99 protein-coding genes and 7 pseudogenes (2 of these 106 cut by a window edge) are annotated in these 115343 nt (G+C 56.7%); 55 read left to right on the forward strand and 51 right to left on the reverse strand.

Annotated elements, in window-relative coordinates; translation table 11 throughout:
- The 4 genes from rimL to ACMWLG_RS07725 all read right to left on the reverse strand — a co-directional run.
- Window positions 1-237, reverse strand: partial view of a 50S ribosomal protein L7/L12-serine acetyltransferase gene (rimL, locus tag ACMWLG_RS07710; protein ID WP_045399215.1) — the beginning only. Its footprint begins 312 nt before the window's first position; the window shows 237 of its 549 coding nt (coding positions 1-237); the start codon lies at window positions 235-237; its stop codon lies off the left edge, out of view.
- Window positions 238-282: 45 nt separating this feature from the next.
- On the reverse strand, window positions 283-1938 hold the full coding sequence (locus tag ACMWLG_RS07715) for a glucan biosynthesis protein D (protein ID WP_023311684.1): 1656 nt from the start codon (window positions 1936-1938) through the stop codon (window positions 283-285).
- 356 nt (window positions 1939-2294) lie between these two features.
- Complete coding sequence (locus ACMWLG_RS07720; RefSeq protein WP_023311683.1) at window positions 2295-3068, reverse strand: transporter substrate-binding domain-containing protein; 774 nt, start codon at window positions 3066-3068, stop codon at window positions 2295-2297.
- Window positions 3069-3090: 22 nt separating this feature from the next.
- The gene (locus tag ACMWLG_RS07725) at window positions 3091-4260 is read right to left on the reverse strand and encodes a pyridoxal phosphate-dependent aminotransferase (RefSeq protein WP_414762969.1); all 1170 of its coding nucleotides are present in this window, start codon (window positions 4258-4260) and stop codon (window positions 3091-3093) included.
- Window positions 4261-4375: 115 nt separating this feature from the next.
- On the opposite strand from ACMWLG_RS07725, the gene ACMWLG_RS07730 reads away from it, so the two are divergent.
- Window positions 4376-5218, forward strand: coding sequence for a LysR family transcriptional regulator (locus tag ACMWLG_RS07730; protein ID WP_045399210.1), 843 nt, complete (start codon window positions 4376-4378; stop codon window positions 5216-5218).
- On the opposite strand, the gene ACMWLG_RS07735 is transcribed toward ACMWLG_RS07730, so the two are convergent.
- Together ACMWLG_RS07735 and ACMWLG_RS07740 are read right to left on the reverse strand one after the other, a co-directional pair.
- Window positions 5205-6710, reverse strand: coding sequence for a carboxylesterase/lipase family protein (locus ACMWLG_RS07735; RefSeq protein WP_045399207.1), 1506 nt, complete (start codon window positions 6708-6710; stop codon window positions 5205-5207). The two genes, ACMWLG_RS07730 and ACMWLG_RS07735, sit on opposite strands and share 14 nt — an antisense overlap.
- A gap of 43 nt (window positions 6711-6753) precedes the next feature.
- Window positions 6754-8097 carry a VOC family protein gene (locus ACMWLG_RS07740; RefSeq protein WP_045399204.1) on the reverse strand — a complete coding sequence of 448 codons (1344 nt, stop codon included), beginning with the start codon at window positions 8095-8097 and terminating at the stop codon, window positions 6754-6756.
- Window positions 8098-8624: 527 nt separating this feature from the next.
- Between ACMWLG_RS07740 and ACMWLG_RS07745 the strand changes: the two genes are divergently transcribed.
- The 8 genes and pseudogenes from ACMWLG_RS07745 to ACMWLG_RS07780 all read left to right on the forward strand — a co-directional run.
- A complete protein-coding gene (locus ACMWLG_RS07745) occupies window positions 8625-8810 on the forward strand; it encodes a general stress protein (protein ID WP_414762970.1) in 186 nt (61 codons plus the stop codon).
- 94 nt (window positions 8811-8904) lie between these two features.
- Window positions 8905-9399 (forward strand): ferritin-like domain-containing protein, encoded by a 495-nt coding sequence (locus ACMWLG_RS07750; RefSeq protein ID WP_045399201.1) that lies wholly within the window; start codon window positions 8905-8907, stop codon window positions 9397-9399.
- A 23-nt stretch (window positions 9400-9422) separates the two neighbouring features.
- The gene (locus ACMWLG_RS07755; RefSeq protein WP_045399198.1) at window positions 9423-9626 is read left to right on the forward strand and encodes a hypothetical protein; all 204 of its coding nucleotides are present in this window, start codon (window positions 9423-9425) and stop codon (window positions 9624-9626) included.
- A gap of 25 nt (window positions 9627-9651) precedes the next feature.
- The gene (locus ACMWLG_RS07760) at window positions 9652-10158 is read left to right on the forward strand and encodes a ferritin-like domain-containing protein (RefSeq protein WP_045399195.1); all 507 of its coding nucleotides are present in this window, start codon (window positions 9652-9654) and stop codon (window positions 10156-10158) included.
- 15 nt (window positions 10159-10173) lie between these two features.
- The gene (locus tag ACMWLG_RS07765) at window positions 10174-11046 is read left to right on the forward strand and encodes a manganese catalase family protein (protein WP_045399191.1); all 873 of its coding nucleotides are present in this window, start codon (window positions 10174-10176) and stop codon (window positions 11044-11046) included.
- 68 nt (window positions 11047-11114) lie between these two features.
- Window positions 11115-12518, forward strand: a complete 1404-nt coding sequence (locus ACMWLG_RS07770) for a cytochrome ubiquinol oxidase subunit I (protein WP_045399188.1) — start codon at window positions 11115-11117, stop codon at window positions 12516-12518.
- A complete protein-coding gene (cydB, locus tag ACMWLG_RS07775) occupies window positions 12518-13528 on the forward strand; it encodes a cytochrome d ubiquinol oxidase subunit II (RefSeq protein WP_045399185.1) in 1011 nt (336 codons plus the stop codon). Before ACMWLG_RS07770 ends, cydB begins: the two co-directional genes overlap by 1 nt.
- Before the next feature lie 8 nt (window positions 13529-13536).
- Window positions 13537-13948: pseudogene (locus ACMWLG_RS07780) on the forward strand (alpha-amylase family glycosyl hydrolase); the annotation flags it as partial.
- Here the strand turns inward: ACMWLG_RS07780 and ACMWLG_RS07785 are convergent.
- From ACMWLG_RS07785 to ACMWLG_RS07800, 4 genes and pseudogenes are all read right to left on the reverse strand, one after another.
- A pseudogene (locus ACMWLG_RS07785) lies at window positions 13948-14793 on the reverse strand (SDR family oxidoreductase); the annotation flags it as partial. The pseudogenes ACMWLG_RS07780 and ACMWLG_RS07785 overlap by 1 nt on opposite strands.
- Before the next feature lie 17 nt (window positions 14794-14810).
- Window positions 14811-15329 carry a 2-oxo-tetronate isomerase gene (locus ACMWLG_RS07790; RefSeq protein ID WP_045399181.1) on the reverse strand — a complete coding sequence of 173 codons (519 nt, stop codon included), beginning with the start codon at window positions 15327-15329 and terminating at the stop codon, window positions 14811-14813.
- Between the two features lie 11 nt (window positions 15330-15340).
- Window positions 15341-15767, reverse strand: a pseudogene (locus tag ACMWLG_RS07795) (DUF421 domain-containing protein).
- Window positions 15701-16249: pseudogene (locus ACMWLG_RS07800) on the reverse strand (hypothetical protein). Before ACMWLG_RS07800 ends, ACMWLG_RS07795 begins: the two co-directional pseudogenes overlap by 67 nt.
- A gap of 138 nt (window positions 16250-16387) precedes the next feature.
- Here ACMWLG_RS07800 and ACMWLG_RS07805 point away from each other — a divergent pair.
- The 4 genes from ACMWLG_RS07805 to ACMWLG_RS07820 all read left to right on the forward strand — a co-directional run bounded on the left by ACMWLG_RS07805 (window position 16388) and on the right by ACMWLG_RS07820 (window position 21469).
- Window positions 16388-16777 carry a YdeI family stress tolerance OB fold protein gene (locus ACMWLG_RS07805; protein ID WP_045399178.1) on the forward strand — a complete coding sequence of 130 codons (390 nt, stop codon included), beginning with the start codon at window positions 16388-16390 and terminating at the stop codon, window positions 16775-16777.
- 64 nt (window positions 16778-16841) lie between these two features.
- Window positions 16842-17726, forward strand: a complete 885-nt coding sequence (locus ACMWLG_RS07810; protein WP_023311668.1) for an SDR family oxidoreductase — start codon at window positions 16842-16844, stop codon at window positions 17724-17726.
- Between the two features lie 181 nt (window positions 17727-17907).
- On the forward strand, window positions 17908-18831 hold the full coding sequence (locus ACMWLG_RS07815) for a LysR substrate-binding domain-containing protein (RefSeq protein WP_023311667.1): 924 nt from the start codon (window positions 17908-17910) through the stop codon (window positions 18829-18831).
- A 256-nt stretch (window positions 18832-19087) separates the two neighbouring features.
- On the forward strand, window positions 19088-21469 hold the full coding sequence (locus ACMWLG_RS07820; RefSeq protein WP_045399175.1) for a glucose/quinate/shikimate family membrane-bound PQQ-dependent dehydrogenase: 2382 nt from the start codon (window positions 19088-19090) through the stop codon (window positions 21467-21469).
- A gap of 89 nt (window positions 21470-21558) precedes the next feature.
- Here the strand turns inward: ACMWLG_RS07820 and ACMWLG_RS07825 are convergent, their stop codons facing one another.
- The 6 genes from ACMWLG_RS07825 to ACMWLG_RS07850 all read right to left on the reverse strand — a co-directional run bounded on the left by ACMWLG_RS07825 (window position 21559) and on the right by ACMWLG_RS07850 (window position 28353).
- Complete coding sequence (locus tag ACMWLG_RS07825) at window positions 21559-23250, reverse strand: methyl-accepting chemotaxis protein (RefSeq protein ID WP_045399173.1); 1692 nt, start codon at window positions 23248-23250, stop codon at window positions 21559-21561.
- 160 nt (window positions 23251-23410) lie between these two features.
- A complete protein-coding gene (locus ACMWLG_RS07830; protein ID WP_032668253.1) occupies window positions 23411-24529 on the reverse strand; it encodes an S-(hydroxymethyl)glutathione dehydrogenase/class III alcohol dehydrogenase in 1119 nt (372 codons plus the stop codon).
- 31 nt (window positions 24530-24560) lie between these two features.
- Window positions 24561-24836 (reverse strand): metal/formaldehyde-sensitive transcriptional repressor, encoded by a 276-nt coding sequence (locus tag ACMWLG_RS07835; protein WP_023311663.1) that lies wholly within the window; start codon window positions 24834-24836, stop codon window positions 24561-24563.
- Window positions 24837-25076: 240 nt separating this feature from the next.
- Window positions 25077-25709, reverse strand: a complete 633-nt coding sequence (locus ACMWLG_RS07840; RefSeq protein ID WP_226855159.1) for an SDR family NAD(P)-dependent oxidoreductase — start codon at window positions 25707-25709, stop codon at window positions 25077-25079.
- 55 nt (window positions 25710-25764) lie between these two features.
- A complete protein-coding gene (locus tag ACMWLG_RS07845; protein WP_080298625.1) occupies window positions 25765-26964 on the reverse strand; it encodes an arabinose transporter in 1200 nt (399 codons plus the stop codon).
- Window positions 26965-27030: 66 nt separating this feature from the next.
- The gene (locus tag ACMWLG_RS07850; protein ID WP_045399171.1) at window positions 27031-28353 is read right to left on the reverse strand and encodes an amidohydrolase family protein; all 1323 of its coding nucleotides are present in this window, start codon (window positions 28351-28353) and stop codon (window positions 27031-27033) included.
- Between the two features lie 169 nt (window positions 28354-28522).
- Here ACMWLG_RS07850 and ACMWLG_RS07855 point away from each other — a divergent pair, with 169 nt between their 5' ends.
- Complete coding sequence (locus ACMWLG_RS07855) at window positions 28523-29437, forward strand: LysR family transcriptional regulator (RefSeq protein WP_045399169.1); 915 nt, start codon at window positions 28523-28525, stop codon at window positions 29435-29437.
- Between the two features lie 123 nt (window positions 29438-29560).
- Here ACMWLG_RS07855 and ACMWLG_RS07860 read toward each other — a convergent pair whose 3' ends face one another.
- Window positions 29561-29866 (reverse strand): hypothetical protein, encoded by a 306-nt coding sequence (locus tag ACMWLG_RS07860; protein ID WP_045399370.1) that lies wholly within the window; start codon window positions 29864-29866, stop codon window positions 29561-29563.
- Between the two features lie 224 nt (window positions 29867-30090).
- On the opposite strand from ACMWLG_RS07860, the gene ACMWLG_RS07865 reads away from it, so the two are divergent.
- Together ACMWLG_RS07865 and ACMWLG_RS07870 are read left to right on the forward strand one after the other, a co-directional pair.
- Window positions 30091-30957, forward strand: coding sequence for an AraC family transcriptional regulator (locus ACMWLG_RS07865; RefSeq protein WP_045620237.1), 867 nt, complete (start codon window positions 30091-30093; stop codon window positions 30955-30957).
- Window positions 30958-31246: 289 nt separating this feature from the next.
- Window positions 31247-31837, forward strand: a complete 591-nt coding sequence (locus ACMWLG_RS07870) for a LysE family translocator (RefSeq protein ID WP_023311656.1) — start codon at window positions 31247-31249, stop codon at window positions 31835-31837.
- A 5-nt stretch (window positions 31838-31842) separates the two neighbouring features.
- Here the strand turns inward: ACMWLG_RS07870 and ACMWLG_RS07875 are convergent, their stop codons facing one another.
- The gene (locus ACMWLG_RS07875) at window positions 31843-32736 is read right to left on the reverse strand and encodes a LysR family transcriptional regulator (RefSeq protein ID WP_414762971.1); all 894 of its coding nucleotides are present in this window, start codon (window positions 32734-32736) and stop codon (window positions 31843-31845) included.
- A 59-nt stretch (window positions 32737-32795) separates the two neighbouring features.
- On the opposite strand from ACMWLG_RS07875, the gene ACMWLG_RS07880 reads away from it, so the two are divergent.
- Window positions 32796-32918 (forward strand): helix-turn-helix domain-containing protein, encoded by a 123-nt coding sequence (locus tag ACMWLG_RS07880; RefSeq protein WP_126811362.1) that lies wholly within the window; start codon window positions 32796-32798, stop codon window positions 32916-32918.
- On the opposite strand, the gene ACMWLG_RS07885 is transcribed toward ACMWLG_RS07880, so the two are convergent.
- The gene (locus ACMWLG_RS07885) at window positions 32876-33838 is read right to left on the reverse strand and encodes a LysR family transcriptional regulator (RefSeq protein WP_045399161.1); all 963 of its coding nucleotides are present in this window, start codon (window positions 33836-33838) and stop codon (window positions 32876-32878) included. The two genes, ACMWLG_RS07880 and ACMWLG_RS07885, sit on opposite strands and share 43 nt — an antisense overlap.
- 78 nt (window positions 33839-33916) lie before the next feature.
- Here ACMWLG_RS07885 and ACMWLG_RS07890 point away from each other — a divergent pair, with 78 nt between their 5' ends.
- The 3 genes from ACMWLG_RS07890 to ACMWLG_RS07900 all read left to right on the forward strand — a co-directional run bounded on the left by ACMWLG_RS07890 (window position 33917) and on the right by ACMWLG_RS07900 (window position 35578).
- Window positions 33917-34393, forward strand: coding sequence for a GNAT family N-acetyltransferase (locus ACMWLG_RS07890; protein ID WP_023311653.1), 477 nt, complete (start codon window positions 33917-33919; stop codon window positions 34391-34393).
- Between the two features lie 124 nt (window positions 34394-34517).
- Entirely contained in the window at window positions 34518-35186 is a 669-nt protein-coding gene (locus ACMWLG_RS07895; RefSeq protein ID WP_045354901.1) for an epoxyqueuosine reductase QueH, read from the forward strand.
- A 119-nt stretch (window positions 35187-35305) separates the two neighbouring features.
- Window positions 35306-35578 (forward strand): DUF883 family protein, encoded by a 273-nt coding sequence (locus tag ACMWLG_RS07900; protein WP_023311651.1) that lies wholly within the window; start codon window positions 35306-35308, stop codon window positions 35576-35578.
- Window positions 35579-35607: 29 nt separating this feature from the next.
- Here ACMWLG_RS07900 and ACMWLG_RS07905 read toward each other — a convergent pair whose 3' ends face one another.
- Window positions 35608-37071 (reverse strand): EAL domain-containing protein, encoded by a 1464-nt coding sequence (locus ACMWLG_RS07905; protein WP_045399155.1) that lies wholly within the window; start codon window positions 37069-37071, stop codon window positions 35608-35610.
- Window positions 37072-37346: 275 nt separating this feature from the next.
- Here ACMWLG_RS07905 and ACMWLG_RS07910 point away from each other — a divergent pair, with 275 nt between their 5' ends.
- Window positions 37347-38231, forward strand: coding sequence for a hypothetical protein (locus tag ACMWLG_RS07910; protein WP_032668361.1), 885 nt, complete (start codon window positions 37347-37349; stop codon window positions 38229-38231).
- Between the two features lie 35 nt (window positions 38232-38266).
- Here ACMWLG_RS07910 and ACMWLG_RS07915 read toward each other — a convergent pair whose 3' ends face one another.
- The 5 genes and pseudogenes from ACMWLG_RS07915 to ACMWLG_RS07935 all read right to left on the reverse strand — a co-directional run bounded on the left by ACMWLG_RS07915 (window position 38267) and on the right by ACMWLG_RS07935 (window position 61261).
- Window positions 38267-39442 carry an HlyD family type I secretion periplasmic adaptor subunit gene (locus tag ACMWLG_RS07915; protein WP_029740549.1) on the reverse strand — a complete coding sequence of 392 codons (1176 nt, stop codon included), beginning with the start codon at window positions 39440-39442 and terminating at the stop codon, window positions 38267-38269.
- Complete coding sequence (locus tag ACMWLG_RS07920; RefSeq protein WP_045399153.1) at window positions 39439-41619, reverse strand: type I secretion system permease/ATPase; 2181 nt, start codon at window positions 41617-41619, stop codon at window positions 39439-39441. Before ACMWLG_RS07920 ends, ACMWLG_RS07915 begins: the two co-directional genes overlap by 4 nt.
- Before the next feature lie 176 nt (window positions 41620-41795).
- Window positions 41796-59378: pseudogene (locus ACMWLG_RS07925) on the reverse strand (beta strand repeat-containing protein); the annotation flags it as partial.
- 78 nt (window positions 59379-59456) lie between these two features.
- Window positions 59457-59801, reverse strand: a pseudogene (locus ACMWLG_RS07930) (BapA/Bap/LapF family prefix-like domain-containing protein); the annotation flags it as partial.
- A 121-nt stretch (window positions 59802-59922) separates the two neighbouring features.
- Window positions 59923-61261, reverse strand: a pseudogene (locus ACMWLG_RS07935) (TolC family outer membrane protein).
- Between the two features lie 739 nt (window positions 61262-62000).
- On the opposite strand from ACMWLG_RS07935, the gene ACMWLG_RS07940 reads away from it, so the two are divergent.
- Together ACMWLG_RS07940 and ACMWLG_RS07945 are read left to right on the forward strand one after the other, a co-directional pair.
- On the forward strand, window positions 62001-62744 hold the full coding sequence (locus ACMWLG_RS07940) for a DeoR/GlpR family DNA-binding transcription regulator (protein WP_045399145.1): 744 nt from the start codon (window positions 62001-62003) through the stop codon (window positions 62742-62744).
- A 13-nt stretch (window positions 62745-62757) separates the two neighbouring features.
- Window positions 62758-63825: an oxidoreductase gene (locus tag ACMWLG_RS07945; RefSeq protein ID WP_045399143.1), complete on the forward strand. Its 1068-nt coding sequence runs from the start codon at window positions 62758-62760 to the stop codon at window positions 63823-63825.
- A gap of 44 nt (window positions 63826-63869) precedes the next feature.
- Here the strand turns inward: ACMWLG_RS07945 and cybB are convergent, their stop codons facing one another.
- Window positions 63870-64400, reverse strand: a complete 531-nt coding sequence (cybB, locus tag ACMWLG_RS07950; RefSeq protein ID WP_045399141.1) for a cytochrome b561 — start codon at window positions 64398-64400, stop codon at window positions 63870-63872.
- 189 nt (window positions 64401-64589) lie between these two features.
- Between cybB and gap the strand changes: the two genes are divergently transcribed.
- A complete protein-coding gene (gene gap / locus ACMWLG_RS07955) occupies window positions 64590-65591 on the forward strand; it encodes a type I glyceraldehyde-3-phosphate dehydrogenase (RefSeq protein WP_023311641.1) in 1002 nt (333 codons plus the stop codon).
- A gap of 409 nt (window positions 65592-66000) precedes the next feature.
- Here the strand turns inward: gap and ACMWLG_RS07960 are convergent, their stop codons facing one another.
- Window positions 66001-66801, reverse strand: coding sequence for a YdcF family protein (locus tag ACMWLG_RS07960; RefSeq protein ID WP_045399138.1), 801 nt, complete (start codon window positions 66799-66801; stop codon window positions 66001-66003).
- Between the two features lie 97 nt (window positions 66802-66898).
- The gene (locus ACMWLG_RS07965) at window positions 66899-67123 is read right to left on the reverse strand and encodes a hypothetical protein (protein ID WP_045620236.1); all 225 of its coding nucleotides are present in this window, start codon (window positions 67121-67123) and stop codon (window positions 66899-66901) included.
- Between the two features lie 67 nt (window positions 67124-67190).
- On the opposite strand from ACMWLG_RS07965, the gene ACMWLG_RS07970 reads away from it, so the two are divergent.
- The 5 genes from ACMWLG_RS07970 to ACMWLG_RS07990 all read left to right on the forward strand — a co-directional run bounded on the left by ACMWLG_RS07970 (window position 67191) and on the right by ACMWLG_RS07990 (window position 73537).
- On the forward strand, window positions 67191-68510 hold the full coding sequence (locus ACMWLG_RS07970; RefSeq protein ID WP_045399368.1) for an MFS transporter: 1320 nt from the start codon (window positions 67191-67193) through the stop codon (window positions 68508-68510).
- Window positions 68511-68668: 158 nt separating this feature from the next.
- Window positions 68669-70321, forward strand: coding sequence for an MFS transporter (locus tag ACMWLG_RS07975; protein ID WP_045620235.1), 1653 nt, complete (start codon window positions 68669-68671; stop codon window positions 70319-70321).
- 22 nt (window positions 70322-70343) lie between these two features.
- Entirely contained in the window at window positions 70344-71426 is a 1083-nt protein-coding gene (locus ACMWLG_RS07980; protein WP_045399128.1) for an HlyD family secretion protein, read from the forward strand.
- The gene (locus ACMWLG_RS07985) at window positions 71423-72802 is read left to right on the forward strand and encodes an efflux transporter outer membrane subunit (protein ID WP_045399125.1); all 1380 of its coding nucleotides are present in this window, start codon (window positions 71423-71425) and stop codon (window positions 72800-72802) included. The genes ACMWLG_RS07980 and ACMWLG_RS07985 overlap by 4 nt, the downstream gene beginning before the upstream one ends.
- 75 nt (window positions 72803-72877) lie before the next feature.
- The gene (locus tag ACMWLG_RS07990; RefSeq protein ID WP_045399121.1) at window positions 72878-73537 is read left to right on the forward strand and encodes an O-methyltransferase; all 660 of its coding nucleotides are present in this window, start codon (window positions 72878-72880) and stop codon (window positions 73535-73537) included.
- A gap of 70 nt (window positions 73538-73607) precedes the next feature.
- On the opposite strand, the gene hrpA is transcribed toward ACMWLG_RS07990, so the two are convergent.
- Window positions 73608-77510: an ATP-dependent RNA helicase HrpA gene (gene hrpA / locus ACMWLG_RS07995; RefSeq protein ID WP_045399118.1), complete on the reverse strand. Its 3903-nt coding sequence runs from the start codon at window positions 77508-77510 to the stop codon at window positions 73608-73610.
- A 205-nt stretch (window positions 77511-77715) separates the two neighbouring features.
- Between hrpA and azoR the strand changes: the two genes are divergently transcribed.
- A complete protein-coding gene (gene azoR, locus ACMWLG_RS08000; protein ID WP_414762972.1) occupies window positions 77716-78321 on the forward strand; it encodes an FMN-dependent NADH-azoreductase in 606 nt (201 codons plus the stop codon).
- Between the two features lie 89 nt (window positions 78322-78410).
- Complete coding sequence (locus ACMWLG_RS08005) at window positions 78411-79097, forward strand: RluA family pseudouridine synthase (RefSeq protein ID WP_023311632.1); 687 nt, start codon at window positions 78411-78413, stop codon at window positions 79095-79097.
- Between the two features lie 7 nt (window positions 79098-79104).
- Here ACMWLG_RS08005 and ACMWLG_RS08010 read toward each other — a convergent pair whose 3' ends face one another.
- The gene (locus ACMWLG_RS08010; protein WP_023311631.1) at window positions 79105-79644 is read right to left on the reverse strand and encodes a DUF2058 domain-containing protein; all 540 of its coding nucleotides are present in this window, start codon (window positions 79642-79644) and stop codon (window positions 79105-79107) included.
- 268 nt (window positions 79645-79912) lie between these two features.
- Here ACMWLG_RS08010 and ACMWLG_RS08015 point away from each other — a divergent pair, with 268 nt between their 5' ends.
- The 4 genes from ACMWLG_RS08015 (at window position 79913) to ACMWLG_RS08030 (ending at window position 83379) form a co-directional block, all read left to right on the forward strand.
- Window positions 79913-80434, forward strand: coding sequence for a DUF2778 domain-containing protein (locus ACMWLG_RS08015; RefSeq protein ID WP_033145468.1), 522 nt, complete (start codon window positions 79913-79915; stop codon window positions 80432-80434).
- 253 nt (window positions 80435-80687) lie between these two features.
- A complete protein-coding gene (locus ACMWLG_RS08020) occupies window positions 80688-81179 on the forward strand; it encodes an Hcp family type VI secretion system effector (RefSeq protein ID WP_045399115.1) in 492 nt (163 codons plus the stop codon).
- Between the two features lie 173 nt (window positions 81180-81352).
- Window positions 81353-82327, forward strand: coding sequence for a DUF1852 domain-containing protein (locus tag ACMWLG_RS08025; RefSeq protein ID WP_045399113.1), 975 nt, complete (start codon window positions 81353-81355; stop codon window positions 82325-82327).
- A gap of 23 nt (window positions 82328-82350) precedes the next feature.
- On the forward strand, window positions 82351-83379 hold the full coding sequence (locus ACMWLG_RS08030; protein ID WP_023311627.1) for a methionine synthase: 1029 nt from the start codon (window positions 82351-82353) through the stop codon (window positions 83377-83379).
- 5 nt (window positions 83380-83384) lie between these two features.
- On the opposite strand, the gene ACMWLG_RS08035 is transcribed toward ACMWLG_RS08030, so the two are convergent.
- The gene (locus ACMWLG_RS08035; RefSeq protein WP_045399111.1) at window positions 83385-84317 is read right to left on the reverse strand and encodes a LysR family transcriptional regulator; all 933 of its coding nucleotides are present in this window, start codon (window positions 84315-84317) and stop codon (window positions 83385-83387) included.
- Window positions 84318-84412: 95 nt separating this feature from the next.
- On the opposite strand from ACMWLG_RS08035, the gene ACMWLG_RS08040 reads away from it, so the two are divergent.
- Both ACMWLG_RS08040 and ACMWLG_RS08045 read left to right on the forward strand, forming a co-directional pair.
- A complete protein-coding gene (locus ACMWLG_RS08040) occupies window positions 84413-84847 on the forward strand; it encodes a DMT family transporter (RefSeq protein ID WP_023311625.1) in 435 nt (144 codons plus the stop codon).
- A gap of 4 nt (window positions 84848-84851) precedes the next feature.
- Window positions 84852-85310, forward strand: coding sequence for a DMT family transporter (locus ACMWLG_RS08045; RefSeq protein ID WP_045399108.1), 459 nt, complete (start codon window positions 84852-84854; stop codon window positions 85308-85310).
- On the opposite strand, the gene ACMWLG_RS08050 is transcribed toward ACMWLG_RS08045, so the two are convergent.
- The 8 genes from ACMWLG_RS08050 to ACMWLG_RS08085 are packed head-to-tail and all read right to left on the reverse strand — an operon-like array spanning window position 85307 to window position 91187.
- Entirely contained in the window at window positions 85307-85840 is a 534-nt protein-coding gene (locus tag ACMWLG_RS08050; RefSeq protein ID WP_045399106.1) for a DUF3833 domain-containing protein, read from the reverse strand. The genes ACMWLG_RS08045 and ACMWLG_RS08050 overlap by 4 nt on opposite strands.
- Complete coding sequence (locus ACMWLG_RS08055; protein WP_045399103.1) at window positions 85837-86361, reverse strand: hypothetical protein; 525 nt, start codon at window positions 86359-86361, stop codon at window positions 85837-85839. Before ACMWLG_RS08055 ends, ACMWLG_RS08050 begins: the two co-directional genes overlap by 4 nt.
- Window positions 86358-86843: a DUF2878 domain-containing protein gene (locus ACMWLG_RS08060; protein ID WP_023311621.1), complete on the reverse strand. Its 486-nt coding sequence runs from the start codon at window positions 86841-86843 to the stop codon at window positions 86358-86360. The genes ACMWLG_RS08055 and ACMWLG_RS08060 overlap by 4 nt, the downstream gene beginning before the upstream one ends.
- Window positions 86840-88060, reverse strand: a complete 1221-nt coding sequence (locus ACMWLG_RS08065; protein ID WP_045399100.1) for an SAM-dependent methyltransferase — start codon at window positions 88058-88060, stop codon at window positions 86840-86842. Before ACMWLG_RS08065 ends, ACMWLG_RS08060 begins: the two co-directional genes overlap by 4 nt.
- Window positions 88057-88779 carry a DUF1365 domain-containing protein gene (locus ACMWLG_RS08070; RefSeq protein ID WP_045399098.1) on the reverse strand — a complete coding sequence of 241 codons (723 nt, stop codon included), beginning with the start codon at window positions 88777-88779 and terminating at the stop codon, window positions 88057-88059. Before ACMWLG_RS08070 ends, ACMWLG_RS08065 begins: the two co-directional genes overlap by 4 nt.
- A gap of 1 nt (window position 88780) precedes the next feature.
- Complete coding sequence (locus ACMWLG_RS08075) at window positions 88781-90040, reverse strand: NAD(P)/FAD-dependent oxidoreductase (RefSeq protein WP_045399095.1); 1260 nt, start codon at window positions 90038-90040, stop codon at window positions 88781-88783.
- Window positions 90037-90756 carry an SDR family NAD(P)-dependent oxidoreductase gene (locus ACMWLG_RS08080; RefSeq protein WP_045399092.1) on the reverse strand — a complete coding sequence of 240 codons (720 nt, stop codon included), beginning with the start codon at window positions 90754-90756 and terminating at the stop codon, window positions 90037-90039. The genes ACMWLG_RS08075 and ACMWLG_RS08080 overlap by 4 nt, the downstream gene beginning before the upstream one ends.
- A complete protein-coding gene (locus tag ACMWLG_RS08085) occupies window positions 90753-91187 on the reverse strand; it encodes a nuclear transport factor 2 family protein (protein WP_045399090.1) in 435 nt (144 codons plus the stop codon). The genes ACMWLG_RS08080 and ACMWLG_RS08085 overlap by 4 nt, the downstream gene beginning before the upstream one ends.
- 256 nt (window positions 91188-91443) lie before the next feature.
- On the opposite strand from ACMWLG_RS08085, the gene ACMWLG_RS08090 reads away from it, so the two are divergent.
- Entirely contained in the window at window positions 91444-91641 is a 198-nt protein-coding gene (locus ACMWLG_RS08090; RefSeq protein ID WP_023311615.1) for a hypothetical protein, read from the forward strand.
- A gap of 1 nt (window position 91642) precedes the next feature.
- The gene (locus ACMWLG_RS08095) at window positions 91643-92431 is read left to right on the forward strand and encodes a hypothetical protein (protein WP_045399087.1); all 789 of its coding nucleotides are present in this window, start codon (window positions 91643-91645) and stop codon (window positions 92429-92431) included.
- Here the strand turns inward: ACMWLG_RS08095 and ACMWLG_RS08100 are convergent.
- From ACMWLG_RS08100 to ACMWLG_RS08110, 3 genes are all read right to left on the reverse strand, one after another.
- Window positions 92412-92924: a GNAT family N-acetyltransferase gene (locus ACMWLG_RS08100; protein WP_045399086.1), complete on the reverse strand. Its 513-nt coding sequence runs from the start codon at window positions 92922-92924 to the stop codon at window positions 92412-92414. The two genes, ACMWLG_RS08095 and ACMWLG_RS08100, sit on opposite strands and share 20 nt — an antisense overlap.
- An 18-nt stretch (window positions 92925-92942) precedes the next feature.
- Complete coding sequence (locus ACMWLG_RS08105) at window positions 92943-93347, reverse strand: VOC family protein (protein ID WP_045399083.1); 405 nt, start codon at window positions 93345-93347, stop codon at window positions 92943-92945.
- Between the two features lie 68 nt (window positions 93348-93415).
- Window positions 93416-93754 (reverse strand): winged helix-turn-helix transcriptional regulator, encoded by a 339-nt coding sequence (locus ACMWLG_RS08110; protein WP_023311611.1) that lies wholly within the window; start codon window positions 93752-93754, stop codon window positions 93416-93418.
- A 90-nt stretch (window positions 93755-93844) separates the two neighbouring features.
- Here ACMWLG_RS08110 and ACMWLG_RS08115 point away from each other — a divergent pair, with 90 nt between their 5' ends.
- Window positions 93845-94624 carry an SDR family oxidoreductase gene (locus ACMWLG_RS08115; protein ID WP_045399080.1) on the forward strand — a complete coding sequence of 260 codons (780 nt, stop codon included), beginning with the start codon at window positions 93845-93847 and terminating at the stop codon, window positions 94622-94624.
- Window positions 94625-94675: 51 nt separating this feature from the next.
- Here the strand turns inward: ACMWLG_RS08115 and ACMWLG_RS08120 are convergent, their stop codons facing one another.
- Window positions 94676-95254: a TetR/AcrR family transcriptional regulator gene (locus ACMWLG_RS08120; RefSeq protein ID WP_023311609.1), complete on the reverse strand. Its 579-nt coding sequence runs from the start codon at window positions 95252-95254 to the stop codon at window positions 94676-94678.
- A gap of 103 nt (window positions 95255-95357) precedes the next feature.
- On the opposite strand from ACMWLG_RS08120, the gene ACMWLG_RS08125 reads away from it, so the two are divergent.
- Complete coding sequence (locus ACMWLG_RS08125) at window positions 95358-95825, forward strand: DUF1348 family protein (protein WP_023311608.1); 468 nt, start codon at window positions 95358-95360, stop codon at window positions 95823-95825.
- Window positions 95826-95864: 39 nt separating this feature from the next.
- Here the strand turns inward: ACMWLG_RS08125 and ACMWLG_RS08130 are convergent, their stop codons facing one another.
- The 3 genes from ACMWLG_RS08130 to ACMWLG_RS08140 all read right to left on the reverse strand — a co-directional run bounded on the left by ACMWLG_RS08130 (window position 95865) and on the right by ACMWLG_RS08140 (window position 98300).
- A complete protein-coding gene (locus tag ACMWLG_RS08130) occupies window positions 95865-96404 on the reverse strand; it encodes an ester cyclase (protein WP_045399076.1) in 540 nt (179 codons plus the stop codon).
- A gap of 64 nt (window positions 96405-96468) precedes the next feature.
- Window positions 96469-97188 (reverse strand): SDR family oxidoreductase, encoded by a 720-nt coding sequence (locus tag ACMWLG_RS08135; RefSeq protein ID WP_045399072.1) that lies wholly within the window; start codon window positions 97186-97188, stop codon window positions 96469-96471.
- On the reverse strand, window positions 97185-98300 hold the full coding sequence (locus ACMWLG_RS08140; RefSeq protein ID WP_045399069.1) for an alkene reductase: 1116 nt from the start codon (window positions 98298-98300) through the stop codon (window positions 97185-97187). Before ACMWLG_RS08140 ends, ACMWLG_RS08135 begins: the two co-directional genes overlap by 4 nt.
- A 99-nt stretch (window positions 98301-98399) precedes the next feature.
- On the opposite strand from ACMWLG_RS08140, the gene ACMWLG_RS08145 reads away from it, so the two are divergent.
- Both ACMWLG_RS08145 and ACMWLG_RS08150 read left to right on the forward strand, forming a co-directional pair.
- Entirely contained in the window at window positions 98400-99311 is a 912-nt protein-coding gene (locus ACMWLG_RS08145; RefSeq protein WP_045399066.1) for a LysR family transcriptional regulator, read from the forward strand.
- 113 nt (window positions 99312-99424) lie between these two features.
- Entirely contained in the window at window positions 99425-99739 is a 315-nt protein-coding gene (locus tag ACMWLG_RS08150) for a PTS sugar transporter subunit IIB (RefSeq protein ID WP_045399064.1), read from the forward strand.
- Window positions 99740-99783: 44 nt separating this feature from the next.
- Here ACMWLG_RS08150 and ACMWLG_RS08155 read toward each other — a convergent pair whose 3' ends face one another.
- Window positions 99784-100137: a MerR family DNA-binding protein gene (locus ACMWLG_RS08155; protein WP_258007002.1), complete on the reverse strand. Its 354-nt coding sequence runs from the start codon at window positions 100135-100137 to the stop codon at window positions 99784-99786.
- Window positions 100138-100248: 111 nt separating this feature from the next.
- Between ACMWLG_RS08155 and ACMWLG_RS08160 the strand changes: the two genes are divergently transcribed.
- From ACMWLG_RS08160 to ACMWLG_RS08190, 7 genes are all read left to right on the forward strand, one after another.
- Window positions 100249-101043, forward strand: a complete 795-nt coding sequence (locus ACMWLG_RS08160; protein ID WP_045399062.1) for an SDR family NAD(P)-dependent oxidoreductase — start codon at window positions 100249-100251, stop codon at window positions 101041-101043.
- Between the two features lie 208 nt (window positions 101044-101251).
- Window positions 101252-101866, forward strand: a complete 615-nt coding sequence (locus ACMWLG_RS08165; RefSeq protein WP_045399060.1) for a TetR/AcrR family transcriptional regulator — start codon at window positions 101252-101254, stop codon at window positions 101864-101866.
- A gap of 74 nt (window positions 101867-101940) precedes the next feature.
- A complete protein-coding gene (locus ACMWLG_RS08170) occupies window positions 101941-103050 on the forward strand; it encodes an efflux RND transporter periplasmic adaptor subunit (protein WP_045399058.1) in 1110 nt (369 codons plus the stop codon).
- Entirely contained in the window at window positions 103047-106136 is a 3090-nt protein-coding gene (locus tag ACMWLG_RS08175) for an efflux RND transporter permease subunit (protein WP_045399055.1), read from the forward strand. Before ACMWLG_RS08170 ends, ACMWLG_RS08175 begins: the two co-directional genes overlap by 4 nt.
- Window positions 106137-106170: 34 nt before the next feature.
- The gene (locus tag ACMWLG_RS08180; protein WP_023335591.1) at window positions 106171-106764 is read left to right on the forward strand and encodes a TetR/AcrR family transcriptional regulator; all 594 of its coding nucleotides are present in this window, start codon (window positions 106171-106173) and stop codon (window positions 106762-106764) included.
- 73 nt (window positions 106765-106837) lie between these two features.
- A complete protein-coding gene (locus ACMWLG_RS08185; protein WP_045399052.1) occupies window positions 106838-107437 on the forward strand; it encodes an NAD(P)H-dependent oxidoreductase in 600 nt (199 codons plus the stop codon).
- Between the two features lie 337 nt (window positions 107438-107774).
- On the forward strand, window positions 107775-108317 hold the full coding sequence (locus ACMWLG_RS08190) for a cysteine hydrolase family protein (RefSeq protein WP_045399050.1): 543 nt from the start codon (window positions 107775-107777) through the stop codon (window positions 108315-108317).
- A 64-nt stretch (window positions 108318-108381) separates the two neighbouring features.
- Here ACMWLG_RS08190 and ACMWLG_RS08195 read toward each other — a convergent pair whose 3' ends face one another.
- Window positions 108382-108858: a WbuC family cupin fold metalloprotein gene (locus ACMWLG_RS08195; protein ID WP_023330341.1), complete on the reverse strand. Its 477-nt coding sequence runs from the start codon at window positions 108856-108858 to the stop codon at window positions 108382-108384.
- Between the two features lie 266 nt (window positions 108859-109124).
- On the opposite strand from ACMWLG_RS08195, the gene ACMWLG_RS08200 reads away from it, so the two are divergent.
- Window positions 109125-109595, forward strand: coding sequence for a hypothetical protein (locus tag ACMWLG_RS08200; protein WP_045399046.1), 471 nt, complete (start codon window positions 109125-109127; stop codon window positions 109593-109595).
- A 47-nt stretch (window positions 109596-109642) separates the two neighbouring features.
- On the opposite strand, the gene ACMWLG_RS08205 is transcribed toward ACMWLG_RS08200, so the two are convergent.
- The gene (locus tag ACMWLG_RS08205) at window positions 109643-110566 is read right to left on the reverse strand and encodes a LysR substrate-binding domain-containing protein (RefSeq protein WP_045399043.1); all 924 of its coding nucleotides are present in this window, start codon (window positions 110564-110566) and stop codon (window positions 109643-109645) included.
- A gap of 24 nt (window positions 110567-110590) precedes the next feature.
- Entirely contained in the window at window positions 110591-111127 is a 537-nt protein-coding gene (locus ACMWLG_RS08210; RefSeq protein WP_045399039.1) for a MarR family winged helix-turn-helix transcriptional regulator, read from the reverse strand.
- 133 nt (window positions 111128-111260) lie between these two features.
- Here ACMWLG_RS08210 and ACMWLG_RS08215 point away from each other — a divergent pair, with 133 nt between their 5' ends.
- The 4 genes from ACMWLG_RS08215 to ACMWLG_RS08230 all read left to right on the forward strand — a co-directional run bounded on the left by ACMWLG_RS08215 (window position 111261) and on the right by ACMWLG_RS08230 (window position 115113).
- Window positions 111261-112418, forward strand: coding sequence for an MFS transporter (locus tag ACMWLG_RS08215; protein WP_045399037.1), 1158 nt, complete (start codon window positions 111261-111263; stop codon window positions 112416-112418).
- Between the two features lie 82 nt (window positions 112419-112500).
- Complete coding sequence (locus ACMWLG_RS08220; RefSeq protein WP_045399034.1) at window positions 112501-112938, forward strand: VOC family protein; 438 nt, start codon at window positions 112501-112503, stop codon at window positions 112936-112938.
- Between the two features lie 261 nt (window positions 112939-113199).
- Window positions 113200-114138, forward strand: coding sequence for an omptin family outer membrane protease (locus ACMWLG_RS08225; RefSeq protein ID WP_045399030.1), 939 nt, complete (start codon window positions 113200-113202; stop codon window positions 114136-114138).
- A gap of 447 nt (window positions 114139-114585) precedes the next feature.
- A complete protein-coding gene (locus ACMWLG_RS08230) occupies window positions 114586-115113 on the forward strand; it encodes a hypothetical protein (protein ID WP_045399027.1) in 528 nt (175 codons plus the stop codon).
- Window positions 115114-115330: 217 nt separating this feature from the next.
- On the opposite strand, the gene ACMWLG_RS08235 is transcribed toward ACMWLG_RS08230, so the two are convergent.
- On the reverse strand, window positions 115331-115343 hold the 3' end of the coding sequence (locus ACMWLG_RS08235; protein WP_045399024.1) for a glutathione peroxidase. It continues 470 nt past the right edge of the window; the window shows 13 of its 483 coding nt (coding positions 471-483); its start codon lies beyond the right edge, outside the window — the gene reads right to left on this strand; the stop codon is at window positions 115331-115333.

A 115343-nucleotide genomic window follows, 5' to 3' on the forward strand; every position in this document is an offset into this window, starting at 1 on the left:
ATCCTTGAAGATCAGAAACATTTTGGCGTAGCCGCGCTGGTGCAGCATCTGGTTACTCTGCACGTTGCGGCGGGTATCATCCTCGCTGCCCACGTGCTGCGCCCAGTCAAAGGCGGTTTGCAGAAAGGTTTTGTTTTTGACGACGAGATTATGCAGATCGGCGGCGTAGCGCTCTTCGACGGCGCGAAGCTCGAGAGCGTCAGATACCGGGATAATTTCGGATTTTGCTGCGGTCATTGCCCCTCACCCTAACCCTCTCCCGGAGGGAGAGGGAATCGATCGTTAACGCATTATCCGGTCGTCAACGTAGTTACGTTTATCCGGCGCCGGTGGGAAATACTGGTACAGCCAGGTTTCACTGATGGCGTCGCCCTGGCAGCGCAGGAACAGACGCATATCCACAGGCTCCGTCGAATCCGAGGTTGGGTACCAGTCAAACAGGATGCGATAGCCGTCAAACGGCTCAACGTAGAGGATCTCAACCTGCTTCGCTTCTCCGCTGGAGAGCGTAATCACCGGCTCGATGCCTTTTGGCGCAGCGGCCTTCAGGTCGCCACCGACGAAGTCGATAGCAAAGCGACGGGCCCACACTTTCGGGTAATTTTCCCCCGGTGCCCAGCCTTCCGGGAAGCCGCCCATGCCGGTACGGGTGGCGAAGACGTTGGCCAGCGGAGAGCGCACCGGCGGCATGGCGCTCCAGTACAGACGATATTTAAAGTCCAGCTCGTCGCCCGCTTTCACCGCTTTTTCCGGCTGCCAGAAGCAGACCACATTATCCAGCGTTTCGCCGGTGGTCGGGATCTCCATCAGGCCAACCGCGCCTTTACCCCAGTCGTTACGCGGTTCAACCCACAGGCTCGGACGTTTGTTATACCAGCCCATCACGTCCTGATAGTGCGAGAAATCGCGGTCGAGCTGCAGCAGGCCGAACCCTTTCGGGTTTTTGTCCATATAGGCATTAAACTGCAGCTTCTGCGGGTTGTTCAGCGGACGACAGATCCACTCCCCGTTGCCGCGCCACATCGCCAGGCGGTCGGAGTCATGAATTTGCGGGTGAATGGTGTCACACATGCGGCGTTCGTTATTGCCACAGCTGAACATACTGGTCATCGGCGCAATGCCGAGCTGCTTGATGTCCTTCCGCGCGTAGAGGTGGTTTTCCACCTCCATGATCACCTGGCTCTTCTCGCAGTGGATCACGAATTTATAGGCGCCGGTGATGCTCGGGCTGTCGAGCAGCGTATAAACGGTAAAGGTCGTATCGCCTGGCTTGACGGTTTCAAACCAGAAGGAGGTAAAGTCCGGGAACTCTTCCGGCGTGTCGGTAAAGGTGTCTACCGCCAGACCGCGCGCGGAAAGGCCGTACTGGTAGGTGTCATCCACCGCGCGGAAATAGCTCGCGCCCAGGAAAGAGACGATATCGCGACGCGCCAGCTCAGGTGCCTTAAAGGCGCGGAAGCCCGCAAAGCCGAGATCGCTTTGCCCTTCCAGCTGCTTGGTATCCACACCCGTTTCGCCGTAGCTGAACAGCTCCGGACGGAAGTGGATCTCGCGCGCCATAGAGGTCGACTGGTCCAGCGAGAACATCCGCACGCGGCGGCGGAACCCCATCCCCATATGGAAGAACTGCACGTCCAGCTGACGCCCTTCAATGTTGTTCCACAGTGACTGTTTTTCATCGTAGCGGATGGCGTTGTACGCCTGCGGCGTCATGGTGGCCAGCGTCTCCGGCAGCGGGCGCGGCGCGCCACCCCACGGGGTTTTTGCCAGGTCATGCGCCATGGATTGCAGTACGGAGAAGTCGAAACGACGGCTCTGGCCGTCAGCAATGTCAGAGTCGGCAGCGTATGCCGCTTTGGAAAACAGGGAAGCAAGGCCAGATGTGCCGCTCAGGGCTGCCACTGCCAGCGAGCCTTTTAGAAAACGTCTGCGATTCATGCCTGGAAAAACGTCCTTATGGTCGTGTGAATGTGTTTCGCGCTCGGCGAAATGACGGCAAGAAAGAACGCACAGCCTAAACAAAAATGGTTAAGAATCCAATTGTTGGCCGGTGATTATATGAACAAAGTGTGAAATATTTTCTGTCGACCAGAACGGCCCGAAAGTGGTGTAAAAAACAGTAAATACACAAAATCATTCATGCTGGATCAAGGCGGCAAGTCTGAGAATTCCCGGGAGCTTACTTAAGTAAGTGACTGGGGTGAACAGACGTAGCCAACGCAGAGGCAGCTTGAAGGATGAAGTGTATTAAAAATGCCCCGTCAGGACATCAGCTGACGGGGCTAATGAGGCGGTTATTTTACGCTGACATCGATACCCGGGAAGTACTTATCAGCGAGTTTAGCGATCGTGCCGTCGGCACGTACTTTATCGATCGCGGCATCAAGCTGCTTTTTGGTGGCCTCGTCACCCTTACGCAACCCAAAACCGATCCCACTGCCAAGGATAGTGTCGTCAGACACCGGTTTGCCGATGAAGCCAAACCCTTTCCCCTGCGGCTTGCTGAGGAAACCTGCCTGCCCGGCCGCGGACATGACCAGCGAGGCGTCGATACGGCCATTCAGCAGATCGCCCCAGGCCATATTCTGATCTTTATAAGACACCACGGTGACACCCTGCTTTTCCCAGTGCTCTTTGGCATAGGTTTCCTGGATGGATCCCTGCAGCACGCCGATGGTTTTGCCCTTCAGCCCCTCAGGCGTTGCCTCAACCGCCGTACCTGCCTTGCCGACCAGCTGCGACGGAATACGGTAGATCGGCTGGGTAAAATCAATGCTCTTGCGGCGCTGCTCGGTGATGTTCATCGCCGAGTTGATGGCGTCAAATTTCTTCGCCACCAGGCCCGGGATCAGCGCATCAAAGGAGGTTTCCACCCAGCTGCACTTCAGCGCTGCCGCTTCGCAGATGGCATTCCCCAGTTCAACGTCAAACCCTTCCAGTTCGCCCGCCGCATTGCGGCTCTCAAACGGCGGATATTCCGCTTCCAGCCCGTAACGCAGCTCGGTAGCCGCGAAGGAAGAAAAAGTACACAGCAATCCCATGCCGACAACTAACGCGCGTAATTTCATCTACAACTCCTCAGAGCCTATCTTAGCGTGGTTTAACCCGACACAGGGCCTGGGCACCTGCCCGTAACGTCGCCTCATCTTTCGCAAAAGAGAGACGAATCAATTTATTATCCGTACCGTCCGCATAAAACGCCGACAGCGGAATGGTGGCAACGCCGTACTCAACGATCAGCCGTTTCACCAGCTCACTGTCGCGCTCGTCGCTGAACTGGCTGTAGTCCGCCAGCATGAAGAACGATCCGGCGCTCGGCAGCAGCGTAAACGGCGAATCGGCCAGCAGACTGTGCAGCAGATCGCGCTTGCGCTGGTAAAACGCCGACAGCGACAGCCAGGTTTGCGGGTCGACCATATGCTCAGCAAACGCGTGCTGCATTGGCGTATCGGCAGAAAACATTAAAAATTGATGCACTTTACAAATCTCGTCCATCAGTACCGCCGGTGCAACACAGTAACCCACGCGCCACCCGGTGACGTGATAGGTTTTTCCGAAAGAGGAAATAATCACGCTGCGCTCCGCCAGCTGCGGGTGCGTGGCCATCCCGTGGTGTGGCTCGCCGTCAAAAACGACGTGTTCGTACACTTCGTCAGACAAAATAATGATGTCGGTATTGCGCGTCAGCGCCGCCAGCTGCTGCAGGTCACTGGCGGAGAAGACCTGACCGCTCGGATTGTGCGGCGTATTAATGATGATCATGCGCGTGCGCGGCGTGATCGCGGCGCGAACCTCATCCCAGTTGACGGCAAAATCCGGCACGGTGAGCTTGATGGCAATCGGGGTTGCCCCCTGAAGACGGACAATCGGCGCGTAGCTGTCAAAGGACGGCTCAAAGTAGATCACCTCATCGCCCGGGTGCACCAGCACGCTAATCGCCGAATAGAGCCCTTCGCTGGCGCTGGCAGTCACCAGCACCTCGCTGGCCGGGTCGTACTGCGTGCCGTAGAGCGTGGCAATTTTATCGGCAATACGTTCTTTGAGCGGCTGTAGACCGGTCATCGACGCGTACTGGTTATGCCCCGCCTCCATTGCGCGGGTGACGCCCGCAATCAGCTTCGGGTCGCAGGAAAAATTCGGTGCGCCCTGAGAAAGGTTAATCGCGTTATGCTGCGCCGAGAGCTGGCCGATAACGGTAAAAATGGTGGTTCCCACATCCGGCAGTTTGGAGCGCGTTTGCACAGGCGTTCGTAAAGTCATCCTCTTTCCCTTCTCATGGACATTGCATAACTATTCAAACAACATCTGTGCTGTCGGGACAATCGAATTGTTGTCATAATAGCCATGAGAAAAATGCATAGCTGAGGTGATTTTTATGTCACGCCGTTCGCTCCCCCTTAATGCCATCGACGCATTTTTAGTCACTGCGCGTCACCTCAATCTTACCCATGCCGCCGCCGAACTGTGTCTGACGCAGGGGGCTGTGAGCCGCAAGATTGCCTCCCTTGAGGCGTGGTTTGGCTTTCCGCTTTTTGAACGCCACGCGCGCGGGCTGCGCCTCTCACCGCAGGGTAGCGCCCTGCTTCCGGAGCTGCAGTCCGCTTTCGAGCAGCTGCTGTCTGTGGCCGACCAGGCCCGCAGCCAGCACACGGTGATCCGGCTGAAGGCCCCCACCTGCGCCATGCGCTGGCTGGTGCCGCGCCTGCTGGAGGTGGAGCGTGAGCATCCTGATCTGCAGATCGCGCTGACCACCACCACCGATCACAACGTCAATTTCAAAACCGAATCTTACGACGCGGCCATCGTGTTCGGCACGCACATGAGCGCAGGCGATCTGCTGTTCGAAGAGGCGCTCACCCCGGTGATAAGCCCGGTGCGGGCGGGGGCTGCGCTGGGTTCGTTAACATTCCTTCACCCCACAAGGGATAAGACGGACTGGTCGCTGTGGCTGACGAAACAGGAAGGCCCGGGCTTTGCCATGCACAAAAATCAACACTTCGACACGATGGATCTCGCCATTACGGCCGCTATTCAGGGGCTGGGCGTCGCCATCGCCGACGAAACGCTGGTGGCAGAAGATATTCACGCTGGAAGGCTGGTACGGCCCTATGAGACAAGCATAAAAACTGGCGCAAGCTACCGGCTGGTGCTGCGCGAAACGCCAGACGAGGAAAATGGTCTCGCGGCGTTTCGCGCCTGTTTGCTTAATCGAGGCTGACGTGGTGCTTCATTACCCGCTTGAAGAGGCTCATGCGGGCGCGCATAAAGCGGTTTTCAAGCCTGAACGCTGCATGTTTATTCACGCCAATGCGTAACAGAACGTCCCGACCTTTGCGGCACGCGGGCCAGTGCGTCGGCCCGGGCAGGATGTCGCGAGGACCCGCGTCACGCGCAAAGCTCACCCAGTAATCCGCCACGTGGGCAGCAAACTGCAGATCTCGCTCATTGACGTACTGACGTGAAGGCTCCACCTGACCGAGCGTATCGAAGACGTAGGGAACTTCGTTGCCGTGCCAGGCACCGTTGATGTACGTGGCATGTTCCGCCTCAGCGACATAGTCAAACCAGTAGCGCCAGCACAATCCGCCGACGCGCTGCTGGGCCTGCATCACCACGTAGCCCATGGTGGTAAAAGCCATGTCGCGGCACACCTGCCTGCCCAGCTCTTCATCGCCTTTCACGCCCGGATAGAGCAGTTTAATCAGCCCGAGCCCGAAGCGGCGTTCGCGCCGAAGCTTCTGAATTTGTCCGGCGAGATCGATGCCAAACACCGCCATCACGCTGGCCTCATCGCTGTTGGAGCCAATCATAACCGGCACCGGATGCTGACGGGCGGCGAAAAAGACGTCCAGCATGGCTTCCGGCAGAACACAGTCTCCAGCGATAGGCGCCGGGGCGACGTTCAGCGGCGCGGTGAGCGGCCAGAACGCCTCGGGCGGAATGGCGCGCAGCTGCCCGGCGGTCGCATTTTCCAGGCCGAAATGGGCGGCCAGCGCTTCCCCTTTTTGCAGGGCCTGCTCGCGCGGCGTGTCAGGCAAGGTGTATCCGCTTTGCACAATCGCCTTGTGGAATAATCCTGCTGCCAGCGGAGAGGCCAGCAGCGAAAGCACGCTGCGCGCGCCAGCGGATTCACCAAACAGGGTCACATTAGCGGGATCGCCGCCAAACCCAGCGATGTTATCCCGCACCCATTCGAGCGCGGCGATCTGATCCAGCATGGCAAAATTATGCACCACGCGCCCTTCCTCGCCTTCCAGCGCGGGATGGGCGAAAAAGCCGAGATGGCCGAGACGGTAGTTGATCGTGACCACAACCACGCCGCGCGCGGCCAGCGCTTTGCCGTTATAAGGCGGCAGGCCTCCGGCACCAATCGTAAACCCGCCTCCGTGCAGCCAGACCATAACCGGCAGCGGCCCGGCGCGCTCTGCGGGAGACCAGACGTTAAGGTAGAGGCAATCTTCGGAAAACTGCCCCGGATCGCCGCCGCCTAGCTCCTGGCAGTACTCGCTGTTTTGCCAGCTTGAGGGCGAGAAGGCCGTGGCCTCGCGCAGGCCATCCCAGCGTTCAGGCGGCCGGGGCGAGCGCCAGCGCCACTCCCCCACGGGCGGCGCGGCGTAGGGAATACTGCACCAGAGGTGAACGTTTTCATCGGTTAAACCAGACAGTGCGCCCTGGCGCGTTTCAACCACAGGGGCGGAAGGATTTTGCATAACGACCTTAATTTTTCCATCACACCCCAGCAGAGTAACGATTTCAGAGCAAACCGCAACGCTGTTTGCTGCGCGTTTCAGCCTCCAGGTAGAGCGTAAACTCGTCATACACCGGGCATCCCAGCGCGTCTTCAAACGCATCGCGGCTGGCGTTACCGTGGCTGCGGGCCTGGGTTTCGTTCCCGAGGTTGGACTGGAAAATCCCCGCGGCGCTGACCGGGAGGAAATCTTCGTAGGTGATCGGCTGGGCAACCACCCATCCGCGCTCGATCAGCGGCTGCGGATCGTCTCCGGGACGAAACGCATGCCGATGCGCTTCCCCGGCTGGCGTCAGGCGGTAGCGGAAATAAGCCAGCTCCTGACGGCGCATGAGCATTTCGCTGTCCGGGAAGGCGTTAAAAATCTCCCGCAGATGCAGCTGATGGGTCAGGTTATCTTTACCGGTACCGGCCTGGGCGAGGAGGCTATCGTACAGTTCACGGCCTTTCGGGGTCAGCGCCACGCCGCGCTGTTCAATCTCACCGAAGCGCGCGGTGTGGGTGCCTTTATGTTCACCGGCAAACAGCACCGGCTCTTCCAGCGCCTTGAAGCTGGTTTGACGCAATAAGACGGGCACCTCGCGACGCGGCGGCCCTTCGATCAGAATTTTTGGTTCGATACCGTACTTCGGCATCAGCTCCTGTACCCGGTCAATGTCCAGCGTGCGCGGCGTGAGATGGTTAATGTGGCAGCCCGGGAAGCAGACCACGTCGGCAATCAGGCGATGCTCGTTGCTCAGGGCCAGATAGGTCTCCCGATCGACCGTCGCGTGACGGTGCCAGCGGAAGGTTTCTAACGCTTCCTGCACAAACTCATGGGCCTGTGCGTCAGAAAACTCCCCTTCCGACTCGTGCAGGTCGATCAGTTCCAGGCAGCGCGGGGTGAAGATATTGCGGTGAGACAGGATCTCCGCGGCACGCTCGCGCAGCGCGACGTTTTCAATCAGCTCAAGACGCAGCAGCGAGGTAAAAATACGAAACGGATTCCGGCACAGCGCCGCATCGTCTATCGGACGAAACGCCGTTGAGTGGACGGGCACCCCCGCCTGAGAGAGATCGTAATAGCTGACCGGGTACATGCCCATAATGGCAAACATACGGCGCAGGGTTGAAAGTTCCTGTGCCGTGCCGACGCGGATCGCCCCGTGACGCTCCACGTTCAGGCGCGCAAGCTCATCGGCGTTAGCCAGTTGTTCATGTAATAGTGGATTATTTTCCAGAACCGCCAGGTTTACGTCCGCAACCAGTTCAAGCAAGGTGCCGTACTGCGGAACTTCCTGCTGGTACATCGCCGACATAGCCTGCGAAAAGCGTTCCCGAATGTCATCAGCCGTGATGGTGTTCGCCATGATGTCATGCCTCCAGTGAATATTACCTGGAGTGTAGAGAAACCCGTTCCTTCCGGGGGGAAGAATTTCTGAATTGTGATCTTAAGACGACAGTGGTCAAACCGTGTGCTACTGGTCCCTGAACAGTGCCGAACGGAACCGCCCTTTAAACCTGAACGCTTTTATCCAGGATTTTCCATATAATTATTTAGGGTTCCGCTTTCTAGCTATAAAGGAGTATTTTTTGAGTCTCTCCTGAATGCAAATTAACCAATTCGAGTAAGCCATTATTTTTATCCTCACCTTTCAAATTTTTAGCTCGAAGTTAGGATTAATCTGAATGGCTGTTTACAAGTCTTTCCTGTCTATCCATATTTCCCTTCTAAGCGAAGCGTAAATTTACAAATATTTAAAAATAACGCAACCGCAAATAGCAAAACGCATTTGACGGATGCCGCAGAGCGACTAGAGTTATTACTCGAACGACGAGTGATACGGAATATTTTCGTATCGTACTGGCATAACCAATATATGACTATGAGGTTTATATGGCAGAGCATCGTGGTGGTTCAGGTAATTTCGCAGAAGACCGTGAAAGAGCATCAGAAGCAGGCCGTAAAGGTGGCCAGCATAGCGGGGGCAACTTCAAGAATGACCCGCAACGCGCATCTGAAGCTGGCAAGAAAGGGGGTAAAAACAGCCACGGCGGAGGCCGTAAATCTGATAACTCCTGATCTTATTTAATACTCTTTTAATAAAACCAGAGAGCATGCTGCGGGCTGAAAAGCTCGCAGTACCCTTTCTTTATTTTACCGGAGCGTAATTATTATGAATATGAAAAGCGTCGAGGATGTCTTTATTCATCTTCTGTCTGATACTTACAGCGCAGAAAAGCAGCTTACCCGAGCGTTAAGCAAGCTTGCCCGCGCCGCCTCCAGCGAGAAGCTGAGCGCAGCTTTTACCGCCCACCTGGAAGAGACGCAGGGTCAGATTGAACGTATTGACCAAATCGTTGAGCAGGAAGACGGTATTAAGATCAAACGCATGAAGTGCGTGGCGATGGAAGGCTTAATTGAAGAAGCCAACGAAGTCATCGAAAGTACGGAAAAAAATGAAGTACGTGATGCCGCACTTATTGCCGCCGCGCAAAAAGTCGAACATTACGAAATTGCCAGCTACGGTACCCTTGCCACATTAGCAGAGCAACTGGGCTATAAAAAAGCCGTTAAGCTTCTTGCCGAAACGCTGGAAGAAGAAAAAGAGACCGACCTTAAACTCACCAACCTGGCCGTAGGAAATATTAACCAAAAAGCGCAAAAATGACGCAATAATACAGGTTAAATAAAATTAGCATCAGTCCCAGCACAATTAAACGGTGCCATTTAGCGGCAGCCATAATATGGTTCATTCTCGCCATCCCCTCCGTAATATGGTGGAAGAACAGCGTGCTATGGGTCATTATCATCAGTATTTACGCCAATATTGTCGGCCATTTATCTGGCTACAGTGCCGCGCGTGCCGATCAGGCTGCTGAAAGTGAGACCAAATAAGCGAACCCCTAATGAGGATACAATGATGAATCACGTAGAACACTACCATGACTGGCTACGCGATGCCCATGCGATGGAAAAGCAAGCCGAATCTATGCTGGAATCCATGGCCAGCCGTATCGATAATTATCCTGATGTTCGCGCCAGAATTGAGCAGCATATTAATGAGACAAAACGGCAAATTACATTGCTGGAAGAAATCCTCGACCGTAATGATATTTCTCGTTCGGTTTTAAAAGATTCGATGAGCAAAATGGCGGCGCTCGGGCAGTCCATCGGCGGCATGTTCCCGTCGGATGAGATCGTAAAGGGCTCGATCAGCGGCTATGTTTTCGAACAGTTTGAAATAGCCTGTTATACCTCCCTGCTCGCGGCGGCTAAGAAAGCAGGCGACGTCGCCTCGGTGCCGGCCATCGAGACGATTCTGGCGCAAGAGCGCGAAATGGCCGACTGGCTGATCCGCCATATTCCGCAGACCACGGAACAGTTCCTGTTGCGTTCAGACGCATCGGGCGTCGAAGCGAAAAAATAATCCGGGAGAATCGCCATGTTCCGACACGTCAAACAGCTGCAATACACGGTTCGCGTTGCCGAACCGAACCCTGGCCTCGCCAACCTTTTACTGGAACAGTTCGGTGGGCCGCAGGGTGAACTGGCTGCCGCCTGCCGGTACTTTACGCAAGGATTGAGCGATGACGATCCGGGCCGTAAAGATATGCTGATGGATATCGCGACCGAGGAGCTAAGCCACCTCGAAATCATCGGTACTCTGGTCGGCATGCTTAATAAAGGTGCCAAAGGCGCGCTGGCGGAAGGGGTGGAAAACGAGGCCGAGCTGTATCGCTCCATGACCGAAAACGGCAATGACAGCCACATCACCTCCCTGCTGTACGGTGGCGGCACCCCGCTCACTAACTCGGCGGGCGTGCCCTGGACGGCGGCCTACGTCGATACCATCGGCGAGCCAACGGCGGACCTGCGCTCAAACGTGGCAGCAGAGGCCAGAGCGAAAATCATCTATGAACGGCTGATCAACGTGACCGACGATCCCGGCGTAAAGGATGCCCTGGCGTTTCTGATGACGCGCGAGGCGGCGCATCAGCTCTCCTTTGAGAAGGCGCTGCAGTCCATCCGTAATAATTTCCCACCGGGAAAATTGCCGCCAATCGAGGAATTCAACAACAAGTACTACAATATGTCTGAAGGTGGAGAGGTTCGCGGAAGCTGGAACAGCGATAAACATTTCGATTACGTTGAGTCCCCCCAGCCTGCGGTTGACGGCGGTGATGGCAGCGCAAGCGTCACGCTCACGACCGAACAGGCAACCCTGGTCAAGGCGATGTCTGCCCGCACGAAGTCCGATCCACATTCTGACCCGCTGACCGGTGCCGAGCTGGGTGCCGGTAAGACTAAACCGTAATCGGTTTTGCCGGGCAGCCATAAACTGCCCGGCAATTCTCGTGCCCCATCGTTTCAGAGGTACGGACCATGTTCGAACTCGACGCGTTCCATCTGGCCAGAATTCAGTTCGCTTTTACCGTCTCGTTTCATATCCTTTTTCCTGCTATCACCATCGGCCTCGCCAGCTATCTGGTGGTGCTGGAGGGCATGTGGCTGCGCACCAAAAACGACGTCTGGCGATCGTTGTACCATTTCTGGCTCAAGATATTTGCCGTTAACTTCGGGATGGGTGTCGTTTCCGGGCTGGTCATGGCGTACCAGTTTGGCACCAACTGGAGCGGGTTCTCACAGTTCGCGGGCAGTATTACCGGCCCACTCCTTACCTATGAGGTGTTAACCGCTTTCTTTCTCGAGGCTGGTTTCCTTGGCGTCATGATGTTCGGCTGGAATAAGGTCGGCCCGGGCCTGCACTTCTTTTCAACCTGCATGGTGGCGCTCGGCACGCTGATGTCGACCTTCTGGATCCTCGCCTCCAACAGCTGGATGCATACGCCGCAGGGCTTCACTATCGAAAACGGACAGGTTATCCCGCAGGACTGGCTGGCGATCGTCTTTAATCCCTCCTTCCCTTACCGCCTGATTCATATGGCTATCGCCGCGTTTCTGAGCAGCGCGCTGTTTGTCGGCGCGTCGGGCGCATGGCACCTGCTGCGCGGTAACGATACCCCCGCCGTCCGCACCATGTTTTCCATGGCGATGTGGATGGCGCTGCTGGTCGCCCCCATCCAGGCGGTCGTGGGCGATATGCACGGCCTGAACACGCTTGAGCATCAGCCGGCCAAAATTGCCGCCATTGAGGGACACTGGGAAAACCCGCCCGGCGAGGCCACCCCGCTGCTGCTGTTTGGTCTGCCGGATATGGACGAAGAGCGCACCAAATACGGGCTGGAGATCCCAGCGCTCGGGAGCCTTATCCTGACGCACAGCCTGGATAAGCAGGTCCCGGCGCTGAAGGATTTCCCGAAAGAAGATCGGCCAAACTCGACCATCGTTTTCTGGTCGTTCCGCGTCATGGTCGGGATGGGGCTGCTGATGATTACCCTCGGGCTGATCAGCGTCTGGCTGCGCTATCGCCATCGGCTATACCACTCTCGCCCGTTCCACTGGTTTGCCCTCAGTATGGGGCCTGCCGGGCTGCTGGCGCTGCTCGCCGGCTGGGTCACCACCGAGGTGGGCCGCCAGCCGTGGGTGGTCTACGGCTATCTGCGCACCATCGACGCGGTATCGCTGCACAGCACCCTTCAGATGAGCATCAGCCTGCTGGCGTTCTTCGTCGTCTACTCGTCGGTGTTTGGGGTGGGCTATGTTTACCTCATCCGGCTGATTAAGAAAGGACCGCAGCCTGTCGATACGCTGACGTCAAACACCTCGGGCACCCCCGCCCGTCCGCTGTCTGCCGCTGAGTCTGTTCCTGAAGAGGAGAGAACCTGATGGGCGTCGATATCTCAGTTATCTGGTTTGCCATCATCGTCTTTGCCACGCTGATGTACATCATCATGGATGGCTTTGATTTGGGCATCGGCCTGCTGTTCAACTTCGTGGGTGATGCGAAGGAGCGCGATGTGATGGTCAACAGCGTGGCGCCGGTCTGGGACGGCAATGAGACCTGGCTGGTACTCGGCGGCGCAGGGTTATTCGGCGCTTTTCCGCTGGCCTATGCGGTGATTATTGATGCGCTGACGATCCCCCTCACCGCGATGCTGATCGGTCTCATCTTTCGCGGCGTCGCCTTTGAGTTCCGCTTCAAAGCCACGCCGTCGCACCGCAAATTCTGGGATTACTCCTTTGCCGGCGGCTCCCTGCTCGCGACCTTCAGCCAGGGCGTGGTGGTGGGCGCCGTGATTAACGGCTTCGACGTTGAGGGGCGGCGTTTCGCTGGCTCCGCACTTGACTGGCTCACCCCCTTCAATCTCTTCTGCGGTATCGGTCTCGTTGTGGCCTACACGCTGCTGGGCACCACCTGGCTCATTATGAAAAGTGAAGGCGCGCTGCAGGCCCGCATGCGCGAGCTGACCCGCCACGTGCTGCTGGCGCTGATCGTGGTTATTGCGGTAGTGAGCATCTGGACGCCGCTCGGCTGGCAGTACGTGGCCGAGCGCTGGTTTACCTTGCCCAACTTCTTCTTGTTCCTGCCGGTTCCTCTGCTGGTAGGGCTTTTCAGCGTGCTGATCTGGCGCCTGACCCGCAACCCGGCCAGCCACTCCCGCCCCTTCCTGCTGACGCTGGGGCTTATTTTCCTCGGGTTTAGCGGGCTCGGCATCAGCCTCTGGCCGAACATTATTCCGCCGCGCATCACCCTGTGGGAAGCCGCGGCCCCGCCTGCCAGCCAGCTATTTATGCTGGTAGGCACGTTGCTGATTATTCCGGTGATCCTGGTGTACACCGCCTGGAGCTACTACGTCTTCCGGGGCAAAGTGTCGGATACTGAAGGCTATCACTGAGGAACGCTATGACCGACTGGCATACACGAGCCATTATTTATCAGATTGATACCGCGCTATTTTATGATTTGAACGGCGATGGTTGCGGGGACATCGCCGGGATCGCGGCCAAGCTGCGCTATATTCGCCGCATGGGGGCGACGGTCATCTGGCACCCCGTTTTACCTCACGCCCTTTCTCGATGAAGGCTACGACGTCAGCGACCACCTCCAGGTGGATCCCCGCTTCGGAAAGCTGGCCGATATCATCGCTTTTATCGAACAGGCCCGCGAGCTGGGCATGCAGGTCATTATCGAGCTGCTGATCCAGCACACGTCGGACGCGCATCCCTGGTTCCAGCAGGCCCGCCGTAACCCGGCGTCACCCTATCGTGATTACTACCTCTGGTCGGATAACGACGAGGACGATACGCCCCCCATGTGCAGATCGTTAACCGGCTGGTCGAGATAGTCCCGACGATCCGGCGCGTTGAGATCGTCGGTCATCTGGCCTTCCCACGCCTTTTTCACCATCAGCCGGTCGAGAAAACCGGGGAAGAAAAATTGCCCGACAATTGACTGGATGGTGCTGCTGCCGACCCACAGCTCGCGAACCGGTTTTTGCGCCACCCTGAAGATGGCGCTGGCGGCCACCTCAGGCTCAAAGACAGGCGGCACCGGGCGCATCGCCCAGGCAAACTTGTTCCTCGCCCATTCGAACTGCGGGGTATTGAGCCCGGGCATCTGCACCATCGAAAGCTGAACCCGGCTGTTCTCATGCATCAGCTCGGTACGCACCGCGTCGGTGAACCCGCGGATCGCCGCTTTTGCCCCGCAGTAGGCTGACTGCAGCGGAATGGAACGGTAGGCCAGCGCGGACCCCACCTGGATTATTACGCCCCTGTCGCGCGGAACCATAAGTTCGAGCGCGGCGCGAGTGCCGTTCACGTAGCCGAGGTACGTCACCTCAGTCACGCGGCGAAACTCGTCCGGCGTGAGGGTTCGGAACGGTGCCAGAACGGCCCCCATCGCGTTGTTCACCCAGACATCAATCGAGCCGAGGCGATACTCAATTTCGTTAGCGGCATCCACCACCGCCTGGCTGTCGGCGACGTCCGCCTGCACGGCGTGGGCATTAACGCCAAAGCGCCGTAATTCCTCCTGGGTAGAGTGCAGGCTGGCTTCATCGCGGGCGATGAGCCCCACGTCGTAACCCGCCTTTGCAAAGTGCAGCGCCGTGGCTTTTCCCACGCCCGCTGTCCCGCCGGTAATCACTATGACAGCCATAGAACCTCCACGTGAGTTTATTCGTTATTCCCGTCCGACAACGTTGTCACCACTTCAGCCAGCGAGTAATGCACCGCTTTTTCGACCACGTCCTGACAATCACCGGAGAAAAGCACGGTGCGGGTCTTCGTCTCGCCGCGTATGTTCCACGCAAAGCAGACCGTCCCCGCCGCAGTGCCGTCGTCGCCCCCTTCCGGGCCCGCGTAGCCGCTGATGGCGATGCTGATATCCGCCTGGGCGATGTCGCGGATACTGGCGGCCATTTCGGTTACCGTCTGCTCGCTCACGGCAGTAAACCGCGCCAGCGTCTCAGGGCGCACGCCGAGGATCCGCGCTTTGGCTTCATCGCTGAACACGACCAGCCCAACATCATAAAATTCGGCGGTGTTTTCCTCTGCGCAAAGCGCCACCGAGAGCTTTCCGCCCGTGCAGGATTCCGCGGTGGTTAAGCGAAGCCCGAGATCGGTTAATTTGCTCGCCAGCTTTTTCGTCAGTTCACCCACGGTATTATTGCTGTCGTGAAAAAGATTGCTCATCTTGCCGCCTCTTATTTCTCGAAAGGAATGATTGAAATATGGTCATTGCGCTCAAGTATGGCATATTTAATGTCGCTTATTTCCGTAATGCCATTATTTTGACGCGCGGACACCAGAATATCATCACAGGACACGTCAACTTTTTTTCAGTTTATCGGCTAACGGCACGCCGTTCTCAACAAGAATAACATTAGTGCCACCCAGAATATTCTCAACTGGCGAGAAATATTCCTTCATCAGCCCGAAAATAATATCCGCCACCACCAGCGTGGTAATGGTAATCATCGCGCCGGTCACGGAAAAATCTTGTCCGAGAAGCGCCTGCTGCGTGGCTTCACTAATTATCAAGAGCAGAATGAGATCGAAGCTGGTCATCTGCAGCAGCGCGCGACGCCCGGCCACTTTAAATACCACCACCAGAAACAGATAAATAGCCAGATGTTAATTTCCGGCTCGCTGTTGACGCGGAAGACGGTGTTCCATTTACCGGCTATGGAAGGTGTCGTGAACAGTAACACGGAGAAGCGGTCGGTTTTTTTCAGGTTGTTATAGACAAAAAAGAGGGTCTTTCAGCGGCTGAACATAGCGTCCGGCTGCGGCCAGACGCTGCCGGGCTCATACGCATCGCTGCTCTCGCTGGCCATGCTGAGGACATACTTCCCCTCCGTTTGCACCGGAAACGCGAGCGCCATCCGCGTCTCTGTCTCCCGTCGCCCAAAGCGTTCATAGTTTATGGTCAATGATTTAGCGGAATTCGTTTTGACCGTGTCGCTGACCATTCCGCTGGAAAAAAAACCGGCAATCGCCGCGACGATAATACCCAGCAGAACAATAAAACCCACCTGACGAAACGCGTATTCAAACGTCAGCAAACGGTAACTCTCATCTATCCCGGGTAACTTTTCATTTTCACGCTTCATGGCCATCGTCACCGGTTCGCTTATTATCCGATAATTTTGATTTCTAACGCGAATGTTTTTAGGACTTATCACATTTGCCACATAAAGGAATAGCAACAATACTTAATAAGTCAAGACACGCAAAATGAAGGATATCGGATGAAATTATCACTTATTTCCGCTTTATTGATATTTCTGGTTCCGGCCGCATGGGCAGATAATAACGGGGGTTTACAAAAAGGCGAAGCGCCACCGCCTCCCCACGCGCTTGATAGCGGATATCGCGGAACCGACGACGCGCGTATTATGACCATCAGGCAGGCAAAAGAATTGCATGATGGCGCGACAATTTCATTACGCGGTAATCTTATTGACGGTAGCGGCGATAAGTTTATATTTCAGGATAAAACCGGAAAAATCGACGTTATTATTCCCCAGGCAGTCTTCGACGGCAGAACGGTAAAACCCGACCAGATGATCAGTATCAACGGTTCGCTTGATAAAAAATCATCTCCTGCCGTCGTCCGTGTTGATCGTTTGCAGAAATAATTCAGCGAAGCGTTAACGCTGCAGTTATCCATCAAATCTCACCCCTTGGCTTAAGGAGTCAGCTATGAGTGATACTAAACAACGTACGAACGCTTACCCGCAGCCCCCGTTCCCGGAACAGCCGCAAACGCCGCCGGGACTGGCATCCGAAATGCAGCCTGTACCCGACCACGGGGAAACAAGCTACAAAGGACATGGCCGCCTGGCCGGCAAAAAAGCGCTGATTACCGGCGGAGACTCCGGGATTGGTCGCGCGGTCGCTATCGCCTATGCTCGTGAAGGCGCTGACGTTGCCATTAACTACCTTCCCGAAGAGGAAAAAGACGCCGCTGAGGTCATCGACCTGATTGAAGCCGAAGGCCGCAAGGCTATCGCGCTGCCGGGGGACGTCCGGGACGAAACCTTCTGTCAGAATCTGGTCGAAGAAGCCGTGTCGAAACTGGGCGGGCTGGACATTCTGGTCAACAACGCCGGCCGTCAGCAGTTCCGTGAATCGCTTGAAGAACTGACCACGGAAGATTTTGACGCAACGTTTAAAACCAACGTTTACGCTCCGTTCTGGATCACCAAGGCGGCGCTGCGCCACCTGAAAGCGTCGTCCGTTATCATTAATACCTCGTCCGTTCAGGCGGTGAAGCCTAGCCCCGTGCTGCTGGACTACGCCCAGACGAAAGCCTGTCTGGCGGTGTTTACCAAATCCTTAGCCAAACAACTGGGTCCGAAAGGTATTCGCGTCAACGCGGTTGCCCCTGGCCCTTACTGGACGGTACTGCAGTCCAGCGGCGGGCAGCCGATGGAAAAAGTGAAGGAGTTCGGCGGCGACACCCCGCTGGGACGTCCGGGCCAGCCCGTCGAGATTGCCCCGCTGTACGTCACGCTGGCCTCGGATGAATGTTCATTTACGTCCGGCCAGGTGTGGTGTTCCGATGGCGGTGACGGCGTGATCTAAACCGGTAAACGATACTCCTCCGCAATGAGCAATAAATGAACAAGGATGTTCGCTTTTATTCCCCAGCCAAAAAACATGTTGTAACTCAAACAGATCAAATGTTAAAAATATTTTGCTATCAGGTTATCAAAATTAAACAACTTAACTTGTCACCCGCATCGCTCTGTTTTTAACATCGCCTATGGAAAAAAATGGTCTGTTCAGTCAGCGCATACGCTTGCGCCATTTGCATACATTTGTGGCCGTCGCTCAACAGGGAACGCTGGGGCGTGCGGCTGAAACTCTCAACCTGAGCCAGCCTGCGCTCTCAAAAACCCTCAACGAGCTGGAACAGCTGACCGGTGCCCGTCTTTTTGACCGCGGCCGGCTGGGGGCGCAGCTTACCATCGTGGGCGAACAGTTCCTCACGCACGCCGTGAAAGTGCTGGATGCGCTCAATACCGCAGGCCAGTCCCTGCACCGAAAAGAAGAGCAAACCAGTGAGGTGGTGCGCGTGGGTGCTTTGCCTACCGCGGCGCTGGGCATCCTTCCGCCCGTTATCGGCCAGTTCCACAAGCAGCAGCGACATACCACGATTCAGGTCGCCACCATGAATAACACCATGCTGCTCGCGGGGCTGAAATCGGGCGAACTGGATCTCGGAATCGGTCGCATGTCCGACCCTGAGCTGATGGGCGGCCTCAACTATGAACTGCTGTTCCTGGAATCCCTGAAGCTGGTGGTTCGTCCCGATCACCCCCTGCTGCAGGACACGGTCACGTTAAGCCGCGTTATGGAATGGCCGGTAGTGGTCTGCCCAAAAGGAACCGTTCCCCGCCAGACCGCCGAAACCTTGCTGCAAATGCAGGGGTGTACGCTACCCTCAGGATGTATCGAAACGCTGTCGGCCTCGCTTTCGCGCCAGCTTACGCTGGATTATGACTACGTCTGGTTCGTCCCCTCCGGCGCGGTAAAAGATGATTTACGTCAGGGAACGCTGATCGCCCTGCCGATTACCTCCCCTGGCCCCGGTGAACCTATCGGCATTTTGACCCGCGTAGACACCCCGCTTTCTACGGGCGCGCAGACGCTTCTGAGCGCCATCCGCAAATCGATGCCGGTTTAAAACCTTTTCGCCCCTCCCCTAACCCTCTCCCCTCAGGGGCGAGGGGTCTGTCCTGTGCGTTAATCAAATAATGCGGAATAAATCATTAACAATTGCGCAAAACAATTTAACAGTTTTATCATAGCGGCGAATTCACCAAATGGTTCGCAAAGCATTTTGTAACTCCGAATTCACCCGTATTAATCATTCTTCCCTCCGCATTTATTACCCAACTGGTACATGCCCAGCACGACGGGGGGATCTTAAGGAGACAGAAATGGCATTTGGCAGCGCGCCACGTGGGATACCGCGTATCCTGCAGTGGCTTCTTGCCGGACTGATGTTGCTCATCGGTCTGGCGGTCGGCGGGCTGGGCTTTAAGCTCGTCACCGTAGGCGGAAGTGGATACTTCCTGATAATGGGCGTGGTGATGGTGATTGCCGCGATCCTGATTTTCCTAAATCGCAGCAGCGGGATCGCGCTTTACGGCATCGCCTTTATTGCCTCGCTGTTCTGGGCGGTAGGCGATGCCGGCTGGGATTTCTGGCCGCTCTTCTCTCGCCTGTTTACCTTTGCCGTACTGGCCTTCCTCTGCGCCATCGTCTGGCCTTTCCTGCGCGCGGCAAACCACAGCGCCGCGAACAAGGCTCCCGCTTTTGGCGTCGCGGCCTTGCTCGCGGTGGCGATGCTGGTCAGCCTGGGCTGGATGTTTAAGCCGCAGACCCTCGTGGCAGCGAACGAGCCCGTTCCGGTGAAACCCGTCGCCCCCGGCGAGCAGCAAAAAAACTGGGAGCACTGGGGCAATACCACCCACGGCGACCGTTTCGCCGCGCTGGACCAGATTAACAAGCACAACGTCAGCGACCTGAAGGTCGCCTGGGTTGCGCACACCGGCGATATTCCGCAGAGCAACGGCTCCGGCGCGGAAGATCAGAACACGCCATTGCAGATTGGCGACACGCTATACGTCTGTACCCCATACAGCAAAGTTCTGGCGCTGGACGTGGATTCCGGCAAAGAAAAATGGCGCTACGATTCCAAAGCCACGGCGCCTAACTGGCAGCGCTGCCGCGGTCTGGGCTATTTTGAAGATCATTCCAGCGTGACAACGTCACAGGCAGAAACACAGCCTGCGGCATGCCCTCGCCGCCTGTTCCTGCCGACCACCGACGCCCGCCTGATTGCCATCAACGCGGATACCGGCAAGGTCTGCGAAGATTTCGGCGACCATGGTACCGTGGATCTGAGCGTCGGCATGGGCGAGATCAAGCCCGGATATTATCAGCAGACCTCTACGCCGCTGGTCGCAGGCAATGTTGTCGTCGTCGGCGGTCGCGTCGCGGATAACTACTCAACCGGCGAACCGCCGGGCGTGGTGCGCGCCTACGACGTGCACACCGGTAAGCTGGCGTGGGCGTGGGACCCGGGTAATCCGAACCTGACCGGCCTGCCGCCGGAAGGCCAGACCTACACCCGCGGCACGCCGAACGTCTGGTCAGCGATGTCCTACGACGCTAAGCTGAATCTGATCTACCTGCCAACCGGCAACGCCACCCCGGATTTCTGGGCGGGCGAACGTACCGCGCTGGATGATAAGTACAGTTCCTCCATCGTCGCCGTCGACGCGACCACCGGTCAGGTGCGCTGGCATTTCCAGACGACCCATCACGACCTGTGGGATTTCGACCTGCCTTCCCAGCCGCTGCTGTACGATCTGCCTGACGGTAAAGGCGGCACCACGCCTGTGCTGGTGCAGACCAGCAAGCAGGGTATGATCTTCATGCTTAACCGCGAAACCGGCAAGCCGGTGGCGAAGGTAGAAGAGCGTCCCGTTCCGGCAGGTAACGTTGAGGGTGAACGCTACTCTCCGACCCAGCCGTATTCCGTTGGCATGCCGATGATTGGCAACCAGACGCTGACCGAATCCGACATGTGGGGGGCGACGCCTGTCGACCTGCTGCTGTGCCGCATTCAGTTTAAAGAGATGCGCCATCAGGGCGTCTTCACCCCGCCGGGTCTCGACCGTTCCCTGCAGTTCCCCGGCTCTCTCGGCGGGATGAACTGGGGCAGCGTCTCCGTTGACCCGAACAACAGCCTGATGTTCGTCAACGATATGCGCCTGGGCCTGGCAAACTACATGGTGCCGCGCGCTAACGTGGCGAAAAACGCCAGCGGCATCGAGATGGGCATCGTACCAATGGACGGCACCCCGTTCGGCGCGATGCGCGAACGCTTCCTGTCACCGCTTGGCATTCCGTGCCAGAAGCCGCCGTTTGGCACCATGTCGGCCGTTGACCTGAAAACCGGCAAGCTGGTGTGGCAGGTACCTGTCGGCACGGTGGAAGATACCGGCCCGCTGGGCATTCGCATGCACATGCCAATCCCAATCGGCATGCCGACGCTGGGCGCATCGCTCTCTACCCAGTCCGGCCTTCTGTTCTTCGCCGGCACGCAGGATTTCTACCTGCGCGCGTTTGATACCGCCACCGGGAAAGAGATCTGGAAAGACCGCCTGCCGGTCGGCAGCCAGTCCGGCCCGATGACCTACGTGTCGCCGAAAACCGGTAAGCAGTACATCATCATTAACGCCGGGGGCGCCCGACAGTCGCCGGATCGCGGTGATTACGTTATCGCGTACGCGTTGCCCGATAAGCAATAAGATGTGAAAAAGGGACCGAAAGGTCCCTTTTTTGTAGGTCAGATTTTGTAGGTCGGGTAAGCGAAGCGCCACCCGACACTGCCGACAACTCAGAACGTCTCCCAGTTATCCCCGGAAACCGTCGCCGCCGGACGCAACGGCGGGTTCTTCGCCACTGGCGCAGACGTCACCGCGCGGCCCGACTTTGCACCGCTCAGACGAAACGCCCCGACCGCCTCGGTCAGACGCGCGCCCTGTTCTTCCAGAGACGCCGCCGCCGCAGAGGCTTCTTCCACCAGCGAGGCGTTCTGCTGGGTCACTTTATCCATCTCAGAAATCGCCTGGCTCACCTGGACAATACCGCGGCTCTGCTCGTCGGACGCGGCGGCAATCTCCAGCATGATGTCGGTCACACGTTTAACCGCTTCGACGATTTCATTCATGGTGTTGCCGGCAGCCACAACCTCACCGGAGCCCTGGTCGATCAGCGAGACCGATTCGTTAATCAGGCTTTCGATCTCTTTTGCGGCATTCGCACTGCGGCTTGCAAGGGTTCGGACTTCGCTTGCTACCACGGCAAACCCGCGCCCCTGCTCGCCCGCCCGCGCCGCTTCTACCGCCGCGTTAAGCGCCAGGATATTGGTCTGGAACGCAATGCTGTTGATGACGGCGGTGATCTCGGAGATTTTTTTCGAACTGGTGGAGATATTGCCCATGGTTTTGACCACGCCGGAGACCATCTGGCCGCCGCGGCTGGCTTTCCCGGAGGCATCTTCCGCAAGCTTGCTGGCATGATGGGCGTTATCGGCATTCTGTTTCACCGTCGCGGTGAGCTGTTCCATGCTTGCGGCGGTTTGCTCAATGGCCGCAGCCTGCTGTTCTGTACGCGAAGAGAGATCGGTGTTACCGGCAGAAATCTCGCTGGTGCCGCGGTAGATCTCCTCCGCCCCCTGACGTACGGTGCCCACGGTGTTTTCCAGCGAGTGCTGCATGGTTTGCAGATCGCGCGTCAGGCGGCCAATTTCGCTGCGCCCGGCCACGTCGTCCGGCATCGTCAGGTCGCCTTTGGCGATATTCTCGATACGTTTCGCTGCACGCTGCAAAGGATTGATTACCGTACGGCGCAGCACGACGAAGGTCATCGCCGTCAGCACCAGCGCCAGCGCAAACGCGCCCACCATAAACATCAGGCCCAGCTGCGTGCGGCTGTGCGCCTGCGCCGTCAGCGCATTGGCACGCTCGGTACGGATCTTGATCGCCTTCAGCAGCACGGCGTTGTAAGCGTCATCCAGCGGACGCGCCGTTTCGTTTTCGTGGTTGATAATCGCTTCGAACATGCCGTTTTTGGCAAATTTCACCATCGGCTGCATGCCCGAGATATAGGCGTTGTAGCGTGCTTTCAGATCAGCGTCCAGCGCTTCGTCTGAAGAGGTGCGCACCGTACGGTTCATATAGGCGGTAAAGCTATCCTGGGACTGCTTAATGCGCTTTTCCGCCTCGCTGATGTTCTGCTTCATCGCATCCATCTCCGCGATGCGGCTTGCCGCACCGGCGTGGATCAGATTGATACGCGCGGTTCGCAGATGGTTTGAGCTGTTCGACAGCCCCATACGCACCTGAATTTCGGATGTGACATCCTGCTGATCGTTATCGGCCTGCAGCAGGAAATAGCCCGCCAGACCCGAGCTCAAGGCAAACAGAAGAATAATGCCACCGAGAATGGAGGAAAACAGCGGAACCAGCCTGATGTGATGCAAGAAGCTCAGCTTGCGCTGCGCCAGCATCGAAGTAGTGTTGTCCATGACCGTCGACTCTCTTGTAGGTAAGATGCGTAAAAACACGCCTGTTAAATAGTCATCGGCACGGTGGGGATTTAGATTACGGCTAAAAACGCCGCACTGGTCACACTTTAGAGAAGATTATTAAAGAAACGCCAGCGGTGAAAAACCGCTGGCAGAAGAGTTACTTGTCGCCGAAATGAATGACGGTACGGATGGATTTTCCTTCGTGCATCAGATCGAACGCGTCGTTGATCTGCTCCAGCGGCAAACGGTGGGTAATGAACGGGTCGAGCTGAATCTTGCCGACCATAGCATCTTCAACCATACCCGGAAGCTGGGTACGGCCCTTCACGCCGCCAAACGCGGAGCCGCGCCACACGCGACCGGTGACCAGCTGGAATGGACGGGTTTTAATCTCCTGGCCCGCGCCGGCCACGCCAATGATGATGCTCTCGCCCCAGCCTTTGTGGCAGCATTCGAGCGCGGAACGCATCACGTTCACGTTGCCGATACATTCGAAGCTGAAGTCAACGCCGCCGTCGGTCATCTCAACAATGACATCCTGAATCGGTTTTTCGTGATCCTTCGGGTTAACGAAATCGGTCGCGCCCATTTCACCCGCGAGCTTGAATTTCTCCGGGTTGGTGTCGACCGCAATGATACGACCGGCTTTCGCCTGCACCGCGCCCTGAATCACCGCCAGACCAATGCCGCCGAGACCGAACACCGCCACGGTGTCGCCCTCTTTGACTTTTGCCGTGTTATGCACCGCGCCGATACCAGTGGTCACGCCGCAGCCCAGCAGGCAGACTTTATCCAGCGGCGCCTGCGGGTTCACCTTCGCCAGCGAGATCTCCGCGCAAACGGTGTATTCGCTGAAGGTGCTGGTGCCCATGTAGTGATAAACAGGCTCGCCGTTATAGGAGAAACGGGTGGTACCGTCCGGCATCAGCCCTTTCCCCTGAGTGGCGCGAACCGCCTGGCAGAGATTAGTTTTACCGGATTTACAGAACTTACACTCGCCGCACTCCGCCGTGTACAGCGGGATAACGTGGTCGCCCGGCTTCAGGCTGGTCACGCCCTCGCCCACTTCCACCACAATCCCGCCGCCTTCATGACCCAGCACCGCCGGGAAGACGCCTTCCGGATCGTCACCGGACAACGTAAACGCATCGGTATGGCACACGCCGGTATGGGTGATTTTGATCAGCACTTCGCCTTTCTTCGGCGGTGCCACGTCGATTTCAACGATTTTGAGCGGCTGGCCGGGACCAAATGCAACTGCAGCGCGAGATTTCATCATGTCTTCCCTTTTTGTCAGGTGTGTGGGTTTATTTTAGATAAGAGCGCAGCAAATGGCCGACTTCTGCCATGCGTACGGCTCGCTGATCCGGCGTGGTTTCCCCCGTCACCAGCTCATCTTTGAGGTGAATTTCAACCATTTCGCCCATCAGGCCATTGGCAGCCCCGCGCACGGCGGCGATTTGCTGCAGGATGGCCAGACAGGGATCGCCCGACTCCAGCGCGCGTTCAAGGGCCTCAACCTGGCCCCGAATGCGGCGGACGCGAGTAAGAATACGTTTTTTATCTTCGGGTGAATGCGGCATATGCCCTCCTGATACTATAGGGGGGTATGGTACCTATTTTATCCTTGATATGTAAACACTCTGTTTTTTATGGTTAATGCGCATTTCGTTAACGTTGCGTATTACTCCGGCAGCGCTATACCTGAAATCTCAGTACAAATATTAATGAGACGATCCTGCAATGCAACGTCGTGCGCCTGCGGATTAGCCGTCATGCGCTTCATGTGATAGAAATATTTCCCCGTTACGTCAGCCTCAGTATCACGGCTGGCGGCAAGCCAGGCCTGGGTCAGGTGCGCCTGGTCCATATCGTCCGGGGCATGCGGCCCCCCCCATCTTTGTCGGCACCCAGCCAGGCTCGAGGCTGTTACTACGCACATCACGCCAGCGACGCGCCAGAGCAAAAGCCAGCATAGCGTCGTGCAATTTACTCTCCGCATAGGCGTCGGCCCCATTCCAGCGACGTTTGCGCCAGAGAATATCATCCAGGTTTGCCCGGGCATGATGATGCATACCCGAACTCAGGTAGACGAGGCGATGCGGACGTTCAATCACCGCGGTGAGGATGTAAGCCGAGAGCGTGTTGATCGCGAAAACGTGCGGCAGTCCGTCGCGGGTCACGCGATACGCTTCATTGTAGCCAACGGCAGCATTGTGGATGACGGCATCGAAGCGTCCCAGGGCGTTGACACGTAATGCCGTTTGCCTGGCACCTTCAATTGTCTCCAGGTCACCGACAACGACGGCTTCAGCCTGGGGTAAGGCGCGGTGGGCCTCTTCTGCACGGTTCGCATTACGCGCGTGCAACACAACCTGATGTCCTTGTTGAACCAGCAGTTCGGCCGCCATCAGACCAAGGCCTGTGGACGAACCGGAGATGAAAATGCGTGACATATAATTTCTCCAGATTAGTAAACCGACAGCAAAGGCTGCCGGCTCGAATGTTTATTCAGGATTGCTGCATCCGAGACGCGCTCGCAATCAGCGCCCCCAGCAGCGCACAGGCCGCACCAGACAGATATACAGCGGCATAACTAAACTGACCGGCGATCAGGCCAGCTACCGGCCCGGCGATTCCATAAGCGACATCCAGAAATGCAACGAATGCGCCCATTGCGCCGCCGCGGTTGGCTTGTGGAACACGGTTTAAGGCTTCAACGCCCAGTGCAGGGAAAACCAGTGCACAGCCCAGTCCGGTAACCAGAGCACCTGCTAGTGCCATCCATTCGTTTGAACCCAACCACAACATTGCCTGGCCAAGCGCTTCAACCACCAGTGACCAAACCGCAACGCGATAGCCGCCTGTTTGGTCTGGCAGATGCCCCAGGGCGAGGCGAACGAAAATAAAACCCAGACCAAACGCAGTCATCACCAGGCCGGCGTTCTGCCAGTGATGTGCCGCAAAGTACAGCGAGGCAAAAGCGGTTAGTCCTGACAACCCAACGCCCTGCAGCATTAATCCCAGCCCTTCGCGCCAGATGCGCCCTACTACGCGATGGAATGGCAGTCGCGGACCTCCAGGCGATATATATGATGTGGTACAAAATGCAACCAGAGCGGCCAACATCGGTGCAGCAATACAGGCAATCATCGCCATTGTGAGGCTGTAATGCTGATATAATGCCATGCCAACAGGAGCACCAATCGACAGCGCCGCGAACATCGCGATGCCGGTCCAGGACATGGACATACCGGCGCGCTGAGGGCCAACTGAGGCAATGGCCCAGGACACACATCCCGTCACGAACTGACTTTCGCCAAAACCGGCCATCAGACGACCTGCGATAACAATGCAAAGGGTTGCAGCAGGCGATAAATCCGTTACCGAAGCCACCAGATACAGCGCCCCTGCTATCGCTGAAAGTATTGCTCCCTGCAGAGCAGAACGTTTACCGCCCTGCTGGTCCGTAACCCGTCCGGCATAGCCGCGGGTCAGGACGGTGGCCAGAAACTGGATGCCGACCACCAGTCCCACCACGAGGTTACTGAAGCCGAGATGACCATGGATGAACAATGGAATCACCGGCAGTGGCAGTCCGACTGCCAGATAGCCAAAGAAAAGTGCGGCAATAACGCCCGTTGCCGGGCGGGGAAGCAGGACGCGCGGGGTGTTATCCTCCGCGAGCCGCTTAATGGCGAGGGCTCCCATGTCATTATCCTTTATGAAATATGATTAAGTGGGTTGAACGGCCCGGTGTATCAGGCCGCTCTGTCATCAGGATGCTTTAAAAAGATCGATGTGATAGCCGCTGGCGTTGAGCAGGTAATCACGAGAAGCGGTTATCTCTGTACTGAACGCCGCCAGATCAATATCCACCAACTTGCCCGCACGTTTACGAAGCTGGCCGGCCACCATCACGGTATCCACATCAGACCGCTCTATCGCCTGCACGACGGTACCAATTACGTTGGTTACCGGGAAAACAGCGGCTCCGCTGGTGCGAACCATGATAATGTCGGCCTGCTTGCCTGGCGTAAGGGTGCCAATCTGATCCTCCAAACCGGCCGCACGCGCGCCATTAACCGTTGCCGCTTTCAGGACCTCCTCGGCCGTGATGGGTGACGGCACATTGTCCTCACCACGGAAGCGACGGTAGCGCATAGCCGATCGCTGTTGCCCGAACAGAGCGTGCATTTCCCCGAACATATCGCTGCCAAAGGCAGTATCAAGGTCAATGCCCAGTGCCGGGGTCAAGCCGCGATCGACAGCCTGCTGGTAGGCAAAACTTTCATCGTCGAAGCCAAATAGCGCATCCGACCGTGGATTGACCGTGATGTTTACTCCTGAATCGGCCAGGAGCTTCCAGGTATCCTGAGTAACCCTTGAACAGTGGTTGAAGATGTTATGTGTGTCCAGTACGCCCGGCGTGGCAAACTCAGGGCCTAGATTGGCGAGATCGCCGATGAATTCGGTCAGAATACGCATGTCGAGTTTGCGAGCGACCTTCCACCAGTCAAGATTGAGCTGACCAAACAGACCAACGTGCACCAGGCTGTCACTTGTATTCCAGCTTCGCGAGAGTCGCTCCAAATCGGCAGGCAAATGCGCCGATGAAGCTTCTTTATCCATTGCTGCACCGACCATATGTAACGCACGGATGCCGCTTTCCTTTAGAGCATCTAATGCTGCATCAGTATGCTCGGGGCTGCGCGAGTTGTGGCAGGCATCAATGATGGTAGTAATACCGGCATCCAGTGAGGCAAGTGCCGTGAGCCTGGTACTCAGGTACATGTCCAGGGGACGATAATGTTTGCCCAGTTTCTCTGCGACCACATCAATGTAATCAAACAGATCGTCGACATTTGGCATCATGCGGCGCATTACGCCAAGCCACATATGGTGATGAGCATCCACCAGGCCGGGCATAACGATATGGCCAGCTGCATCAATCACCAGGGCATCATCCGTCTGCAGTTCCGGACCCACAGCTGCGATACGGTCGCCATGGACGAGAACATCGCCCACGGAGAGGTTGGGTATATCGGCATCCAAAGTAAGGATGATGCCGCCTTTAAAAAGAGTGCGCGTCGTTGTCATTTCGTATTCCTCAGGGTTAAGTGATGCCGTTCGTTGCGAGGTTTGCCCAGCCGGGGACAGGGAAAATAGCGCCTGGCAACGAATTGGCTGACACAATAGGTTGCGCACCATTTTTGATAAAGGTAGTTTTATGCAAATTATATTTGAATAAATTCAAAGGTGAGTCTCTATGAGTTTTGACGGAAGGCTACTGTCAGGATTGAGCGTGTTGGCCGCAGTTGTCGAGGCGGGTAGTTTCAGTCGCGCTGGCGAGGTGCTGGGACTGTCCGCTTCTGGCGTGAGCAGATCGATAGATCGCCTTGAAGAGAGGCTCGGTGTGCGTTTGCTAAACCGTACGACGCGTACGATGAACCTGACGAACGAAGGCCGGGCTTTGTATGAGCGCGCCTCGCCACATCTTGAAGGGATTGAAGTTGCGGCAAGCTACGTATCCGGTGCCGCCATTGCTGTACGAGGATCATTACGGGTCAGCGTTAATCCAATCTTCGCTCGTTATATTTTGGCCCCGAAACTGCCTCTTTTGCGCGAACGTCATCCGGAACTGGAACTTACAGTAGTGCAGCAGCCTGACGTAGGGGATCTTGTGACAGAGGGTATAGATGTTGCGGTGCGTTTCGGGCCGCAACTCCCCTCAACTATTTCTTCGAAATTGCTCTTTCAGACGCGCGTACTCACTGTGGCATCACCGGCATATCTGAAACGGCATGGTCGACCTGAGCATCCTGAAGAACTAGTCACGCATGAGTGCATTCAGTATATCGATCCTCGCCGCGGGAAACCGTTTGAGTGGGAATTCCGTCGTGATCGCGAAGTACTGGCTATTGATACTCATGGTCATTTGACGACAACCGATGTAGATCTGATGGTGCAATCCTGCGTAAGTGGTGTTGGCATTGCCCAGGTACTTTCACTCAGCGTCACGCAGTTGATCGCTGACGGAATGCTGGTCGAACTTTTTCCGGAATGGCCTGGCGAAACCTATCCGCTGTATATCACGCGGCCATCTCGTCGACTGCCCCCCGCTGCTGTCGAAGCCTTTATGGAATTTTGCGCTGAAATTTGCGCAAATCATGCAGCGAATTGAAAAAAGAAGCTATCAGCTGCTGGCCGCACTTCAGCGGCGAGCAGCTGATGGCCTCAGCGATAATCAAAGAATTTGTCTGCTCACAAGCATGGCCCCATTAATTTATTCCTTATTCGAGATTATTTACTCTGCCTCAACATGTACGCTGATGTTCAGCCGTTTTGCTTCCATCGATATCATTTTTTGGGCAAGAACCATATTGCCGCCATGTACTTGATCTATTAAGTGTTGAACGAGAGTCATCATCAAATAATCCTTATTAGCCGGATAAAAATCGATCATATCAATCCCGCTATCCTGCAGCTGCTGGTGCGTAGTTCTCTCCGTTTCAGCAACAATTTTGGCTACGCTGGCCTGCATCTTTTCGATTTGCTCAAATACAATACGGTTTATGATTTCGATTTGTTCTGGCTTTAAGTCCTTTACCATCATTACCTCTCATAAAATTTTGTAGCTAAGAAAATTTGGATTATGACAAACCTAATATAAGTACAGGAAGTGAGTCTTCATTCATCATTTAGCAGTATCTTAGGTACGACGGAACGTTTGCTGCCGCACAACGATATACCGCCAGTATAACCTCTCCATAATCAGCAAGATCGGTCAGGATTTTGGCCGTTCGGTGAGGCAAAGTAGGTCATCAGGAGGATGCAATGAACGATGCAATCAAAACGGCTTACCGCGAGCGCTTCACGACGGTGTGCGACTATATCGCCCAACATCTCGATGAACCGCTCACGCTGGAGAAGCTCAGCGCGTTAGCCTGCTGTTCGCCTTATCATTTTCACCGGCAGTTTCTGGCGTTTAGCGGCCAGCCTTTATATCGCTATATCCAGTGGCTGCGTCTGCGTCATGCTTCCTGGCGACTGGCGTTTAATCCTCAGGATAAGGTGATTGATATTGCGCTCGATGCCGGGTTCCAGAGCCCTGAATCGTTCAGTCGCGCCTTCAGAAACGCGTTTGGAAAAAGCCCGCGTCAGTTTCGGCAGCAGCCGGACTGGCTGAACTGGCACCAGCGCGTACCGAAAATGACCTTTCAGGAGCAAAAAACGATGGAAATTAAGATTGTCGATTTCCCACAGACCCAAGTGGCAATGCTTCAGCACCGTGGCAACCCGGATCGGGTAAATGACAGCGCGGCGAAATTTATTGCCTGGCGTAAAAGCTCGGGCCTATCGCCAGTACACGAAAGCAGCACGTTTGGTATCGCCTGGGATGACCCGGCAACCACACCCGCAGACGCCTTTCGTTTCGATATCTGCGGCAGTATCTCTGAAGCGATACCAGAAAATGAATTCGGGGTTTGCAGTGGCGAAATCGACGGCGGACGTTACGCCGTAGCCCGCCACACGGGGTCTCTGGATACCATTTCCGCCACGGTGTGGGCGATGTTTCGCGACTGGCTACCGGCCAGCGGCGAAACGCTGCGCGATGCCCCGGTATTTTTCCACTACCTCAACTTCATTCACGAGGTGCCAGAACATGCGCTGCAAACGGATATCTACCTGCCGTTAAATTGACTATCCCTTGTTTCCACCTTTTCCGGGTAGCGCTGAGCTTGCCCGGCATAGGACTCCCTTGCAAACTGCGCCAGCGTTTGCCGTTCCTCCTTGAGATAGCAACTGAAACCCTGTCACTAATGGGCCATCCGCGCCTGCGCGAACGGTGCAAAAAATCAAACACACCTTTAGATAAAGGCCACTTATTCTGGCATACGTTCCCAGGTAGTATTCAGACACATGACGAGTAAAGTTGTGACTTAATAGTCGCAGTATCTCTAATGCAGATAAACCAACCCACGGAGATAAAATGCTGGTATTTTTAACAATGTTTATATTTTCACTGACGCTTTCCTTTTCTCCTGGCCCCGTTAATATGGTGATTATATCGTCTGGTGCCGTTCACGGCTTTAGAAAGACCTTCTCATTTGTCTCCGGTGCAACGATAGGGTTTACGTTATTACTTATCTTTATATGTTTCGGCTTTTACGCTGCAATCGAAAAATATCCAGTGTTTTTCCGGTATCTTAATATTGCCGGTTCTTTATTTATCATGTGTCTGGGCTATAAGATAGCGTCGTCACGGTCCGATATGTCATTAACAAAAACGGATTCACCCGGTTTTATTCAGGGTTTTGTCATGCAGTGGATCAACCCCAAAGCATGGACCGCGTGCGCCTCTGGGGCAGCGATGTTTTCTGAACCCTCTAGCCCTGTTACAGCTCTCGTCTTTATCACGGTCTATTTTTTAGTCTGTTATATGTCGCTTTCAGCATGGGCCTTGATGGGAGAAAAAGTATCTGTGCTGCTCAGGAGCACGCGGCAGCTCCGCACGTTTAACGTGTTGATGGGCGGACTGCTGCTTATTACGGCGTGTTACATGCTCTTTTTAGCGTTTTAAACCCGTTATAACGCGTGAAACTCAATCGCGTTATAAATATCATTAATCAATTTGTAGGCAATACTGCTGGTCGACATATTAGAAGGCCATACGGCATAGACTTTCAGCGGTTCTAATGACCAGTCAGGAAGTATTTCCTGCATTTCTCCGCGCTTAACATCCTCTTCGCTTAAATAGCGAGGAGGTGCTGCGAGACCAATTTGTTGTCTGGCAAGGGCATAAGCGGCTTCGACATTATCTACATACACCGTGGGCGTATACGTTACGACGGCCACTTCTCCATTTTTATGTCGAAATTCCCGGTTATTCTGCCTCATATTGAGTCCAATCCATGGCAGTTTCGCCAGGTCATCAGGATGCGTAATCGTCGGGTAATGGCTGAGCAATTCCTGGGACGCAACTACCTGGCGCGGGAGCACAAAAAGATGGCGCGCTTTAAGAGAACTGTCCGGAAGCTCGCCGATTCGAAATGCCACATCGATACCGTCGGCAATAATATCTCTGCGCGTATCGCTATAAGAGATATTCAGTAAAATGCCCGGATGACGTTTTATAAAATCGGCCAGATGGCGGGTAAACGCACTCTTCAGAAAAACGGCAGGAAGAGAAACAGTCAGCTTATTCGCCGTTGATATCGAACGCTGCTTAAATTCAATGACCCCCTGCTCATAAAGCGCCAGCATCGATTTGGCCGTTTCCAGCAAATTGGCTCCATCGTGAGTCAGAGAGAGTTTACGGGTATTTCTGTACAGTAACGCGCAGCCAAGATTTTTTTCCAGCTTTGATAAATGCGCGCTTGCCGTTGCGGTTGTAAGCCCTAACGCTTCCGCCCCACCTGAAATGGATCCTGCCTCAGCAATCTTTGCAAACACTATCAGATAACGAATGTCATCAATCATTTATCGTCCTGTCGCGACGGTGTTCCTGCGAACTACGCGTTTAATCATAGAGTTACGATATCGTACTTTCCTCTCCGGTCGCATCTCTTTTTATCGTTTGGACTTTAGCGCCCTACTCATTTTGCGAGGCGCTGCAGTGTCAACCCGGCGACATCCTCTCCTGGGAGCCGGACAGCCCGTAATGACGCGCCTGCGCCAGCGTTTGCAGCTCCTCCTTAAGCCAGCGCGTTGCGCCCCGCTGGCCGCTGCGTTTATGCGAGTAAATTTTCACTTCAAACGTGCGTATCGAAAACGGTAAAGGAAAAATCCTCAGGTCCGCTGCCGCAGCCAGCTTCTCAGCGGCAAAACGGGGGATCGCCATCAGCAGGTCGCTCTGCGCAACGATAAACGGCGCGCTGAGCATCGACGGCGTTTTGATCGCGATTTGTCGGGTATAGCCCAGTTGTTCCAGCCGCACGTCCAGAACGCCCTGCTTCTCATTCCATGGCGTCACCACCAGGTGTCGGGCCGCGAGATACTCCTCCAGCGTGAGACGCGTCCGGCGCGCGTTGCTGATGACCACATACTCATCTTCAAACCAGTCGATCTCTTCCAGCTCCGGGTGCCGGATATCATCCTGAGTGCTGAACCCCAGCGCGAGATCCACTTCGCCCGCCAGCAGTTCCGTCAGCGCAGGGCTGTGCGGCAGATAGCGCAATTCGAAACGCAACCCCGGGGCAGCAAGCTGCAGTTTGTGCATCAGCGCCGGGAAAATGCACAGCGCGGTAAAGTCCGTAATCCCAATTTGTAAGCTTTCGGTACTGCTGGCCGGGTCAAACTCCGGCTGCGGGGTCAGCTCATGATTGAGGAACGACAATGCGGAAGCAATGGAAGGCGCAAGCTGAGTGGCATACACGCTGGGGGACATGCGATGCCCTTCCCGAAAAAAGAGCGGGTCATTAAGGGTGATGCGCAAACGCGACAGCGCATGGCTCAGTGCCGATGTGCTCATCGCCAGCTCGTCAGCGGCCAGCCGAACGGAACGGTGGCGGTAAATCGCGTCGAAAACGGGCAGCAGGTTTAAATCAAGACGCCTCAGTACCGGATGCATAATATTCATCATTTGTTGATTTCATTGCACTTAATTCTTCGGACAATACTCCGTATGCTTAACGCCATCAATCGAAACACAGGAAAAACAATGAGCATCACCATTCGTCAGGCCCGCCCCGAAGATGCAGCGGCAATATACGCCATGATCTACGAGCTGGCGGTGTATGAAAAAGCGCCGGAAGAAGTGGTTACCACGCCGGAGGAGATCCGCGAAACGCTCTTTGGCGCAGGCACAAAAACCGAAGCGTTGATCGCGGAGTTTGACGGCAAGATAGCCGGCTATGCCGTGTTCTTCACCAGCTATTCGACCTGGCTGGGACGCAACGGGATTTATATGGAAGACCTGTACGTTTCTCCGGATTATCGCGGTAAAGGCGCGGGAAGAGCGCTGCTGAAACATATCGCGCAGCTCGCGGTAAAACGGCAGTGCGGCCGCCTTGAATGGAGCGTTCTGGACTGGAACCAGCCCGCCATTGATTTTTACCTGAGCATAGGCGCGCTGCCGCAGTCCGAATGGGTTCGCTATCGTCTTGATAGCGACGCGCTGCTGAAATTTGCCGAATAGCGACACGTGGTACCGGAGAAGGTCCCGCCCTGCGGGATCGCTCTGTCCTGCCTTGATCCCGCCTCAACAGATTCTGAATTTATGCTACCCTTCCATAAATTTCATAAACATATTGCAGAACGCCATGACGACACCCCCTTTTATCCGCCCACAACTTTCCCTGCCAGACGGTGCCGACAGGCTGCTGTTGCATTCCTGCTGCGCCCCCTGCTCGGGTGAAGTGATGGAGGCTATCCAGGCGTCGGGGATTGACTACACGATTTTCTTCTACAATCCCAATATCCATCCGCAGAAGGAATACCTCATTCGGAAGGAGGAAAATATTCGGTTTGCGGAAAAACACGGCGTGCCGTTTGTTGATGCCGATTACGACACCGATAACTGGTTTGAGCGCGCGAAAGGCATGGAATGGGAACCCGAGCGTGGCGTCCGCTGCACCATGTGCTTCGATATGCGTTTCGAGCGTACGGCGCTCTATGCGGCAGAAAATGGATTCAGCGTCATCAGCAGCTCGCTGGGGATCTCCCGCTGGAAAAACATGCAGCAGATAAATGACTGCGGCCAGCGTGCTGCCGCGCGCTATCCGGGTATGGTTTACTGGGACTATAACTGGCGTAAACAGGGCGGCTCCTCTCGCATGATTGAGATCAGCAAGCGGGAGCAGTTTTACCAGCAGGAGTACTGCGGGTGCGTTTATTCACTCAGGGACAGTAACCTGCATCGTAAGTCTCAGGGACGCCCGCTGATTCGCATCGGGAAACTGTATTACGGTCAGGATGACAATGAGAAATAACGGGTTCCCGGTATAGAGATATATCCGAAAACAGCCCTGACGTGTACCGAATTTAGCCTTATGTCTCCCACATCCAGAAAGAGCGGCTATCCTTTAATTATCAACAAAAGGAGGTAAAAATGTCTGATTTCGGTACTGATAAAAACACCCAGTTTGCTGAAGATAAAGCAAAAAATAAATTTGATGAACTCGCAGGTTCAGCGCAGCAGCAGTTTGGTGAATTCGTCGATTCACCAAAACATCAGGTAAAAGGTGCCGCGAAAAAGTATGCCGCTCAGGCCAGCGATGCCGTTTCCGACGTCACTGAAGCTGTCAGAAATAATCCACTCACCGGCCTCGTCGCAGCGGGTGCGGTCGGTATTGTTCTCGGCCTGCTGCTGGGTCGAAAATAATAAAAGGCCCTTCGGGGCTTTATTTTTTCTTAGCTAAAAATCCTGACCATACGGTCTAACTCTTCCTCTTTCACGGCCCGCGATAAATAATATCCCTGAAAGTTTTTGACGCCTAACGCGACTAATTTTTCAAACTTTTCTTCACTATCAACCCCCTCGGCAATACAGTCCGTTCCGGTCATGTCGCTGTAAATCTGTATCGCTTTAATCAGGTTATAGTCATTGTCGTTTGCCACAAAATGCTCAACGATGTCCCGATCCAGCTTAAGACCATCAAAATGCACCTGCCGCACCGGGAACATAGTTTGATGATTAGAGAAGCAGTCATCCAGGAACAATCGACACCCCGTATTACGCAAATGCCGCATGGTTTCAGGGATCCTCTTGTCCTTCGTCACGTCAATATCTTCGGCGAATTCAAAGACCAGCTTCTCGGCCCACTGCGGTTTGAGCAGCATGTCGATAGCTTTCTTTGCCATATCAGGCAATGCATTCCCGGAAGCCAGGCGAGGCGGAATATTCACAGAAAAATAGTATTTACCGTTATACTTATTAATCCCGGACACGGCGGCATGGATGACTAACGCCGTTATTTTTAACCATATCTCATGGTTTGAAATATCCGTGAGAAAACTGGCCGGCTTGACAATTTTACCGTTTTTATTCCAGCGGATCAGTATCTCAAAGCCTACGCCTTTTTTGTCACGATCGGTAATGATCTGATAAGCAGGGAAGATCTCTTTTTTATATAATGCATTGAAAATCTCTGCTTCCTTATCCGTAAACTCCTTATTTTGACTCCGCCGCTTGATACTTCTTTCCGCATTAAAATTGTGCGAATCGTGTAACCACCGCTTAATTAAGCGTAATTTCAGCACGCCTTCCTTACGGTGCGTATAAACCGTTTTATTAGAAAGCCCCATTTCATCGCACATTTCTTTTACGGACATGCCGCGGTAGAAATTTAATAAAACGTCAATCTCTCTTTTTGTTAGCCATTTTACGTTGTCTTGCGAAGGATTATCCTTGTAGCGATCGCGTAATAAGTACGAACGATCTTTAAAAACATGATGGTGCGTTTGAGAACCAGTGACGACATCTGAAACGCGGGCTATGCGAATCAATGATAATTGATAACTATTATTTAAAAGAGTGCCCAGGGTGCGATATAGCCAGCCATCCGGTATGTCGCCATACAGGGTGACGCGTCGAATAACGGGAAGTGCATTGAGCACGGATGCCAGTCGCTTCAGGCTCTCCAGGAGACTGACGATACCTTTACCGAGAAACACCACAATATGAGCGCTCTGATTTATAAGGATATTTTCCAGATCCTGTTGGGATGCCTCATCCCCGTCAAAGTGAATATGCGAAGCCTGTATTCCGTACTGGTTAAGGATCAGACGATATCCCTGGAACGTAAAACCGCAGGCGGAGATGACAAATTTATGTTCATCGCACGCCTCATTTCTGAGAGAAATTGTGTGGGTCATAAACTGCTCCTGGGCACTAAGGCGCCATTTCCATTTGTGAATACGTAAAATTTAACGCACCTGTTATAAACATTAATTTTACAGTACCGACTCAGGGTAAGAAACAGATATCAGCTGAACTCACAGGAACATCTTTGCGTTAATCACCGTCGTTTAAATGTACTTTTCTTTGCAAATAACAACGGCAAACATCTTATTCTCAGGGTATAATGAAAATTCCGAAAAGAAGAGTGGACACTTCATCTATCGGCTCATTCAAATACGAGAAAAATGCTATGGATAATCACATCTCATCCAGGGCCTTGCTACATCGAAGGGATGTTATAAAGAACAATCCGCGATTCGGTGAGGCAATATTAGAGCACTACACAATTAATGACACCATCTACAAAAAACAACCTTTGTTCTACAAGACAATGCTGCAGGAATCACGATTTAACATTATTCTCTCCATGTGTTGCTTTATTTTTGGAAATCAGGCCGAGTCAGTTTCAGAGATTAAAGAGCTATGCTCTCGCTATAAAATAGCCAGCCCCAACAGCGTGATTGCGATCATTACGATACTGAGAACCACCGGGCGCATCAGGACCTGGCGCTGCACGGATGATCGACGCAAAACGAGAATCGCGCCAACTGAAAAAGGACTCAATGAACTTAAGCGTTATATGTCCGGCGCTTTTTTGCCCGTCAGCATTCTTTATCCGGCATTTAATATTAATGTTAATCTGCTGGATAATGATATTTTGAGAAACAACTTCTTCCGCCGCGCGGCTGAATATCTTTTTCGGGGATTAACGTTCAGAAAGGTGTTGCCTGAGGTGGGATTATTTATTGATAAAGATGGCGGCCGTATGATTATGCTTTATATCTATCTGCAGGCCATGAAAAATAAATCCGCTCACGGTGCGGTCATTGACTATTCAGCCAGCACGCTCGCAAAAGAATTTTTTGTTTCACGCATCCACGTCAACCGAATTATCAAATCGGCACAAGAGGCGGGATATCTTAAAGATCGTGGTGATGGTCGGATGTCGATATACCCGGCGTTTATCGACCTTGTCGAAAATTATGCCGGTTTATATTTTGCGTATGTTACGCATTACATCAACGTTGTGCCTAAAGAGCGACGCCACGCTCACAACGTGACGTCAACCGTATAATCCAGCAGGCGTTCGGAGTTCCGAACGCCATTCCCCTATCGTTCCCGCAGCGCCTCTTTTGCCTTGTTCAGCGGTTTCAACAGATAATCCAGAATGGTTTTACTGCCGGTTTTAATATCAACGGTAGCAATCATGCCCGGAAAGACCGGAAATTCCTGACCCTGCTTATTGGTCAGATGGTTACTGTCGGTACGGATATAAACGCGATAGTAGTAGACATCCCTTTTCACCTCATCCTGCAGGGTGTCCGGCGAAATCATGGTCACTTCCCCTTCCAGCCCGCCGTAAATGGAGTAGTCATAGGCCGTAATTTTCACCAGCGCTTTCTGGCCAGGATGAATAAACGCCACATCGCGCGGCGAGATTTTCGCTTCGACCACCATCTGATCGTCAAGCGGGACAAGGCTCATCAGCTTGCCGTTCGGCGGGATAACGCCTCCCACGGTCGTGACGTCAATATCCTTCACGATCCCGCGAACCGGGGCATTGAAGGTCAGCCGGGTCAGGGAGTCCTCACGCCCTTTCATCACTGAACGCTGGGCCTCAATCTCCGCATTGGCTTTTGCCAGCTCTTCACGGGCGCGAACGTAATACTGGTTTTTCATCTCGGTGATTTTATTCTCAAGCTCATTTTTTTGACGCTCAAGACGTAACACCTCAACCTTGCTGGCCGCTCCCTGGGTCACTAGCGGTCGGGTTAACGACAGCTCGCGCTGCACCAGCTCGGCGCCCTGACGCAACCCGGCCAGCCCTTTTTCGAGACTTTCACGACGGGACTGATAGAGCGCCGTTTCCTGTTTGACCAGCTCAACGTCGTCATCCAGCTCCTCCGGAAACGCGAGCTCCGTGTCGTTCACCTCGGCCTTCAGGCGCGCAGCGGTTGCCAGCGCCGCATTCAGGCGAGACTCGCTCTCCAGCACGCTCGACTCGGTTTTTGTCCGGTCAAGCTGCGCAAGCTGCTGGCCGCGTTCCACGATGTCGCCTTCGCGCACCATCAGGCTGTGGATGATGCCGCCTTCCAGAGACTGGATGACCTGCTCATGCGAAGACGGTATGACCTTGCCGCTGCCGGTCGTCACTTCATCCAGGTGGAACAGGCTTGCCCAGGCGATAAACACCGCCAGCAGGGCGAACAGGGACCATGCCACCAGCGACGAGCGCGGCAGGCGCGGCTCCTTCAGTCGGCTATTGAAACGAGAGAAATCATTCATGCTGCGCCCTCCTCTGCAACCGCCGCCGGCTTCATGGTCACCGTACGCTGCGCGGCTTTCTGCGGCGCCATGCCGTGCTGGTGCAGGATCGCATCGCGCGGGCCGTCCATCACCACCTTGCCGTTTTCCAGCACGATGATGCGGTCGACCAGGTCCAGAATCGGCAGGCGATGCGTCGCCACCACCAGCGTCCGGCGTTTACCCAGCCATTTGTGAAGATGCTGAATAAACTGCTTCTCGCTCATTTCGTCCAGCCAGGCGGTAGGCTCGTCCAGCAGCAGGATAGTCGGCGAGGTAATCAGGGCACGCGCCAGCAGCAGCGCCTGACGCTGACCGCCGGAGAGGCCAGCCCCGCCCTCGTTGATGATGTAGTTCAGCCCCATTTTCTGCTTGCGCACAAACTCCAGCGCGCCGCTGTTCACCAGCGCCTGATGAATCTCATCGTCGGTGGCTAACGGGTTCCCCATCAGGATGTTGTCCCGCACGGAGCCAAAGAACAGCCGGGCCTGCTGGCTGAGCAGCTGCATGTCGCGACGCACGTCGGCCGGGTCCAGATGATTGAGGGCGATATCGTCGAGCAGGATGCTGCCCTGCTGCGGCTCCTGCATGCCCGCCAGAAGCTGCAGCAGCGTGCTTTTACCGGAGCCGTTGCGCCCAAGCACCGCCACGCGCTCTCCGGCGCGGATCTGCAGCTTGCTGATGTTGAGCACGGTGAGTTTCTCTTCCTCGTCGTAATAAAACCCGACGTCCTCAAGGCTATAGTCGCCGCGCAGGTGGGCTTTATGCACCTTCTTGCCGTGCTGCGGATCGTCAATCGGGCGCTGCATCAGGTCGTCCAACCCCTTGCGAGCCACCTTTGCCGACTGCCAGCGCGAGAGCACGCCTGAGATCTGCGACAGCGGCGCGATAGTGCGCGACGCCAGAATCGAGGTTCCCACCAGCGCACCGGTGGTCATGTCACCGCTGATGACCAGATAACAGCCCACCAGCAGTACCACCGCATAGACGATGGACTGCACCTCCTGCGTCCAGGTGAGCAGCAGGCCCGTCAGCCAGCGCTGCTTCATGCCGACGCTGGCGGCGACGTCGTTGGTGTTGTTCCACTGGTTCTGGAAACGCTGCTCGGCGCGCATCAGCTTGATGTCCTCAATGCCCTGCACCGCCTCCACCAGCGTGGCGTTACGGATGGCGGATTCACGCATCCCTTCGCTGGAGAGTTTCCCCAGCGGGCGCTGCACCAGCAGGCCGGGGATGAGCAGCAGCGGCACGGCGAGCAGGACCACCAGCACCAGCGGGCCGCCAATCATCCACAGAATAAAGACGAACAGCAGGAAGAACGGCAGATCGGAAATCGCCGCAATGGTGGTCGAGGTGATCAGCTCGCGCACCGACTCCAGCTCGCGGATCTGGGCGATAAAGGATCCGGTTGATTTGGATCGCGCGCCGTTTTTAATCCGCAGCGCGTGGGCAAAAACGCGTTCGGAGATGCGCAGGTCGGCGCGCTTCCCCACCACGTCAGAAATATGCACGCGCAGCATGCGCATGATGAATTCGAACACGATGGCAATCATCACGCCGCCAAACAGCACCCACAGCGTGGCTTCCGACTGCGACGGCACCACCCTGTCGTACACCTGCATGGAGAAAACCATGCCGGAGAGCGCCAGCACGTTGGCAACCAGCGCCACCAGCATAATGTCGCTGTAGCGTCGCCAGTCCTTCAGCGCCAGCTGCCAGAACCAGTTTTTCTCATAGGGTTTGATGTAGTCGTCCACGCGGGCATCCGGCGTGGATTCGAGCGGGCGCAGCACCATCAGCCCTTTTAACCGCGCCCCGAGCTCATCGCGCGTCAGCGTGGTCTCCAGCCCCGCGTCGCCGCTAAACTGCAGGCTGACGTTGCCTTCGCTGTCCATGCGGTTAATGACCGCGATTTGTCCGCCGCTGAATTCCGCCAGCAGCGGCAGGCGCCACGGATCGAGGGATACCGCTTCAGCCGCCACCATACGCATCCCCAGCCCAAGCTGGCGCGCCATCTCCTCCAGCACCAGCTGGCGCGGAGACTGGCTTTCATGGTTAATCGTGACCCGAACATGCTCCGCTGAGAAATCCAGCCGGTAGTGCTTCGCGATGATGAGCATGCCCTGCAGCCAGGGTTCGTACTGTGGATGTGTCTTCATAATGCTACGTCCTGTCCAGAGCGGTAATTTCGCACTGAAATGATACCTTTACGGAATGATTAAAAATCGAACACTCTCTAAACGAGCGCGCAAAATAATCTTGTGAAATATAGGGTTATGGCTATTCATGTAAAGAAACGCAAAAGGCCGCGAGGATCGCTCCCCGCGGCGTTGTTTTACGCAATTAACAGCTGATGGTTCGCCAGCAGCGTTGCCAGATCCGTCTGCACGCCGTTCAGCGTCACCAGCGTGGTTGGCGAGAACTGACCGCCGGTACCGTCCAGGTCAACCTGGATCTCGGTATTGCTGCCGTTTTGCACCACGCGGATGTAATCGCTGATATTGCCCGCGCTGCTGTCCAGCGTGGCGACGCCGTTCACGTAGCTCGCCGAGCCCGTGCCCGTATAGCCGCTGCCGGAGAGCAGATCGCGCAGGTCAATACGATCCGTGTCCGCGGTCCCTTCCCAGGTGCCGACCGTAAAGCCGTTCACCACGTCGTGACCGTTACCGCCCGTCGCATCCGAGGCGTTAATCAGCTTGTAGAGCAACGTATCGTGACCACCGCTGCCGATGTTGAAGGTGTCGTTTCCGCCGCGCCCTTCGAACTGGTTATCACCGCTGTTGCCGGTAATAACGTCGTCGTAATCCGAGCCGTTGATGCCTTCAATGTTCAACAGTCGCGTGGTACCGAACCCGGTGTTCTGCGCGGTTGAGAGGCGCAAATCAACGTTAACGCCGGAGGTCGCGTTGCGGTAATCCACCACGTCCATCCCACCGGTGTTGCTCCAGGTGTCGTAGTCGGAGTGGGTATTCCAGCCGCCGGAGCCGTTGTAGGTATAGGTGCCGTCCTCTGCGATAAAGGTGTCGTTATACCCGGTCCCGGTGATGGTCCCGCTGTGGCCGCCGGTGGCGGCTTCGGCCGTCAGGACGTAGCCCTCTTTGCCGTTGCCCGCCTCCAGACCGCTCCAGGTGACGTTATCCGACACGCCGTTGGTGATCTTCAGGATCTCGGCCGAATAGGTTTCATTCGGATCCAGACCGTAGAAGCTCACCAGCGCAGAGGTATCGTTCGACCCGATACCGGACTGGGCGTTGATGATCTGCGAGGCCACCAGCACGCCCGCGGCGTTGTACAGATTGACCGTGTTGCCGTAGTAGGCGTTGATGCCCTCGCTGTCGACAATGTGCAGGTGCATCGCGGTGCCGTCAGCAATGGTTTTGCTGTTTTGCACCAGCACCACCTTGCCGTTCTGCTGAGAGACCAGCAGATCCTGCGCGCCGTCCCAGTTGTAGTCCACCGCCGCCACGCCGGTCGCGTAGGCAATACCGGACGCCAGCTGGCTGGAGGTCCAGGTGGAACCGTAGCCGCTGTTGGTGAACAGGGTCGCCGTCTGCGAGCCGCCGTAGGTGCTGAGCTTGATGATATCCATCTGACCGTCGCCGTTCCAGTCCACCGCCACCGACAGATACCCTGCCGTGGCGTTAGAGGCTTCCACCGCGCTCTTGGTGGCAGAGAGCTTCCCGGTACCGTCGTTGTAGTAAATCACCCCGCCGTTGTTGTTGTAGCTGCTGCCCAGGTACAGATCCATGTAGCCATCGCCGTTGAAGTCCGCCCACGTCATGGACGCCGCCGTGGTGGTATTCGAGGCGTTGACCACAAACACGTTGGTCAGGTTCTGACCGATAGAGAGCGTGCCGTTACCGTTGTTGTTGATCACGGTTAACGAGTACGCGCCGCTGCGGTTGGTGTGCTGAACAATATCCACCGTGCCGTCGTTGTTCAGGTCAACCCCGGAAATTTCGCGCCCGGAATCGAACTGACCGTAGAACCCGCCTTCCCCGCCGGTTCCGTCCGGCGACAGAACGCCGTTGTTGTTCACCAGGTAGGTCAGTGAGTCCATACCGGCATCGCCGTACGCCAGATCAAGATAGCCATCCCCGGTTTTGTCGTAGGCAATCACGCCGCCGTACCAGATGGTGGTGCCCATCGCCAGCTGGCTGGCGTTATAGGTGCTGCCATCATAGGTCCACATCACCTGCGTGGAGCCGGCGTAGGTGTTCTCGGTCGCGAAGATATCCTGCGTGCCGTTACGGTCAAAGTCGGCGGCGGTCTGGCTCACCACGTAGTAGTTACGGGTATTGGTCAGCGTATTGCCGGCATAGGTCGAGCTATCGCTGCTGGAGTATGACTGGCCGTTAGCGATGATATTCCACAGACCGCTGCTGTTCATGCCGAGGGTCATGGTGGAGTTGTTGCTGTTCCCCGCCGTGGTTGCCCAGTCGGTATTCACCGAGGTGGTATCAATCACCAGGCTGCCGGTCGCCGTACCCGTGGTATTGCCGTTACCCGCGCTGCTCTTCACCTGCGCGGTCACGCTGTAGCTCGCCACGCTCAGCGCATCGCCGTCCGGGATCTGCAGATACCAGGTGTTGTGATCCGGGTCGACTACCACCGCACCGCCGGTCTGGGAGGTGTAGGTTTTGCCGTTCACCGTCACCACCAGATATTCGCCGTTCACCAGGTCAGCGGAGACGGTACCGCTGACGATCGGCGTAGTGTCCGACGTGGTCTGCGCGGTAATCGCCGCCGTGGTGGTCGGGATACTGGTATCGACGTTCAGCACAAAGCCGTCGGATTCCGTGTAGTTTCCGGCCCTGTCGGTGACGCGCACGATGTAGGTGTGATTCCCGTCGCTCAGGCCGTTGTCCTGGAAGGACCAGCTCGCGCTGCCGTTCATGGTCACCTGGCCGAGCAGAACCCCGTCACGATAGAGCTGCACAATTTCACCGTCGTCCGGAGCGCGGTTAAGCGTACCGTTGATCAGCGGCGAGTTATCGTCCGTTGCCACCGCACTGCCAAAGGTGCCCTGACGCTCGCCTTCGCCGTCGGTATAGCTCACGACCGTGCCTACCGTCGATGGCGGCGTGGTGTCCACCGTCACCACCTGAGAGGCGGTGGAGCCGACGTTGCCCGCCTGGTCGATAATCCGCACCTGGTAGGTGTAGTCCCCGTCAGCCAGATCGCGGGTATCGGTGTAGCTCCAGCGCTGGTTGGTGACCGTGGTATCGAGCCAGGTGTTCCCGCCGTCCAGGCTGATCTGCACGCGCTCGTCGTTTGCCAGCGCGCTGCCCAGCGAACCGTTGATGGTCAGCGTGGTGTCCATGGTGATGAAATCACTCCCGGACTGGCCGGTATCTTCGCTGATGCTGTCGATGGTGACGCCGTACTGCGGCGCCTGCGTATCCACCGTCACCAACTGCGAGGTGGTTGCCCCGACGTTCCCCGCCTGGTCAACGACCCGCACCTGATAGTTATGGCTGCCGTCGGTCAGGGTACGGGTGTCGCTGTAGCTCCACTGCGTACCGCTGACGGTGGCGTACACCCAGGTGCTGCCGCCGTCCATGCTCACCTGCACGAATTCACCCGCGCCGAGTTCTTCGCCGAGCGTTCCGTGCAGTGTGTACGAGGTCGAACTGGTCAGGAAGTCGTTATTGTCGAAGCCGGTATCCACGGTGATGTTATCCACGGTCACCGTAATCGCCGCATCCGGGGCGACCGTATCGACGGTCACCTGCTGATGGGCGCTGGCCCCCACGTTGCCGGCGGCATCCACCACGCGAACGTAGTAGTCATAGGTCTGGTTACCCAGCGTGCGGCTATCGACGTAGTACCAACTGTTGCCGGTGACGATCACGTTCTGCCAGGTGACGCCGCCGTCGATGCTGATCTGGGCATACTCGCCGTCGGCCAGCGTCGCGCCGAGCGAGCCGTGCAGCGTCAGGGACGTATCGTTAGTGACAAAGTCGCTGCTGCTCAGGCCGGTATCGTCGCTGATGCTGTCGATGGCGATGGTTTTGCTGGCGTCCGGCGCAACCGTATCAATGGTCACCACCTGGCTGGCGGTGGCGCTGATATTGCCCGCGTCGTCAATCACGCGCAGCTGGTAGTTATAATCCCCGTCGGCCAGCGTGCGGCCATCGACATAGGTCCAGCTCAGGCCGCTGACGCTGACGTCTATCCAGGTAACGCCGCCGTCGAGGCTGATCTGCGCGTGGTCGCCGCTGCCCAGCGCCGCGCCGAGCGTCCCTTTCAGGCTGATCTGGTTGTCGCTGGTGATAAAGTCGCTGCCGGACAGCCCGGTATCCTGCGTAATGGAATCCACGGTAATGGTGGTTGCCGCAGGCTTCGTCAGGTCAATCACCACGTCCTGGCTGTCCGTCGCCCCCACGTTGCCCGCGTTATCGATCACGCGCACCTGGTACTGATACGTACCGTCCGTCAGGGTGCGGCCATCGGTGTAGCGCCAGGTGGTGCCGGTCACGGTCAGGTCAATCCAGGTGGTGCCGCCGTCGAGGCTGATCTGCGCCTTCTCGTTATTGCCGAGCTGCGCGGTCAGCGAGCCGTTGACCACCACCTGAGCATCGTTGGTGATGAAATCACTCGCGCTCAGGCCGGTGTCGTTTTGCAGCGAGTCAATGCTGATGCCCATCGACGGCGCGGTGAGATCCACGGTGACGGTATGGTTATCGCTGGCGCTGTTGCCGATGGTGTTGCTCACCTGCGCATTGATGACGTACGAGCCGCCGTCTGCCAGCGCGGTCACGTCAGCGCTGCCCACCGTATAGCTCCAGGTACCGTCATTCTGGACGGTAGCCGCATAGGTTTTACCGTTCAGCGTGATGGTTACCGTCTGGCCTGCAGGCGCGTCGGTGGTACCGCTGACGACCAGCGGCGTACCGTGCTCGGCGGCGTTAACGATATCGTCCTGCGCAAAGGTGTTGATGGTGATGGTTGGGACATCGCCGTTCAGCGTCACGTCGTGCGTTGCGCTGCCCTGGTTGCCCGCCTTATCGCTCACCGTAGCCGTAATAGTGTAATCCCCGTCGCTCAGGCCGAGGAAATCACGGCCCGGCACGAAGACCGACCAGGATCCGTCCGCCCCGACGGTCGCCTGATAGCTGTGCCCGTTGAAGGAGACGGTCACCGTCTGGCCCTGTTCCGCCGTGGTGGTGCCGCTGATGGTCTGGCCCGCCACCTGCTCCGCGTTGTTGACGATATCGTCATCGGCCACGGTGCTGATGGTCACGGTTGGCGCGACGGTGTCTACCGTTAAGGTGTGAGTGGTCTGGCCGTTATTACCCGCTTTATCGTTGACCGAGGCGGTCACCGTCAGCGCGCCCTGGCTCAGGGCGGCCAGGTCTGCCGCCGGCACGTCGAGCGTCCAGGTGCCGTCGTTTGCCACGGTTGCAGTGTAGGATTTGCCGCCCAGCGTCACGGTGACGGTCTGACCCGCCTCCGCGCTGGAAGAGCCGCGCACGGTCAGCGGCTGCTGTGCTTCTGCCGCGTTCAGCATATCGTCAGCCGACAGCGTCGCAATGCTCACAACCGGCGCAGTAGTATCCACGCTGATGCCGTGCGTCGCCGACGCGCTGTTGCCCGCGCTGTCCTGCGCCGACACGGATACCTGATAGCTCGCGCCATCGGCCAGCGCGCCCACGTCGGCGGCCGGAACGGTGGTCGTCCAGCTGCCGTCGCTCTGGATGGTGGCCGTATAGCTCTTGCCGTTCAGCGTCACGGTGACCTGCGTACCGCTGGCTAACTGGGCGCTGGAGCCGTTAATCACCAGTGACGAACCGGCTTCAGCCGCGTTAATGACGTCATCTCCGCTAACGGTGTTGATGGTCAGCGCCACGGAGGCGGTGTTCACTACCACATCGTGGGTCTGGGTGCTGCTGTTGCCCGCGCTGTCGGTAATCGTCGCGCTGAGGGTCACGGTGCCGTCGTTCAGCGCGGAAATCACGCTGGCCGGCACGCCCACGCTCCAGTTACCGCTGGCGTCAACGGTGGTGGTGTACTGGTTCGAACCGATGGTGATGACCAGCTTATCGCCGACGCTCGCGCCGGTTGCGGTGCCGCTGACGATCTGCGCCTGCCCGTGCTCCACGCTGTTGATGACGTCATCGCCCGCGACGGCGTTAAAGCTGACGGTCGGCGGCGTGGTATCAAGCGTAATCGCTTTGCCCGCGCTGCCCGGGTTACCCGCGGCGTCGCTCACGCTGACCTGCACGGAGTAGCCGTTATCCGCCAGTGCGGACAGGTCAGTGCCCGGCACGTTCACGCTCCAGATACCGCCCTGCTGCACCTGCGCGGTATAGCTCTTACCGCCCAGCGTCACGGTGACCGTCTGACCGACTTCCGCCGTGGTGGTGCCGGAAATGGCCACGCCCGCAGCCGCTTCGCTGGCGTTAATCACGTTATCGCCTGCGACCGTATCGATGGTCACGGCTGGCGCGGTCGCATCCACGCTGTACTCCCGGCCCGCCGAGGCGCTGTTGCCGTGCGCGTTGGTGACGCTCACCTGCACGCTGGCATCGCCGTCCTTCAGGCCCGCGAGATCCGCAGACGGCACGGTGGCCGTCCAGTTACCGTCGGCATCCACCTTCGCGGTGTACGTCTTGCCGCCGAAGATGACGGTAACGGTCTGGTTTTGCTCCACGTTCGAGGTGGTGCCGGACAGGACCAGATCCGCGCCTTTCTCCGCCGCGTTAATCACGTCGTCGGTGGCAATCGCATCGATGCTGATAGCCACCGCCGCCAGATCGACGGTCACGTCATGGCTGATGGTCACCGGGTTGCCCGCCGCGCTCTGGCCTGCAACGGTCACGGTGACGGTACCTGCTGCGAAGGCCGCGACGTCTGCCGCCGGGATCGCCGCGCTCCAGGTGCCGTCTGCCAGCACGGAGGCCGCATAGGTTTTGCCGTTGACGGTCACGGTGAGCGTGGTGCCTGCCGCCAGCCCGTCGCTGGAGCCGGTAACGATCAGGTTCTGCCCGTGCTCGATGCTGTTGATCACATCGTCGCCCGCCACGGTATCGACGCGCAGGCCCGGCAGGCTGGCGTCAATAGCGATTTCGCGCTCGCCCGCGCCGGTGTTGCCGTGGCCGTTGGTGACGGTCGCCGACACGGTCAAATCGCCGTTGCCCAGCGCGGTCAGGACAGATTCCGGCACGTTAACGGACCAGGTCAAATCGTTCTGTACCGTCGCGGTGTACGTATTGCCGCCAATGGATACGGTGACGGTATTGCCCGCTTCCGCGTTCGCTACCTTGCCGCTGATGGTCTGGCCCGCGGCCACTTCCGCCGCGTTGATGACGTTATCGCCCGCAATGGTGTTGATGGTAACGGTCGGCAGCGCGGTGTCCACCAGCAGGGTCGCCGTATTGCTGACGCTGTTGCCCACGCCGTTGGTCGCGGCTGCGTTCAGGGTGTAGTTGGCTTCGCCCAGACCCGCGAGATCCGCTGCCGGAACGGTCAGGCTCCAGGTGCCGTCTGCCGCCGTCGTGACCGTGTAGTTTTTGCCGTTCAGGGTCACGGTCACCACGGTGCCTTCCGCCAGGTTGGCGCTGGTGCCGCTCACGCTCAGATCCTGACCTTTTTCTACCGCGTTCAGCACGTTGTCGCCGCTGATGGCGTTGAACGCCACGGACGGCAGGCCGGTATCAACGGTCACGTTATGCGTGCCGGTGCCGGTGTTGCCCGCCGCGTCGGTGACGGACGCAGTGACGGTTACGGTGCCGTCGCTGAGTCCGGAAATCACGCTCGCCGGTACGCCCACGCTCCAGTTCCCCGCGGCATCCAGCACGGTGGTGTAGGTCTGGCCGCCGATGGTCACGGTGACCTTATCGCCCGCTGCCGCGCCGGTGGCGGTGCCGCTGATGATGTGCGCCTGGCCATGCTCAACAAGGTTAATCACGTCGTCGCCCGCCACGGTGTTGATGGTCACCGCCGGAACGGTGACGTCCACTGTCAGGTTGTGATCAACGGACGCCGGGTTACCCGCCTTGTCGCTGACGCTTGCGGTGACGGTCACGCTGCCGTCCGTCAGGGCCGCAACATCGGCCGCCGGGACGTTCAGCGTCCAGCTGCCGTCCGCGCCTGCGGTTGTGGTGTAGTCTTTGCCGTTCAGCGTCACGGTCACGGTCTGGCCCGCTTCGGCGGTGGTGGTGCCGGATACGGTCAGATCGGACTGCGCTTCTGCGGCGTTCAGAATATCGTCAGCCGCAAGGGTGTTGATGGTCACGGACGGCGCGGTCGCATCCACGCTGTACTCGCGGCCCGCCGAGGCGCTGTTGCCGTTGACGTTGGTGACGCTCACCTGCACGCTGGCGTCGCCGTCCTTGAGGTGTACCAGATCCGCAGACGGTACGGTGTAGGTCCAGTTGCCGCTGTCGTCTACTGTCGCGCTATAAATTTTGCCGTTCAGGCTGATGGTCACGGTCTGCCCGGCTTCCACGTTGGTGGTCGCACCGGACAGCACCAGATCCGCGCCCTTCTCCGCCGCGTTAATCACGTCGTCGGTGGCGATGGCATTGATGCTGATGGCAACGGTCGCCAGATCCACCGTCACGTCGTGACTGATGGTGATCGGATTGCCCGCTGAGCTGTCGCCGGTCACGCTGATTTTGACGGTGCCTTCCGGCCACGCGCTCACGTCGGTGGACGGGATCGCCGCGCTCCAGGTGCCGTCCGCCAGCACCGTGGCCGCATAGTCTTTACCGTTGACGGTGACGGTCAGCGCCGTGCCTGCCGCCAGCCCGTCGCTGGAACCGGTGACGATCAGGTTCTGCGCGTGCTCGATGGTGTTGATCACGTCATCACCCGCGACGGTGTCGACGCGCAGGCCCGGCAAGTTAGCGTCGATAGCGATCTCGCGCTCGCCGGTGCCGGTGTTGCCGTGGCCGTTGGTGACGGTCGCCGTTACGCTCAGGCTGCCGTTGCCCAGCGCGGTCAGCACGTCGGACGGCACGTTCACGGACCAGGTCAGATCGTTCTGCACCGTTGCGGTGTAGCTGTTGCCGCCAAGGGTGACGGTGACGGTATTGCCCGCTTCGGCGTTCGCCACGGTGCCGCTCAGCGTCTGGCCTGCCGCCACTTCCGCCGCGTTGATGACGTTATCGCCCGCCACGGTATTGATGGTGACGGTCGGCAGCGCGGTGTCGACCAGCAGGTTCGCGGTGTTGCTCACGCTGTTGCCTACGCCGTTGGTGGCGGTCGCGTTCAGGGTATAGTTGGCCTGGCCGAGACCGGCCAGATCCGCCGCCGGAACCGTCAGGCTCCAGGTGCCGTCTGCCGCGGTTGTGGCCGTGTAGTTTTTACCGTTGAGGGTCACGGTCACCACGGTGCCTTCCGCCAGGTTGGCGCTGGTGCCGCTGACGCTCAGATCCTGACCTTTTTCTACCGCGTTCAGGACGTTGTCATCGCTGATGGCGTTGAAGGCCACCGATGGCAGACCGGTATCGACGGTCACGTTATGCGTGCCGATACCGGTGTTGCCCGCCGCGTCGGTGACGGACGCAGTGACGGTTACGGTGCCGTCGCTGAGGCCGGAAATCACGCTCGCCGGTACGCCCACGCTCCAGTTCCCCGCCGCATCCAGCACGGTGGTGTAGGTTTGGCCGCCGATGGTGACGGTCACCTTATCGCCCGCTGCCGCGCCGGTGGCGGTGCCGCTGATGATCTGCGCCTGGCCGTGTTCTGCGATGTTAATAACATCGTCGCCCGCCACGGTATTGATGGTCACCGCAGGCGCGGTGATATCTACCGCCAGATTGTGATCCACCGACGCCGGGTTGCCCGCTTTGTCGCTGACCGATGCGGTAACGGTGACGCTGCCGTCGGTTAATCCAGCCAGATCGGCCGCCGGGACGTTCAGCGTCCAGCTACCGTCTGCTCTGACGGTTGTGGTGTAGTCTTTGCCGTTCAGCGATACGGTAACCGTCTGGCCCGCTTCGGCGGTGGTGGTGCCGGATACGGTCAGATCGCTCTTCGCTTCGGCGGCGTTCAGAATATCGTCGGTCGCCAGGGTATTGATGGTCACGGACGGCGCGGTTGCATCCACGCTGTACTCGCGGCCCGCCGAGGCGCTGTTGCCGTTAACGTTGGTGACGCTCACCTGCACGCTGGCGTCGCCGTCTTTCAGACCCGCCAGATCGGCCGCTGGCACCGTGGCGGTCCATTTGCCGTCGGCGCCGACGGTCGCGGTGTAGCTCTTGCCGCCGAAGGTGATGGTGACGGTCTGGTTTTCCTCAACGTTCGAGGTCGCCCCCGAGAGCACCAGATCCGCGCCCTTCTCGGCCGCGTTAATCACGTCATCGGTAGCGATGGCGTCAATACTGATGGCAACGCTCGCCAGATCCACCGTCACATCGTGGCTGATGGAGACCGGGTTACCGGCGCTGCTCTGGCCCGCAACGGTCACGGTAACCGTGCCTGCTGCCAGGGCTCCGACGTCCGCCGCAGGGATCGCCGCGCTCCAGGTGCCGTCCGCCAGCACGGTCGCCGGATAGGTTTTGCCGTTGACGGTCACGGTCAGCGCCGCGCCCGCCGCCAGCCCGTCGCTGGTACCGGTGATAATCAGGTTCTGCCCGTGTTCGATGCTGTTGATCACGTCGTCACCCGCCACAGTATCCACGCGCAGGCCCGGCAGGTTAGCGTCTATCACGATTTCGCGCTCGCCCGTTCCGCTATTGCCCACGCCGTTCGTGACGCTGGCTGACACGGTCAAATCACCGTTGCCCAGCGCGGTCAGCACGTCGGACGGCACGTTCACGGACCAGGTGAGATCGCTCTGCACCGTTGCGGTGTAGCTGTTACCGCCAATCGTCACGGTCACGGTGTTGCCCGCTTCGGCATTCACCACCTTACCGCTGATGGTCTGCCCGGCTGCCAGCTCCGCCGCGTTAATGACGTCGTCACCCGCAATGGTGTTGACGATCACGCCCGGCAGAACGGATTCCACGTTCACGGTGTGCGACGTGCTGGTATTGTTGCCGACGCTGTCCGTCGCTGAGGCGGTGACGGTATAAAGCGCCTCGCCCAGCTGACCGACCTCGTTCGCCGGAACGGTAGTCGTCCATTTTCCGTTATTGTCCACCTGCGCGCTGTACGCTTTGCCGTTCAGCATCACGGTCACCACCGCGCCTGCCGCCAGGCCGGAAGCCGTACCGGAGATCGTCAGATCCTGGGCTTTCTCGGTGTTGTTGATCACATCGTCACCGGAAACGGTGTCAATGGTCAGCACCGGCGCGGTCAGATTCACCTCCACGCCGTGCGTGGCGCTGTTGCTGTTGCCCGCTTTATCGGTCAGCGCCGCTGTAATGGTGTAATCTCCGGCGGCCAGCGCGGTAACGTCCGCCGCAGGCACGCCCACGCTCCAGTTGCCTGAGGCATCCAGAGTGGCGGTGTAGGATTTGCCGTTGAGCGTGACGGTGACCACGTCGCCCGCCGCCGCACCGGTCACGGAACCCGTGACAATCAGGGCCTGCGCATGCTCGGCGCTGTTGATCACGTCGTCGTCGGAAACGGTGTGAATGGTCAGCTGCGGGACGGTGGTATCGACCAGCACGTCGCGATCCGCAGAGGCCGGGTTGCCCGCTTTATCAGACACGGCGGCGCTGATGGTGTAGTTGCCGTCGGTAATGCCGCTCAGATCCGCGGTCGGCACGGTCACGCTCCAGCTGCCGTTTGCCTGCACGGTGGTGGTGTAGTCCACGCCGTTCAGCGTCACGGTGACGGTCTGGCCCGCTTCGGCGTTGGTCACGCCGTCAATAACCAGATCCTGCTGCGCTTCGGCCGCATTGATGATGTTGTTGTCGCTGACAATTTCAATAGACACCGTCGGCGCGGTGGCGTCCACGCTGTACTCGCGGCCTGCCGACGCGCTGTTGCCGTTCACGTTGGTGACGCTCACCTGCACGCTGGCATCGCCGTCCTTCAGGCTGCCCAAATCGGCGGACGGTACGGTCGCCGTCCAGTTGCCGCTGGCATCGACCGTCGCGGTGTACGACTTGCCGCCGAAGGTGATGGTGACGGTCTGGTTTTCTTCCACGTTGGAGGTCGAGCCGGACAGCACCAGGTCCGCGCCTTTCTCAGCCGCGTTGATCACGTCGTCCGAGGCAATCGGGTCAATGCTGATGGCGACTGCCGCCAGATCCACCTTCAAGTCATGGCTGATGGAAACAGGATTGCCCGCCGCGCTCTGGCCTTCCACGGTCACGGTGACCGTGCCCGCATTCAGCGCGCTGACGTCTGCCGCCGGAATGGCCGCCGTCCAGGTGCCGTCCGCCAGCACGGTTGCGGCGTAGGTTTTGCCGTTGACGATCACCGTTAACGCCGCGCCCGTTGCCAGGCCTTCGCTGGAGCCGGTGATAATCAGGTTCTGAGCGTGCTCAATGCTGTTGATGACGTCGTCGCCCGCTACGGTATCCACGCGCAGGCCAGGCAGGTTAGCGTCTATAACGATTTCGCGCTCGCCGGTTCCGGTGTTGCCGTGGCCGTTGGTGACGCTGGCTGACACGGTCAGATCGCCGTTCCCGATGGCGGTTAAGACCGTGGACGGCACGTTGACCGACCAGCTCAGATCGTCCTGAACCGTCGCGGTCCAGGTACTGCCGCCGATTGAAATCGTGACAGTGTCACCGCTCGCCGCGCCGCTCACTTTCCCGCTCAGAGTCTGCCCGGCAGCCACTTCCGCCGCGTTAATGACATCGTCCGTGGCGACCGGGTTGATGGTGACCTGCGGCAGCGCGCTGTCGACCAGCACGCTGTGGCCGGTGCTCGCACTGTTGCCCGCCGCGTCGGTTACGCTCGCCGTCACCACGTAGCTTGCTTCACCCAGCGCGGAGACGTTTGCCGCCGGAACGGTGATGCTCCAGCTGCCGCTGGCGTCGGTGGTGGCCGTATAGTTGATGCCGTTCAGCGTCACCGTAATGGCGGTTCCTTCCGGCTGGTTGCTGGTGCCGGACACCTGCAGATCCTGGCCTTTCTCTGTCGCGTTGATCACGTCGTCAGCCGCCAGGGTATTGATGACAATGACCGGCGCGGTCAGGGAGACGTCAAACTCGTGCGTCGCGGTGGTGCTGTTACCGGCTTTGTCGGTGAGGGTCGCAGAAATCGTCTGCTCACCGTTGACCAGCGCACCCACGTCCGCCGCCGGAACGCCCACGCTCCAGCTGCCGGACGCGTCCAGCATGGCGGTGTAGTCTTTGCCGTTCAGGGTCACGGTAATCACGTCACCCGCCTGCGCGCCCGTGACCTTGCCGGAGACGATCAGCGCCTGGCCGTGCTCGGCAATATTCACGACGTCGTCGCCCGCAACGATGTTGAACGAAATCTGCGGTACGGTGGTGTCGACCAGCACCGAAGAGCCCGCGCTGGCCGGGTTGCCTGCCTTATCGGACACCGTCGCCGTGACCGCCGCGCTGCCGTCGGCGATGACTGCCATATCCGCCGCCGGAACGTCGAGCGTCCAGCTGCCGTCCGCCTGCACCTGCGCGGTGTACTGATTGCCGTTGAAGGTCACGGTGACCGTCTGGCCCGCTTCGGCAGTAGAGGTGCCGCTCAGGGTCAGATCCTGCGCCGCCTCTGCCGCGTTCAGCATATTGTCATGGCTGATGGTGTTGATGGTCACCGTCGGCGCGGTGGTGTCGACGCTGAATGCCTGCGCCGAAGACGCCGCGTTGCCGTTCACGTTGGTGACGGTTACCTGCACGCTGGCATCACCGTCTTTCAGGCCGCTCAAATCGGCTGCCGGAACGGTCCAGGTCCAGTCGCCGCTGGCATCCACCGTCGTGGTATAGGTTTTACCCGCAAAGGTAATAGTCACGGTCTGGCCCGCTTCCACGTTGGATGTGGTGCCGGAAAGCAGAAGATCCTGGCCTTTTTCCGCCGCGTTGAGCACGTTATCGTCGGTCACGCTGCTGATGGTGATGGCAACAGGCGCGAGATCGACGTCCACAACGGTGCCGATGGTTACCGGGTTGCCGGAGGCATCCTGCGCGCCTGCCTTGATATCCAGCGAACCGTCCGCCCACTGGGAGACATCGGCCGCCGGTACCGCCGCCTGCCAGGTGCCGTCCGCCAGTACCGTTGCAGAATAGGTTTTGCCGTTGATGGTCACGGTCACGGTGCTGCCCGCCGCCAGATCGGTGCTGGTACCGGACACAATCAGGTTCTGAGCGTGTTCAATCACGTTGATCACGTCGTCACCCGCCACGGTATCAATACGCAGTCCCGGGAGCTGGGCGTCGATGGTGAAGTCGTGAGAAGAAGAGCCGGTATTGCCGTGCGCGTTGGTCACGCTGGCGGATACGGTGAGGTCGCCGTTGCCGAGCGCGGTTAACTGGCTCTCGCTTAACGGCAGGCTCCAGGTCAGATCGTCCTGCACGGTAGCCGTGTACGTCTGGCCGCCAAGGATAATAGTGACAGTGTCACCTGCCGCCGCGTTCGTCACCTTACCGGTCAGGGTTAGCCCTGCCGCTACTTCCGCTGCGTTAACGATATTGTCGCCCGCCAGGGTGTCGATCGTTACCACCGGCAGCGAGCTGTCCACCAGCACATCGTGCGAGGTTGAGGCGCTGTTGCCTACGCTATCCGTGACGCTCGCCGTCACGGTGTAATGGGCTTCTCCCAGCGCGCTTACGGCCGAGGCCGGTACGGTCACGCTCCAGTTTCCGCTGGCGTCAGCGGTTGCGGTGTAGTGAATGCCGTTCAGGGTCACCGTAATGGTCGTGCCTTCCGGCTGGTTGCTGGTGCCGGAGAGAAGCAGATCTTCGCCCTTCTCGGTCGCGTTGATCACGTCGTCCGCCGCCAGCGTGTTGATACCGATGACAGGCGTCACGGTATTCACCACCACATCCAGCGAACTGCTTCCGGTATTACCGGACCTGTCGGTCACGGAGACGTCGATTGTCCAGGTGCCGTCAGCCAGTCCCTGCACGACGGACGCCGGCAGACCAAGGCTCCAGTTCCCCGCCGCATCCACCACGGTGGTGTAATCAACGCTGTTAATGGTGATGGTGACCAGATCGCCCGCCGCCGCACCGGTGATGGAGCCGCTCAGGATTTGCGCCTGTGAATGGGCGAGCTGGTTAACGGTGTTGGTGTCGGTGACAAAGTCGTTAATGGTCACCTGCGGTACGGTTGCGTCCACCAGACCCACGCGGTCCGCGCTGCTGGCGTTGCCCGCCACGTCGCTCACGGTGGCCGTCACGGTCACAATGCCGTCCGTCAGGGCACCCACGTCAGCCGCAGGCACGCTCAGCTGCCACGTACCGTCCGCCTGAACCGTGGTCTGATACGTTTTGCCGTTCAGCGTCACGGTGACCGTCTGGCCCGCTTCCGCAGTGCTGGTACCGCTTAAGGCTAAATCCTGCTGCGCTTCAGCCGCGTTGATGATGTTGTCGGCGGTCAGGTTATCGAGCGTAATCGCCGGAGGCTGCGTATCCACCGTGACCACGCGCGCGGCGTCGGCGCTGTTGCCGCTGACGTTAGTGACGCTGACGCTCACCTGCGCGCGCCCGTCGATCAGGCTTTCCATGGCGCTGGCGGGTACGGTTAGGCTCCAGGAGCCATCCTGCTGCACCTGCGCGGTGAAGGTCTGGTCGGCGAATTTCACCACCACGGTCTGCCCCGCCTCCACGCCCTGCGTCTGGCCGGAAAGGGTTAAATCACTGCCTTTTTCTGCCGCATTCAGCAGGTCGTCGCCGGAGACGGTATCAATAGTGACCGCCACGGCGTTCAGATCCAGTTCAATCGGGTGTTCAGCCGCAACGGGATTGCCCCAGGCATCTACCGCACTGACGCTAACCGTCATGCCGCCCGCCGTCCAGGCCTGCAGGTCCGCCGCCGGAACGCCGATCTGCCAGCTGCCGCTGGCGTTAACCGCGGTGACGTACTCCACGCTGTTGATGGTGACAATAATCTGCGTGCCCGCGGCCAGATGGGTGCTGGAGCCGGTGACGCTCAGATCCTGCTGCTGTTCTATGGCGTTGATCACGTCATCGCCGGAAATGGTGTTCACGCGCAGGCCCGGCAGCTCCGCGTTGATATTGATATCACGCTCGCCGGTGCCGGTATTGCCGTGCCCGTTGGTGACGGACGCGGTGAAGGTTAAATCCCCGTCGCCGAACGCCTGAAGATCCGCTGACGGGATTTTCACGCTCCAGGTCAGATCGCTCCCAACCGTTGCGGTGTAGCTCTTGCCGCCTGCGGTGATGGAGACGGTATCGCCCGCCGCCGCGCCGGTAACGCGACCGCTGAGGGTTTGATCGACGCCCGCTTCGGCGTTATTGACCAGGTTGTCGCCCGCAAACGTATTGATAATGACCTGCGGAAGTACGGTATCCACCAGCAGGTTCGCCTCGGCAGAACCGCTGTTACCCACGCTGTCGGTCCCGCTGACGCTGACGGTATAAAGCGTGTTCGCCAGATTCAACACGTCAGAAACCGGCACCTGGACCGCCCAGATACCGTTTTCGACGGTTGCCTGATAGCTGACGTTGTTCAGCGTCACGGTGACGGCAGTGCCGTCCGGCAGATTGCTGGTACCGGTCAGGCTCAGCGGCTGTATCGCCTCCTGGGCATTCAGGACGTTATCCTGGCTGATGGCGTCAATCGTAAATTCCGGCGGGTGTCCGCTCAGCGTAATGCCGTGCGTGGCGCTGCCGGTGTTGCCTGCCGCGTCAGTGACGGAAACCGAAAGCGTGTGGTTACCTTCACCCAGCGCGCCCAGCACGGACGCCGGAACGCCCACGCTCCAGCTGCCGTCCGCCAGCACCACGCCGGTGAAGGTCTGGCCGCCAAGGGTCACGGTGACCACATCGCCCGCGGCGGCACCGCTCGCCTGGCCGGAAATAATGTGCGCCTGGCCCTGCTCGCTGATATTGAGGATATCGTCGCCCGCCACGGTATGGATGGTGACGACCGGCGCGGCGGTATCCACCGTGAAATCTGCCGTCACGGACGAGCCGTTGCCCGCTTTGTCGCTCACGTTAACCGTCAGGGTGTGGTTACCCTCATTGAGCTCCTGCACGTCGTTCACATCAAGCGTGACGGACCAGGTGCCGTCGCTGCCCACCGTGGCGTTATAGTTTTTACCGTTCAGGGTAACCGTGACGATCTGACCGGCTTCCGCATTCGTTTTACCGGTCAGGGTCAGCGGCTAGTTGTGCTCAGCCGCATTAATGATGTTGTCCTGCGCGAGGGTATCGACAGAGAGGGTTGGCGCGGTGGTATCCACGCCAATCGTCTGGCTTCCGCTGACGGTGTTACCCGCCGCGTCTTTTCCGCTCACGTTAACCGTCCAGGTTCCGTCGCCCAGCGCCTGCGCGTCCGCCGCAGGCACGTTAACACTCCACGCGCCGTCTGCCCCGACTTCAGCCGCGTAGGTTTTGCCGTTAAGCGTCACGGTGAGTTCGGTACCCTGCGCCAGGTTTTTGCTGGCACCGGAAAGCGTAAAGCCCGCAGATTGCTCGCTGGCGTTCAGCACGTTATCGCCCGCCGTGGTGGCCAGCGTAATGGCGGCATCGGCGGTAGAGACCGTCACGGTGATACTGCCCGCAGAGGTGGTTTTACTGCCGTCGATCTGCACGACCGACCAGGTGTGCTCCCCGTCCGTCTGGGTCGGTAATATTACCGTCCACGTGCCGTCTGTACCGACCATGGTGCTGGCAATGGTGCTGCCGCTGCTGTCTTTGATCTGGATGGTCGCGCCCGGCTGGCCGGTACCGCTAAAGGTTGGGGTGCTGTCGTCCGTGATCTCGTTTGCGCTCAGCACGCCCTGCTTGTCACCCGCTTTATCCGACAGCAAGAAGGTCGGCGTGGCGCTTTCAACTTCTTTCGTATTATCAATGACTTTTGTTTTAGTTCCGCCGTCACCGCCGTTTGCCAGCAGCGCCCCGATGGCACCGCCGCCTAACGCCGCTCCCGCAATCCAGCCCCACGGCGCGTCGCTTAAAACGCTTTCCTGCTCGAGGAAAGGTTGAATGCTGCTAATCGGTGTGGCCTGCGCGGTTAACTCAGTCACCGCAGCGCCTGACGCTTCCCCGGCATCGGCAAAAGAAATATGCGTCAGTTCCTGACGGTCGTTGAACACCAGCTCTGACTGATTATGCGTTTCTGGATCTTCTGCGAAATAGTTATTGCAGCGAATAACGCTGCCATCTTTCATATAAATGAGGAGGTCTTTCCCCTGGCGGACATAACGCGCCACATCCTGAGCAGAGCCCTGGATTTCAATCACGCTCGGCGATGAAATAGAGACCGACAAATTTCCTTCGCCGGTTAATTTAGTTTTCTCCGCCGTTTTGCGAATGATGACATCAACAACTTTTATGTTACTCATATTCTTCTCCTTGCAGGTGTACGGATTCCTGTGGATATGTCCACCAAACGGATGTAGCTATCCCTGGGAAAAAACACCCATTATTTTCAGTCTTACTTTGCGCAACACTGCGCGTCTTGTATTAACTCAAGTCGGGTAATTTTGCGGCAGCGTTTTTCTCTATTCCAATAAGCGGCATTAAATTATCAACCGCGGAAGCATAATTAATTGCCGAACTCCAGCCGTCATACTCAGCGATTATTTTCGCAGATGTGGCCTGCCAGACATCCTGCTCAACGCTGAGCAGATCGTTAATGCTCCGCTTGCTCAGGGTGTATTCATTTTTATAAACATCGCGGGCCCGCAGAGCATTTTGCAGCTGTTGCTTCCCCGCCTCCATTCGTCCCCGTGCGCCGGTCCAGTCAGCCTGCGCGACGGAGGCTTTTTGCAGGACATCGAAACGCGCCTGATCGACCTGAGAGGAGGCCATGGCCCGTGCGCCCTCAGCCTGCCGAACGCGAGCAGAAACCGCGCCACCCTGATACAGCGGCGCGTCGATATTGAGCTGTATCTGGTCGTCCCAGTAGGAACGGTTGTCCGATTCATAACGGGTGCGCCCCCCCTTCAGGCTTAGCGTAGGCCAGTGCTGGGACTTCGCCGTTTCCACGCCATACTGAGCCGAGCGTTCCATGTTTTGCGCGGCCATCACTGCCGGTATCAGGGAATAATCGATGCGGTTGAGCGAGTCCGGCTCCACGGCAAGATTCGCGGGCACCGGCGAATAGGCCTCTGCCTGCATCCCGGTTAATACCGCAAGCCTGGCGCGCGCGCTGTTTAAGGCGGCGTGATACTGCGCGACCGTCGCCTGCATGCCGGCAATGCGCGTGCGGGTCTGAAGCTCATCGGAGGTGGAACTCACGCCCGCGTCTGCGCGCAGCTTTGCCAGCTGTTCGACGTTTTTGAGCGCCTGCACGTTATCTATTGCCGCCTGCAGCAGATCGGAATAGCGTTTGACCTCTACGTAGCTCAGCGCCGTTTTTTTCCGCCACGTCAGAGAGCGTGCCCATCAGCTGATAGCGGTAGCTATCGCGCTGGGCCGAAGACTGGCTGATGCTGTTATTGGTCTTGCCAAAATCGTACAGCAGCTGCGTCAGGCTCAGCCCCCAGGCGGCTGAATTCTTCAGCGACCCGCTGGAATCGGTGGTCTGGCTGTGCCCTGTACTCCCGTTCAACGATATTTGCGGCATCCAGCCGCTGCGCGCTTCATCTATTTGTGCCTGGCCAATACCTAATTGTGCGGCCTGCTGGCTAATTGACGGATCGCGATCGATAGCAAAAAGAATACTTTCTTTTAAGGTTGTTGTTGAAACGGGGGCAATACCCACCTGCCCACTATTGGCGCAGGCAGTATTTATGGCTATCGAAAATAGTGCCATCGCGGCGGTATATCGAAGTAACATAGAATTTCTCAATATCGTCATTTTATCTCCCTGACTCTGAGTGATACTCATGCAAATACCCAAAAAGAGGTACAGATAATTAGACAAATATCTTCTTTGGTTTCCTCTCCGAATTTTAGGTAATACTCCCCATACCCATGTCCATTGGAGATGAGATCTGCCTGCGTCTTATTTCAATTAAGAATTTACTTATTTCTTAAACTGGTTAGCAGCATAACAAAATGCGGTATACCCCACTACACCCACAATGTTAACGCGGTGTTACAGATAAGAAAAAACATGGGGTTTCTGGACAAAACTCTGAAAATGGAGTTTCAAATGAAACATATAAAACCACTGTTATTTAAGGAAAATTCTTAATTCGTAATATGCACATTTTTGCGTTAATTTCAGCGCGGGTCAGACACAAAGATTTTCAAAGAAGTGTCAACTTACGTAGCTTATGGGATATATTTAAAATTAAGCGCCTTTAAAAAACTAATTAAAGCAACAAAATCCTGCATAATTTTAATTACACAGCATTTAAACCCACCCAGTGGCAGTACACTGGTTGTATAAACCAAATCGTTAAATAAAACATAACAATAACATTGTGATTAACATTCAAAACGGCTTCCTTATACCTGCTTAATAAAATTTTAATAATCACCTATGTGAATCATCACACCGCTGCACATCGTCATGGCCACAATCCCCTTCTCTCTGCGTCAAAATGCTGTATTATGCAAACTATTGCGACATTTTGCAGGAATGTACCCCGATGCACAAAACCGCTCGTCAACGCTATGTCCTGGATATCCTCAGCGAGCAAGGCCAGGCCAGCATCACTGAACTGGCCGAAAAACTTCAGGTTTCAGCGGATACTATCCGTCGGGATCTGACCGATCTGGAAAACCAGGGCCTTGCACAGAAGAACCACGGCGGAGCCATCGCGCTCAACCTCTCCGCCATGAACCGTCAGGGCCGCAACACGCTGCTGCCGGAGACCAAACAGCGCCTGGGTAAACAGGTCGCACAGCAGGTTCCACCAGGCTCCACCCTGTTTCTGGATGCCGGAAGCACGGTGATGGCCGTCGCCACCTTTCTTCAGGGTCCGCTCACCGTTATTACTCCCTCACTGGATATCGCCCAGCATTTTAGCGACCGGGAAGATATTGAGCTGATCCTGCTCGGCGGGAAATGGGACCACAAGCAGCGACTGTTTGCCGGCAGCGCCACGCTGTCTTTGCTGTCCCGGTATCGGGCAGATATCGCCATTCTTGGAGCATGCGCCATTCATGCCGAGCTCGGGTTGAGCGCCGGTAAAGAAGCGGATGCCGAGGTTAAACGCGCAATGCTCGACGCAAGCCATGCGCACTGGATTGTCGCCGATCACCTGAAAATTAACCGCTGCGAGCCGTATCTGGTTTCCGGGTTATCCCGCATCCAACAACTCTTTTTAGATCGTCCCTGGCCTGAGCTTGGGGACCATAGCGCACTGCAGGTTACGGTGTGCGCGAATTAACGTGGAGAAGGTCATGAGTAAAGTTCAAACAATCAACATTGCGCTGATCGGGTATGGATTTGTCGGTAAAACCTTCCATGCTCCGCTGATCCAGTCGGTGGACGGGATTAAGCTGGCCGTGGTCTCTTCTCGTGATGAAGAGAAAGTTAAACGCGATCTGCCGGACGTACAGGTAGTTGCGACACCGGAAGAGGCCATTCAGCATCCTGATATCGATCTGGTGGTAATTGCCTCCCCCAACGCCACCCACGCCCCGCTGGCGACGCTGGCCCTGAACTCGGGGAAACACGTGGTCGTGGATAAGCCTTTTACCCTCGACATGCAGGAAGCCCGCGACCTGATTGCGCTGGCGGATGAAAAGCAGCTGCTGCTCTCCGTCTTCCACAACCGCCGCTGGGACAGCGATTTCCTCGGCATTAAGCAGATTATTGAACAAGGTACGCTCGGCAAGGTTAAACACCTGGAATCGCATATTGACCGCTTCCGCCCTGAAGTGCGCGTGCGCTGGCGCGAGCAGAACGTTCCCGGGAGCGGTCTGTGGTTTGATCTGGGCCCTCACCTGATTGACCAGACGCTACAGCTCTTTGGCCTGCCGGAGTCGGTTCAGGGGAATATCGCCACGCTGCGCGACGGCGCAGAAGTTAACGACTGGGCGCACGTGGTCTTAAACTACCCGGAGCATAAGGTCATTCTGCACGCCAGCATGCTGGTTGCTGGCGGTACGGCACGCTTTACCGCCCACGGGGACAAGGGCAGCGTGGTGAAAGCCAGAATCGACCAGCAGGAAGCGCAGCTGCTCGCAGGGGTGATCCCCGGCAGTGAAACCTGGGGCGAAGACGGCGACAGCATGGTGTTCTTTGGGGCCGACGGCGCACCGCAGACGATCCCTACCCCGAAAGGCGATCAGCGCCAGTATTACGTCAACGTACGTGATGCGCTGCTCGGGAAAATCACCAACCCTGTCCACCCTGTTGAGGCACTGGCGGTCATGGCCGTGCTGGAAGCGGCGGTGAAGTCGTCGGAGACGGGGTCAACGCAGGCGCTGGCGTTAACTGCCGAAGAGCGTGCGCTGCTGGGTTAAAAAACAAGCCGGGTGGCGCTGCGCCACCCGGCAAGCGTTAAAGACTACGAACGCTTTTTCGGCATCATGCGCAGAAGGGTATTATCTTTCCAGAAATAGTGATGCATCAGCGCCGCCGCCGCGTGCAGGCCAATCACAAAGTAGCCCAGGTTCGCCAGCGTCTCGTGCCACTCTTTCAACATATCAACCAGGTCGAAATTGGACTCCGCCGCATGCGGCATCGCCAGGCCGAAAGCAAACCAGTCGCTGCCCCGGTTATACATCATCACAATGCCTATCAGCGGCAGCGCAATAAACAGCAGATACACCACCAGATGCCCCAGATGGGACATCCCCGTTACCATCGCTTTTGGCTTCGGTTCAATCGGTGGCGCGCGGAACTTCAGGCGAACCAGAAGACGCGTCACCATCAGCACCAGGATACTGATACCGCACGAGACGTGGATCATATTGATCGCTGGACGCGCGGTGCGCGGGAAGAAACCTTTGAGTTCCATGGCGCAGTAGGCGACGATGATTAATAGAAACACCAGCCAGTGGATGCCGATTTGCAGGCTTGTATATTTAGTGCGCATGTGATTTCCCGATTAAAAACAGTTATCGCGCCAACATAATCTCCTTTCCTTAAAAATTCATTAACTTTTCTGTATGGTTTTTCAAATACTTCCTCCCGCATGAAGCATCTTCAATTGCCGCCCTGCCCGTGATGGTCTAAGCCTGGATGAGTTCAAACTGTCGCATCGACACGTTTACAGGAGAACACCATGAGTAAAATTGGCATTAACGGCTTTGGACGCATTGGGCGCCTTGTACTGCGTCGCCTTCTTGAAACCCAGGACAGCAATACCGTGGTCGCCATCAACGACCTCACCTCACCGAAAGTGCTGGCCTACCTGCTCAGGCATGATTCCAACTACGGCGGCTTCCCGTGGAGCGTGGATTTCACCGAGGATGCGCTGATTGTGGACGGCAAAACCATTGCGGTGTACGCCGAAAAAGAGGCGAAGCACATTCCGTGGAAAGCCGCAGGCGTGGATATCGTCGTGGAGTGCACCGGTTTTTATACCTCTGAAGAGAAATCACGGGCGCACCTGGACGCCGGCGCGAAGAAAGTGCTGATCTCAGCCCCTGCGGGTGACATGAAAACCATCGTCTACAGCGTGAATGACGACACCATTGACGCCAGTGACACCATTATTTCCGTCGCATCCTGCACCACCAACTGCCTCGCCCCGCTGGCGAAAGCCCTGAACGATGCGTTTGAAATAAAAGTGGGCACCATGACCACCATTCACGCCTATACCGGTACGCAGGCGCTGGTGGATGGCCCGCGCGGGAAAGACCTTCGCGCCTCGCGGGCGGCGGCAGAGAATATCATTCCCCACACCACCGGTGCCGCAAAGGCTATCGGTCTGGTGATCCCGGCGCTCAGCGGCAAGCTGAAAGGCCACGCGCAGCGCGTGCCGGTAAAAACGGGTTCGGTCACCGAGCTGGTGGCGATTCTGGGCAAGAAAGTCACCGTTGAGGAGATCAACGCCGCGCTGAAAAAGGCGACGCAGGGCAATAAATCGTTCGGGTATACCGACGAAGAGATTGTCTCGTCCGATGTGATTGGCTCGCATTACGGTTCGGTGTTTGACGCCACGCAGACGGAGGTGTCAGAAGCGGGAGAGCTACAGCTGGTGAAAGCGGTAGCGTGGTATGACAACGAGTACGGTTTCGTGACGCAGCTGGTGCGGACGCTGGATAAGTTTGCGGCGCTGTAATTCTATGCCTTTATTCAGGGCTAATATGAGCAGTGAAGCATCCCCTCTCCCTGTGGGAGAGGGTTAGGGTGAGGGGAACATACGGGTGTGGTGGTCATTCCGTTCACTTTATGTTCCTTGCTACTCTTTAACGACATAACCGGTGAACGTGCCAGGGTGGCTCAATCGCCACCACCCTGGCAACCCGGGCTCCCGGCGGTAAATCGCCGCTTCGCGGTACCCTCAGCTTATTCCTTCAGGCTATCGGGTCGGGCATGAGCCTGCATCCCTGCAGGCCACGCCCTCTCGGCGCATCCCTGCGCCTCGCCCCGGCCTTACGGAAACGCTTCGGCGATATACAGCCGGACCAGGACATTGCTGTAAGCCAAAGGTTATTCTGAAGCGGTTGTTATCGCTTCTGATTACACCCTTAAATCGAGCGCCTGGACAACGCATCCGCGAGGATCGGATCCTGCTGCAGCTGTTTCCACGCGGCAATCACCGCCTCAGGGAATTCAACGTGCGCGATAAAATCCCGCCCGACCGGACCATAGCCGTTAACGTCATCATACAAACGCGGCAGCTCCCCCAGAACCAGTGAAAGATAACGGTCAACGGGCCACAGTCCGGCGTTACCCCCACTGAACTCCACGCCCTCTTTTCCGTTTTGCAGCGTTGGCGTAAACCCGGGATGGCTTATCCACTGTGGTGATACGGGCTCATCCCGACAAACGCGGGCAAACGTCGCCATCGTTCGGCGCTGCATCGTCGGATCCTGCACCACCAGCACCCGCCCGGTCGTTCGATGACGCTGTTTCAGCATATTCCAGCTAAAACGCGCATTCTCACCGCAGTTGGTGGAGCGATCTTCAATCCACAGGCGCGCATCGGGGATCTGCCAGAACTCCCGCGCAATGTCGGCAAGAATGCTCGCTTCGGCCCGCTCTTCGACCTGTAAGGTGTGATAACGCGGATGACTGCCGATAGCTGAATATAAAAACGCGGTTGAATGACCAATACCGCCGCTAATCAGGAGCGGGATTTCTCTCTGCGCGGCAATACGGCAGGCCGCCTCAATGGTCGGGATCACCGCGTTCCCTGCCAGGATCACCGCATCGACGTCCGAGTGCAGGCGGCTGTCACTCAGGTCGTCCTGCGCCAGCCATTCACCGACAGTATTGATGGCCGCCAGGGTGGCATCCGGCAGGATGGGAAAATGGGGCTGAACCATGGTGAACTCCTCATTTATGTCTCTTCAGGGTAGCGGCTTCTTACCGATAACGCAGAGGCGGGCTCTGAAATCAGACGTTGTTTTATCGCCCAAATTGTCATTTTTCTGAAATAACCAGAAACATCCAAAAACAATCGGGTTGCACCTGCATATTATGCTTTTGGTTTTCCATCATACAAAACATCCTGTTGCACATGTTCTCTGCAAAAGCACCCAACGCTGCATATTTCACCGTGATCTGACCAGTTTTATCCCCCCTGCGCTTGCCAAACACAACATCCAACCCTAAGTTGCTTAACAATTTCACAACCTTTTCCATCATCGCAGGTTGCACCTGAAGCGCGCCAGGTGACACCTCATACATCATCAACGTGGCGGGGTTTCAGGTCATGACAGAACATGAAAGTACGACGACGGTATTACGAAAAAATAAGAAGGTGTTAATCGCCAGCCTTACCGGGAGCGCCATTGAATGGTTTGACTATTTTCTCTACGGCACCGCGGCCGCGCTGGTATTCAATAAGATCTTTTTCCCGATGGTCGATCCGGTGATCGGGCTCATTCTCTCGTATCTCTCTTTCTCATTAACCTTTTTTATTCGCCCCATTGGCGGGGTACTTTTCGCCCATATCGGCGACCGTATCGGCCGTAAAAAAACGCTCGTACTGACCCTCTCTTTGATGGGAGGTGCAACCGTCATGATCGGCCTGCTGCCCACGTATGAAATGATTGGCCTGTGGGCGCCCGCTCTGCTGATCCTGATGCGTATCATTCAGGGGATGGGCATCGGCGGTGAATGGGGCGGCGCGCTGCTGCTGGCCTATGAATACGCGCCCGAAAAACGTAAAGGCTTCTTCGGCAGTATTCCGCAGGCGGGCGTCACCATCGGCATGCTGTTGGCGACCTTTATCGTCTCGCTGATGACCCTGTTCAGCGAGGAGGACTTCCTCTCCTGGGGCTGGCGCATCCCGTTCCTGCTGAGTTCGGGTCTGGTGTTGCTCGGCCTGTGGATCCGTAAGGACATCGACGAGACGCCTGATTTCAAGAAGGTAAAACAATCGGGCCAGGTGGCGAAAGCGCCTCTGCGCGATACCCTGAAACATCACTGGCGCGAAGTGCTGATTGCCGCCGGTCTGAAGGTGGTAGAAACCGCGCCGTTCTATATCTTCTCGACGTTTGTCGTGAGCTATGCCACCACGACGCTGACGTATCAAAAATCTCAGGCGCTGGAAGCCGTGACGCTGGGAGCCCTGGTGGCCACGGTGATGATCCCGTTAATGGGGCTGCTCTCGGATAAAATTGGCCGTCAACGCATGTATGCCGCGAGCGTCTTCATCCTGGGTTTGTTTATCGTGCCGTGGTTTATGCTGCTCAATACCGGAACAACCTGGGGCATTGTGCTTGCGACGGTCATCGCCTTTGGCGTGTTGTGGGCACCGGTAACGGCGGTACTCGGCACGCTGTGCTCTGAAATTTTTAGTGCAAACGTACGCTACACCGGCATTACTCTCGGTTATCAGCTGGGTGCCGCGCTGGCAGGCGGTACCACGCCGCTGATTGCCACCGGACTGCTGGCAAAATATGACGGCGACTGGGTTCCGGTGGCCTGGTATCTTGCCGTCACGGTAGTCATTTCCCTAATCGCGATTTTCTGCGCCAGCCGCGTCAAGCGAACGACCCTTCTGCAGGCACAGCCCGAACATCTCTGATCGTTGTCGGCCCGATTTTCGGGCCGCTCTTTTTCCTTAAACTTCCCTTCTACATTTGATTAACATGCGTAAATCATATTCACTTGAATTATCATTTGCGGCAGACGTAGAATCGCTAGCCCGCTAATTATTCAATTATTTCTAAGGTAAACGACGTTATGCGCCTGCCCGAACGCGACCCTTATGCTCCTCGCGAGTGGCAGCCACATGAGAAACCCGCCCTGCTGGGTTCGCCTTCCACACCCGAGCACAGTACGCTAAAACGGATTGCCTACGGCGTCGTTGGCCTGCTGGTGTGCCTGACGGGAGCGCTGGGAAATGCGGTGGTGACCGCCAATCTGCAAAACCTGCAGGGGACCTTCGGGGCCTGGTCGACCGAAATCGCCTGGCTGCCCGCGGTCTACGTGATGACCAACATCTCTATCAACCTGCTGCTGGTCAAGTTCCGCCAGCAGTACGGTCTGCGCGCCTTCACCGAAGGTTTTCTGGTGCTGTACGTGCTGGTGACCTTTTTCCACCTGTTCGTTAACGATCTCAGCTCGGCGCTGATGGTGCGCGCCGCGCACGGGATGGTGGCCGCCGCGCTCAGCTCGCTGGGGATTTACTATCAGATCCAGGCCTGGCCTGCGAAGCACCGCCTGAAGGCGCTCACCATCGGGATTACCGGGTCGTCGCTCGCCATCCCTCTGGCCCGCCTGTTTTCCACCGAACTGCTGCAGCTGGACGAGTGGCGCGGGCTCTATTTCTTTGAGCTGGGGCTGGCGCTGATCTCCCTTGCCTGCGTGATAGCCTTAAAACTGCCGCCGGGCGACAGGCGCAAGGTCTTCGAGAAGAAAGACTTCATCACCTTCTTTTTAATGGCCCCCGGAATGGCCCTGCTCTGCGCCGTACTCTCGTTAGGCCGCCTTGACTGGTGGTTCGAAGCGCCGTGGATTGGCTGGTCGCTGGCGCTATCGCTGGTGCTGATTGTGGCGGCCATCGTCTTTGAACATAACCGCACTAACCCGCTGCTGAACACCCGCTGGCTGTCGAGCGGCAGCATCGTCCGCCTGGGGCTGATTATGCTGCTGATCCGTATCGTGCTGGCAGAGCAAAACACCGGTGTCATCGGCTGGCTGCAGTACGTAGGCTTACAGAACGAGCAGATGACGCACCTGGCGTGGTCTATTTTCGCTGGGATCGTCTGCGGAATTGTCACCAGCTGTCTCACCATCAAGCCTACGAAACTGGCGTGGCCAATCATCACGTCTCTGGCGCTGATGATTGTTGCCTCGCTGCTGGACAGCCAGTCCAACAACCTGACCCGGCCGGATCAGCTGATGCTAAGCCAGTTTCTGCTGGGCTTCGGCAGCGCCTTCTTCCTGGCACCCGCCATGCTGGCCGCCATTGGCGGGGTGATCGCCGACCCGCGCAACCTGGTCAGCTTCTCGGTGATGTTTGGCATGAGCCAGAACCTCGGCGGCCTGCTGGGCTCCGCGATCCTCGGCACCTTCCAGACCTGGCGCGAGAAGTACCACTCCAGCCTGCTGGCGGACCAGCTCACCACGCTCAACCCGCTGGTCAACGAGCGAATTCAGCTTTATACCCAGATGTATAAAAGCCTGATTGGCGACAGCGCGCTGCTGGGAACGCAGGCGATAACGCAGCTGCAAACGGTCACAACGCTGGAGGCGAATATTCTGGCTTATAACGATACTTATCTGCTGACGGCGGGCATCGCTGCCGCCACGCTGGTCTGGATTTTATGGCGCTTGCTGCGCCTGCGCATCACTGCCCGTCTGGCGCTGAAGAACGCCACCGGCAACAAATAATTGAAAGAGTTCTGGAGAGTTTATGAGTCAGCAGGATGCCGCCAAAGAGCAGGCCAACACCCGCAAAAATGTGCGCATTGTTTCCGTTTTTACCGCCGCCGCCATCGGTATTGTTGGCGTGCTGGTGATCCTTTACGCGTGGCAGTTGCCGCCGTTCACCCGCCACGCACAGTTTACCGATAATGCCTACGTGCGCGGTCAGACGACGTTTATAAGCCCGCAGGTAAACGGCTATATCACTGAGGTCAAGGTTCAGGACTTTGAGCAGGTCAAAAAAGGCGATCTGCTGGTGCAGATCGATGACCGAATCTATCGGCAGCGCGTGCATCAAGCCGAGGCGCAGCTGGCGATGAAAATTGCCGCCCTGAATAACAACCTGCAGCAGCGTAAAAGCGCCGAAGCCGTCATCGCCAAAAATGACGCCGCGCTGAAAAATGCCCGCGCCCAGAGCCTGAAAAGCCAGGCGGATTTAAAGCGGGTGAAAGAGCTGACTTCCGACGGCTCGCTTTCCATTCGCGAGCGCGACGCGGCGCTGGCCAGTGCCGCCCAGGGCAGTGCCGACATCGACCAGGCGAAAGCCGCCCTTGAGATGTCGCGACAGGATCTGCAGACGGTGATTGTGAACCGCGGCGCGCTGGAGGCGGATGTCGACAATGCGAAAGCGGCGCTGGAGCTGGCGCAAATTGACCTGCAAAACACCCGCATTATCGCCCCGCGCGACGGCCAGCTCGGCCAGATTGCCGTGCGTCTCGGGGCGTACGTGACCGCCGGGACCCATCTCACCACCCTTGTGCCTCCGCAGCACTGGGTTATCGCCAATATCAAAGAGACGCAGTTGGCGGAGCTGCGCGTCGGCCAGCCTGTCAAATTCACCGTCGATGCCCTGAACAACAAAGCGTATCAGGGCCGCGTGGAGAGCATCTCGCCGGCAACCGGCGTGGAGTTCAGCGCCATCACGCCGGACAACGCCACCGGCAACTTTGTCAAAATCGCCCAGCGTATTCCGGTGCGCATCGAGGTGCTCGGTAAGCCTGAGGAGTCCGCCCTGCTGCGTCCGGGCATGTCGGTGCAGGTGACCATTGATACGCGGGAGGGCAAACAATGACCCTTCGCCCGATAGCCGGTCTGGTGCTGGCGGTCATGCTGGCCGGATGCCAGTCCGTTGACGTAAAACCAGCGCAGCCGACGCTGCAAATCCCTGCGCAGTGGCGTGCCGATTCTGGTCCTGCCAGCCCGGCGGAGCAGCTCTGGTGGCGCAATTTTCATGACAACAACCTCAACCGCTACGTGGATCGGGCGCTAAAGAACAACAGCGACGTGCTGATCGCCCGCGAACGGATTAACGAGTATCAGGCGCGGGTCTTTGCGGCCGACGGCAGCCTGTTTCCGTCGCTTGACGCGGGCGTAACGGGGACCCGCGCCCGTTCGCAGTCCGCCGCGACCGGACTGCCGGTCTACGGCACGCTGTACAGAGGTAGCCTGACGGCGAGCTATGACGTGGATATCTGGGGCGTCAACCGCAGCACGGCCAGAGCCGCCGAGGCTTCGCTGGCGGCGCAAAAAGCCGCCGCTGCCGCCGCGGATTTGACCGTCGCGTCTTCCGTTGCGTCCGGGTATGTCACCCTGCTCTCGCTTGACGAACAGCTGCGGGTGACCGAATCCACGCTGAAATCGCGTGAAGAGGCATTTAACCTCGCGAAACGTCAGTTTGAGACGGGCTACAGCTCGCGTCTGGAGCTGATGCAGTCGGATTCCGAACTCCGCTCAACGCGAGCGCAGGTTCCCGTGCTGCAGCATCAGATTGCACAGCAGGAGAACGCCTTGAGCCTGCTGCTGGGAAGCAATCCCGGCGCGGTAGCGCGCAGCGAGAGCTTTGAGACGCTAACGCCGCTGACGCTGCCGTCACAGCTGCCTTCTACGCTCCTGAACCGTCGGCCGGATATCGTTCAGGCCGAACGCCAGCTGGTTGCGGCGGACGCCTCGCTTGCCGCGTCGCGCGCGAGCCTGCTGCCGTCGATCAACCTGACCGCAACAGGATCGATACAGGATCGCACCCTGTCCGGCCTGCTGGACAACCCGCTTCAGCTCTGGAGCGTCGGGGGCAGTATTCTTGCCCCGCTGCTGAACCGCCAGGCGCTGAATGCGCAGGTGGATATTTCCCAGTCCCAGCGTAACCAGGCGCTGTACGCCTATGAAAAAACCGTGCGTAACGCGTTTGCCGAAGTGAACAACAGCCTTGATGCGATTACGCGCTATCAGGAACAGCTGACCGAGCTGCTTGCCCAGCAGGAGGTGGCGCAGGAGACGCTGCGCATTGCGCAGAACCGCAATCGTAACGGCTACTCCTCTTATCTGGACGTGCTTGACACGCAGCGCACGCTGTACTCGGTGCAGACCAGCGTGGTGCAGGTGAAAAATAACCTGCTGCTGGCGCAGATCGATCTGTACAGGGCGCTCGGCGGCGGCTGGAAGAGCGCGTGAACCGCCTTGCGCGCTGATGCCCTCACCCCGACTCTCTCCCACAGGGAGAGGGAGAAAAATCCAAGGAGTCAATCTATGCAACAAAAATGGTCTGCCGTAGATAATTACATGATTTCTTCTCTTATCCCTGACGATGACGTACTGAATCAGGTTCTGGAAAACAACAAACGCGCCGGGCTCCCCGAGCACGACGTAGCGGCCAATCAGGGGCAACTGCTGGCGCTGTTCGTGCGCATGACGCAGGCAAGACGTGTTCTTGAGATCGGGACGCTGGGTGCCTATAGCTCAATCTGGATGGCGCGCGCCCTGCCGCCGGACGGTAAGCTGATTACGCTTGAGGCCGATCCCACGCATGCCCGCGTTGCGCGCGAGAATATTCAGCTTTCGGGGTTAAACGAACGCATTGAATTAATTGAGGGCCCGGCGCTGAGTTCGCTGGAAAATTTCGGCAACGTTCCCCCGTTCGACCTGATCTTTATTGATGCCGATAAGCCAAACAATCCCGGCTATCTGGAGTGGGCGCTGCACTATTCCCGCCACGGTACGGTGATTATCGGCGATAACGTGGTGCGTGACGGCGGGGTAATCAACGGGGAAAGCGACGACGCGCGCGTGCTGGGGGTGCGGCGTTTTATTGAGATGACAGGAGATAATCCGCGCTTAACCGCCACCGCGCTGCAAACGGTGGGGGTTAAGGGATGGGATGGGTTTACGCTGGCGATTGTGAACGGGTGAAAATTGTGCGGGCTGATGCCCTCACCCCGACCCTCTCCCACAGGGAGAGGGAGAAAACCGGGCAAGGGTTTTAAGCTGAAATCTGCTCCATCGCCTGCAGAATACGCTTATCCGAAATCGGATACGGCGTACCGAGCTGCTGGGCAAAGAAGCTGACGCGCAGCTCCTCGATCATCCAGCGGATCGCCTGCACGTCTTCATCATCGCGGCGAGCAGGCGGCAGTTTGTTGAGCCACTGCTGCCACGCCTGCTGCACGCTCTCCACTTTCAGCATCTGCGCGCGATCGCGGTGCGGATCGATGGCCATCTTCTCAAGACGTTTTTCAATCGCCTGCAGATAGCGCAGCGTATCGCCGAGACGATTGAAGCCGTTGCCGGTCACAAAGCCGCGATAGACCAGCCCCGCCATCTGCGCCTTCACGTCCGAGAGCCCCAGCGCCATGGTCATATCCACGCGCCCCTTCAGGCGCTTGTTAATATTGAACACGGCGGTAAGGATCTGCTCGACCTGTTTGGCAATCTCCACCACGGTGTCGTTCAGCTCCGCGCGCACCTTTTCATGGAGCTGAGCAAAGCCCTCTTCCGTCCAGACCGGACCGCCCGCCTCGTGGATCAGCTTGTCCACGCCGCAGGAGATGCAGTCGTCAATCAGATCCAGCACCTTGCCGTACGGGTTAAAGTACAGCCCGAGCTTGGCTTTGTTCGGCAGCTTCTCGTGCAGATACTTGATCGGCGACGGGATGTTGAGCAGCAGCAGGCGACGCAACCCGCGCCACATCATCTGCTGCTGTTCCTGCGGATTATCAAACAGTTTGATCGCCACGCTGTCGCGCTCGTCCACCAGCGCAGGCCAGGCTTTGACCTTATAGTTACCGCGCTTCTGTTCGTAGCTTTCCGGAAGCTGACCAAAGCTCCAGATATGCAGCCCGCTCTGCTCGATACCGTCGTCCGCCACCGCAGACAGCGTTTCCTGAACTTTGCCTTTCAGCGCCTCTTTCAGCTCGCTCAGTGAACGCCCTTCCAGCAGCTTTTTGTTTTTATCATCCACCACGCGGAAGCTGATTTTCAGGTGATCGGGCACCTGATCCCAGTTCCAGTCTTCGCGGTCGATGGTGGTGCCGGTCATGCGTCGGAACTCACGCTCGAGCGCGTCCAGCAGCGGCAGCTCCAGCGGCGTGACGCGGCCTAAAAAGGCTTCCGCATAGTTTGGCGCAGGCACAAAGTTACGGCGCACCGGTTTCGGCAGGGATTTAATCAGCGCAATCACCAGCTCGCGGCGCAGGCCGGGGATTTGCCATTCAAACCCGCCCTCATCAACCTGGTTTAGCAGCGGCAGCGGAATATGAACGGTCACACCATCCGCGTCGGCACCCGGTTCAAACTGATACGTCAGGCGCAGCTTGAGGTTGCCCTGATGCCAGAAGTTCGGGTAGTCGAGCTTGCTGACCGACTCCGCCCCCTCTTTAATCAGCATGCTCTTTTCGAAGTTGAGCAGGTCCGGCGTCTCTTTGCTGGCCTTCTTCCACCAGCTGTCGAAGTGGCGGGCGGAGATGACATCGTGGCTGATGCGCTGGTCGTAAAACTCAAACAGCGCCTCATCGTCCACCAGAATGTCGCGGCGGCGGGACTTGTGCTCAAGCTCCTCCACTTCCGCGCGCAGCTTCAGGTTTTCGCGGAAGAAGGCGTGGCGCGTCTGCCAGTCTCCCTCCACCAGCGCGTGGCGGATAAACAGCTCGCGGCTGAGCGCCGGGTCAATCTGGCTGTAGTTGACCTTCCGCGCGGCAACCACCGGCAGGCCGTAAACGGTCACCTTCTCGGTCGCCATTACCGCGCCCTGCGCGCGCTCCCAGTGCGGTTCACTGTACGAGCGCTTAAGCAGATGCTGCGCCACCGGCTCCACCCATTCCGGATCGATACGCGCGGCAATGCGCCCCCACAGGCGGCTGGTTTCCACCAGCTCCGCGACCATGGTCCATTTCGGCGGCTTTTTGAACAGGCCGGAACCGGGGAAGATGGAGAAACGGGCGTTGCGCGCGCCGGTATACTCCTGCTTTTCGGCGTCCTTCATCCCAATGTGGGACAGCAGGCCGGTCAGCAGCGCGATATGAATCTCGCGGTACTCCGCCGGCTCGCTGTTGACCGGAATGCCCAGCTCTTTCACCACCTGGCGCAGCTGGGTGTAGATATCCTGCCACTCGCGCACGCGCAGGTAGTTGAGGAAATCCACGCGGCACTGGCGGCGGAACTGGTTCGAGGAGAGCGCTTTCTGCTGCTCGCCGAGATAGTTCCACAGGTTTACGAAGGCGAGGAAGTCGGACTCTTTGTCGTGGAAGCGACGATGCTTTTCGTCAGACGCCTGCTGTTTGTCCATCGGACGCTCGCGCGGGTCCTGAATGGAGAGCGCCGAGGTAATGATCATCGCCTCGCGCACGCAGCCGTGCTTTTGCGCTTCCAGCACCATACGGGCCAGACGCGGATCCACCGGCAGCTGGCTGAGCTGGCGGCCCAGCGGCGTCAGCTTGTTGACCGTCGCCTGCTCGTCGGTGGTAATGGCGCCGAGCTCTTCCAGCAGACGCACGCCGTCCTGAATGTTGCGTTTGTCCGGCGCTTCGACAAACGGGAACGCGGCGATGTCGCCCAGCCCCAGCGCGGTCATCTGCAGGATAACGGACGCCAGGTTGGTGCGCAGAATTTCCGGGTCGGTAAACTCCGGGCGCGACAGGAAATCATCTTCGGAATAGAGACGAATACAGATCCCTTCCGACACGCGGCCGCAGCGGCCCTTACGCTGGTTAGCGGACGCCTGGGAGACCGGCTCAATCGGCAGCCGCTGGACCTTCGTGCGGTAGCTGTAGCGGCTGATGCGCGCCGTGCCCGGGTCGATCACGTATTTGATCCCCGGTACGGTCAGCGAGGTTTCCGCCACGTTGGTCGCCAGCACGATGCGTCGCCCGCCGTGCGGCTGGAAGACGCGGTTCTGCTCGCTGTTCGAAAGGCGCGCGTAAAGCGGCAGGATCTCCGTATGGCGCAGGTCGCGCTTGCTGAGCGCATCGGCGGTATCGCGAATTTCGCGTTCGCCGCTCATGAAGATCAGGATGTCGCCCGCGCTCTCGTTGCCCAGCTCGTCAACGGCGTCGAAGATAGCCTGCAGCTGGTCGCGCTCGGTATCATCCGCCTCTTCCACAATCGGGCGATAGCGCACTTCCACCGGATACGTGCGTCCTGACACCTCGATAATCGGCGCATTGTTGAAATGCTTTGAGAAGCGCTCAGGGTCGATGGTCGCGGAGGTGATGATGATTTTCAGATCCGGGCGACGCGGCAGCAGCTCTTTCAGGTAGCCGAGCAGGAAGTCGATGTTCAGGCTGCGCTCGTGCGCTTCGTCAATGATGATGGTGTCGTACTGCATCAGCAGGCGATCCTGCTGGATTTCCGCCAGCAGAATACCGTCGGTCATCAGCTTGACCATGGTGTTATCGCTAACGTGGTCGCTGAATCGCACCTTGTAACCGATGCAGCCGCCCGGCTCCGTCTGCAGCTCTTCGGCAATACGGTTCGCCACGGTGCGCGCCGCCAGTCGACGCGGCTGGGTGTGGCCTATCAGCCCTTTTAGCCCGCGTCCCAGCTCCATACAGATCTTCGGCAGCTGGGTGGTTTTCCCCGAGCCGGTTTCCCCCGCCACAATCACCACCTGGTGGTCGCGGACGGCCTCAAGGATGTCCTGTTTTTTCTGGCTGACGGGCAGGTTTTCCGGGTAGGTAATCGCCGGGCGCGCGGTTTCGCGCAGCACAACTTTCCCTGCTGCCTGTTCAATCTCTTTCGCCATCTCCTGGTAAATGGCCTGTTGAGCATCAGGATTTTTAACCTTCTTAACGCCGTGCAGACGGCGGGCGAAGCGCTGTTTGTCGCGCAGCATCAGAGAATCGAGCTGTTGCAGGAGCATCGGGAAGGTCAATTTTTGTTGTTCTGTCATAGCGTTAAAGGGCAGTACACGCCCTGATAAACTCTCTTTTTAATGATTGCTATAGAGTACCACAATGACGCCTTTCGCGCCTTATTCAAAAAATTCGAACATAGGCTTCGATATATTGCGCTATCTCTGTGGCAGGATTGTGAATAGAGTGTCAACAAGCAACGGGGCAACCCCCTTCAATCAAATGCAACAACAGGAATCACCCATGAGCAAAGTATTAGTTTTGAAATCCAGTATTCTGGCAGGGTACTCTCAGTCTGGTCAGCTGTCTGATTACTTCGTTGAACAGTGGCGTGAACAGCATTCCGCTGACGAAATCACCGTGCGTGATCTGGCTGCAAACCCAATTCCTGTGCTGGACGGCGAGCTGGTTGGCGCGCTGCGCCCAAGCGATGCACCGCTGTCTCCACGTCAGCAGGAAGCCCTGGCCCTGTCCGACGAGTTGATTGCTGAGCTGCAGGCGCACGACGTTATCGTCATCAACGCCCCGATGTACAACTTCAACATCCCTACCCAGCTGAAGAACTACTTCGACCTGGTGGCGCGCGCTGGCGTAACCTTCCGTTACACCGAGAACGGCCCTGAAGGTCTGGTGAAAGGCAAGCGTGCGATCGTACTGACCAGCCGTGGCGGTATCCATAAAGACACCCCAACCGACCTGGTTGCGCCGTACCTGAGCCTGTTCCTGGGCTTCATCGGCATCACTGACGTGAACTTCGTGTTCGCTGAAGGTATCGCTTACGGTCCGGAAGTGGCGATCAAAGCGCAGACCGATGCGAAAGCCGCTATCGACAGCCTGGTAGCAGCCTAAGACTTCACCCTCTCACCGCCTGGTGGGAGGGTTTTTCTTTTCCCCGCATTTCGTTATCATCCGCTCCCACTCTCCAGCCGGGCGGCCTGATGTCTGCGATTATTGATTCTTTTATTGCCCCACCGTGTCACGACGACATTCAGATCCTCTGGCAGGATGAACATCTGCTGCTGATCGATAAGCCTTCCGGTCTGCTCAGCCTCTCGGGCAAAAATCCGCAAAACCTTGATTCCGTCCATTATCGTCTGGTCCAGACGTTCCCCGGCTGCACGCTGGTACACCGTCTGGATTTCGGCACGTCCGGGCTAATGGTGGTTGCGCGCAATAAGGCCATCAACGCGGCGCTGTGCCAGCAGTTCAGCCAGCGCAGCGTGGAGAAGGTCTACAGCGCCCTGCTTTGCGGCCATGTGGAAAACGACGAGGGAATAATAGACGCGCCGATTGCCAAAGACCCGGCGCTGTTTCCGCTGATGTCGATTTGCGCCATCAACGGAAAACCCGCCCGCTCCCGCTATCGGGTCGTGGAACGTTTTTATCAGGGTACGGGACTGCCGTTAACGCGGGTGATACTGACGCCGGAGACCGGGCGAACCCATCAGCTGCGTATTCACTGCCAGCAGCTGGGACACCCGATTCTGGGCTGCGACCTGTATGGCGGTCTTGAAGCGCTGGGGGCTGAGGAAACGCCCCGGCTGATGCTGCATGCAAGCGAGTTGAATTTTATTCATCCCGTCAGCGGAGAGCCGGTTAACGCCCGTCACGCCGCCCCGTTCTGAATGCGGTTTACCACATCAAATCGTCAGGGATTTTGAAGTCCGCGTACGGATCGTCTTCGTCCTGCTCTTCCTGGCTGAGCGCGCTGTTTAACACGATGCTGTCGGCATCGCGCTGGGCAATTTTATCGGCCACCACCGCCGGAATAATCGCGTATTCACAGTCGCCGCTGGCGTTGATGACCAGACGGGCAATCGCCAGACGGCCGTTGATCAGCTGAGCCTGAGTTTGCTTGTCGACGTCGATTTTTTTGATCAGATTGCCGTCGGTGAAGTTAAAGGTGATGTTGCCTTTCGCCACGGTGATGCGGTTCATCTCAATCAGCTGCTTCACCTGCGCCTTAAACTCTTTCGCCAGCACGGCCTGCTTCTGCTGCTCGCTCAGCAGCTTGTCGCGCTCGATCTGCGCTTTCTTGTTCTCTTCTACCGCTTCCCGAGCCTCGCGCGCCTGAACGCGTGATTTCTTTGCCGTGCGCTGCACTTTCGCCGCTTTTTTGCTGCTGACTAAGCCCGCTTTCAGCATCTGCTCTTGTAAGGTGAGTTTTGTCATGATTGTTTCTAAACCGGTTGGAAATTTTGGGGATTATAGCGGGAATTGCGGAGCCTGTGCCAGAGAAGTAGGCATGGCGCTTTGTCGCCTGAGCTTTGTTTATTCTTTATTCAGCGTTTACTAACGTTACGGCCGCAAGACTGATTAAAAAATGTCAGGTCATTTTCTTAAAAAAAATCAGCAACTCATAAATATGATGTGAGTTGAATATCTGTACCCGCTTCAGGCGTAGGCTGCTTTTCTCTTATTAAAAGAGTAAGGAAAAAATATGGCCTTAAAAGGAACAATGCTGCTTAACGATGCTGACTATGCGCCTTTTAACCTGCACGGCGTTGGCGTGTTTATGGCCCATTCCGGGCAGGGAATTTACAGAAACAATGGATTATGTGGTGCTGTTAAAGGCTCAGGTCCAATTCCCCCTGGGAAATACTGGATTGTTGACAGAGGGACTGGAGGTTTCTTTTCAGGGTTAAAAGCGAAGGTTCAGGATCGGTGGAACAAGGTTAGATCCGGGGCAGAATTTGGCCGCGATGAGTGGTTTGCTTTATACAAGGATGACTGGGGTATCGATGATGGCACCTGGATTGATAACGTCTATCGGGGTTTGTTTCGGCTGCATCCGGGTACGCTATCTGAGGGATGTATCACGATTGCCCATGATTCTGATTACGCATTGATCCGCAATGCTCTGATGAGTACGGAACTTATTCAGGTTCCCTGTATGCGTTCACTGATGGCACGCGGCTGGGTTGAGGTGATTGAAAGTGGCTACACCAACACTTGTCCGTAAATGGGGCATCAGGCTATTCAAAACGGTCTGGTTTCTATGCATCAGCATTATAGTAGGCCGCATATTGGGACCCGCTGAACGCTATCTTGATCATGACGTGGCCTCATCTATATGTGATTTTATTTATGGCGACGTGAATGCTGAAACAATATATGACACATATACCAATATCGATATTTTAATTGTACTGACCCTCGCCACGGTTATTTATCGCTTAACAACACTGCTACTCAAGAAAATAAGGAAATAAAGAATGCCAATTCCTCCCTACATGTGGCTAAAAGACGATGGTGGAGCAGATATTAAAGGTTCCGTTGATGTTCAGGACCGTGAAGGTAGCATTGAGATCATAGGGCTGAGTCATGGCCTAAACCTATCGGTAGACAGCGCTAACGGCAAGATCACCGGCACGCGTCAACACTCATCCATGCGGATTGAAAAGGAAGTTGATAGCTCCACGCCCTATCTCTATAAAGCAGCATCTACCGGTCAGGCGCTTAAAAGCGCTGAAATAAAGTTCTATCATATCAATGATGCCGGACAGGAAGTCTGTTATTACACCGTCTTGATGGAGAACGTAAAGGTTACGGGTGTTAACTGCAGCGTGCCGAACGTGAAGATCGCTGCCAACAATAAAATGAACCATGTTGAAAGCGTAAGTCTGCAGTACGAAAAAATCACCTGGCGCATTGTCGACGGCAACATCATGCACAGTGACGCCTGGAACGAACGTCCTACAGCATAACGCTAAGGGGCGCGATGCCCCTTACTCTTCCTATCCTGGCATGTGCGCAACACTGTTCATGAACTTCGCTCATGTTGCATTGAAATTAAGTCACTTCCCCTGCGCCGCGGGCTGAGGCATAAATTATGCATCGGTAACTTCTTAGCAACATGAACTTAGGATGCATAACCACAATGAGCAAAGCTTTCACATATACCCTTAAGCGCAGTTGCTTCGATGAGAATTACAACCCGTCAGAAAATACGCGTACGACCACCAACTTTGCCAACCTGGCGCGCGGGGAAAAGCGTCAGGAAAACCTGCGCAATACGCTGGTGATGATCAACAACCGCTTTAACGCCCTGGCGCGCTGGGATAACCCAAACGCCGATCGCTACGCGGTTGAGCTGGAAATTATCTCTGTCGATTTGAACATTGGCGCGGAAAAACCGTTCCCGGCCATTGAGATTCTGCAAACCACCATTGTCGACAAGAAAAACAACCAGCGTATCCCTGGCATCGTCGGAAATAACTTCTCTTCTTACGTGCGGGATTATGATTTCAGCGTGCGCCTGCTGGAACACAACAAGAACCAGCAGCACTTCAGCATTCCGGAAAAGTTTGGCGAACTGCACGGCAATATTTTCCGCCACTTTGTCAATTCGCCGGAATACAATGAAAACTTCAGCAAGGGTCCGGTGGTCTGCCTGAGCGTCTCCAGCAAAGACACCTACCGCCGCACCGGTAACCAGCACCCGGTACTGGGCATTGAATATCAGCCGGATGGCGAGTCGCTGACGGAACAGTACTTCGCGAAGATGGGCCTGAAGGTTCGCTACTTCATGCCGGAAAACAGCGTGGCGCCGTTCGCGTTCTTCTTTACCGGGGATTTGCTGAGTGACTACACCGATCTGGAGCTGATTGCCACCATCAGCACGATGGAGACGTTCCAGAAAATCTATCGCCCGGAAATTTATAACGCGAACTCGGCGGCGGGACTGTGCTACCGACCGGATCTGAACCAGCAGGATCACTCCTTAACCAAAATTGTTTATGACCGGGAAGAGCGTAGCCGACTGGCGATTGAACAGGGTCGCTTTACCGAAGAATACTTCATTAAGCCTTACCAACACATTCTTGAGCAGTGGTCTGATAACTACACGCTTTAATTCATCAAAAAAGGTCTTTTATTATGAAAACATTGCTCCCGACTTCAACGGCTGGCAGCCTGCCTAAGCCGACCTGGCTTGCGCAACCTGAAACGCTCTGGTCCCCCTGGAAATTACAGGATCAGGAACTCCTGGCGGGTAAACAGGACGCGCTGCGCCTGTCCCTGGATGAGCAGATCCGCGCGGGTATCGATATCGTCAGCGACGGGGAACAGACCCGCCAGCACTTCGTCACTACCTTTATTGAACACCTGAGCGGCGTGGATTTTGAAAATCGCCAGACGGTGCGCATTCGTAACCGCTACGACGCCAGCGTGCCGACCGTGGTTTCTGCCGTTGCGCGTCAGAAACCGGTATTCGTGGACGATGCGAAATACCTGCGTCAGCTCACGGACAAGCCGATCAAATGGGCCCTGCCCGGGCCGATGACCATGATCGACACCCTTTACGACGCCCACTATAAAAGCCGCGAAAAGCTGGCCTGGGAATTCGCCAAAATCCTCAATCAGGAAGCGCGTGAGTTAGAGGCCGCAGGCGTGGATATTATCCAGTTTGATGAACCGGCATTTAACGTCTTTTTTGACGAGGTGAACGACTGGGGTATCGCCGCGCTGGAGCGCGCCATTGAAGGGCTGAAGTGCGAAACCGCGGTACATATCTGCTACGGCTACGGCATCAAAGCCAATACCGACTGGAAAAAAACGCTCGGCTCAGAGTGGCGCCAGTACGAAGAGGCCTTCCCTAAGCTGCAGACCTCGAATATCGACATCATCTCACTGGAGTGCCACAACTCCCGCGTGCCGATGGATCTGCTGGAGCTGATCCGCGGTAAGAAAGTGATGGTTGGCGCGATTGATGTGGCAACCAACGCCGTTGAAACGCCGGAGGAAGTCGCCGATACGCTGCGTAAAGCGCTGCAGTTCGTCGATGCCGACAAGCTTTACCCGTCAACCAACTGCGGCATGGCCCCGCTTTCACGCCAGGTGGCTAACGGCAAGCTGAAAGCACTCAGCGCCGGCGCAGAGATTATCCGCAAGGAGCTCGGCGCGTAATTGCCTTAGGTTTGCCAGTAGAGCGGCGTGCCGAAAAACGCCACGTAATAATCAATCACCGCCCTGACGTTCAGGGGCGGATGACGTGCGTTAGGATAGATCGCCGCAATATTGAGTTGCTCCGTGTTGATGGCGCACGCCATTTCCGGCATAAGGGCGACCAGCTCCCCCCGCTTCAGCCTGTCGCCAATCAGCCAGTCCGGAAACAGGACGATCCCCATCCCACCCAGCGCGGCAATGAGCAGCGACTCCGCATTATTGGACGTCATCAGCGGCGCGACGGGATAATGCACCCAATTCTCCTCTTTGCGACGCACGAGCCAGCGGTTAGGCCCGGACGAACCGCGATAGACCAGACATTTGTGCTGGCTCAGTTCGGTCGGGTCGGCCGGAATGCCGTGTTGACGCAGATACGCGGGCGACGCGGCGAGGTGGTAGCGCTGCTGCCCAAAAACACGGGCGTGGAACGTCGAATCCGTCAGCGTGCCGATGCGGAAAATGAGATCGGCGGCGTTCCGGTGCGGGTCGATAAAGTCATCGGTCAGCGTCAGCTCAATGGTTAACCGTGGATAACGCTCGGCCAGGCCTGCCAGGCCGGGCGCAACGTGTCTCTGTCCAAAAAATACCGGCCCATTTATGCGGACCGTGCCGGAGGGTACGGTCGAACGTTCGTCCAGCTCACGACGCGCCTCTTCGAAGTTATCGACCATCGCCCGGGCATAGCGGATAAACAGATGCCCGCTTTCCGTGGGGATCACCGCCCGGGTATTGCGATAGAACAGCTGCTGGCCGAGCGCGTCCTCAAGCTGATGAACAATGCGCGACACCTGCGAGGCAGAAATTCCCTCTCGTCGCGCGACGACGGAAAAGTTCTGCGTTTCATAGACGGCAATAAACAGCAGCAGTGAGCGAAGGTTCATGCTTCCGGCATCTGACATTAATGCATTTCCTGCAATGGTGTTTCCTGCATTATGGCATTTTTCTCACGGGTCTACCGACGTAATCTTCTTCGCCAGAAAACGGAGGAAGCGTAATGCAGTTTATTTTGATTTTACTGGTGATTGCCGGCGGGATGGGCCTCTCCGTCGAGGCGGGGCTGCTGGGGCCATTAGGGGGAGAAGTGGGCGATTTATGGGCGACGTTCAGCATTTTTGGCGTCGGCGCCGCGCTGACGTTTCTGCTGATGCTGTTTTTCAGCCCGCGTAACAGCCCGTCGTTTTTCGCCCAGCCCGGCTGGCAGCTGCTCGGCGGCGTGCTTGGCCCTGTTTACGTGGTCATTCTGACGATCGCCACGCCGACCATCGGCATCGCTCTGACGATGATTGGCATTCTGGCTGGTCAGGTTTTTAAAAGCCTGATCATTGACCACTTTGGCCTGCTGGGTACGCCGCACAGGAAGATAAACGCAAAACGTATCGTGGCGCTGGTTTTTATTATTGCGGCACTGGTTCTGGTCGCACAGGGGTGATGATATGACGCTGATAATGATTCTTCTGGCCGTCTGCGGCGGCGCAACGCTGAGCATTCAGGCCGCGATTAACGGGCAGCTCGGCAGCAGCGTGGGCGTTTTCAAAAGCGCGTTTCTGACATTTTCCGTCGGCGCGCTGGTGACCGCCCTGCTCATTTTCTTCTTTGAGCCTATGCAGGCGGTCACGCTGCTGGACGTGCCGAAATGGCAGCTCCTCGGGGCGATGTTCGGCGTGCCTTACATTGTGATCATGGTCGTGGCGGTGCAGCGCATCGGCACCGCCGTCGCCACGGTGGCGGTGATATTCGGCCAGCTCGCCATGAGTATGTTGATTGATAACTTTGGCTGGCTGGGCAATCCCGCCATTCCGTTTTCACCGAGCCGTCTGAGCGCGGTGGTGTGCCTGGGGATTGCCCTGTACTTCATCTACTCCAGCAGCAAAACCGGCAGCGTCCGCGACTAAGCTGAGGTCTTACGGGTAAAGAACAGCGTCACCGTGGCGACGGTGACGCCCAGCTTCTTCATCTCGGTTTTATTAAACAGATGCGTCTCATCCTGCAAATACATCCAGTCGTCGAAGTTCAGTAGCCAGGTGCTGCCGTTGGCCTTCACGTTCATACTGTAATGCCAGTTAAAGGCGTTGCCTGCGGACTGTCCCGTGGCAACCCCTTCAATATCCCCTGCTGTACCCTCGTAGCGATCGTTCCCCACGCGGCGAATATGCCAGACCCGCTGCTGCTTCTCGCCGTCGTCGTAAACGAAGTGCTCGTTGAGCGTCAGCGTATCGCCGATAACGTCCCCGGCAATCTCAACGTGGAAACGGCGGATCTGCTTGCCGCTGCGATCCTGCACCATCCCCCACGCTTCGGTTTTGCCCTGGAAGTAGTGGAAGATATCAAGCCGCGGCTCCTGCTGGCGATACTCGGCCACTTCAGTGCTACAGCCCGCCAGCAGCATCGTGAATGCCAGCGCCATCATCAGGATACGTTTCATTTTTGCCCTCCGATTAACTGCTGACGCAGCTCAGGATATTGCGTGCGGGGATCGAGCCAGATGGCCAGAAAACGGGTGCTGAACGCTTCCGACTGACGCGGTCCAAGTGGAATAAACGATGTTTGCGCCGCTGACGCGCGATACCAGAACTGTCCCTGCTTATCGTTGAGAACAAACGCCAGCTGTGAGCCCGGCCGGACGTCCGGCCACAGCGTCCGGAGCATCCGCAGCCAGTCTTCACTTTTCGGCTCCTGCACCAGGATCCCCTGCGCCTGCCACTGGTCGCGGGTCGCCTCAACCAGATCATCGCGATCGATGTCCCGCGCATAGGTAATAATCAGCGCCTGATCCTGATTATCCCGACCGTAACGCCCGTCCGGGGTGCGCAGCTGAGAGGTATAGACCGTGAACGGACCCCAGGTGAGCGTGGCGTCACCCACCTTCCGCCAGGCAAGCCAGTCGGCGGCCTGGGCAACCGGAACAACCAGCGTCAGCCAAAGCAGCAAAACCACAGATCTCATTTTTGTCTCCCCATCAGCAGGTGGAAAAATAGCATCAACACCAGCCAGCCCGGCGCCATCCAGCTCACGACGATAAAGGTCGGCTCCAGAAATGTGATGGCTCCCAGCCGCTCGCCAATCAGGTACGCCACCGGCCCGCCCACGGCGGCCAGCAGGGTCAGCAGCCAGCCGGGTAGCGTGGTGGTGCGCGTCAGCTGCGTCCAGACGGTGGCGAACATCAGCCACAGTGCCACCATCCAGAGCGGCATCAGGGAGTCGCTCGTGAAGGCAATCAGCCCCGTCAGCGCCCAGAGCGTATCCAGCAGGCTGCCCGCCGCCGCCAGACCAATGGCGTAAAAACGGTATACAGGCGGCAACAGCAGGCACGCCAGGATCGCCAGAGCGATCCAGATAATCAGGCCCTGTTCGCGAAAGAGCACCACCAGCGCCCAGTAGAGATCGAACGCGACGGCCAGCAGGAAGACCTGAATATGACGTCTCATACGCGCTCGGCGGTCAGCTGCACCACGCTGATGGTGCGGGCGTTAAACCCGGCTTCGCAGTAGCCAAAATAGTACAGCCACATGCGGCGGAAACGTTCATCGAAGCCGAGCTTTTCAATCTCCTGCCAGGCGTGGACAAAGCGCTGCCGCCAGTGGGCCAGCGTGCGGGCGTAGTCCGGCCCCATGTCGAAGAGATTGCGCACCACGAAATCGGTATGGCGCGTCATCAGCTCGTTCATCGCGGTGATGCTCGGCAGGAAGCCGCCGGGAAAAATGTAGCGCTGGATAAAATCGACGCTTTTGCTGTAGTCGCGATAGCGCTGGTCCTGAATGGTGATGGCCTGAATCGCCATTCGTCCTCCGGGGCGCAGCCGCGCCTGACAGGTCCGGAAGAACGTGGGCAGATAGCGTTGCCCGACGGCTTCAATCATCTCTATTGAGACCAGCTTGTCGTACTGCCCGGTGAGGTCGCGATAGTCGCAGAGCAGCACCTCAACGCGATCCTGCAACCCGGCGCGGGCGATCCGCTCGGTCGCCCAGCTATATTGCTCCTGCGACAGCGTGGTGGTGGTCACCCGACAGCCATAATGACGGGCCGCGTATTCCGCCATCGCGCCCCAGCCGGTACCGATCTCCAGCAGGTGGTCATTCGGTTCTAGCATTAACTGGTCACACAGGCGCGCCATTTTGGCCTGCTGGGCCGCCGTCAGGTCCTGCTCGTCCTCCGTAAACAAGGCGCTGGAATAGAGCAGCTCTTTATCCAGAAAATGGGCATAGAAGGTATTGCCCAGGTCGTAATGAGCGGCAATATTTTCACGCGCCTGCGCGCGGGAGTTACGCCGCGTCCAGTGGCGCAGACGCTCCAGCGGCCTGCCGAACAGGCGGAACCCGTTTTCCAGACGGCCAAGCACCTCGCCGTTGAGCGCCAGCAGTTCCAGAAGCGGCGTAAGGTGCGTGGTTTCCCATTCGCCGTCCATCCAGGCTTCTGCGGCAGCAAGGCTACCGCCCGTTAAAACGCGCCAGTAAACGCCGGGCGTGAGGATTTGTACGTCTGCCTGCAGCGCGGAGGATGTCTCGCCAAAATGGAAGGTTTGCGCCCCTTCACGCAGGGTGAGCGAGCCGCCGCGGATGCCGCTTAACAGACGAAAAAGCAGCCAGCGCGCGATGCGCACGTTACGCGGGATATCGGGTTCTAACGCAAAGACGGGATCGGTCATGAGCGTTCACTCCTGCTGAAGGGGTGGTTATACAGCGGCACGCGCTTGAGCCAGAGCCGCAGCGCCTGCCAGTAAATGGCAAAAACAGTTTTCAGGGTCATAAGCGGGACGCGAACCAAAAGCGAACGCAGCGCCGGGCGCGTCAAAGGCTCCCGGCGCAGGGCCAGCGTGGCGTCAAAGACCTTCGCTTCCTGATGATTTTCAATGTGCATATGCAGCGTGTTGTCCGGGTCGTTAAAGCGCCAGTGGTAGATCATGTCCATTGGGTTAAAGGGGGATACGTGAAACGCTTTTTCCGTCGGCTGCGCATCCTGTCCGTTGACGGCATAGTAATGACGTTCATTCCACGGCGTGTTGCGAACCTCCGCCAGCACCCAGCGCAGCGTCTCCTTCCCGTCGTAGCAGTAGTAAAAGTTGACCGGATTGAAATGAAAGCCGAAATAGCGCAGCTGCGTCAGGAGCATCACCCGACCGTCCGGACGTTCTCCGGTCAGGCTCTCCAGCCTGCTGAGCACGTTCTCTTTAAGCGGCGCGCCGAGCGGATAGTCCGCGTCGTGGAACGAGGCAGCGGCAAAGCGATTGCGCCGCACGCCAACGGACGAGAGCTGCGGCAGTTCATCGAGATCCAGCCAGGCCATAAAGACGCTGTAGCTGAATTCGTGGGTTTTCGGCTGAAGGCGGCGGTGGCGTAACACGCCGTGGTAGAGGCAGCTGTTCATCTCAGTTCCCCTCTCCGGCCGCTATCGCGTTGACCACGTCCAGCGCGCTGCGCACGCCATCTTCATGAAAACCATTGTACCAGTAAGCCCCGCAGTACCAGCTCCGGTTGTGACCGTTGATCTCGCCGCGCCGCGCCTGCGCCCGCCAGCTTTGCGGGTTAAACAGCGGATGTTCATAGACAAAGCGTTGCACAACGAAGCGTTCATCTACAGGCGCGTCCGGGTTGAGGGTAACGCAGAACAGCGGACTGCCCGCAGGCAGCCCCTGCAGGATGTTCATGTTGTAGGTGACGCAGGCGCTGGCCTGTTCCTCCGCGCTCAGGCGGTAGTTCCAGCTGGCCCACGCGCGCTGCCGCACCGGCAGCCAGCGCGGATCGCTGTGTAAAACGACCTCGTTGCGCTGCCAGCCGATATCGCCCAGCACCTCGCGCTCTGCGGGCGTCGGGTCATCAAGCATCGCCAGAGCGCTGGCGGAGTGGCAGGCAAAAATCACCCGATCGAAGGTATGGCTGCCGTTTTCAAGCTGAAGCGTAACCCCGTGCTCGTGGCGGCTCACCCGCTGCACCGGTGAATTGAGATGCAGATTCAGACGGTCGCCCAGCTTGTCGAGCATGGCGCGGATATACTCCCGCGAGCCGCCCGGCACCACGTACCACTGCGGGCGATGGGTGATATCCAGCAGCCCGTGGTTCTGGAAGAAACGTAAGAAAAGCGGCAGCGGGAAACGCTTCATCTCCTGCAGCGACGAGGACCAGATGGCGGCCCCCATCGGCAGAATGTAGTGGCGCGCAAAAAACGGCGTGAAGCCGTGCTGGTCCAGAAACGTTTGCAGCGTGGCGTTCGGGTCCACCTCCCCGTCCAGCGCCTGTTTTGCCAGACGATTGAAGCGGACGATCTCGCCAAGCAGACGCCAGAACGCCGGATTCACCAGGTTGCGGCGCTGGGCAAACAGCGACGTCAGGGTGTGACCGTTGTACTCCAGCCCCGTTTCGGGGTTGCGTACCGAAAAGCTCATCTGCGTTTTTTGCCCGCTGATGCCCAGCTCGCTGAGCAGGCCCATAAAGCGCGGATAGGTGCGGTCGTTGTAGACGATAAAACCGGTATCGATCGCGTATGTGCCCTGGGGCGTCGTCACGTCAACCGTTGCGGTATGGCCGCCCGGTGTGGATCCCGCTTCAAACAGGGTCACCTGATGATGCCCGGCCAGGCGCCAGGCGCATGTCAGCCCGGCAATGCCGCTGCCGATAATCGCAATGTTCATGAACGCACCATCCTGCGCAGCAGCGCGCGCTGTAGAAACGCAGGCAGCCCGGAGAGCAGCCGCAAAATGAAGCCAAACCCGGACGGAAACGCGATGTGCATTTTCCCGGCCGCCAGCCCGATACGGATCGCCTTCACCGCCTCGTCGACGGTCACCCTGCCCGGCATGGCGAAATCGTTTTTTTGCGTCAGGGGCGTATCGACAAAGCCCGGGGAAACAACCGTCACGGCAATGCCTTTTGGCTCCCAGTCCAGGCGCAGGCTTTCGGCAAACCAGCTCAGCGCGGCTTTAGACGCGCCATAGGCCTCAGCACGCGGGAAGGGAAGCCAGTGGGCCATGGAGCTCACCAGCACCACGCGGTTGCCAGAGGCCAGCTGCGGCTGCAGCGCGTCAAGACAGTTCACCGGCCCGAGGAAATTGGTGTTCATGACCCGCTCTACCAGCGCTGCGTCCACCACGCCCTGGTCGAGATATTCGCAGGTACCGGCGCAGAGAATAATCAGATCGGCGTAACTGCCGGTCAGCGCCTGGCGACAGGCGTCCCGGTCCGTCATATCGAACAGACGAACGGTAAGATTGGGGCAGGTCTGATGCAGCGCTTCCAGACGCGCCGGATCGCGCCCGCAGGCAATCACATGGTAGCCGTCAGCGGCAAAGGATTTTGCCAGCCCGGCGCCAATGCCCGAGCTTGCGCCGGTAATCAGCACCGTCTTCATGATTTAACCCTCCGCTTCACGCCGCGTACCGCCCAGCCCAGCAGCGGGAGATGTTCGTAGATCATCTCTCCCGCATCGTAGTAGTCGCGCTGGCGCGTGATGAGATCGTTTTCCGTCTCTACCACCGAGCACCCCGGCAGATCGAGCGGCTCACCTCCGGCAATGCGCGGATGCGACCAGTGCATCACCCAGGTGACAACAAACCGGTTCCCACTGCACAGCGGCGGATCGATAGAAAAACGGCAGTTCTCGACGTTGGCCAGCAGATGGGTGAAATAGCGCTGAAGCGCGAAAATCCCGTCATGCTCGCCAAACGGATCGATAAGCGTGGCATTCGAATGGTAAAGCCCCACCAGCGCGGACGGCGGCTGGCTATCCAGTGCGGCGTAGTACTCAACAAACCGACTCACGACAGAGGGCAAAGTGCTCATGGGTCACATCCTGGCTGTAAACAACGTGGCGTAATCGCATAATTAAAACTTACACAATTAATGTTATTTGTCCAAGTTTGTGGTGATTTATTTTTTATTTTATATATATGTCAATGGCTTAGTAATAGGCAAAAGAGTGAATTCTGTAGGCCGGGTAAGGTGTAACCGCCACCCGGCTTTAACTTTCAGGATATCCTTAAGGCGAACTCGCCGGTCTTCTTCCAGGCTTATCCTTTTTATTCATAAGGATGCCCGCATGAAACGTTTCTTTCTCTCCCTTTTCTCCAGCCCGGAATCCTTACTGCAGGTGATGAGCCAGCAGGAAATCATTGAAGCCGTCGAAGATGGCGATCGCATCATTATCGACCAGGACGGGAACGCCTCGGTGAACTACAAAAGCAACGAGGTGCGGCAGGATTTTCTGCGTCACGTCAACATGCTGAAGAGGGCCTGATATGGGAACGGCGATATTTATGGTGTTGATGGTATGCGGGTACTGGTACACCAGCCGCGACCTGTCGACCCGTTTTAAAATCAAGCGCTCCATTGGCTGGGACGTCTATTTCCTGGTGGCGCTGTACGGCTGTATTTTCGTTCTGCAGGGCGTGATTGCCACCGGTCTGCTCTGGCTGCTCCTGCTCGCCCTTTCCGCCGCCAACAACGCTTTCCACTTTGCCTCACCGAAATATACCGACTGGCAAATCGACTTTATGAACTGGAGTTTTTTAGGCATTCAGGCGCCGGTTGTCGTGATGCTGGCGTTCGCCATCCTGTTTTGCCTCTACCGCTCTAACTGGGCAGGCAGCGCCAGGCTGGACGGCGAAAGCCGGAAAAAGCTCTACAAACGTCTGGCGCAGTCGAGCGGGATCGAACAACTGCTATACCAGTGTATGGAACAAGGCGAGCTGGCGCAGGTCACGCTCCGCTCGAGACGGATTTATGTCGGCATGATCCACACCGCGACGCTGGAATATGAAAAAACGGCCAATATCGTGCTGATCCCGATGTTAAGCGGGTACAGAGACGCGAAGACGATGAACTTTCGCATCGAGAATAACTACAGCAGGTGGTATGCGGAGCATGACATCACGCTCGACTCCGAACATCGCAGCGCCATGTCATTCCGGAAGGTGATTTTACTCAATCAGATTGAGAGCCTCTCGCTGTTCGATCCCGCCAGCGCCAGCGCGCTATCGCTGGCACAGCGCGACGAGAGCCCTGGCCCTAAAGAGACATCCCCATAATTCTGAGAATGCTCTGCTGTGAAGCGGTTTCGAAAAGGACGTTATTAACGCAGAGCATGCCCTGCTTCTGGTAGAACCGGTACGCTCCCGCATTCTGCTCAAGCACTTCCAGCCAGAGATAGTCTTTCCCCCTGCTCCGGGCCATGTCGGTGATGCTGTTGAACATCACCTGGCCATAGTTCTTGCCGGTCTCGGCGGGATCGAGGTAGAGCTTGTTGAGGAGAACCCCCTTCTTGTCCGTTTCCGGGAGCAGGGCTTCCCAGGTCACTTTCATGAATCCCACTGGCCGATCGGTCTCGGCAACATACCAGGAAACAGCGTTCTCTTTCAGGCTCTGTTCAAGTACGGAAAGCGCGTACTCGCCGTCGAGAAAATCCTTCATCTCTGCGTCTGACACCCACAGATGCTGAAAATGGGCGGGATAGATTCGGTATCCCAGCTCGCTTAAAAGCGTTGAATCGGCCCCGGAGGCCTGGCGAATTCGAAGAGTCATGTAAGGTATCCCTGGTAATCACCCGCGTTGGGCATGTTGAAAGAGGTCCCAGCGGTTGCCGTAAATATCTTCAAACACCACCACCGTACCGTACTCTTCCTCACGAGGTTCTTCGCAGAATTGAACGCCTTTGTCTTTCATGGCACGGTAATCGCGCCAAAAATCGTCCGTCTGAAGGAAGAGGAAAACTCTGCCGCCGCATTGATTGCCGATAAAGCCTCCCTGCCTCTCGTTAGAGGCGCGAGCCAGCAAAATATTGCAGTCGCTTTCCGGGTTGGGTGAGACGACCACCCAGCGTTTACCCGGTTGCGGCGTATCTTCTACGAGGGTAAAACCCAGCTTATCTGTGTAGTATTCAATGGCACGATCGTAGTCATCAACCACAACAGCCACGCAGCCAAGGCATCGCTTCAGTGTTCTCATTTTTCGTTTCCTTTGCATAAATGGGTCACGGGCAACGCTATCCCATTGCAGCGTGCTGGCCGCCGGGTTTACTGGCTTGCGTAAGCCTCGCGCTTTTCTGCCCATTTCAGCATGGCATCAAGCGCCGGACATAATGCCTGACCCCAATCGGTGAGGCGATACTCCACTTTCGGTGGCACTTGCGGGTAGACCATCCGCGAAACGATACCATCGGATTCAAGTTGCCTGAGCTGCTGCGCCAGCATCTTCTGGGAAATACCGGGGATCAGTTTTTCGAAATCAGAGTAGCGCTGCACTTTTCCGTCGAAAAGATGAAAAAGAATAATTAATTTCCAGCGGCCTTCCAGCAGCCGTAACACTTGCTCCACGCCGCTCGCGGCAGATTCCGGACTATATAACTTACTCATACTTCAGTAGCTCACTTTTTCGTGCGTACTTGTCAATTTCTCAGTCTATGTTGAATATACCTGTACTGTAAACAACGGGAGTGCAAGGTTATGTCATTAGATATTGATTTTAAAGGCAAACGCGTGCTTGTTACCGCTGGCACGAAAGGGCTCGGAAAAGCGGTCGTCGGGCTTTTAAAACAACTCGGTGCATCGGTATTCACCACTGCGCGCCACGAGCCGGACGTAGATATAGCAGATACTTTCGTCGCCGCTGACCTTACGACGGTCGCTGGATGTGCCACTGTCGCATCTGCGGTTCAGGAACAGATGGGAGGCGTCGACGTGATTATCCATGTTGCGGGCGGTTCAACCTCGCCCGGTGGCGGTTTTGCTGCGCTTGGCGAAGAAGAGTGGCAGCAGGAGCTCAATCTTAATTTGTTGCCTGCAGTACGCTTAGATCGCGCCCTGCTTCCCGGAATGCTCGCGCAGGGAAATGGGGTGATTATTCACGTGACGTCTATTCAGCGCGAGCTGCCGTTACCGGAATCAACAACGGGTTATGCGGCGGCTAAAGCAGCCCTCTCAACCTACAGTAAAAGTCTTTCAAAGGAAGTCTCACCGAAGGGCGTTCGGGTGGTGCGCGTTGCGCCCGGCTGGATCGAAACTGAAGCGGCAGTTGCACTGGCGGAGAGGCTGGCAAAGCAGGCAGGAACAGACTACGAAGGCGGTAAGCAGATTATTATGAAGGCGTTAGGTGGAATACCGCTCGGACGCCCTGCCAGACCGATTGAGGTGGCCAACCTCATCGTCTTCCTCGCTTCATCGCATGCTGCGAGTATCACCGGTACTGAATTTGTGATTGATGGCGGCACCATTCCGACAGTGTAACGCGGGTGCTTAATCGGCTCGGTGCGCGAGTTGATTAAGCACCGGGGAATATCACCGATCGGACAGTTTCTCCAGGCCCTTTTTTAACGCATGTTTTACCGCTTCTGAATCCATGCCCATCTGTGCATGAATAATTGCGCCGTCAATGAGCAGCATGATTTCATTGACGACGCGCTCATCTGCACTCTTCGTCAGCAAGGCAATAATTTTCTTTGTTTCTGACTTATGACTGCGGCATATCTCTTTTATCTCGCTTTCAATATCTTCCGATTTCGCCTCTGCGCTGGCGTTAATAAACGCGCAGCCGTGGAAATCGGGCGAAATAAACCATTCGTAAAGCGTTGCAGATATCGCATCAGCAGGTATTTCGCCTTCATCGAGATGTCGACGCAGCGTGGATTCAAACCAGTTAATCCATATTTCATGCCGATAGTGCAAATAGGCGAGAATAAGCAAGCTCTTACTCGGAAAATGACGATAGAAAGTCACCTTGGTCACTTTAGACGCTTTAATCAGCGTATCCACACCCGTCGCCCTGAAGCCCGTGGAATAAAACAGATCGTGCGCCGTGAGTAATATCTTATCTCTGACGCTGATTTTTGTATCGTTGCCTGCGGGTTCTGTTTTCACTTTTGGCTAGCCTCAAAAAGAATGTTGACAGCGTTATTTCACAGGCATAGATTACCGCAAGTAGACAGACCTGTCTACATAATATAACGCTGAGGTAATCGCAATGAACACACGTCCTCCTTTACCGCCCTTCACTCGTGAAAGCGCCATCGAAAAAGTCAGACTGGCAGAAGATGGCTGGAACAGCCGCGACCCGGCGAAAGTCGCGCTTGCCTATACGCTGGATACCCAATGGCGTAACCGCGCAGAGTTCGCCACCAACCGTGAAGAAGCCCAGGCGTTTCTGGAGCGGAAATGGAAAAAAGAGCTGGACTATCGTCTGATTAAAGAGCTCTGGGCATTTACGGAGAATCGGATCGCGGTGCGCTATGCCTATGAATGGCATGATGATTCCGGCAACTGGTTCCGCTCTTACGGCAATGAAAACTGGGAGTTTGAGCCGGACGGATTGATGAAGCGACGCTTTGCCTGCGTAAACGATATGCCGATCAAAGCCTCTGAGCGGCTGTTCCACTGGCCGCTGGGCAGACGCCCGGACGATCACCCTTCGCTGAGCGATCTTGGCTTATAGGATTTTCGCATCACTCCGGGCCGCCCCGGAGTGATGACCTTACAGCGCGCCCAGCTGTTTCATCAGCGTCAGGTTGTCCTCAATATGCCAGTTAGCTACGATCTTACCGTCACCAATCTCATAAATATCCGTGGCGATAAAATCTATTTTCTGCCCCTTTCCTTTCAGCTTGCCAAATGTTCCGGTGAAGGTGCCGTGAAAATGTAAATGCGAAACCACGCGATCGCCTGAAATAATCATTTGCTCAACGTCACAGCGTAAATCAGGCACGGCTGCACGAAACGCGCGGGAAGCTAAAATAGCGCCTTCCGCCCCCTGCTTACGCCCTTCCGGAGGCGTTTTATCAATAAAGCCTGCCGCCAGGGCATTACGCGCCAGGGTTTCATTACCCGTGTTCCAGAATGAAGCATATTCTCTGGCGACGGCTTCATTCGTCTTTAATTTCGCCTGCGGCAGGCTGTTGTCCACAATTAGCTGCTTCGGCTGCAGCCATTCCCCCTGCGCGGAAATCGCATTGCCCGACAGACCTGCAAAAATAACCATCGCTACAGCCGAATGAAAATACGTCGTATATTTCATGATATCTCTCAATAGAGTATTACATTACCCGCAGTCGATTTCCTGCGGTTCAAATCAGAGAGGGTCAGTTAATTAACGCCCCGCCCTCAATATCAATGACCGACCCCGTGACAAAGGGATTATCAATGGCGAAAAGATACCCTTGAGCGATATCCTCCGCCCTTCCCCAGGCTTTGGCCGGCAGGGTTTCCGCCGCGCCAGCGAGCATTTTTTCCCGCGCGGCGGCGTCCATGCCCGCATACGCTTCCGTGTCGGTCAGCCCCGGACTCACGACGTTGACGCGCAGCGGTGAAAGCTCTTTCGCCAGCACTTTTGTCGCGGCCTCAATGGCGGCATTCATCGTCGTTTTAACAATGGCGCCCGCCACGGTGCGACGCGCCACGAACCCGCTGGTGAACGTCAGCGTACCGCGGGGGGCGATGTTCCCGCCGAGATAGCGGGCGACATTGATGCTTCCCCAGAATTTTGTATCAAAGGCCAGCCTTGCCGCGCGGAGATCCAGCCCGGAAAGAAGCCCTCCCGGAGCCTGTGAACCCGCCGTAACGACAATATTATTGACCTCACCCAGCGTTTCACCGAGTGCGACAAGCTCTGCCTCACGGCTGATATCCAGCACGAAGGTATGAACAGACGCGGCGTGGGCGCTCAGCCGTTGCCGCGCAGCGCCCAGCTTCGCGCCGTCGCGGCCCGCAAGAATAATCTCCTCGCCACGCCTGGCAAGCAGGCTGCCCACGGCGAAACCGATGCCGGAAGCGCCGCCGATAATTAAGGTTTTACGGGTCATAACGTTTCCTCCTGCTGGTTGTAAATGGGGTAATCGGTATATCCCGTCGCGGTGCCGCCAAACAGCGTAGCGGGGTCGCGGACCTGGGCCAGAGGCAGCTGGTGCGCCAGCCGGTGGGGTAAATCCGGGTTGGCAATAAACGGCCGTCCGAAGGCAATCAAATCGGCATAGCCGGCAGCAAGGATCTTTTCCGCTTTTTGAAGGTCATAGTTCCCCGCGACAATAAGGGTTCCGCTAAAGGTCTCGCGAAGCGATTGCCGGAACTGCTCAGGTACCTGCGGCGCATCGTCCCAGTCGGCTTCCGCCAGGTGGATGAACGCAATCCCTTTTTGTTCACACCAGGCTGCGAGAGCGAGTATGGCTTCAGTCACCTGCGGATCGTTCATCCCGCGCTGGGTAATAAACGGGGAAAGGCGAATGCCCGTACGCTCGCGGCCAATGGCCTCGGCAATGGCGCTTAACACCTCCTGAGCAAAGCGGATCCGGTTCGCCAGCGTGCCGCCGTACTCGTCCGTGCGTTTGTTGGAGGTTTGACGCAGAAACTGGTCGATCAGATAGCCGTTTCCGCCGTGAACCTCCACGCCGTCGAACCCGGCCTGAACGGCATTCAGTGCCGCCTGACGATAGTCCGCGATGATGCTGTGAATGTCCTTGCGCGAGAGGGTTCTCGGCTGCGGGCAGTCAACCATTTGGCCTTCGCCCTTTTCGTTCACCACCCACACCTGCGCGTCCGGCGCCAGTGCTGACGGGGCGACGGGCTGACCATCCAGATGAAAGCTGGCGTGCGACATTCGCCCGACGTGCCAGAGCTGCGAAAAAATCACCCCGCCCGCCTGATGCACGGCGCCCGTCGTGAGCTGCCATCCTGAAACCTGCTCAGGCGAATGGATGCCTGGCGTCCATGAGTATCCCTGGCCCTCAGGCGAAATCTGGGTGGCTTCCGTGATGATTAATCCGGCGCTGGCCCGCTGCCGGTAATACTCCGCCATCAGCGCAGAGGGAATATTTCCCGGCTGAAGGGAGCGCGCGCGGGTCATCGGCGCCATGACGATACGGTTCTTCAGGTCTTGCTGAACCAGCCTGTAACGTTCAAAAAGTGAGATACGTTGCATGTTTTCATCCCTTATGGTTTGGATGAAATCACTTTACAGGCGGCATCTGGTTTTGATAATTACGCTAAAAGCAGATGCACTTTTCGGAAAATATGAAAAATGGGCAAACTCGAAGACATGGCGTTACTGGTTGAAGTGGCCGAGGCCGGCGGTCTTTCTGCCGCCGGGAGACGCCTGTCGCTTTCTCCGGCCACCATGACGGCCAGGCTGAAGGCGATTGAGGAGCGTTACCAGACGCGCCTGTTTCACCGCTCAACGCGATCGATCACGCTGACCCGCGCCGGGGAAGAGTTTTACCATGCCGCGCTGCGCGTGCTGGAAGAAGTGCATCACGCCGAGTCGTTACTGACGCAAAAGGAAGGCGTGCTCAGCGGCAACATTCGCCTTTCTGCGCCCTCGGACTTTGGCAGACAGTATCTTAGCCCCGCCGTCGTGGAATTCTCACGACGCCATCCCGACGTTAAATTTTTCATCTCGTTAAGAGAACACGTTGAGGACCTGGTCGCTAACCGGCTGGATATGAGCGTGCGTTTTGGCAACCTGCCGGACAGCAGCCTTGTCGTCAGAAACATCCGCCCGAACCATCGGGTGCTGGTCGCCTCCGGGGAGTATCTAAGCGAACGCGGCATCCCCGCCACGTTTGCCGATTTAGCTCAGCACCGGTGCCTGGCGCTTGAGTCTCAGGGCGTGGTGATGAACGAATGGCGCTTTGAAAAAGATGGCGAGGAAAGCGTCGTTCGCGTAGAGCCAGCCATGGTGTGCGACGACGGGGCTTTACTTCGCCAGTGGGCACTCAGCGGAGCTGGCATCGCGGGGAAATCGTGGTGGGACGTCAAAGACGATGTTGAAACCGGAAGGCTCACGGTACTGTTTGCCGACAGCTTCACCGGCTTTAGCCGATACGATCGCAAAGATGTCGGCCTGCAGCTTGTTTACCCCCAGCGCAAACTGCAGCCGCTTCAGGTCACGGCTTTTAGCCAGTTTTTTCTCGACTGGCTAAAAAAGCAGTAAAATTAAATCGCGTCAGGCATCTGCGGTTAATTTCTCGCCAAAATAAGAGATGGCGCGCATTTCGCTGACAACCTCAGGACTACTCTGTGTGCGGTTTTCAGGAGGTAAAAAATATGAAAAAGCTTCTGATCTGTTGTTTGTTTGGTAATACCGCAAACTCTCTCGCCAAAAAGATGCAGTCTCTGGCAGAACGCGAAGGCTATCCGCTGATGATTAGCGCTGTTGGGCTGGATAACTTCGCCAGCGTCGCTCCCGCTTTCGATGGTTTCCTCATCGCGCCGCACATTCAGTACAAACTCGATGAGATAAAAGAAAAGGTGGGCAATACGCGCTCAATCGCCATTATTGAGAGCCTGCCCTATGCCTCTCTCGACGCGAGGAAAGTATTGAATTTCGTGAAGGAACAGATGCCTGAACTGGCTGCCTGACAGATAAGGCCGCATCGGTTTTGCGGCCTCCTCTCACCCGGCGATCAAAACGTGTCGACGCAAGGCTGGCCGACCTTATTTAGGGCGTTTTTCAACCTGGCTCTGAGTTCAATTAACGTCGCTTCTTTCTCTTCAAGCTGCTGCAGCTTGCGGCGCAGAGAAGCCTGTTTTTGCTCAGCGGTAAAGTTGTCGTCAACCCAGACAGCTAAAACCTCTGCAATTTCGGCTAAGGTAAAGCCCAGCATTTTGGCATGCTTGATCATGTTTAAACGCTGTAAATCGACGGCGGAATAAACTTTGTAGTTATTGCTGCGATTAGGCTGCGGGATATTCTCTAATAGCCCCTGTCGCTCATAGTAACGCACCGTCTCTTTCGACAATCCCGTTTTCGCACACAGTTAACCAATTCGCATCGCGTCGCCCTCACCCTGGAAAAATCACGCTTGATCGTGTACCTAAGTGCACGGTTTATCCTGTGCGGAATACATTAGGGAAACGGGATTAAAGATATGAATTCTTTTGATTATACAGGAAAAACAGCGCTGATTACCGGAGCATCTTCGGGCATCGGTCGTGATTTCGCCAGGCAGCTCGCCGCCCGAGGCGTGGCCTTGATCCTCGTCGCCCGCAGCGAGCCAAAGCTGCAGGCGCTTGCCGCAGAGTTGGTCAGAAAGCACGGCGCCTCCATCACGATTATCGTGCAGGATTTAGTGAAGCCGGAAGCCATTCCCCATATTGTGGAACGGCTTGAAACCTTAAGACGCGTCCCAGACATTCTGATTAATTGCGCCGGGTTCGCCACCTACGGGCCATTCGAAAAGCTGTCAATCGACAGGCAGCGTGATGAGATTAACGTAAACTGCATGGCCCCCGTGGAGCTGACTCACGCCCTGCTGCCGGGAATGCTGCAGCAGGGCTCCGGGGTGATTATTAACGTTGCCTCAACGGCCGCGATGCAACCGGATCCCTATATGGCGATTTATGGCGCAACCAAAGCCTTTCTGCTCTCGTTTTCGAACGCGCTGTGGGGAGAATATCGCTCAAAGGGCATCCGCGTCCTGGCGCTTTGCCCCGGCGCAACGGATACGGCCTTTTTTGATGTGGTGAATGCTGAGGAAGCCTCGGTAGGTAAACGAATGCCCGCTCACAAGGTGGTCACCCTGGCGTTGAAGGCCATGGAGAGTAACCGTAGCTACCTGATTACCGGATGCGGTAACTGGCTTCTGGGGCAGCTACACCGGTTCGTGACGCGCAGGCGTCTGGTGCTTATCGTTGAAAAAATATTGCGCCCGCGCTCGGCTTAAGCAAAAACGGCTCTGTTCAGCGCAAGGGAGTTGCGCTGAAATCCTCGCTTATCGCAGACAGATAGATGCCATAGTGCACGAAAAACAGTGATACACTTACCGCATCTGGTTGATCGTCCCGTCTGAACGTTTCATGATGAATGACGGTAACCAAATCTCAAAATGGTCACTCGTTGTTAATCGAAGCCCGTCACGCTAAGCTTAAATAATGACTAAAAATATTAATCCCCCATCATCACGTGGCCCCCTTGACCACGCTGTCAGAGAGCAAATCGTCGAAGCGGCTTTTGAGCACTTCGGTCACTACGGCTATGAAAAAACCACCGTCGCCGAACTGGCTAAATCTATTGGTTTTTCAAAGTCCTACATCTATAAGTTTTTCGATTCCAAACAGGCTATCGGCGAGGTGATTTGCGCTAACCGCCTGGAGCTGATCATGGCGGCAGTGCTTTCCGCCATCGAGGATGCGCCGTCAGCAAGCGAAAAATTACGCCGCCTTTTCAAAGCGCTCACCGAGGCGGGAAGCGAGCTGTTTTTCCACGACCGTAAGCTATACGACATTGCCGCCGTCGCCGCGCAGGAGCAGTGGCCGTCAACCCAAAAATACAGTGAAAGCCTGATGAAGCTGATCGAGAGCATCATTATCGAAGGCAGGCAGGCTGGCGAGTTTGAAAGAAAAACGCCGCTGGATGAGGTCACATTTGCCGTCTACATGGTGATGTGCCCTTACATTAACCCCGTTCAGCTGCAGTACAACCTCGAAATGGCCCCCACGGCGGCAGTGCTACTCTCTTCACTGATTTTAAGAAGCCTGGCCCCCTGATTTGTGACCATTGACAATTTTGGTCACTAGTCAGAGAATGCGGATACCGTCCTGTTACGTCAAAAAGGTTTCCCATGCTCAGGCTCACTTCAGCCCGCGTTGCCGTTTGTCTCCTGCCGTTTGCCCTGGTGGCGTGCGGCGATATTTCCGCGAGTGACGATCCGCGCACAAAGCCACCGCTTGTCAGATCCGCCTCCGTCGAGCTTGCGAACAATAGCGCCCGCGCCTTCACGGGCGTGGTGGTCGCAAGAACGCAAAGCGATTTAGGTTTCAGAGTCCAGGGAAAAATCCTTGAGCGGCTGGTCGAGACGGGGCAGACCGTCAAACAGGGCCAGCCCCTGCTGCGCCTGGATCCGGTTGACCTGAAATTACAGGCTCAGGCGCAGCAGCGCGCGGTGGATGCGGCTCAGGCGCGCGCGCGCAAAGCCACCAGCGATGAGGCGCGCTATCGCGGTCTTGTGGCGTCCGGCGCGGTGTCTGCCTCGGAGTATGACCAGATCAAAGCGGCGGCCGACACGGCCAGGGCCGATCTCAGCGCCGCCCGGGCGCAGGCCAGCGTGGCGCAAAACGCCACGGGCTATGCCGTACTGCTGGCGGATTCAGACGGCGTGGTCATGGAGACGCTCGCCGAGCCGGGTCAGGTCGTCAGCGCCGGACAGGTGGCGATCAGGCTCGCCAGAGCGGGACAGCGTGAAGCGCTCGTCCAGCTTCCGGAAACGCTGCGTCCTGCCGTCGGCAGCGAAGCGCAGGCCACGCTGTATGGCAATGAAAAACATCCTGTCACCGCAACGCTGCGCCTGCTGTCTGACTCGGCCGATGCCGCGACCCGCACGTATGAAGCCCGCTACGTGCTGGATGGCCTGCTGGCGAACGCGCCGCTGGGGGCGACCGTCACGCTGAACATTCAGGACAATAAAGCGGAAGGTCAGGTCATGCAGGTCCCGCTGGCTTCACTCTATGATGCAGGAAAAGGTCCCGGCGTCTGGCGCATTTCCGCCCAGCCGGCAAAGGTCGCATGGACGCCCGTCAGGGTGCTGAGCGTGGGTGAAGATGCGGCGCAGGTCACGGGCGGCGTGAAGCCCGGTGAGAAGATTGTTGCGTTAGGTGCCCATCTTCTGCACGAAGGTGAGGTCGTCAGGCTTGCCGAGCAACGCAGTGCCGCCTTGGCGGAGAATACGCCATGAGCGGAAGCCGCTTCAACCTGTCGGCGCTGGCCGTCCGCGAACGTTCCATTACGCTGTTTCTGATCGTTCTGGTCACGATTGCCGGAATTTACGCCTTCTTTGGGCTCGGACGCGCGGAAGATCCGCCCTTCACGGTAAAGCAAATGACGGTGGTAACCGTCTGGCCGGGCGCCACCGCGCAGGAAATTCAGGATCAGGTCGCCGAACCGCTGGAAAAACGCCTGCAGGAACTCAAATGGTATGACCGTACCGAAACCTATACCCGTCCCGGCATGGCGTTTATCACGTTGTCATTGCAGGACAAGACCCCGCCTGCCGAAGTGCAGGAGGAGTTCTATCAGGCGCGGAAGAAGCTTGGAGATGAATCTCAGCGACTTCCGGCGGGCGTCATCGGCCCGATGATCAATGACGAATTCTCGGATGTCACCTTTGCCCTCTTTGCTCTGAAAGCGAAAGGCGAACCGCAGCGGCAGCTGATACGCGATGCCGAAGGCCTGCGCCAGCAGCTTCTGCACGTTCCCGGCGTGAAGAAAGTGAACATTATCGGCGAACAGGCCGAGCGGATTTACATCTCCTTCTCCCACGACCGTCTGGCGACGATAGGGCTCTCACCGCAGGATATTTTCAACGCCCTCAACAGCCAAAACGCGTTAGCCGCGGCGGGCTCCATTGAGACCCGAGGCGCGCAGATTTTTATCCGCCTGGACGGCGCGTTCGATGAACTGCAGAAAATCCGCGATACGCCTTTTGTGGCTCAGGGCAAAACGCTCAAGCTGTCCGATGTGGCAACGGTTGAGCGAGGCTACGAAGATCCCCCGACGATGCTGATACGTAATCAGCATGAGCCCGCCCTTCTGCTGGGCATCGTGATGCGTGAAGGCTGGAACGGTCTGGCGGTGGGGAAAGCGCTGGATGCGGAAACGACGAAAATAAATGATAGCCTGCCGCTGGGCATGTCCCTGACCAAGGTCACCGACCAGTCCGTGAATATTCGCTCGTCGGTCGATGAGTTCATGATCAAATTCTTCGTCGCCCTGCTTGTGGTCATGGTGGTGTGTTTTATCAGCATGGGCTGGCGCGTGGGTGTTGTCGTTGCGGCGGCGGTCCCGCTGACGCTGGCGGTCGTTTTCGTGGTGATGGAAGCCGCGGGGATAAACTTTGACCGCGTTACGCTGGGCTCACTGATCCTCGCCCTCGGCCTGCTGGTTGATGATGCCATCATCGCCATCGAAATGATGGTGGTGAAAATGGAGGAAGGTTACGACAGAATCAAAGCCTCGGCCTTCGCCTGGAGCCATACCGCTGCGCCCATGCTGGCCGGTACCCTGGTGACGGCCATTGGCTTTATGCCGAATGGCTTTGCCCAGTCGACCGCAGGGGAATACACCAGCAATATGTTCTGGATTGTCGGCCTCGCCCTGATTGCATCGTGGTTTGTCGCGGTGGTGTTCACGCCCTATCTTGGGGTGAAGATCCTGCCGGCGATCCCTAAAGTAGAAGGGGGTCATGCCGCCATCTATAACACGCCTCGCTATAACCGTTTTCGCCAGCTGCTTGCCCGCGTTATCGCCAGAAAATGGCGGGTGGCCGGATCGGTGGTCGCCATTTTCATTCTTGCCGTGCTCGGTATGGGGCTGGTTAAAAAACAATTCTTCCCGACCTCCGATCGCCCGGAAGTACTGGTTGAGGTGCAGATGCCCTACGGTACCTCGATTGAGCAAACCAGCGCCGCAACCGCAAAAATCGAAGCGTGGCTGGGCCAGCAGCCCGAAGCCAAAATTGTCACGGCCTATATTGGTCAGGGTTCGCCCCGTTTTTATCTGGCGATGGCGCCAGAACTGCCCGACCCGTCTTTTGCGAAAATCGTGATCCTGACGGACAGCGAGACATCGCGCGAGGCGCTCAAGCTCCGGCTGAGAGAAGCTGTCGCCAACGGCCTTGCCCCCGAAGCGCGCGTACGGGTAACGCAGCTGGTGTTTGGCCCGTACTCGCCCTTCCCGGTTGCCTGGCGCGTGTCGGGGCCGGATGTCGAACAGGTGCATGACATCGCTGACAGGGTGAAAGCCGTGCTCCAGGCAAGCCCGATGATGAGAACCGTCAACACCGACTGGGGCTCACGCGTTCCTGTCCTGCATTTCACCCTCGATCAAAACCGCCTGCAGGCGACCGGCTTGACCTCCAGTGCCGTTGCCGATCAGCTTCAGTTTCTGCTCTCAGGCGTGCCCGTCACCTCCGTGCGAGAGGATATTCGCTCGGTAGAGGTTATTGGCCGCGCGGCGGGAGACATCCGTCTCGATCCGGCAAAAATCGAGGGTTTCACCCTTGTCGGCAATGCGGGACAGCGCGTTCCGCTGTCGCAAATCGGCAAGATTGAGATCGGTATGGAAGATCCGATCCTGCGCCGCCGCGATCGCACCCCGACGATTACCGTGCGGGGCGACATCGCTAACAATCTTCAGCCACCGGATGTGTCGGTCGCCGTCATGAAGCAGCTCCAGCCGATTGTTGATGCGCTGCCGCCCGGGTACCGAATAGACATGGCGGGTTCGATTGAGGAATCGGGTAAAGCCACGCAGGCAATGATTCCGCTGTTCCCGATCATGATTGCCCTGACGCTGCTGATCATCATTTTGCAGGTGCGCTCAATCTCGGCGATGGTGATGGTGTTCTTAACCGCGCCGCTGGGGCTGATTGGCGTAGTGCCCGTGCTGTTGATTTTCAATCAGCCGTTTGGCATCAACGCGCTGGTCGGCTTGATCGCCCTTTCCGGCATTCTTATGCGCAATACGCTGATCCTGATCGGTCAAATCGATCATAACCAGAAGGACGGCCTCGAGCCGTTCCAGGCGGTGGTTGAAGCGACGGTCCAGCGCGCGCGCCCGGTCCTTCTGACCGCCATAGCCGCCGTGCTGGCGTTCATTCCCCTGACGCATTCGGTGTTCTGGGGCACGCTGGCTTACACGCTGATAGGCGGCACGCTGGGCGGGACGATCGTCACCCTCGTCTTCCTGCCCGCGATGTATGCGATCTGGTTCCGGATCCGTCCTGCGGAACAACGAGTGCAGCACCCTGCAGAAAACGTGTAAACTACCATGAGTAGATAACACTTCTGAGGAAAGCATGGTTGTTAAGCGCTTAAGAAAAGAGGACCGCCGCGTGCAGCTGCTGGAGGTTGCGCGCGGAATCGTTCGTCAGCAAGGCACGGAGGCGCTGACCCTTGGCTACCTGGCCGAACGCGCCAACGTGACCAAGCCTATCCCCTACGATCACTTTGGCGATCGTGAAGGGCTGCTGATGGCGCTGTACCAGGATTATAGCGACCGGCAGCTGGCGAAATTCCGCGAGACGCTGGCGGTCGACAGCAAAACGCTGGAGAAGACGATCCGCTTTTTCAGCGCCGCCTATATCGACTGCGCCATAAGTGCCGGGCCTGAAACCGGGCCAATTGCTGCCGCGCTGTCCGGATCCCACGCGTTGCAGACGTTTCGTGAAGCATGCGTGGCCGAATGTGCCGACTGCCTGCGTACCGCGCTTTCCCCGTTTGTCGCGCTTAAAGGCGTTCAGGGAGAAGCGGTATTGACGGCCATTATTGGCGCCGCGGACGCGCTCAGCACTGCAGCGGGCAACGGCGTGCTCGCCCGGAACGTGGCGGAAGATACGCTCAGCGGCGCCATGACCGGCGTGCTGGAGACCTACGTGAATAGCACAAAATGATCGCTGGGGGCGGATTGACACCTAAGTTACCAATAGTAATATAGGCGTCAATTCTCACCCATTCGAGGTCGCTATGTCTGCTACAAATGCCATTAATAACGCACTGATCGTGACGGCTCATCCTGTCGACAATTCGTTATCCCATTCGCTGGCAGCCCGTATTGCCGGAAAATTACGCGAGCAAGGTACGCAGGTTGAAATTGCCGATCTGCATGCTGAAGGGTTTAATCCGGCGATGACCCGCGCCGATCTCGATTTGTATCACGGCGATCCGAGCGCCCTTCCTGAAGATATTCTGCGCGAGCAGCAGCGCGTCGAGCGAGCGGATATGCTGGTGTTTGTTTTCCCCGTGTACTGGTGGTCGGTCCCCGCGCTGTTGAAAGGCTGGTTCGATCGCGTATTAACCCTGAACTGGGCGTATAAGGTGGCCGACGATGGCCGGATCGTGGGCAGCTTACGCGATGTTCCCGTCCGCCTGATTGCCACCGGCGGCAGCGATCTCACCGGATTCGACAAACACGGCTATTCGAAGGCGATTCAGACGCAGATAATCGAAGGCGTGTTTGGCTTCTGCGGGCTGAAGTACGTTAAGCTCGATATTCTTTACCAGGCAGACGCGGCGACGCCTGAACAGGTGGAGGATTTCCTGCAAGGGCTAGAGGGCCTTAAATAATCCCGGCTATTCAGTCAGCAAAGGCGTGCACAGCAGGTTATGAGCCTTTGCTGACAGCTTCCTGCCGCTTGATCGTACCCCTACTCAAGTTGGTGTCTTGAAGCAATGAGTTAAGCAACGCTATAACTAACGTGATAATTCCGCATATAGCGGAATGAATAAACAAAGGTCATTCCATGTATCAGTCAGTTCAGCCAACAACCCCCCTCACCACCAGCGGCACTTTCGGCGGCGTGAGCGTAGCTGTAGCTAACTACTGACAAACAGAACCTCAATCCCCGCCTAACTGGACGGGGAAATAACTCTCCGTTCACCACCCTCTGAATGGAGAAAGAAAATGGTTTCATCTGACAATGCTCTCTTAATTATCGACATGCAGCAGGGCCTCTTCCGGGGCCCGGTCTCACCCTGTTCCGCCGATGCCGTTCTGGCAAATATCCGTTTGTTAATAGCCAACGCGCGCCACGCTCAGGTACCCGTCTTTTTTGCCCGCCATGTTGGACCAGACGACTCCCCCTTCTCAGAGAAGGGGCCGTTAACGCAGCTGATACCCGAGCTGGACGTGAAGGAGCAGGATGTTGTTTTCGCCAAGCGCCATCCCAGCTGTTTTCGGGATACCGAATTGCTGCGTGAACTTAATCAGAGAGGCATCAGACAGCTGGTCATTGCCGGGATGAAAACAGAATTTTGTGTCGACACCACCTGCCGGGCCGCGCCGGAGCTGAGCTTCAGGACGATATTGATTTCAGATGCGCATACCACAATGGATAACGCACATTTATCCGCCACTGACATCATTGCGCATCACAACAGCACGCTGGCCGGCCCGTTCGTGATGCTGTCGACTGCCAGCGGCTGGCATTTTAATACGGTTAGTTGAGTTAGCGGGATCGTCTCTTTCTATCCCGGCGCGCCTTTCCGCGCGTCGGGAAAAGTAGAGAAAATTACAGGGTAAAACCTCCGTCACCCACCTGCGCCTGAGCGTACCATTTCATCAGCTCCGCGGTACCGGGCGCGTTCTCAGCCGGTGACCACGGGGCGGTATCGTGCTCCGGAACAGGCTGATAGCCGCCGTGTTTCACCTCGAAAATGACGCCGCCTTTATCCAGCGACAGCACGGCATGCCAGGTACCGGCATCCATCTCCAGCACTTTGCAGTCTTCACCTAACACCACGCGCTGGGTCACGTTACCGCTGTCATCAAAATTCAACACCAGAAAGCGACCGCTCAGAGCCGTCAGCAGTTCAAACGTGTGCGGGTGGCGATGAGGGCGAACATAGGTACCAGGCTCCATCGCGATAGCCAGGCGTTGTACCGGGTCGCTCAGCTCAGGATGTAAATTGCGGTGCGCGCGTAAGCGAGGAGAATTGGCAGCCTGCTCGCTTTGTTGCTGCAGGTCACTGAACGTAATTTGTTTCATATACACCTTTGTGAATGAAGTCAGCGGGCGGCAACCCGATTGCCGCACGACGTTATACCATTCTGGACGGTCGATGAGCGATGGCGTTTGTGAAACAAAACGCTGCAACGTGAGGAGGTGCATGATCGCACTTCAAAGCGCAACATTGAGTAAAACTCACATTGATTCCCACTATTTATCGTTTTTATAAAGTGACGCACCTGAAATACCATCCATTCACCCCTGGGATAGAAAAATAAATAATACTAAGCCTGTATGGAGCACCTATGACACTTGATGTTTTATTCCCTGTAATGAATATTATCTCGCCTCATAAATTTAGCATCCAGGCAAATGTGCATGAGTTGATAACGTTACTTTCAGCAGAAAAGGAAAGCTCAGAGGCGCTATCGCCTTTCATACATAGACTGCATCTTTTGGCTTTCGCCCAAAGCAATCCGGGTAACGCCGAAGAGCTGCTCTCAGCGCACTTGCCAAAAGAAGATGGGAACCTTCCGCTGCTGGACTTTGCGGACTGGCCAAAGGTGCGTTACGCCTCGTCAGGCGAATTTCAGACGCGTGAATCGCAGGAGTATTTCCGTGACATGACCTCGGCTGCCAATCTGTTACGCACTGCGTTGATCGACGCAGAGCGCGCAAAGGGGACGCCAGCGTTTTATATTCTGGATAAATTACTTAGCCTGAACAGCGCATTGCCGGAAAGATATAAACAGATGGCGAATATTCCCTACGCATAAATACGTTCAGGATGGGGAATATCCCTCTATAAATATTCCGCCATTTATTAAACCCGCTTTTCGTTATAATCAAGACAGACGATATCCAACGAAGGCAGCACCGGCGCGTTAAGGTTAAGCCACGCCAGCAACCGTTCAATACTCTGTCTTCTGAGCGAGTTTTTCGGCCAGACGAGGTAATAGCCATCGCCGGTTGCGATAGCTTCCCTGAAGGGCAGCGCGAGCAGACCGCTTTTCAGCGCGTCGAGCGTGAGGCGGAGATCGGCCATCGCCACGCCGTGACCGTGCATGGCGGCCAGGCTTCCCTGCTCCAGGGTGTCGAATACTATCCCTCGACTCACGTCGAGTCCGGGGAATGACCCCGTTCTTTTCAGCCAGCGTTTCCAGTCCCGTCTGTCCTGGGAGGGATGAATAAGCTCGCACTGCGCAAGCTGATGCCGGGCAGATTCAAGCAACGACGGGGTACAAACCGGAATGAGCCATTCACTGAAGAGCAGCCTGCTTTCCGTTGACTCGCCGAAATAGCCATTACCGAGCAGGATCGCACAATCGTAGGGCTCACGGCTGAAGTCAACGGTGTCGAAGTCCATCCAGACGCTGGCAATTTCAATTTTTGGCTTCGCGTGGTTCTCGCGAAAGGATTTAAGCACATTCAGAAGCCACCGCATCGTCAGGGTGCTGGGGGCTTTGAGGCGCAGAAGGTGGCTTTCACTTCTGAATGCGCGACAGGCCCACTCAATACTGGAGAAACTTTCGCTGAGCTGTCCGGCCAGAATACGTCCGGCATCACTGACCTCCACGCGCGGCCCCTGGCGTTTAAAGAGCTCACAGTCGAACCACTGTTCAAGCGTCCGGACATGCCTGCTGACCGCGCCCGGCGTGATATTCAGTGCTTCAGCCGCTTTGCTGAAGGAGTTCAGCCGCGCGGCAACTTCAAATGCGCGCAGCGCATACAGTGGCGGTAAAGACATACGTTCCCTTTCTGTGAGGTTTAGCTATGCAGTGTTTGTATTTTCGGCACTCGGTGACTTGTCGCTCAGGTCCTCAGACGGGAACGTCATCAGCAGCTCCCTGAGGAGGGACTCAAGCTGCGCGCGCTGTGCGTCAGATAAGCTGCTCAGCAGCGCATTTTGCGTTTGCGTATGGACGATCAGCGCCTGTTCGATGCGCTCCTGCCCGTGCGGCGTCAGGCTTACGAGGGTGCTGCGCTTATCATCCGGATCGGCAATTCGCCTGATAAGCCCTTGCTGTTCTAGATGGCTGAGCCGGTTCGTCATCGCCCCCGAGGTTACCAACAGCGATTTATACAGCTGCGTGGGGGAAAGGCAGTACGGCTCACCGGCGCGGCGGAGCGTGGCGAGCACGTCAAACTCGCCCTCGCGAAAACCAAACTGCGCCATGGCCTGCGCCCGTTCTTTTCCCAGATGCTTCATTAGCCGGAGCATTCGGCCAAAAATTTTCATCGACGAGGCGTCCAGCTCCGGCATGGCGCGGCTCCACTGGCCGACAACAAAGTCTACATGGTCTTGCATTTTCACCCCTGATGGCGTGCGAATTTATCCTGTTGTGCGGTACATCTTACGCAAAAACATATTTTATCTTAACGTTAAGATAAATGCTCGTGCCGATCTGCGCGGGCCATTCACAACCGAAAAGGATTCCACGTTGAAACGCACGTCGCCTTTACTCTTCGCCGTTATCGCTTTTATCGTCGGGCTGAACCTGCGCCCCATTCTGGCTTCTGTCGGACCGCTGTTTTCCGTGCTGCAGCGCGAAGCGGGGCTGACCGCTACGCAATTCAGTCTGTTGACCACCCTACCGGTCGCGATGATGGGGCTGGCCGCCTTGTCAGGTCCCTGGCTTTTAGCCCGACTCGGCGCCGTTCGGGGAATTATGCTCGGGCTCTTTATACTGCTTGCGGCCTGTTTGCTGCGCGGTTTTAGCGCCTCGCCGGAGAGTCTTATGGGCACCGCGTTACTGGGCGGGGCCAGCATAGGCACGATCCAGGCGTTAATGCCTGCCCTGATAAAAAAGGAATATACGCAAACGGCCAGCACGGTGATGTCGCTCTTCAGCACGGGCATTATGGCCGGAGCGGCAGTCGCCGCCGCCAGCGCAGAGCCGTTGTTTTCATGGCTCACGCTGAAGCCCGCGCTGGCAATGGCCGGGCTGTTAGCGCTGCTTGCGCTGATACTTTGGTTAACCCTGGTTAAGCATCCTCAGGAGGAAAAAACAGCCCACGAAACCGTCACGCTCTCGTCCTCCCGTACAGCACTACTGTTGCTCTTTTTCGGCGTGGGTACGGGCGCCTACACGCTGGTATTGGCCTGGCTGCCCCCGCTTTACATTCAGGCGGGATGGTCCGCACGCAGCAGCGGCTACATGCTGGCCTGGCTAACGTTAACCGAGGTTGTCGCCGGGTTTGCCGTCTCCGCGCTGATCGGTAAATTCCCCGACCGCCGCGTGCCGCTGATCGCCGTATTGCTGTTGTTGCTGGCGGGATTACTGTGTCTGGTATTTGCGCCGGGTACAACACCGGTGTTATCCACGCTGCTGCTTGGCACCGGGATCGGCGCCCTCTTCCCGCTGTCGCTCATCGTCACGTTCGATCATGCGCGAACGCCCGCCCAGGCCGGGAAGTTACTGTCTAAAGTTCAGGGAGGTGGATACATGATTGCCGCGCTTATGCCGCTAATAGCGGGGATCGTTCGCGACAGTTCGTTCTCGCTGACCAGCGCATGGCTGATCATGAGTGCGGGAATCGTGCTGCTGATCGTTATCGCGCTTAATTTTAAACCCGTCGTGGACGTGCAGGCAGGGTGAATGCAACACCAGAATTGAGGGTCGTATTTCCGCCGATCGTAAGATAAATTCAGGGTGAATTTCACCTCATTCAGGAGTGGATATGTCGCAGACGCTACCAGAAATTGATGTCTCGTTCGTCGCCGGCTTCGGGCCCATTTCGCGGGATACGGAGTCCAGCACCGCGTTTTATGTCCAGACACTCGGCCTTCCGCTGAAGCCGATGGAGGGGAATACCGAATATCTGCTCACTGAGGAGGGCCAGCTGGAAGGCGTGAAGCATTTCGCCGTCTGGCCGCTCGCACAGGCGGCTGCATCCTGTTTTGGAGAAGAACAGTGGCCCACGGAGCATCCGATACCACAGGGATGGATTGAGTACGAGGTAAAGGATCTGGACTCGGCTACCCGCGTTCTGAGCGAAAAAGGCTATCGCCTGCTGGTGGCTAACCGCACGGAACCGTGGGGGCAAACCGTCACTCGCCTGCTCAGCCCGGAAGGCTTGCTTACCGGGCTGACGATTACGCCGTGGCTGCGGGGGTAAATGGGAATGTGTTTGTGACGCTGGTTGCAGACGTGCATACCATAGCGAAGTTGGTCATCTTATCCGCAGCTGACTGTTATTTCGCATTAAGCCAGAAATCATTTAAATATCAGAAATCGCCTCTTTCAGGCTGCCCAAAGTTAAATATTGTTCCTTACGTCAAATAATAAAAAATTACCAAAACTAGCAGTTGATTATTATTGTTATGACTTTTAAGATTTTACCGCAACTCATTGATTAATTTGCTTTAGGGAAATAAAAATGACAAGAAATATCGTTGCGGGAATGATGATGGCCGCGTTTTCAGGGGGAGTATATGCAGGACCAACAATCGTTACACCAGATTTTTCACCGGATAGTTTAGCGGTTTCAGCCTCTGCCGGGATGCTGAGCGGAAAATCTCACGAAATGGTGTATGACGAAGCCACGGGAAGAAAAATTAGCCAACTGGACTGGAAAATAAAAAATGTCGCCATTCTGAAAGGCGATATCACCTGGGATGCTTACTCATTTTTAACATTGAACGCCCGCGGCTGGACATCCCTGGCATCAGGTTCAGGTCATATGGATGACTATGACTGGATGAATGCAAAACAATCCTCCTGGACAGACCATTCAAGCCATCCGGCCACGAACGTTAACTACGCCAATGAATATGATCTCAACGTAAAAGGATGGATCTTCCAGGGCGATAACTATAAAGCGGGCGTAACCGCAGGCTATCAGGAAACACGCTTCAGTTGGACGGCGACTGGTGGTACTTACAATTATGATAACGGTGCCTATCAAGGGAACTTCCCGGCAGGCGAACGCGGCATTGGTTATAGCCAGCGTTTTTCTATGCCCTACATTGGCCTTGCAGGACAGTACCGTTTCAATGACTTTGAATTTAATGCCCTCTTCAAATTCAGTGACTGGGTGCGTGCACATGATAACGACGAACATTACATGCGCGATCTGACTTTCCGCGAGAAGACAACAGATTCCCGCTATTATGGTGCCTCTGTTGATGCCGGGTATTACGTCACTCCGCACGCCAAAGTTTTTGCAGAATTTACCTATAGCAGTTACGAAGAAGGTAAAGGCGGTACGCAGATTATTGATACCAATACTGGTGACTCCGGCTCTATTGGCGGGGATGCGGCAGGTATTTCTAACCATAACTATACCATTACAGCGGGCCTGCAATACCGCTTCTAATCCAGGCGAACAACAGTCCATTGTTAAAGCAGACCAGGCCCCTGACGGGGCCTTTTTCGTTACGTTAAGCTAATTCCTTGCCTGGGACACTCCCAGGATACCTGCCATCCAATCCAGGTGTTGGTGACAGATTCTTCAAGTACAGTAATTGCATATTTACCACCCCACTGGCATCTTCATTTCCTTTAACTGACGCATTACAAAAAATAACAGTTTTAACTCAAAATAATAGATTGTAATATGGTTCCAAATGCTAACAAACAAAGGAGTGACATGCTCTCTCAAACACTAAGTGACAAAAGATGGATGGGGCTTTCTTAGCGAAATTTCAAGATCGAAAAGATCAAAAAATAATCAACTACAGGCATGGCGTTAGTTATTGATGAGTCTGGCAAACTAACAACGTCAAACCCCGAAAAAATGAATTTAACTTATCAAGGAATAAAAATGAAAATTATCATATCAAGCGTAATAATTGGCGCGTCAGTGTTGTTATCCTCTGCAATATTATCAGGAAATATAGAATTTAAGAAACAGAACATTTTAAGCAATGACAACGGTCATGTATCATTAGGAAAAGTTTATAGTGAAAATACATTTCTCAATGTTGAATTAAAAACAGAAAGCGATAACTCAACCATCTTCAAACTTACCGATTTATCTGTCGGTTCTTATCAAGACGGCATTAAGAGAGAAATTCAGTCAATTATTGATGACTATAACAAAGATAAATCCGATGATAAAAAAACAACTAGCGACAAACTTTCTTTAAAAGTCCCTGCAACACTTACACTGAAGATTTACAATGTATATCGCGCTGAAAACATTCCGGTGTACAATCTCACAATAGATACCCAGTCCATAAAATTTGGTAAAGAAACCCCAGTGTTAAAGTCCGTACTGGAAGCATCAGACAAAATATTGAAGGATAATAACCAACGAATCCAGGAAACATTTTTCTTGTCGAAAAAATAGAATTATAATTTATAAGCTCGTTATGCTAGCGTGGAGCAACCACTCTACGTTTCTCTTCATCAGCGGGCCGTCAGCTTTTATAAATAATAACGTCCGCTCCCGGCACAACGCGTTAAAAATAACGTTTAGTCCGTCAGGAACACAGAGCGGGCGTTATCTTCTCTCCGATGTGAGTGTTTCGTCATGCTCTAAGAGAAAGGTTCGGCTATCAGATACCTTACATTTCCAGT

The organism is Enterobacter sp. 01-M-02-SI-ECC (genome assembly GCF_047530595.1).
Taxonomy (GTDB): Bacteria; Pseudomonadota; Gammaproteobacteria; order Enterobacterales; family Enterobacteriaceae; genus Enterobacter; species Enterobacter cloacae_M.

Coding starts and splice junctions, on each gene's coding strand:
- ACMWLG_RS07715 (WP_023311684.1), bottom strand. CDS start 1,938: ATGAATCGCAGACGTTTTCTAAAAGGCTCGCTGGCAGTGGCAGCCCTG.
- ACMWLG_RS07720 (WP_023311683.1), bottom strand. CDS start 3,068: ATGAAATTACGCGCGTTAGTTGTCGGCATGGGATTGCTGTGTACTTTT.
- ACMWLG_RS07725 (WP_414762969.1), bottom strand. CDS start 4,260: ATGACTTTACGAACGCCTGTGCAAACGCGCTCCAAACTGCCGGATGTG.
- ACMWLG_RS07730 (WP_045399210.1), top strand. CDS start 4,376: ATGTCACGCCGTTCGCTCCCCCTTAATGCCATCGACGCATTTTTAGTC.
- ACMWLG_RS07735 (WP_045399207.1), bottom strand. CDS start 6,710: ATGCAAAATCCTTCCGCCCCTGTGGTTGAAACGCGCCAGGGCGCACTG.
- ACMWLG_RS07740 (WP_045399204.1), bottom strand. CDS start 8,097: ATGGCGAACACCATCACGGCTGATGACATTCGGGAACGCTTTTCGCAG.
- ACMWLG_RS07745 (WP_414762970.1), top strand. CDS start 8,625: ATGGCAGAGCATCGTGGTGGTTCAGGTAATTTCGCAGAAGACCGTGAA.
- ACMWLG_RS07750 (WP_045399201.1), top strand. CDS start 8,905: ATGAATATGAAAAGCGTCGAGGATGTCTTTATTCATCTTCTGTCTGAT.
- ACMWLG_RS07760 (WP_045399195.1), top strand. CDS start 9,652: ATGAATCACGTAGAACACTACCATGACTGGCTACGCGATGCCCATGCG.
- ACMWLG_RS07765 (WP_045399191.1), top strand. CDS start 10,174: ATGTTCCGACACGTCAAACAGCTGCAATACACGGTTCGCGTTGCCGAA.
- ACMWLG_RS07770 (WP_045399188.1), top strand. CDS start 11,115: ATGTTCGAACTCGACGCGTTCCATCTGGCCAGAATTCAGTTCGCTTTT.
- cydB (WP_045399185.1), top strand. CDS start 12,518: ATGGGCGTCGATATCTCAGTTATCTGGTTTGCCATCATCGTCTTTGCC.
- ACMWLG_RS07790 (WP_045399181.1), bottom strand. CDS start 15,329: ATGAGCAATCTTTTTCACGACAGCAATAATACCGTGGGTGAACTGACG.
- ACMWLG_RS07805 (WP_045399178.1), top strand. CDS start 16,388: ATGAAATTATCACTTATTTCCGCTTTATTGATATTTCTGGTTCCGGCC.
- ACMWLG_RS07810 (WP_023311668.1), top strand. CDS start 16,842: ATGAGTGATACTAAACAACGTACGAACGCTTACCCGCAGCCCCCGTTC.
- ACMWLG_RS07815 (WP_023311667.1), top strand. CDS start 17,908: ATGGAAAAAAATGGTCTGTTCAGTCAGCGCATACGCTTGCGCCATTTG.
- ACMWLG_RS07820 (WP_045399175.1), top strand. CDS start 19,088: ATGGCATTTGGCAGCGCGCCACGTGGGATACCGCGTATCCTGCAGTGG.
- ACMWLG_RS07825 (WP_045399173.1), bottom strand. CDS start 23,250: ATGGACAACACTACTTCGATGCTGGCGCAGCGCAAGCTGAGCTTCTTG.
- ACMWLG_RS07830 (WP_032668253.1), bottom strand. CDS start 24,529: ATGAAATCTCGCGCTGCAGTTGCATTTGGTCCCGGCCAGCCGCTCAAA.
- ACMWLG_RS07835 (WP_023311663.1), bottom strand. CDS start 24,836: ATGCCGCATTCACCCGAAGATAAAAAACGTATTCTTACTCGCGTCCGC.
- ACMWLG_RS07840 (WP_226855159.1), bottom strand. CDS start 25,709: ATGTCACGCATTTTCATCTCCGGTTCGTCCACAGGCCTTGGTCTGATG.
- ACMWLG_RS07845 (WP_080298625.1), bottom strand. CDS start 26,964: ATGGGAGCCCTCGCCATTAAGCGGCTCGCGGAGGATAACACCCCGCGC.
- ACMWLG_RS07850 (WP_045399171.1), bottom strand. CDS start 28,353: ATGACAACGACGCGCACTCTTTTTAAAGGCGGCATCATCCTTACTTTG.
- ACMWLG_RS07855 (WP_045399169.1), top strand. CDS start 28,523: ATGAGTTTTGACGGAAGGCTACTGTCAGGATTGAGCGTGTTGGCCGCA.
- ACMWLG_RS07860 (WP_045399370.1), bottom strand. CDS start 29,866: ATGGTAAAGGACTTAAAGCCAGAACAAATCGAAATCATAAACCGTATT.
- ACMWLG_RS07865 (WP_045620237.1), top strand. CDS start 30,091: ATGAACGATGCAATCAAAACGGCTTACCGCGAGCGCTTCACGACGGTG.
- ACMWLG_RS07870 (WP_023311656.1), top strand. CDS start 31,247: ATGCTGGTATTTTTAACAATGTTTATATTTTCACTGACGCTTTCCTTT.
- ACMWLG_RS07875 (WP_414762971.1), bottom strand. CDS start 32,736: ATGATTGATGACATTCGTTATCTGATAGTGTTTGCAAAGATTGCTGAG.
- ACMWLG_RS07885 (WP_045399161.1), bottom strand. CDS start 33,838: ATGATGAATATTATGCATCCGGTACTGAGGCGTCTTGATTTAAACCTG.
- ACMWLG_RS07890 (WP_023311653.1), top strand. CDS start 33,917: ATGAGCATCACCATTCGTCAGGCCCGCCCCGAAGATGCAGCGGCAATA.
- ACMWLG_RS07895 (WP_045354901.1), top strand. CDS start 34,518: ATGACGACACCCCCTTTTATCCGCCCACAACTTTCCCTGCCAGACGGT.
- ACMWLG_RS07900 (WP_023311651.1), top strand. CDS start 35,306: ATGTCTGATTTCGGTACTGATAAAAACACCCAGTTTGCTGAAGATAAA.
- ACMWLG_RS07905 (WP_045399155.1), bottom strand. CDS start 37,071: ATGACCCACACAATTTCTCTCAGAAATGAGGCGTGCGATGAACATAAA.
- ACMWLG_RS07910 (WP_032668361.1), top strand. CDS start 37,347: ATGGATAATCACATCTCATCCAGGGCCTTGCTACATCGAAGGGATGTT.
- ACMWLG_RS07915 (WP_029740549.1), bottom strand. CDS start 39,442: ATGAATGATTTCTCTCGTTTCAATAGCCGACTGAAGGAGCCGCGCCTG.
- ACMWLG_RS07920 (WP_045399153.1), bottom strand. CDS start 41,619: ATGAAGACACATCCACAGTACGAACCCTGGCTGCAGGGCATGCTCATC.
- ACMWLG_RS07940 (WP_045399145.1), top strand. CDS start 62,001: ATGCACAAAACCGCTCGTCAACGCTATGTCCTGGATATCCTCAGCGAG.
- ACMWLG_RS07945 (WP_045399143.1), top strand. CDS start 62,758: ATGAGTAAAGTTCAAACAATCAACATTGCGCTGATCGGGTATGGATTT.
- cybB (WP_045399141.1), bottom strand. CDS start 64,400: ATGCGCACTAAATATACAAGCCTGCAAATCGGCATCCACTGGCTGGTG.
- gap (WP_023311641.1), top strand. CDS start 64,590: ATGAGTAAAATTGGCATTAACGGCTTTGGACGCATTGGGCGCCTTGTA.
- ACMWLG_RS07960 (WP_045399138.1), bottom strand. CDS start 66,801: ATGGTTCAGCCCCATTTTCCCATCCTGCCGGATGCCACCCTGGCGGCC.
- ACMWLG_RS07965 (WP_045620236.1), bottom strand. CDS start 67,123: ATGATGGAAAAGGTTGTGAAATTGTTAAGCAACTTAGGGTTGGATGTT.
- ACMWLG_RS07970 (WP_045399368.1), top strand. CDS start 67,191: ATGACAGAACATGAAAGTACGACGACGGTATTACGAAAAAATAAGAAG.
- ACMWLG_RS07975 (WP_045620235.1), top strand. CDS start 68,669: ATGCGCCTGCCCGAACGCGACCCTTATGCTCCTCGCGAGTGGCAGCCA.
- ACMWLG_RS07980 (WP_045399128.1), top strand. CDS start 70,344: ATGAGTCAGCAGGATGCCGCCAAAGAGCAGGCCAACACCCGCAAAAAT.
- ACMWLG_RS07985 (WP_045399125.1), top strand. CDS start 71,423: ATGACCCTTCGCCCGATAGCCGGTCTGGTGCTGGCGGTCATGCTGGCC.
- ACMWLG_RS07990 (WP_045399121.1), top strand. CDS start 72,878: ATGCAACAAAAATGGTCTGCCGTAGATAATTACATGATTTCTTCTCTT.
- hrpA (WP_045399118.1), bottom strand. CDS start 77,510: ATGACAGAACAACAAAAATTGACCTTCCCGATGCTCCTGCAACAGCTC.
- azoR (WP_414762972.1), top strand. CDS start 77,716: ATGAGCAAAGTATTAGTTTTGAAATCCAGTATTCTGGCAGGGTACTCT.
- ACMWLG_RS08005 (WP_023311632.1), top strand. CDS start 78,411: ATGTCTGCGATTATTGATTCTTTTATTGCCCCACCGTGTCACGACGAC.
- ACMWLG_RS08010 (WP_023311631.1), bottom strand. CDS start 79,644: ATGACAAAACTCACCTTACAAGAGCAGATGCTGAAAGCGGGCTTAGTC.
- ACMWLG_RS08015 (WP_033145468.1), top strand. CDS start 79,913: ATGGCCTTAAAAGGAACAATGCTGCTTAACGATGCTGACTATGCGCCT.
- ACMWLG_RS08020 (WP_045399115.1), top strand. CDS start 80,688: ATGCCAATTCCTCCCTACATGTGGCTAAAAGACGATGGTGGAGCAGAT.
- ACMWLG_RS08025 (WP_045399113.1), top strand. CDS start 81,353: ATGAGCAAAGCTTTCACATATACCCTTAAGCGCAGTTGCTTCGATGAG.
- ACMWLG_RS08030 (WP_023311627.1), top strand. CDS start 82,351: ATGAAAACATTGCTCCCGACTTCAACGGCTGGCAGCCTGCCTAAGCCG.
- ACMWLG_RS08035 (WP_045399111.1), bottom strand. CDS start 84,317: ATGTCAGATGCCGGAAGCATGAACCTTCGCTCACTGCTGCTGTTTATT.
- ACMWLG_RS08040 (WP_023311625.1), top strand. CDS start 84,413: ATGCAGTTTATTTTGATTTTACTGGTGATTGCCGGCGGGATGGGCCTC.
- ACMWLG_RS08045 (WP_045399108.1), top strand. CDS start 84,852: ATGACGCTGATAATGATTCTTCTGGCCGTCTGCGGCGGCGCAACGCTG.
- ACMWLG_RS08050 (WP_045399106.1), bottom strand. CDS start 85,840: ATGAAACGTATCCTGATGATGGCGCTGGCATTCACGATGCTGCTGGCG.
- ACMWLG_RS08055 (WP_045399103.1), bottom strand. CDS start 86,361: ATGAGATCTGTGGTTTTGCTGCTTTGGCTGACGCTGGTTGTTCCGGTT.
- ACMWLG_RS08060 (WP_023311621.1), bottom strand. CDS start 86,843: ATGAGACGTCATATTCAGGTCTTCCTGCTGGCCGTCGCGTTCGATCTC.
- ACMWLG_RS08065 (WP_045399100.1), bottom strand. CDS start 88,060: ATGACCGATCCCGTCTTTGCGTTAGAACCCGATATCCCGCGTAACGTG.
- ACMWLG_RS08070 (WP_045399098.1), bottom strand. CDS start 88,779: ATGAACAGCTGCCTCTACCACGGCGTGTTACGCCACCGCCGCCTTCAG.
- ACMWLG_RS08075 (WP_045399095.1), bottom strand. CDS start 90,040: ATGAACATTGCGATTATCGGCAGCGGCATTGCCGGGCTGACATGCGCC.
- ACMWLG_RS08080 (WP_045399092.1), bottom strand. CDS start 90,756: ATGAAGACGGTGCTGATTACCGGCGCAAGCTCGGGCATTGGCGCCGGG.
- ACMWLG_RS08085 (WP_045399090.1), bottom strand. CDS start 91,187: ATGAGCACTTTGCCCTCTGTCGTGAGTCGGTTTGTTGAGTACTACGCC.
- ACMWLG_RS08090 (WP_023311615.1), top strand. CDS start 91,444: ATGAAACGTTTCTTTCTCTCCCTTTTCTCCAGCCCGGAATCCTTACTG.
- ACMWLG_RS08095 (WP_045399087.1), top strand. CDS start 91,643: ATGGGAACGGCGATATTTATGGTGTTGATGGTATGCGGGTACTGGTAC.
- ACMWLG_RS08100 (WP_045399086.1), bottom strand. CDS start 92,924: ATGACTCTTCGAATTCGCCAGGCCTCCGGGGCCGATTCAACGCTTTTA.
- ACMWLG_RS08105 (WP_045399083.1), bottom strand. CDS start 93,347: ATGAGAACACTGAAGCGATGCCTTGGCTGCGTGGCTGTTGTGGTTGAT.
- ACMWLG_RS08110 (WP_023311611.1), bottom strand. CDS start 93,754: ATGAGTAAGTTATATAGTCCGGAATCTGCCGCGAGCGGCGTGGAGCAA.
- ACMWLG_RS08115 (WP_045399080.1), top strand. CDS start 93,845: ATGTCATTAGATATTGATTTTAAAGGCAAACGCGTGCTTGTTACCGCT.
- ACMWLG_RS08125 (WP_023311608.1), top strand. CDS start 95,358: ATGAACACACGTCCTCCTTTACCGCCCTTCACTCGTGAAAGCGCCATC.
- ACMWLG_RS08130 (WP_045399076.1), bottom strand. CDS start 96,404: ATGAAATATACGACGTATTTTCATTCGGCTGTAGCGATGGTTATTTTT.
- ACMWLG_RS08135 (WP_045399072.1), bottom strand. CDS start 97,188: ATGACCCGTAAAACCTTAATTATCGGCGGCGCTTCCGGCATCGGTTTC.
- ACMWLG_RS08140 (WP_045399069.1), bottom strand. CDS start 98,300: ATGCAACGTATCTCACTTTTTGAACGTTACAGGCTGGTTCAGCAAGAC.
- ACMWLG_RS08145 (WP_045399066.1), top strand. CDS start 98,400: ATGGGCAAACTCGAAGACATGGCGTTACTGGTTGAAGTGGCCGAGGCC.
- ACMWLG_RS08150 (WP_045399064.1), top strand. CDS start 99,425: ATGAAAAAGCTTCTGATCTGTTGTTTGTTTGGTAATACCGCAAACTCT.
- ACMWLG_RS08160 (WP_045399062.1), top strand. CDS start 100,249: ATGAATTCTTTTGATTATACAGGAAAAACAGCGCTGATTACCGGAGCA.
- ACMWLG_RS08165 (WP_045399060.1), top strand. CDS start 101,252: ATGACTAAAAATATTAATCCCCCATCATCACGTGGCCCCCTTGACCAC.
- ACMWLG_RS08170 (WP_045399058.1), top strand. CDS start 101,941: ATGCTCAGGCTCACTTCAGCCCGCGTTGCCGTTTGTCTCCTGCCGTTT.
- ACMWLG_RS08175 (WP_045399055.1), top strand. CDS start 103,047: ATGAGCGGAAGCCGCTTCAACCTGTCGGCGCTGGCCGTCCGCGAACGT.
- ACMWLG_RS08180 (WP_023335591.1), top strand. CDS start 106,171: ATGGTTGTTAAGCGCTTAAGAAAAGAGGACCGCCGCGTGCAGCTGCTG.
- ACMWLG_RS08185 (WP_045399052.1), top strand. CDS start 106,838: ATGTCTGCTACAAATGCCATTAATAACGCACTGATCGTGACGGCTCAT.
- ACMWLG_RS08190 (WP_045399050.1), top strand. CDS start 107,775: ATGGTTTCATCTGACAATGCTCTCTTAATTATCGACATGCAGCAGGGC.
- ACMWLG_RS08195 (WP_023330341.1), bottom strand. CDS start 108,858: ATGAAACAAATTACGTTCAGTGACCTGCAGCAACAAAGCGAGCAGGCT.
- ACMWLG_RS08200 (WP_045399046.1), top strand. CDS start 109,125: ATGACACTTGATGTTTTATTCCCTGTAATGAATATTATCTCGCCTCAT.
- ACMWLG_RS08205 (WP_045399043.1), bottom strand. CDS start 110,566: ATGTCTTTACCGCCACTGTATGCGCTGCGCGCATTTGAAGTTGCCGCG.
- ACMWLG_RS08210 (WP_045399039.1), bottom strand. CDS start 111,127: ATGCAAGACCATGTAGACTTTGTTGTCGGCCAGTGGAGCCGCGCCATG.
- ACMWLG_RS08220 (WP_045399034.1), top strand. CDS start 112,501: ATGTCGCAGACGCTACCAGAAATTGATGTCTCGTTCGTCGCCGGCTTC.
- ACMWLG_RS08225 (WP_045399030.1), top strand. CDS start 113,200: ATGACAAGAAATATCGTTGCGGGAATGATGATGGCCGCGTTTTCAGGG.
- ACMWLG_RS08230 (WP_045399027.1), top strand. CDS start 114,586: ATGAAAATTATCATATCAAGCGTAATAATTGGCGCGTCAGTGTTGTTA.